We start from the raw sequence: 113856 nt of genomic DNA on the forward strand, positions 1-113856 counted from the left end.
AGCGCGATTACCGGAGAACCGGGCGCATTGACAACATGGTCAAGGACCTGAATGGCGCGCTGGATCTGGCACGGATCAGCAACACAGCCATGCCGCTGACGTCGCTTTGCACCGAAGTCCACAGAATGCTGACGGCCGCCGGCCTTGGCGGCGAAGACGAGGCCGCACTGATGGAATTTTTCAAAGGTCCCGACAAGGAGCAGTTTAAATGATCACCCGTTTCGCTTTGTTCGAAGGCAGCGTCAAATCCGGCAGGACATCGGACTTTCGCGCAGCTGTAACAGACCGCCTTGTCCCCTTGTGGAAACAGTTTCCCGGTAACAGCGATGTCCGCGTCATGTTCGGAGAAGAGCGGGATGAGGGTGCTCCGGAGTTTCCGCTGATCCTGGCAATCACCTATCCCGACAAGGAAACGATGGCGGGAGCGCTGGAAAGCGATGCGCGGAACCAGTCGCGGGTCGTGACGGGAGAGATCGTCTCGGAGTTCTTTGATGGACGTATCCACCATCATGTGACCGAAGCGAACGAGTACACCGGGGGATCGTGAGGCAGCGCCCATGTCCTGCGGGTTGAAACCTGTGTCTCTTTTCCATTGGGCCTGCGGCTGCGATTGCGGCGGCGGGCCCATTTTGCATAGTTTTAGGCGACAAGATTCGGGCGGAGGATGAATGCAACGCGCTGTTACCATGAAAGATGTTGCGCAAAAGGCGGGCGTATCGGTCATGACCGTCAGCCGCGCGTTCAAACAGCATGCTTCCGTCGGCGAGGAGACGAGAAAGCGTATCCTCAAGATCGCCGAAGATCTGGGATATGTCTTCGACAGCAATGCCGCGACGTTTCGCTCTCAACGAACCGGTTTCGTCGCCGTCGCAATTCCATCGATCAACAATGCCAATTTCGCCGATACCGTCGGTGCCCTGTCGGAAGTTCTCAAGGACGCCGACCTGCAGGTGCTGCTCGGTTACAGCAACTATGACATTCACGAAGAAGAAGGCATCGTCGAACAGTTCCTGAAGCGCAGGCCCGAGGCCATTGTGCTCACGGGCGGGCGGCATACGGAGCGTACGCGCCGGCTTCTGGATCGTGCCAATATTCCTGTGATCGAAACCTGGGACCTGCCGGAAAATCCGATCGATCATGTTGTCGGGTTTTCGAATGCGGCAACCATGCACGATCTGGTGCGCCATCTGGTTTCGAGCGGGAGAACGCGCATTGCGTTCATCGGGGGGGATACCGATGGCGACACGCGCGGTGCGGACCGGCGGCGCGGGTTCATTCGTGCGATGGAAGACCAGGGACTGTCTGCAGAACGGCTGATCGGTGCGGGCGCTCCGCCAATATCGATGCGGGAAGGGGCGGATGCCATGGCGCGCCTTCTTGAAAATCATCCGGACACGCAGGCCGTCATCTGTGTCTCTGACCTGTCGGCGTTCGGTGCGCTGACCGAGTGTGCGCGCAAAGGCGTGAAGGTTCCGGAAGATATCGCTGTTGCTGGATTTGGCGCCTACGATATCTCCTCGATTTGCGTCCCTACGTTGACAACAATCGATCCGCAGCCACTCGAAATCGGCGAAAAAACCGGACAGTTAATCGTTTCACTGCTGCGCGGCGGCGAAACTGTCAGCCAGGCCAGGATCGGGATCACACCGCAGCTGAGTGTCGGTGGATCGAGCAGCTGACCGTCCTTGCATAACGAGCTCACACTGTTTCGCCCGGAACCAGCCTGAACCCGACATCGCAGACATCTTGCGCATCATCGCCGGATATCTTGAGCAGGAGGTTTTCCGCAGCAAGCTGGCCAATGCGCAGGTGATTGGCCTGTACGGTTGTCAGCCGGTAGGGCAGAACCGACGCAATCGGAAGTTCTCCCCAGCCCGCAATGCCGATGTCACCGGGGATACTGATTTTCTGGGCTTCGCAAAACTGCACGGCTCCCACCGCCATATTGTCATTCTGAAAGAATATGACTTCGACGTTCGGATCCGAGGACAGCAGCTGCTCTGTTCCATAAAAACCGGGATAAAACCCAGGAATATCGTTCAGGCAGAGCTGCTTGCTGAGTTTTCCTCCACCATCTTCAACAGCCTTTGCATAACCGTTGAGCCGCGAAGTCGCCGCGTTGGCGGCATCGTGAGACGTTCCGACATAACCGAAGCGCTTGTAGCCCTTCGACAGCAAGAATCTGCCCATGTCGTAACCGCTGTCAAAGTGGTTCAGACCGACGCACATATCGATCGGGCTGGAATTCAGGTCCCAGATTTCAACGAGCGGAATATTCGAGCTTTGGAGCAGTTGAACCGCTCGCGGTGTGTGGGCGCGACCCGTCAGGATCAGCCCGGCTGGCTTCCAGGACAGAACGGTTTCAATCCAGGTCTCTTCTTCGGCAAGCGCATGCTGTGTCATACCGAGAACGGTCTGGTGATTGAAGCTCACCAGCTTGCGGTCAATGCCTTCCAGAACGTGCGTGAAGACCTCGTTGCCAAGGTCCGGAATGCTGACACCGACAAACGTCGTTCGCTTGTCGCTGGCAAACACCGTCGCGATCCGGTTCGGCAGGTATCCCAGACGCTCGACTTCGGCCATGACCTTGACGCGCGTCTTTTCCGAGTATCCGCCTTCCTCACGCAACACCCTGCTGGCGGTCATTTTTGAGACGCCGGCTGCCTTTGCGACCTCCAAGAGGCTTATCTTATTGTTTTTACTGGATATTTTGAGCCTCTTGAAATTTAACGTTATCGATAACTTTTTTAGTTGACTTCGATATGTGACACGGGGATGATAGTCCTACGTTACCGGTAACTCAACTCCGTCGACACACGAAAGCGGAAAGTTGGGGCAGGTGACGACCGGGAGGAAAATAGTGCCAGGCAGTTTGAAAAACCGTCTCTTCTTCGACGGCATACAGAAGCATTTTGGCGGAACTTATGCTGTCCGTGACGTGTCTTTGTCGATCGACAGAGGCGAGATCGTTGCGCTTCTGGGTGAGAACGGTGCCGGCAAATCCACTCTCATCAAAATTCTGGGCGGCATTCATAAACCGGATGAGGGGCGCGTCCTGATCAATGGCGAGCCCTACGAGCATCGTCCAGGTGGTTTCGGGCAACGCCAGGCTGTTGCGTTCATCCACCAGGACCTTGGCATGATCGAGTGGATGACCGTTGCGGAGAACATGGCACTTGCTCTTGGCTTTTCGAAAAAGTTCGGACTGATCAAGTGGCAGGATGGGGATACACTCGCCGCGGAAGCGCTGGCCAAGGTCGGTTGCGATTTCAGCCCGACGACACGTGTCCAGGACTTGTCCAGAACCGAAAAATCGCTGGTCGCGATCGCGCGCGCCCTGGCTGTTGACTGCGACTTTCTCGTGCTCGACGAGCCAACCGCGTCACTGCCGAACGACGAAGTCGCGCGCTTGTTCGAGGCGCTACGGCCGTTGCGCGACCGGGGTGTCGGCATGATTTATGTCTCTCACCGTCTCGACGAGATTTTCCAGATCGCTGATCGGGTGGCCGTGCTGCGCGACGGGGAGCTGGTCGGCGTCCGGTCGATCCAGCACACAACCACCGAAGAGCTTGTTCACATGATCGTCGGACGCAAGACCCGTCAGGTCAGCAAGTTAAGTGAAGCGCCCGGAGATCCTGTTCTCACAGTCAAGAAGCTTGAAGCGCGTTCCGCAGGCCCTGTCGATTTCACGTTGCACAGGAACGAGCTGGTTGGGCTGGTCGGGCTTCGCGGAGCAGGGCATGAAGAAATCGCGCGCGCGCTCTACGGTCTGTCGGAACACAGCGGCAAAATTGAACTTGCCGGCGTTGGTGCGCCGGACCTGCGCTCACCCAAGACCGCGCTTGATTCCGGTGTCGGGCTCGTCGCGCGCGACCGCACGGAAGAATCTGTCGCAATGCCGCTGACGATCCGTGAAAACACCTTTCTCAATCCGGAAGCAACGGGCAGGGGCCTGTTTTCGATCCTTTCGCCACGTAAAGAAACAAAGATGGCGGAAGAGATCGGCCGGGAAGTCGCGCTCAGCCCCAATGACCAGACCATGGCAATCGAGGCGCTGTCGGGTGGCAACCAGCAGAAGGTTGTCATTGCCCGCTGGCTTGCGACCAAGCGCAAACTGCTGATCTGTGAAGATCCTACCGCGGGCGTCGATGTCGGCGCCAAGGCGGAAATCTATGCACTTTTGAACAAGGCACTCATGGAAGGCGTCGGCATCTTGCTCGTGTCGACCGACTTCGAGGAGGTCGCGACGATCTGCCATCGGGCGATCGTCTTCAGCCAGGGAAAAATCGTCGGCGAATTGGCTGGGACCAAATTGTCGACCGAAAACCTGATCCAGGCCGCGTCGGCCAGCAACGTCGCTGCCGCTTGAGGTAAATCTGATGCAGTCACTTGAATCCAATGCTCTGGAACCCACCAAATCGGAAATCGAAGGCCTGTCGATACGCGGCAAGCTGTTACGGTTTCTGCCGGTCTACGGTCTGGTGATCCTGACAGTATTGTTGATCCTTCTTTTCTCGGTTCTGTTGCCGAAGACCTTTCCGACGCTATTGAACCTGCGCGCCATCGTTTCCGACAAGGCCATTATCGCATTGCTTTCCCTTGGCGCGATGATCCCCATGGCCGCAGGGCGGATCGACCTGACGGTCGGCTACGGCATCGTGCTCTGGCACATTCTGGCAATCAGTCTTCAGACGATTTTCGGCATTCCCTGGCCTATTGCCGTGATGATTGTGCTGATGCTTGGAGCGATGACCGGGTTCTTCAACGGGCTGCTCGTTGAAGTCGCCAAGATCGACAGCTTCATCGCAACGCTTGGAACGGGCACGGTGCTTTACGCAATCGCTCTGTGGCATTCCGGCGGCCGCCAGGTGGTCGGTGTTCTGCCAGACGGATTTTACTCATTGAGCACGACATTTGTTTTCGGTCTTCCGATCACCGGTTACTACCTGATTGCGATCACCGTCTGTATGTGGCTCATTCTCGAATATACGCCTGTTGGCCGTTATCTCTATGCGATTGGCGCGAACCAGCGCGCCGCGCAGCTCAACGGTATTCCGACGCGCAAATACGTCATCGGAGCTTTCATGGCGTCAGGGACCATGACGGCGCTCGCCGGTGTTCTGTTGGCCTCCAAGTTGAGGATCGGACAGGCAAGTGTGGGTCTGGAGTTTCTGCTTCCGGCACTGGTTGGCGCATTCCTTGGATCAACAACGATCAAGCCCGGGCGGGTCAATGTGTGGGGCACCATTGTCGGCGTCGCCATCCTGGCCGTCGGCATCTCCGGCATTCAGCAATTCGGCGGCTCATTCTGGGTCGAACCACTCTTCAACGGCGTAACGCTGCTGATCGCGATCGGTATCGCAGGTTATGCGCAGCGCCGCAAAGGCGCAGCGAAAAAGTAGGATTTTTGCAAAGGGAGGATACTATGCAAAAACGTTCATTTCTGAAAATCATCCTGGCCACGACCATGTTGGCCGGTTCCTGGATCCCGGCGATGGCCGCCGGTGAATGGGACGGCCCGACCAGCGGTCCAGCCGGAGCGCCCGGCAAGTCAATCGTCGTCGTGGCAGCGGACATGAAAAACGGCGGTATTTTGGGCGTGTCCAACGGCGTCGAGGAGGCCGCCTCCCAGATTGGCTGGAGCATGCGCCTTCTAGATGGCGCAGGATCCATTCAGGGCCGCACAGCAGCCATCGGCCAGGCACTCGCGTTGCAGCCGGACGGGATCGTCATCAACGGTTTCGACGCGATTGAGCAGCAGGCGGCCCTTGAGGGAGTTGTGGCAGCAGGCATTCCGATCGTTGCCTGGCATTCCGGGCCGAAAATCGGTTGCGATGCGCCGGGCGGTATCTTTGCCAATGTGTCCACTGATGCGATGACCGTTTCGGAAGTTGCCGCGAACTGGGCGATCGAGGACGGCGGCAAGGATATCGGGGCCATCATCTTCACCGATTCCACCTATCAGATTGCGATCGATAAAGCTGATCGCATCAAGGAGACGATCGAAGCTGCCGGCGGTACGGTACTGGAATATGTCGACACGCCGATTGCCGACACATCCAGCCGCATGGGGCCGCTGACAACAAGCCTTCTGCAGAAATACGGTGACAGCTGGACACACGCTCTGGCGATCAACGACCTCTATTTCGACTTCATGGGTCCTGCTTTGGCATCCGCCGGGATTTCCAGCGAAGCCGGTCCTCAGGCCGGTTCCGCCGGTGACGGGTCGGAAGCGGCTTTCTTCCGCATCAAGACCGGTGCCTATCAAACGATCACCGTCGCCGAACCGCTCAACCTGCAGGGTTGGCAGTTGGTGGACGAGCTTAATCGGGCGATCCAGGGTGAGGCCTGCTCAGGTTACGTGACTTCGCCCGCTCTGGTGACGCAGGACGGCGTTGAAAGAATGGGCGACAGCACCGCCTTCGATCCAGACATTCCGTATCGTGAAGCCTATTCCGCCATCTGGAACAAATAAGGCTTCGCCAAGCGGGTCGCCTGACGCAGCCGCAGGCGACCTGCTGACTGAAACGACGTGTGCCAAAGAATTATTTTTGCGCGGCATTGCCGCGAACGGGGGAGGTGTACCCGCGTCAGGGTACCCGGAGGAACAACATGAGAATCTGGACCGCGACAGCCGCTGTTTTCTTGATAACCGTTTCGTCAGTGCTGGCGGATGACATCCAGGACCGTCAGGCGGCAATGGATCAGATCAGGGTCGGTGCTGCAACGCTTGTTCCAATGCTCAAGGGCGACAAGGAATTCAATGCGGACGTTGCCGCCCTGGCGCTACGGATGACCTACGCAGGATCCATCGCATTCCAAGGCAAATTTCCCGAAGGTTCGAATTCAAAGGGAGCCAATCCGGCCATCTGGCAGGACAAGCCGGACTTCGACGCCAAGGTTGCTGATTTCAAGGCCGATGCTCATCACGCGGTCGAAAATCTGCCCGGCTCGCTGGACCAGCTCAAAGCGGTCTATCAGCCGCTCCTTCAGGACTGCGCGGCCTGTCACAAGCTCTACCGGATCAAAGACAACTAAGCGATACCGGCCGCCAATGAGACCTGGCCGGCGCAAATCGAGAGGAAACTGGAGATGTCCGACGGATCATTTGTCCAGATGCGAAACATAACCAAGCGCTTTGGAGGGGTGACAGCTCTCCAGGGTGTCAACCTCGACGCCTATGAAGGTGAGGTGCTTGCGATCGTCGGTGACAACGGTGCAGGCAAGTCGACGCTGATCAAGATTCTCACGGGCGTCTATCAGCCGACGGAAGGGGAAATCTTCGTCGGCGGCAAAAAGCTGATCATGAACAGCCACTCCGATGCCATCGAGGAAGGCATCGATGCGGTCTACCAGACGCTCGCGCTGGCCGATCATCTTGACCCGGCATCGAACATGTTTCTCGGAAACGAACTGACGCGATCCTTCCTCGGGATCACCATGCTGGACAACAAACGGATGCGGTCGGAAACGGAACACGTTCTGTTCGAGCGTCTGGGCGTTCGTCTTCGCTCGCTCGATGTGCCGACATCAAGTCTGTCGGGGGGCCAGCGGCAGGCTGTGGCCATTGCGCGAGCGGTCTATCACGAGGGCCTTCGGGTCCTCGTGATGGACGAGCCGACCGCGGCACTCGGCCCGCAGGAAACGGCGCGGACGCTCAAACTTATCAAGGCGCTCAAGGCGCAAGGCCTTGCGGTGATTCTCATATCTCACTCGCTCGATGATGTTTTCGAAGTCGCCGACCGGGTTCATGTGCAGCGGCGCGGCAGATGTGCCGGTGTCGTGCACGTTTCGCAAAGCTCGCAGCAGGACGTTCTCGCCCTGATCGTGGGCGCGGAAGAAGCGGCGTAGGGAGGCAAAAATGGCAACGGCAACACAATCAAACGGGCCGACGAAATTCTCTGAGCGAATCGAGCCTTTCCTGGCAATCATCGGGCCTATGGTGATGATCCTGGCCATTTTGCTGTTCATGGGAATAGCAGAACCGGCGCGGTACTTCCGCCTCTCGAACCTCAACCTCATTCTGCTGGATGCGGCGCTCTACATGCCAATGGCGATGGCGATGACCTTCGTCATCACCCAGCGCGGGATTGATCTGTCGATCGGGTCGGTCGCAGCGCTGACATCCATCATCATGGCCTTTTTGATCAAGCAGTACGGCTTTTCAGCGCCGGTGGCGATTGCGATCGCCATTATTCTCGGCGCCCTGTTCGGCCTGATCAACGGTCTGGTGATTACCAAGTTCAAGGTACCCGATCTCATCGGCACTCTGGCGATGGACCTCGTCTACCGCGGTTTCGCGCTTGTCATCGCCAAGGGACTGGTGCTGGCGCGGTTTCCGGAGATCATGACCGATATCGGCCGCGGGCAGATTCCGGGCTTCATTCCGGTTCCGGTGGTAATCGGTCTGCTGACAATGGCAGTGGGTTACTGGCTGTTGAAGAAGACCTATTTCGGGCGTTACACGGTTGCGATTGGCTCCAATCCCGAAGCAGCCGAAATGACCGGTATCGCGGTCGACCGCTACAAGATCTATGCCTATGTCCTCATGGGCGCCTCTGCTGCACTGGCCGGGCTGATGCTGACCGGCAAGCTGAACGCAATTCAGGCGACATCGGCACCGTATTTCAACCTTCACGTCATTGCCGCGGTTGTCGTTGGCGGCACATCGCTCTTCGGTGGGCGCGCCTCGATGCTCGGGTCTCTTGCCGGTGTGTTGCTGCTGTCCATGATGATCAATGCGCTGGTGACACTGCGGATTGAATTCTTCTGGCAGTCTGTTGCCTCGGGCGTGGTGATCGTCTCCTCGGTTGCACTTTACACATGGCTGCAGAAGAAAGATCGCGACGGCGCGAAGGGCTTGCTGGCCGGATTGCAGACACCGGAAAGCATTCGCCTTCTGCGTCTTACGGGCGGCCTGATCGCCGCGCTCGCACTCCTGCTTCTCATTGGATCTCTGTTTGCTGGCAACACCGTTGCCAGCGGCTGAGTTCCCATACGCGGACTTCATCGAAAGGGAGGAATTTGTGATGAAACTGCTGAAATCGACACTATGCGTACTGCTCCTGACCGGGACCAGTGCCCTGGCACAGGGAAACCTGCCGCTAAAGGAGCTTCCCGGTCATGCCGACAGGGACTACTGGGTTCCTGGCGAAGTGAATGCCGAAGGCAAGCTTGAAGCCCTTCAGGCAGTTGTCGGAGCGGAAGGTGTCCCGTTCTCAGGTACCCAGGACAAACCAGTCGAAATCGCGTTGATTTACCCGTCAGCCGATACGTCTGACTTCTGGGCGCGCAACTTCCTGGCCATGACCAAGCGCCTGGACGAACTCGGGATCAAGTACAACACGACCGAGTTTGCCAGCCGTCAGATCGAGCATTCTTTGCAGTCCACCTATGCGAACCAGGTGCTGCAGGACGGCGACATCTACGACTACGTGATCTTCGGACCGTCGGAACTCGCCATCCAGGCCGACAACATCGACAAGCTCGCTGGAAACGACGAATTCACGACCTATGTCTGGGCATTTCATACCCCGCTGAAGGACCTGAAAAACCAGCCTGATGTCTGGTTCGACTTTTCATCGGCTGCCGGTGCGCTCACCATGTGCGACTATATGCTTGAGCGGCTCGGCAATGGCGTCACGATGGCCATGAACCGCGGCATCCCGGGGATCACGGACAATCAGCGCTCCGGCGACTTCAAGGACTGCGTCATGGAAAAAGGCGACTGGAAGGTTGCCTACGAGCACTATGGCGAATACCAGCGCGAAGGCGGCTTTGAAGGCACCAGCCTGATCCTTCAGGCCTATCCTGAAGCAACGATCATTCACAATGCCAACACCGCCATGGCGATGGGCAGCGTGGAAGCACAGATCTCGGTTGGCAAGGAAAAGGAAGTCTTCTCCACCGGTTGGGGCGGTACTGGCCTGGAACTTGACGCTATCCGCCGCGGCGAACTGGATGCGACCCCGATGCGCATGGGCGACGACGTTGGCGCTGCCACGGCAGAGGCCATCAAGGCTGATCTGGAAAGCAGGGCAGACGAACTGCCGCTTGTTTTCCTGGGCCGCATTACTGTTGCCCATGATCAAATGAGCGCCGAAGAACTCGACGCATTGCAGACAGAGGCGTTCCGCTTCTCCGGAGTTGGTGCTCTGGAGCGGTAAGACCTTGGTGCACAGGCCGATTGTCCGCCGTTCGATATGCGGGCGGATTGACAGGCCATAAGTGCAAAAAGAAGCGCTACCGGTATACTCCTCGCCGGTAGCGCGCTTTTTTACAGCATCAAATTGCAAAAGAGGACACATAATTGGCGAGAGACGGCGCAAAACAGGGACCGGTCACGATGCGGGATGTCGCCAGGGCCGCCGGTGTTTCCCGAATGACCGTTTCGCGTGCGCTGCGTAAGGACAGCCCTGTCTCGCTGAAGACCCGCGAGCACATCTTGAAGGTCGTACGGGACATGAATTATGTCCCGGACCAGATGGCCGGCAGCTTGACGACCCGAAAGTCCGGCTTTGTCGCGACCCTGCTTCCCTCGCTAAACAATCTGCACTTTGCTTTGACTGTTCAATCCCTTACGGAAGAAGTTGAAGATATTGGTTTGCAGATTCTTCTTGGCCATACGGACTATTCTGCAGCACGGGAGGAGGAAATCCTTGAGACGATGCTGCGACGCAGGCCCGAGGCAATTATCCTTTCCTACGATGGGCATACTGAGCGTACCGTCGAGCTCATGAGGAATGCCAACGTTCCCGTTATCGAGATCTGGGAAAAACCCGAAAATCCGATCGAGCACACGGTCGGCTTTTCCAATTTTGATGCAGCCTACCGGATGACCGAACAACTGGTCGCGCAAGGTTACAGCCGGATTGCGTTTCTTGGGGAAGGCCAGGACGACTGGACGCGCGGAGCAGCCAGGCGAAACGGGTTTCTCAAGGCAATGCAGGACAAGGGTTTGTCCGCGCACCGAATGATCCGGTACGGAATACCACCACTCACTATCGACAACGGGTCAGATGCTGCCGGTCAGATTCTCGCCGACTTTCCAGACACAGATTGCGTTTTCTGCGTGTCTGACGTTGCCGCCTTCGGTGTCCAGAGCCGGTTGATATCCGAAGGGCGCCGTGTTCCGGGCGATATTGCTGTTGCCGGATTTGGAAATTTCGAAGTGTCCAGATTTTCTGTCCCAAAAATTTCGACCGTTGTCGTCGATCCGATCCGGATCGGCAGCGAAGCTGGTAAACTTCTGAAAAGACTTTTTCTTTTGGATGAAGCCAGCGCTGGTCAGCCGCAACATATCCACGTTGCCGCAGAGGTTGAATTCCGGCAAAGCACCTGATTGAGCTGCCTTAAGGGCAACGCGGAAAGCCTGTTCTTGATTTTTTTCTTGTTACCGATAACATATGTGCTAATGTGACCGGTAACAAACAAGAATTGTGACCGGTCACAAAGACAGTTTGCGTCGCATCGCGACGCCCCTGGAGGAAAGATGCCGCAAATCCGACTTGAAAACCTCGTGAAGCGATATGGGAATTTCGAGGTGTTGCACGGGATCAATCTGGAGATGGAAGAGAACGAGTTTACGGTGCTCGTTGGTCCGTCCGGCTGCGGCAAGTCCACCACGTTGCGCATGATAGCGGGTCTGGAATCAGTGAGTGACGGAGAGATCTTCATCAACGAAAAACCCGTCAGCAATCTGGAACCGAAGGCACGGGACCTGGCCATGGTGTTCCAGGACTACGCGCTCTATCCGCATATGAATGTTGCGAAAAACATGTCCTTTGCGCTTCGGCTGCAACGCCGCCCGAAGAAAGAAATCGATGAGAAGGTCGGCGTGGTTGCTGAGATGCTCGGCCTTACCAAATTTCTGCACAGGAAGCCGGGCGAACTTTCGGGCGGCCAAAGGCAAAGGGTCGCCATGGGGCGCGCGCTCACGCGCGATGCCGGAACCTTCCTGTTCGATGAGCCCCTTTCGAACCTCGACGCCAAGCTGAGAGGGCAGATGCGCGCCGAACTCGCGCTGATGCGTCAGCAAGTTCAAAAGAACATGATCTACGTCACCCACGACCAGATCGAAGCGATGACGCTTGGCGACCGGATCGTCGTCATGCATGGCGGCTATATCCAGCAGCAAGGAACGCCTGAAGAGCTGTTCAAACGGCCGGCCAACAAGTTCGTGGCGGGCTTTCTCGGGTCTCCTCCGATGAATTTTCTGGAAGCCGAAGTGCAGGATCTGTCCGACCGCTCGTTCGTGAGCGGAAAAGGGTTCGAGCTGGTGCTGCCGGAGGATAAGGCGGCAGCGGTCGCGTCATCGTCGTCCAAGGCCGTGACCCTCGGAATCCGGCCGTCTGATCTGCACTACAGCCCGGATGCCGAAGATCACGAATCCGTCGATCTGCAAGTGATCGTCTCCGAATACATCGGCGCACAGTCGGTGCTCTTGTGTGATTGCGGCGGCCAGAAAGTTGAGGTCGAGCTGAAGTCCGAAACGCCCATCGCGTTGGGCGAAACATTGAGATTTGCGGTCAACAGGGAGGGCATTCACATGTTCGACCGCGAAACAGAGGTTGCCATCAGGTGATCTGAACCTTGCTGTTAAGGGAGGAATGAATGCTGAAATATCTTAATTCGACAGTCTCAGCCATTGCCGGGCTCGCGCTCGGGGCAACGGCTGCGCTTGCAAATCCATATGAGGAGCATGCTGGCGAGACACTGGTCGTCAATTTCCCGGCCCATCCGCATTTCGATGCAGTTATGAAGGTCCTGCCGGAATTCACCAAGGAAACTGGAATTCGTGTCGAGGTCGACCAGCTTCAGTATCTGAAGATGCGCGAGCGCCAGACCCTTGAACTGACCAAGAACCGCGGCGACTACGACCTGATTGCCTATGTGGTCTTTTCAAAAGCCGATTACGTTTATGCCGATCAGCTTGAAAACCTTGCGCGGTTTTTCATGAACCCGAAGCTGGCTGATCCGAATTACGATGCCGATGACCTGATCGACGGCTATGTTGCCAATATTGGCGTTGCGGGCGGCAAAAAGGGCTATCTGCCCGGACCGACCGGATCGCTGTTCGGTCTGCCTTTCGGCTCGGAAACCTCTGTCCTGGGTTATCGGAAAGACATTTTCGACAAACACGACCTCAAGGTTCCGGAAAGCTACGATGAGCTTCTTGAACTTGCGTGCCTGATCCCTGAGCTGGAGCCGGGCATGGGTGGACTGGCATCACGTGCCGCCTCCGGTCACCATGCTAGCCATGCGTTCCTTCTGCACCTGGCGCCGCTCGGTGGACGCATCTTTGACGATGAGTGGAAGCCGATCGTCAACAACGCGGAAGGTGTGCAGGCTGCAGAGGCCCTGAAGAAAATCGTCAACTGCGGTGCGGAAGGCTCCAAAACCTTCGGCTTTGCGGAAGCGGGTGCATCGTTCCTGCAGGGTAATTCGGCAATGTTCCTGGACTCAACGGTCTTTGCGGGACAGGTCAACAATCCTGACAAATCCAAGGTTGTCGGTCTCGTTGAATGGGCCCCGCATCCGGTTGGCGTGAGAGCCGGCTCCCAGACGGGTGGCTTCGGCATCGGCATTCCGAAGAACGCCCAGAACAAAGACGCCGCTTTCCTCCTGATGCAGTGGCTGACGAGCAAAAAGGCGGACAAGCTGATTGCCATGGCTGGCGGAAATCCGTCCCGCTACTCAACCCATGCCGACGCTGAGGTGAACGAAAAGTTCCCGCATATGTCCACTTTCGGTGAAGCGCTCAAGAATGCCGATCCCGACTGGCGTCCGATCATCCCTGTCTGGGGCAAGATCAATGCTGATCTCGGTACGACCCTTTCGAAGATCATCACCGAGGACGCACCGGTTCAGGAATCTCTTGACGGTGTCGCAGAGCGCACGCAGGCGCTGATGGATGACGCCGGGTACTACACCTGGACACAGTAAATCCAACGCTGCCCCGCGGCGCTGCCGCGGGGCTCTCAAAAAAATCCTCACTGAAAGTGATCTGCAATGAGCGTTGCGATCAAAGCCAATCGGCTGACCCCTTACATGTTTCTGGCGCCTGCAGGTGTGATCCTGGTTTTCGCGCTGCTCTATCCGATCGGCTACATGGTTTATGCCAGTTTCCTCGACTGGAGCCCGAGCCAGCGGATCGGGCAGGCCGAGTTCATCGGCTTCCGCAATTACGTAAATCTTTGGGGTGATGAAGCCTTTCGCGAGAGCTTCTGGGTTACCATTCGGTTTGCCGCGATCGTCGTGACGCTCGAGATGTTCCTGGGGGTCGGTCTGGCTCTGCTTCTGGACCGGAACCTCAAAGGCATGGCAGTGCTCCGGACCGTCTTTATCCTGCCAATGATGATCGCGCCGATCGTGGTCGGTCTGATGTGGCGCTACATGTATCATCCGACCGTTGGCATCTTTAACCGCACACTCAAGAGCATGGGCTTTGAGGGCGTACCCTGGCTGTCCGACAGCACATGGTCATTCATCGCCATCGTGATTGCCGATGTCTGGCAATGGACGCCCTTTATTTTCATTCTTGCCCTCGCGGCCATGCAGTCACTGCCGCGTTCGGCGCTGGAAGCGGCGGAAATCGACGGCGCGAGCGAATGGCAGAAAATTCTGCTGATCAAGCTGCCGCTCATGATGCCCGTTTTGATCGTCACGCTTTTGTTGCGCCTGATTGACGCCTTCAAGGTGCTGGAGGTGATCCTCGTACTCACCAATGGCGGTCCCGGCCTGTCGACCGAAATTCTCGCCCTACGGATTTTCCGCACGGCTCAGGAATTCCAGGAACTGGGGGAGGCGGCTGCCATGTCCAATCTCCTTCTGATGCTGTTGATGGCGCTGACCATCGGGATGTTTGCCTATAACCGCGTTCAGGAAGCCCGTGTCGCACGCCAACGCGCAGCCGCCGAAAAGGACGACGACTGATGTCCGCTCAAACGGAAAAACAGAACCCGGCCTTCTACGCTCTTATCGCTGCGCTTGTGGTAATGAGCGTCGGTCCGATTGCGCTAATGCTGGCAACGTCGTTCAAGACCAATGTCGATGTCTATGACGCTTCTGTGTCGGCATTCTTCTTCTCACCGACGATCAAGAACTACGAGACGGTATTGTGTAACTTTCTCTGGTACGAACCGGCGCATGTCGACTATTGCGACCCGACCTTCGGGCGCGCGCTCGTCAACTCGCTTATTGTCGGCCTCATCTCAACCGGCCTGACCCTGACGATCGGATGCATGGCCGCCTATGCGCTTGTACGGTTCAAGTTCATGGGACGCGGCGCGGTCTCCATGACGACACTCCTGATGCGCATGGTTCCGCCGGCTGTTCTGCTGGTTCCTGTTTTCGGGATCTGGACGTTTCAATACGGTCTGGATCAGACCTATGCCGGCATCATCCTGATCTATACGGCTATGAACCTGCCTTTCGTGATCTGGATCCTGCAGAGCTTCATTGTACAGGTGCCGATCCAGCTTGAAGAAGCCGCGCGCATGGACGGTGCCAACCCGTTCCAGGTCTTCTTTCTGGTCGTCCTGCCGATCATTCAGCCCGGGCTCGCCGCCGCCGCGATCTTCACCTTCCGCATCGCCTGGAACGAGTTCCTTCTGGCTAATGCGCTGTCAGGCCGGTCGACGAGAACGGTGCCGGTCACCATCGTCAATTCGATCACGGAATACGACATCAACTGGGGTGTCATCATGGCGACGGGTATGCTGCTTGCCATTCCCCCGATCCTGTTCACCTTCGTGGCGTCCAAGCAGATCATCACCGGCATGACGGCAGGAGCCGTCAAGGGATGATCCTGGAGTGGCTGATATCCCCGATTGATCCGGCCAGATCACATGATATCGGCCTTGCCCTTTCCTGGCATGCCCGCTTCATGGTTCTCGGCTGGGGGATACTTGCTCCTCTTGCAATCATGATGGCGCGGTTTTTCAAGGTTCTGCCGGGACAGGACTGGCCCCGGGAGCTGGACAGCAAGACCTGGTGGCGTGCCCACTGGATGTCGCAGACCATGGTCGTCATCCTGTCCGTGATCGGCCTGGTTCTTATCTGGATGTCATCGCAAAACAGCGGCACGGCGACCCTGCACCGGCTGTTTGGGTACTCCGTGCTTTTCCTAGCCGCGGTTCAGGCTCTTTCCGGCATTTTCCGGGGCAGCAAGGGCGGGCCGACAGACCAGAAATCGAACGGATCTTTGCGCGGCGATCACTACGAGATGACACAGCACCGGCTGGTCTTCGAGGCCGTCCACAAAAGTTGCGGATACCTTGCGCTCATCCTCATGATCGGAGCGATCGCGAGTGGCATGTGGGTGGCAAATGCGCCAAACTGGATGTGGCTCGGTCTGTCGATCTGGTGGACAGCTCTTGCAGTTGTTTCTGTTCACCTGCAGCGGCAAGGGCGGGCGATGGACACCTATCAGGCCATTTGGGGGCCCGGATCTGAACACCCGGGTAACCGGATGAAAAAGCAGGGGTGGGGTACAAGACGGCCCGACTTCCCTCAACAGTCGTTTGATAAGCAGCGGGAAACGTGATGTTTGGCGTTTTGGAAGGAACCGGCTTTGAAGTCATCGAGCCGGAATTTGAAGCTTGTTTTGTGGGACATGCGCGGGTTGAGCGCCTTTGGACAGGTGCGCGCTGGTCCGAAGGGCCAGCGTGGTTTCCCGCCGGGCGCTACGTTGTCTGGTCGGACATTCCCAACAACCGCATCATGCGCTGGGACGAAACCGACGGCTCCGTTTCGGAATTTCGCAGCGGATCGAACAATGCCAACGGCAATACCGTTGACACCCAGGGACGCCTTGTCACCTGTGAACACCTGACCCGCCGCGTGACACGGACGGAACACGACGGTTCTGTCTCGGTGATTGCCTCCCATTGGAACGGCAAAAGGCTGAATTCGCCAAACGACGTCGTTGTGAAGTCCGACGGATCCGTCTGGTTCACCGACCCCTCCTACGGCATTTTGATGGACTATGAAGGTGATCGCGCAGAGAGCGAAATCGGGGCCTGCAACGTCTACCGAGCCGATCCGGAAACCGGCAGCGTTGATCTGGTCGCGTCCGACTTTTTCAAGCCGAACGGCCTTGCATTTTCCGCGGATGAAAACTGGCTCTACGTGTCGGACACCGGCATAACGCACGATGAGGACGGTCCGGCCCATATCGAGAAGTTCAAGGTCGGTGCAGACGGAAAGTCCCTCGGAGATCGTAGTGTTTTCGCAAGATGCACTGCCGGAATTTTCGACGGTTTCCGTTTTGATCGTGAGGGAAGGATCTGGAGCTCAGCCGCAGATGGCGTTCATTGCATCGATGGCGATGGCGTCCTGATCGGCAAGGTGCGCATTCCGGAATTGGTCGGCAACGTCTGTTTCGGCGGCCCAAAACTGAACCGGCTGTTCATTGCCGGCACAAGTTCGCTCTATTCAATCTATCTGAATGTGAACGGGGTCAAATAGGAGTTTATTCCGGTTTTTCGGCCAGCTAGCGTTCGGCCTCTGCCGTTTTCCGGCGGGTATAGAGCATTCTTTCCCGGTAAAAGATGATCAAGCCGGATGCGATGATGATTGATGCGCCGAGGACAGTCCATTCATCCGGCAGCTGATCGAAAACCAGATAGCTGGAGATGGTCAGGTAAAGAATGAACACATAGCCGAAAGGCATCAGCAGATTGGCCGGCGCCAGGCTCATCGCGTTGGTCAGAAACTGGTGTCCCACCCATCCCAGAATGCCCAATCCGATCAGGACACCCCACTGAAAGCCGGTGGCGGGGTTCTGCCATTCAGCGATGGCGAATGGAACAAGGGCGAAGGTCCCAACGAGACCCGTATAGAATTGCATGGTATCCGGAGGAACGGTTCCTGCAAGCTTTCGGGTCAGGATGGAATAGAGCGCGAAACAGAAGGCGGCCGACAAAGACAACAAGACGGCAACATGAAAGTCATCGTCGAACGGACGGATCGCAATTGCGACGCCGGCAAATCCGACCGCCACGGCAGACCAGCGTATCAGCCCGACGGGTTCACGCAAAAGCGGCCAGGACAGCACGCAGATCATGATCGGAGCAGAAAACAGGATGGTCGATGTCAGTGTCAGGGGCAGATAGCGCAGCGACGCGAAGTTAAAGACGGTGGACGCCGTCAGAAGCGCGCCGCGCAACACCACGAGCCAGATCCTCTCGCAGCGCAGTTGCCTGAAATCGAAATCACTGGCGGCAAACAGACCCAGCGAAATCACGAAGTGTCCGAAATAGCGCATGAACGACAATTGCAGGGCGCCCAGTCCCAGGACGCCCAGCCATTTCGAGCTCGTGTCAATACAGGCAAACATCAGATTTGCGATAAGTATCAGGAGGATGCCGACGAACGGCTTGTCCTCCAGGGCCTTGGATGCAAAGCGCGCCATTGCGTTCGGGCTTAGCCCTTTTCACCGGTTTTGAATTGCTCGGCGAAGAAGTCGACCTGCAACGGCACGAATTCGTCACCCCGGCCGGATTCGATCGACATGTCGAGCGCTGTCTTGGCCCCGTTCGCCATGATCGATTCCACGCCGAGGCTTTCCGCCATGTCGGTATAATATCCAACGTCCTTTCGCGCATTGCGGATCGAGAAGGCGAGTTTGTTCGGGTCACCGTCAATCGCGTAAGCCTTGACGAAATCCATCATGCCGGAATGGAGCGGACCGGCGGCCATCACGTCATAGACTTTCTGGCGGTCAACGCCTGACTTGTCGGCCATCGCGAACGCCTCAGCCATTCCGTTTGCAACGGTCTGAGCGAAGAAATTGTTGATCAGCTTGACCGTGTGTCCGGTTCCAAGTGCGCCGAGATGGAAGACGTTCTCGCCAAGGTCCTTCAGGACAGGCTCAACGCGTGCATACGCACCTGCATCACCGGAGCACATCAGGTTGAGCAGTCCTTCCAGCGCGTGAGAGGGGGTGCGCCCGATCGGGCAATCGAGATAAACGGCATTTGCTGCCGCAACCGCCTCTCCGATTTTTTTCGTTGACGCGGGCAGGGACGTACCGAAGTCGATGACGATCTTGTCCGGGCTGAGACCGGCGATCACGCCATCATCACCATACATGCGGCTCTCCACGGAGGCAGAAGTATCGACGCACAACATGACGATGTCGCTCGCAAGCGCAACGTCTTTGGCACTTTTCACTTCGCCGGCACCGCGGGAGACCAATGCCTCCACCCGTTCCCTGGATCGGTTTGCTACGATGGTCAGCGGGTATCCCTTGTCCAGAAGGCGGTTGCACATCGCTGCGCCCATAAGGCCAATGCCGATAAATCCGATCGTCGGTTTCGTCATGTCTCTGTTCCTCAACTGATAAAGTGATCAGACAATTTTTGCGTTTGATGCGGGTGCGGTAACCGGTATTGGCCTGCCGCTTTGGGCGGCCGCTCGAACTGCTTCCACAAGGCGCAAGGCCTCCAGTCCGTCACGGCCCGAAATTTTGGGTTCCGACTCATGTCCGTTGATGAGTTGTGCGAAATGCGTCAGTTGCTCGTGCAGCGGGTCAACCCTTGCGACCTGAAGCGTATGATCTTTGAGAGGCCGCGACCAGTCTCCCTCGGCATCCTTTGCATCCGTCCAGACGCGCAGACCGGGGAATTCAAAGCTGCCTGCAGTACATCCGATGCGCCAGGACGAAACTCCGGTTTCCGCGATTGTAGGGTTCTCGCCACTCGCGCCCTCAAAACTCCAAGGCGTCAATGCCGCGTCGGTGAGCATCACACTGGCCATCACGCCGCTTGCAAAGCGAATGAGAATGGCTGCGCTGTCTTCGATCAGGCTGCCGCGTGCATGGCTGGATACCATGGCCTGAACTTCCCGGACAGGACCGAACAGTCCGACCAGGAGGTCCGCCTCATGTATAAAATTTATGAGAAGCGGTCCGCCGTCCTTGTCACGGCGCCAGGCCCCGGCCTCGAAGTAACTGTCCGGTTTGCGCACGGCCCAGATAAGCGATGCGGAGACGGGGGCGCCGAGGGTCTGCGAGTTTATCAGGTCCATTGCCTTGTCAACGGACGGGTGATATCGGCGATGATGGCCGACCAGCAGAGGCAGCTTGCGCTCTTCGAATGCCGCGACCAGTTTCTCGCCGTTGTCGACGGTATCTGCTACGGGCTTTTCGATCAGCGTGGACCAATTCCGGTCGAGACACTTCAATCCTGTCGGCAGATGATCAGCATTGGGTGTTGCAACGATGGCTGCTGCGCAGTCGTTTGCCGGCACATCTTCAAGCGATTTCACGATCCGGCATCCAAGCTCATCGGCGAGGTGCTGACGCGACGGGTCAGGATCGACGATCCAGGCAAGCTCGAAGTCAGGGTGAGCGGCGGCATTGCGCGCGTGGCGTTGTCCAACGAGACCGGCCCCGATAACGGAAAGGCGAATGGGATCAGTCCTGTTGTGCAATTCCCGACTCCAGGGTGCGTCGTTTCTGGTGAGATCGGCTCAAGCGCAATAAGGTGCGTCGTTGCCCCAGCGATGTTGCGGAATGTGGTCACTATGCGCGAGACGGTGACGCGTGTCTTCCCACATTTTCTGCCACACGCGCCAGTCCTTCAGCTCCGTCTCTGGATGCTTGCGGGAGCGTGCGACAAACTCTGGAAAATGGCTGCGCCCGGAAGGTTGGCCTGTCACGTGGTAGCGAAGGTCGAATGACCACCGGTAGCCGTCGCTCTTGTTGGAGAGCGATCCATGTGGCGTCAACGGGTGAAATATGATCGCGCCGCCTGCCTTCACCGGGGCTGGAACCGCGTTTTCCCTGGGCAGGAACTTTTCGGCGATGCCAACCTGAGACCTGGAGCAGTGCGGGAGCATCTCGCCATAGTTGCCCGAGGCAACCTGAAGACAGCCGTTTTCGACGGTTGCGTCGGTGATTGCCAGCCATACGGTCACGAAAGTCGTGTCATCCGCTTCCTGCAAGGTGACACCCTGGTCCTGGTGCCAGTCGGTTGCGATGACATGTGCCCGGCTTTCAGAGGCATTCACAGCGCTCTGCGGTGGCTTTATCCGGACGTGCTGGATAGGGTTCGACGATATCTCGGGACCGATGAGTGCTTCCACGCAGTCCAGAATGTTCCTGTTGGTTGCCATTTGAAAAACTGCCGGCCCGAAATGCATGGGCGTTTCGTCGGTGATGCCGTCATGAGGCAGGCTGATATCGAAAGGCTGGTACCAGTCGAACCCACCTCGAAAACAGTGGTCCAGTTTCTCCCAGAAGCCCATGTCCGCTGTCGGTGCGGGGACCTTTCCCTCCTTCAGCCACCGATCGTATAGATCGTTCATCAGGACGCTGTATTCGTCACGGACCCTGTTCAGAGCCGTGTCGTCGAGCAAATCCTCCACGACGAGATAACCTTGCTTCTGAAACAGTTCGATATCGCTTTGCGTCAGCATGGTGTCAGTCCTCAAAGCAGCAGAGTGACGATTGTCGGCCAGATCAGCAGAACCGCGAGCGCGACCAATTGTACTCCGATGAATGGCAGAAATCCTCGGAAAATGTCTGTAAGCGATATATGCGCCGGTGCAACCGACTTCAGATAGAAGGCGGCAGGCCCGAATGGCGGCGAAAGGAAGCTTACCTGCATGTTCATGCAGAACAGGACGCCGAACCAGATGGCGACATGCTGCGGTGACAATGTGCCGAGAAAGCCGATTTCATCGATTGGCAACCGCTTCACGATCGGCAGGAAGACCGGAATGATGAGTAGGACGATACCGACCCAGTCCATGAAGGCGCCCATGAAGAGCAGGATCACCATCATCGTGAGGATCACAAGCATCGTCGGCATTTCCGCGCCAATGATGAGCTGGGCGATATAGGTGGGTCCACCAGCCAGCGTGTAGGCGCCGGCAAGTGTCGCTGCACCAATGGTCACCCAGATGATGGTCCCGGTGGAGCGCAGGGTCCGCATCATGGAGACCCACAGAAGGTCGACAGACGCTTCGCCGCGGAAAAGGGCAATGCAGAAGACCGCGACCGCGCCCATTCCGGCTGCCTCGGTGATACCTGTGACACCGCCGTAGATGGACCCAAGCACGATGCCGATAACAGCGAGTGGCGGCACGAGGCCCTTGCCGTGTTCCCAGCCGGAGGCGGTTCGCTGGCGTCCGGCTACCATGAAGATAAACAGAAGTGCCAGAGCGCCGATACCGATCAGCCAGGGGAGGTCGGAGACCATCCCAAGGGGAGGCGGCTCGAAGGCCTCAACCGAGGGATCGTTCCGTCCCATCGCCGTCAAAAAGGCGATCCGGGCGATCAGGATCGCCATCACGCCGGAAACGACCACGCTGACAAATCCGCCGAACATCAGCAGCTTTTCACCACCCTCCGGATCGCCTTCGCGCGGCTCGGGAAGGGGGGCCTGAGACGGGTCCAGCTGCGTGCGCACAACAATGTAGATCATGATGAAGCTGGCCAGCATAAAGCCGGGAATGAAGGCGCCGGTGAACAGCGCTTTGATCGATGTCTCGGTGATGAGACCGTAAATGATCAGAACGATAGATGGCGGGATCATGGTACCGAGTGAGCCGGAAGCACAGATTGTTCCGATCGCAAGGTTCTGATTGTAACCGAGGCGAAGCATCTGCGGCAGCGCGATCAGGCCAAGCAGCACCACTTCGCCACCGATGATACCCGACATGGCCGCCATCAGGACCGCCATGATCGAGGTAACAATTGCAACACCTCCGCGCGCCCGGCTCAGCCAGAAGTCGAGACTGTCATACATCTGCTTGGCAATGCCGGATCGTTCAAGAAGCGCTGCCATGAAGATGAACAAGGGCACGGATATGAGTACGTACTCCGTCATCAGGTCGAAGATTTTCTGCGTCAGCAGATAAAGCGGACCTGTTCCCGGGTTGCTGGTCAGGAGACCCGTGCCGAAACTGGTCGGGTCGGTCAGCAGCGTGGGCTCGAACTTCATGATCATGACCAGCGCGGCCAGAATGGCCGACGCGAAGCCGAGCGGCATGCCTATGCCGAGCAGAAAAAGAAGTCCGAATACAAGGACAATTGAAATCGTGCCGACGTCCATTACTTTGCACCCACGCTTTTCTTGATTGCTTCGAGCTCTTCTTCATCGATGATGTCGGGCTCTTCCATTTCGGTGGGCTGCTTGTTCCAGTCGGCAATCAGATTTGCGACGGCTTGTAGGGCGACGAGGACGACGACGACGAGGATCATCGGCTGGATCGTCGCAGGGATCGGCGGATCGAACGCGGTCCCGAACATTTCCCAACGGTGAAACTTGATAGCGAAGACCTGCTTGTAACTTCCGTAGACCAGGAAAAAGGCGAACAGGCAGATCATGGCCACCGATATGACATCGCAGGCGTGCCGAAGCGGTCTCGGCAGGATGTCGTAAAGAATGAAAATGCGGATGTGACAGCGTTGCTGCATCGCATACAGCCCTGACAACAGGAATACGAAGCCGGCGATCCAAAGTGTCAGTTCGTTGGCCCACAAGGTCGGAGCTTCAATCACGTAGCGCAGAAAGACCTCGTAAAGCATCACCAGGGTCATGATGATGATCAGCAACATGACAACGCGGCCGATGAACAGGGCAAAATAATCTAGCCGCGTGTAGTCCGGATATTCCATCTGGGCATGAACAACGCTGCGCATGCCGACTATCAGAAGAACGGGTAGAAGCAGCAAGGCCGCCCAATCGATGAAGTCCATCGTCCCGCCAAACAGGCCGGGCAATCCGCCCGAAACGTCTTTGCGCTGGTGCAATTCGGTGATCTGCGCGGTCATGCTCTCATTGGCATGAGGGAAAAAGTCGAGAATATAGGCGGGACCATGCCAGATGATCCAACCCGCGCAAACTGCAAACGCGACTGGAAGTGTCCACTCTCGCAGTCCGCCAGACTTTTGCTCCGTCATCTTTTCCCCCATCGAAACATGCCGGTCCGCACGTGTATTATCCTTTTAAATTCTATTCACGTCGCAGTTTACGACGGCTCGTTTCAACCCCTTCAAAACACGCTGCGCAGTTCGCCATGCCGTCCCTTTGATCACCAGCAGGGTGTACCTCGGCGGGCAGCTTGTCCCTGTAAGTGTTGCAGCTCAAGGGGTGAGGGGTCGAAAGTGGCGGCAGGAAGCGTTTCCTGCCGCCACATTCATTCAACTAGCCCTGTGGCTTATTGCATTGCGCCCAGGTCACGCAGGAATTGCAGGTGGCTTTCCAGAAGCTCCTGAGATTCCGGAGTGGTCGCGAATTCCTTCCAGGATTCCTGCACGGCCTGACGGTAGATCGCCAGATCCTCGTCGGACCAGGTGTTCAGTGCGATACCTTTTTCACGGAGTTCCTTCGCCGTCTGGGCGTTCTTCACTTCGTTGATGGTGGAATTCTTCAGGCCAAGTGCCTGCATTCCGACCTTCAGGATCGCCTTGTGGTGATCCGGCATCGCGTCCCAGACGTCCTTGCGGCAGGCAAGGTGGTCAGCCGGCATGGAGTGGAAACCAGGGTAGTTGGTTTCCGTTGCAATGTCATAGAGGCCAAGACCGACATTGTTGGTGATGTTGGCAGCGTCCGCACCGTCAATGATACCTGTCTCAAGTGCCGTGAAGATCTCGTTGAAGTCCATCACAATCGGCGATGCGCCGAGCTTTTCGAAGATCAGCGTGATCACGCCGGGAGGCGAGCGGAATTTCCAGTTTTTCAGGTCATCGACGCCTTTGAAGGACTTGGTCGAGGACAGGGACTCAGGGCCCGGGATCCACCAGCCGATGAATTCCATATTGTTGGCGTTGTAAAGCTCGTTCAGCTTGTCATAACCGCCGCCGTGCAGCAGCCACGCATATTGCTGATAAGGGTTCTGATAGCCACCGGTAAGGTCGCCTGCGAACTGGAACGCCGGGTTTTTACCGGTCTGGTACGCGCCACCCGTCATGTCGCAGTCGAGAATACCCGTTGCTGCGGCGTCAAAGGTCTCGGCGGACTTCACGACGGAAGACGCGAAGAACATCTCGATTTCGATCTCACCATTTGACATGGCGGTGACGTCGTCGATGAACTCCTGAGCCATCTGGCCGGAGAGCGTTTCCGTGGAGAAGTGCGTCTGGATGCGCAGCTTCGTGCTGTCTTGCGCGCTGGCATCCGTCACAGCGCCCATGGAGAGCGCGAGACCGGCTGTTGCCACGCCTGCAAGCATAGTTCTCGTTAGTTTCTTGAGCATACCTTATTCCTCCCAAGTTGCTCCAAAAAGGCCTGCGGCTTTTATGTTGCCGTAGGCCCTGTTTGCTGGTTTTCCAGCCGTTTCCTCCGCCGGGCATGAATGCCGCGACGGAGCTGCTTACCCCCTTCGCCGTCACTCCCAGGACGGCTCCGACAGTCGTTGTGCGTGCGGGTGGATACACCGTTCCGCATTATGCCGCTCCCCGCTGTCCCACGGACAGCAAATCCTCTGCTTCAAGTTTTGTCCAATCGAAAGTGACACCTACGCCTGGCTCGTCCGGCGCAACCGCTCGTGACTGATCCAGTTGAAGCGGGCGCTCGGTGTAGTGTTCGATTGGAAATGAATGCACTTCCAGCCACCCTTCGCTTCCCAGGCCTGAAAGCAGGCTTACATGCAATTCCTGGATGCCGTGGCTGCACACGGGTGTGCCGTGAATGCCCGCGAGCCTGGCCGCCTGCAGGAAGCCTGTAATGCCGCCGCAATTGGAGGCATCCGGCTGAATGAAACTGAGCGCGGATTGCTCAAGAGCGTATTCGAACTCGTGAATTGTGTGCAGGTTCTCACCCATTGCCAGGGGCGCGCCGGTGGTTTCTGCGATCTCCGCATAACCCTTGTAATTGTCCGGAATAATGGGTTCCTCGAACCAAAGAATGTTAAACGGCTCGAAGGCGTGAGCTGCTTCGATGGCCTCACGGACGCTCATGGAATAGTTGGCATCGACCATAAGCGCCGTGTCCGGTCCAATCAGGTTTCGAACGGCGGCGACACGCTCGACATCCTGTTCCAGCCCGGGCTGCCCGATCTTGATTTTCACGCCGTTGACGCCGCGGTCGAGATAGCCCTGAACGCTTTCAAGCAGCTTGGGCAGGGGGAATGCCAGGTCGATGCCGCCGCAATAGGCTTTGCAGCTACGTCCCTTGCCTCCTGCCATTTTCCACAACGGCAGGCCGGCGGCTTTGCCGCGCAAATCCCAAAGCGCAATGTCGAGGGCCGAGATTGCAAAGGAAGCTATTCCTCCGCGCGCGACATAATGGACGTGCCATTGCATCGCTTCATAGAGCGCTTCCACATTGCCGGCGTCCTTGCCGGCCAGGAACGGTGCCAGGTCGTGTTCGATCATCGCTGCGATCGCGTGGCCACCCTTGCCGCCGGTGTATGTGTAGCCGGTTCCTTCCCGGCCATCGGCGAGGATGACGGTCGCGGTTACGAGTTCAAAATGGGTATGGTCGCCGTGTTTGGCATCCACCAAAATTTCGGCGAGCGGAATGTGAAACAACCTGACGGATACACTGACGATGGTTGTCAAGGTATCCCTCCCAAGACGCCAAGAACACTTCGTAATTTATTATTTGGTTTGACCAAGTTCGGTGAGGAGAGCGCGAATTGAAAGACGAGTCAAGGGCGTTTGGCGGCACTCGAGTTAAATCGATTTAAAAAAAATGCTAAGTGTCTATTTTTTATAGGTTCTTTTGTTGATTTTTGGGTGTTGCCGGGAGGGGGTTGCTTCGGTTAGGGCGGGCGCATAGCATTGTGGTCAAAGCAAACACGAGTTTGGTACAATCAAATTGGAAACCGTGGCGATACCGGACAACCAGGGGGGAAAGCGTGCTGCGGACGTTATTGTGACCGCCCTGGAAGCACGCATAACGTCAGGCGAGCTGGAGAATGACAAGCCGCTTCCGCCCGAACGTGACCTCATGGAAGAATTCGGAACGTCTCGCACAGTGGTCCGCGAAGCCATCTCGTCGCTTGCCAACCGTGGACTGATTGAATTGCGCCCACGCTTCAGGCCCATCGTCAGAAAGCCGGATTACGGAACGCTGTTGAGCGCGACCGGAACAATTGTCCGCTACCTCTTGAACGAGCCTGGAGGGGTTCAGAACCTTTATCAAAGCAGAGTGTTTATCGAGCGCGGCCTGGTCAGGGATGCGGCGCTCAACGCCACCAAGGAGAACATTTCGGATCTCAAGGCCGCGCTTCTTGCCAACGAAAAGGCGCTGGACCACTCTGAAGAGTTTTTCCGAACGGATATCGCCTTCCATGGCGTCCTTTATCGCATCGGCAACAATCCGATTTTTCCGGCAATGCATGAGGGCTTCACGTCCTGGTTGTCGCCGAACTGGGCGCGGATGACGCGATCCGATGACCACAACAGGTCCGTCTATCTGGATCACAAGGCCATTTACGATGCCATCCTGGAGAGGGATCCTGCGCGTGCTGAAGAAGCTCTAATCGCGCATCTGAGTGCTGCCTGGAGTTATGTGGAGGAGACGTTCTAAATCAAACGCGCCGCGCCTGGATTGATCGCTCCCAACCCGTTTTGAAGAGCGGTTCCAGTCTCTCCTTTGCCCCGGCAACTGAGCAGATGCGGCGAAACAGCTATGGGCAGCGGGTGTCTTCCGGACCCGCCCGGCGCGGCCAACTATTCGATGCCGTTGTTTGAAATCCCGCATATCGATGCCGGCAGACGCGTTTTGCCGGCTGTGTACGTTGTGCAACCGGAGGATTTTGGATGCAGAAAACTGGTGTTATCGGATTGGGTGACATGGGCTCTGGGCTCGCTAAGAACCTGATCGCAAATGGGTTTGAAACCAAGGGCTTCGACCTTTCTCCTGACAGATTGAATGCATTTGCCGCCATGGGCGGGAAGACCGCGGAGAGCGCCGGCGCTGTCGGTAATGGATCCGATGCGGTTTTTGTCATGGTCATGAACGGCGATCAGGTCAAAGATGTGATCTTCGGAAAAGGCGGCCTGCGAGAGACAATGGCGCCCGGCAGCGCGATCATACTTTCGGCAACCATCAAACCCCGGGAAGGGCGCGAAGTCGGCGAAATGCTTGACGGCAGCGGGATCCACCTGATCGACACACCCGTTTCGGGCGGGTTCCCCGGGGCGCAGGGCGGAACCCTGACGATGATGGCGGCCGCACCAGATGCGGTTCTGGACGAATTTGCACCCGTGATGGAGGCGGTTTCGGCAAACATTCACCGGGTAGGACGCTCTGCAGGCGACGGTCAGACGGTCAAGGCGTGCCTTCAGTCCCTCATAGGGGCTCAGTTCTCCGCCACTTTCGAAGCGGCTGCGCTTGCAGCAAAGGCCGGCGTTCCCGGACAGGTCATACTCGACGTCTTCTCGACCTCTTCGGCCGGATGCGGCGTCGTCAACAATGCCTTGCAGAAAATCATCGACAGGCAGTTCGAGGGCACCGGCAGTCATATCAACACGATGCACAAGGATCTCACCATTTCGATGAACCTGGGGGAAGAACTTGGCGTGCCGCTTCACACGGCCGCTGCCGCCATGCAGATCTTCCACGCGGGCAAGACGAAATACCCGAATGGCGACAACTGGATCTGCACACGGGTCATTGAAGAAATCATCGGGGCTGAACTCCATCGCGAGGAGGCAAAGAAAGCATGAAACTCGGTGTCATTTGCGACGGAATCAGCCGTGATCTCGCGCACGCGCTGACCGTGATGGATGAGTTCGGTCTCGACTATGCGGAGCTGCAGTTCGTCGGCGAAAAGGAAGTCGGTGATCACTCGGCCCAGGAGATTGCCGGGATCAAGGCCTTGTTGGAAAAACACGGCAAACCGGTCAGCTGTCTGTCCCGGCATGTCTTTGCCGGCATGACAACGGCGAACAAGCCGGGAGATGCGCTCCATACCACACATATGGATGCGTTGAAGCGTGTCATGGAAATGGCGCATGAGCTTGGTTCGCCGCTGGTCCGGATCATGACCAACAAAAAGGAACAGATCCTCTGGGGGAAAGGTGGCGCTGAAAAGTGGAATGTCGCCAAGGGCGCATGGGATGCAAGCCTGCCCCTGATCGCTCCAGCTGTCGAACTAGCAAGATCGGAGGGGCTGACGCTTGTCGTGGAAACCGGCAACGGTACGATGGTCAACTCCAACTACACCGCACGCAAGCTGATCGACGACCTCAATGCCAAGGACGCGCTCAAGGTCCTGTGGGATCCGGCGAACAACTGCTGGTGCCACGAGCAGGCCTATCCGGATGGCTACAATGAGTTGAAAGGCGGCTATCTCGGCCATGTCCACATCAAGGACGTTCTTGTCGACACGCCTCGTGCCACGCTTGAGGTGAAGCGCATGGGCGAGGGGCAGCTTGCGGATATGTTTGAACCGATGGCCGCTGCTCTGAAGGCCGATGCCTATGACGGTGTCATCTCCTTCGAGAGCGTCTACCATCCTGGCAACGGCGACTTCGAGGCCGGGTTCCGCCTGTGTATCGACCGGTTCAGGAAACTCTTCGGATAAGGTGACGGGTTCTGCCGATCATCTGCCCGGCGCTGAAGTCAGCGCCGGGCCTTTCAAACGACACGCCGGTTACGTGTTTTCCAGTTCCGCGATCAACTCGTCGGTCGTGACCTGGCGGCAATACCCCTTGATGGTTTTCAGGGAGTTGTCATGTCTTTCACGGGTGTAGGTCAGGCAGGCATCTGTCACCTGCGTGACCAGATAGCCGAGATCGCAGGCGTCGCGGATCGCACTTTCAACGCACTGATCGGTGACGATGCCGCTGATCACAAGCTGCCGAATGCCAAGATTGCCGAGCACGTAGTGGATATGCGTGGAGACGAAGACGGAGGAGGAGGACTTGGGAAAGAGGATCTCATCGTCTCCCGGTTCCAGCTCGTCGATGACCTTCCCGTCCCAGGAACCCTTGGGGACATTGAAACCCGTGATCTTGTAATCGAGACTGCGGTCGCGCCCGTCTTTCGTGAGGCTTTCGATCGTTGTGTACATCACTTCGACGTTGCGCTCGCGGCAGGCCTTCTGCAGCCGCTGCATGTTCGGCACCACGCGGGTCTTCATTTCCGAGAAGAACCAGCCGTATTTCCGGTCGAACTCCTCGTCGGACAGTCCGTCGAATTCCGCACCCCTGCGATGCGCGGCAAAGTTCTGGACGTCTATGAAGAGCAGGCCGGACTGCTCCGGCAAAAGCGGCACTTCGCGTGTGAGCATCATTTCCTTTTCTCCAGGACGTCCTTGAAGGCGGCGGTCAGATGACCGGCCCAAAGATCCTGGCCTTCCTCGGTGTCGATAAGATCGTTGCGTATTTCAATCAGGCAGTGTGCAAGGCCGCGCGGTTCCGCATGGCGCGGGATGAACCAGTCGCTGTCTTCTTCGATCATGTAGGGGACATTCTTGCCGACAAGCATCCGGTTGTCGCGTCTTTGCATGGTTGCCGCGATGATATCGGCGGTCTCTGGGTCCATCCTTGAAAGAAGACCCAGATGCCAGGGGCGATGTTTGCCGAGATAGACCGGCGTGAAGGAGTGGATGGCAAAGGCCGCCCGTTTCGGGCGATCATCCAGTATCGCCGTTAACGCGGCATCATAGGGGTCGAAGATCGTTCGCTTGCGGATCAACCGTTCCTCAGGCGAAAGGTTCTTGTTTCCGGGGATCGCAATATCCTCGCTGACGTCAGGCGTCGCGTCGGGCGCGTCGAAAGGGCGGTTGCAGTCATAGACGAGCCGTGAATAGCGCTGTTTAATCAGATCTGCGCCGAGATTTGCCGCAATCCGCTCCGAAACGGCAAGCGCTCCGATATCCCAGGCAATGTGCCGGTCCAGATCTGCCGGCGTCAGCCCGAGGCTGCCGAGCCCTTTGGGTATCGCGCGCCCGGCATGTTCACACACAAGCACCACGTCCGCGTCCGCGCGCCCCCTGATGCACTCAACCGGCTCCGGATCGGAGTCGGAGAGGAAGGTTTTGCCCATATTTTCCGCGGAATATGCCGCTTCCTTGAGCATGTGGAGCTCCAGAGGGGTTTTGATAATCTTTTTTCATTTCGTCACAAATTGGAAAGCTTGACAAGATTTTTTTATCAGCTCACTGTGCGTGACATGGTGGCTCACAGCACAATCCGCGATCTGATAACCGGGACTTCGGAAGCGTTGACCGGGGCAGAGCGCAAGCTCTCGACAACGCTCTTGTCGGACTATCCCTTTGCCGGTCTGGAACCCATTCAGGTTCTCGCCGAACGCACGGGTATATCGTCTCCCTCGATTTCGCGGTTTGTGTCGAAACTGGGGTTTCAGGGCTATCAGGACTTTCAGCGCAAGCTGATCCAGGAGCTGAAAGCAAGCCAGCGTTCCCCTATCGAACTGATGGTGGTCGAACGCGAAGTCGACGGATCGTTTCTTGGTGATTTCACGCGACGTGCCAACGCGCTCATAGATGAAATGGCACAGAGCATCACCGACGCTCAGTTCGAACGTGTCTGCGATCTGCTCAGTGATCCGGGCCGGCGGATCTTCGTGATGGGCGGACGTGTGAGTGATCTGGTGGCACAGCATCTCAGCCGTCATCTGAAGCGGCTGCGCGACGATGTCTTTCATATCGACCCCGACCCTGAAACCTGGCCCGACAGCCTATTGAAAATGCGCGGCAAGGACGTGCTCTTCGTCGTTGATTTCCGCCGATACCAGCGAACGGTCACTGACCTGGCGAAGCTTGCGGCCAACGAGAGGAAGGCGAATGTTGTCGTGCTGACGGACAAATGGCTGTCGCCCGCCGTGACCCATGCGCGCGAAACGCTCGCTGTTCCGGTAGAGAGCGGTACCGTGTGGGACAGCTATGCAGCCGGCTTCACGCTGATGGAGGCAATCATGACGCGGGTTGCGGAGGCTGATTGGACCAAACACAGCAAGCGCGTATCGGCGTGGGACGCCCTGACGGAGGGGAGGCAGGAGCTCGGACATGATACGTAAGCCGATGATATTCGCCGCAACGTCTGATCTTTCCGGGAAAACCCGCGGCAAGGCCTTTCCGGCGGACCAGTTGAACAAGCGGTGCGAACGCGGCATGGGCTGGGTTCCGACAAACGTGCAGATCACCTGTTTCGACACCATCGCCGACAGTCCCTTCGGATCGTTCGGCGATCTTGCCCTCGTCCCCGATCAGTCAGCCGATGTCAGCGTCGATTTTGAAGATGGCACACCACCTGAGCGTTTCATGCTGTCGGATATCCATACGCTGGACGGCAAGCCCTGGGGGTTTTGCACGCGCTCCATTCTGCGTGCCGCTTTGTCCCGGCTGAAGGACCTCACCGGTGCACGGCTGCTGGCAGCCTTCGAGCACGAATTCCAATTTGCCGCTGGTTCGACCCTCCTGCATCAGGGGTTCGGATTGCAAGGGCATGCCGAGTATTCCGGTTTTGCAGAAACACTTTTGGCCGCTCTGGAGCAGGCCAGCCTGACACCGGACAGTTTCATCTGCGAATACGGACCGGATCAGTTCGAGGTGACCGTAGCACCGGAAGAGGGTGTGAAGGCGGCCGATGCAGCGGTGATCACGCGCGAGTTGGCCCGTATGACCGCGCGCAGGTTCGAGCAAACGGCGACGTTCACGCCCATTCGTGATGTGTCGAGCGTCGGCAACGGCGTCCACATCCATATGAGTTTCATGGGTGACAATGGACCCCTGACATACGACGCAGCAGGTTCCCATGGGCTTTCTCCGCTGACGGCGTCGTTTGCCGCTGGCGTGTTGAAATACATGGACAGCATTCTCGCGCTTACAGCGCCGTCCGTCATTTCCTATGAGCGTTTGACACCCCATCGATGGAGTGCGGCCTACAACAATCTCGGCCTTCAGGACCGTGAGGCGAGCCTGCGCATCTGTCCGGTGACGGCAACGGAGCCGGACGCGATTGCGCGTCAGTTCAACATCGAATACCGGGCCGCAGACGCTGCGGCGTCGCCGTACCTGTCGCTTGCAGCAATCGTTCACGCGGGGTGCCAGGGCATTGAGGAAGAACTGGCTGCGCCCCAGGTTACAGAGGAAGACCTGTCGCTCCTGAATGCGGAAGAACTTGGCCGGAAAGGCTTTGTGCGTCTGCCGGCGACGCTTGAAGATGCGCTTGAAAGATTTGCGCGCAACGACATCGTGACCGGCTGGTTCGACCCTGAATTCGCCTCCGTCTACCTGGCGCACAAGAAGGCCGAGGCGGCCTTTCTCGAGGGAAGGGACACAGCGCAGAAATGCGCCGCCTATGAGGATGTCTATTGATGCTTGTGCTCAATGACATTTCGAAACAGTTTGGCGGTGTCAGGGCCGTCAGCAATGTGAGTTTCGAGGTGCCTGCGGGTCAAGTGCGCGGTCTGATCGGGCCCAACGGTGCCGGAAAGACCACGTTGATCAATCTGATCTCCGGTCTTCTGACACCGTCCAGCGGCACGATGTCCCTCGAGGGCGATATACTTGACGGAACGGGTGCAGCTGCCAGAACCCGCAAGGGGATTGCCCGCACGTTCCAGAACCTTCGCATCTTCGAAAACCTGTCAGTCGGGCAGAACATCGAGGTTGCCCAGATCACTGCGCGGTCCGAAGGGCATGAGGACAGCATCGCGATCGGCGAGGCTGTCGAGCGGTTCGATCTTGCAGGCAAGCTGCGCATGCCGGCAAACGCGCTCTCCTATGGCCATCTCAGGCGCCTGGAGATCGTGCGCGCACTTGCGCTCAACCCGAAGGTGCTGATGCTCGACGAGCCGGCAGCCGGAATGAACGAGCAGGAAACGGAAGAGCTGGCCGAAGCGCTTGACTGGGTCAAGACCCGCTTCGGCTGCGCCACACTGGTCATCGATCACGATCTCAAATTCATCATGACGCTCTGCGACAGGATCACGGTCCTGAATATGGGAGCCGTGATCGCTGAAGGTACGCCCCGAGAGATAACAACAAATCAAGACGTCATAGATGCCTATCTGGGCGAGGACCATTCCAATGCCGCGTGACGCGGCACAAAACAGGAGAGGGACAGTGAAGAAAATCGGACTTACACTCGCCGGGCTCGCAGTTGCTGCCGGACCGGCATTCGCCGCAGACACCGTCAAGATCGGTCTCGCGGTTCCAATGACCGGCGACTATGCACCTTACTCTGAATTCCAGGGTGCAAAATGCATGGCGGAAAAAATCAACGCGGATGGCGGCATCAACGGCATGCCGGTCGAATTGTTCATCCAGGATACGGGTTCCGACACGCAAACAGCCGTGTCGCTTGCCCAGAAGTTCCTGGACGATGGCGTCGTCATGCTCGGCACGATCCCGTTCTCCGACACGATGATCCCGGTCGCCCAGGTTGCCGCAGGTTATGGCGTCTCGATCTTCCAGCCGCAGTCGACGCAGGTGGAAATGCATGCCGGGATCGTCGACAACTTCTTTACCGGCGTATCTCCCGACCCGTTCACCGCGACCGCGGCGGCCAACCATGCTCTCAAGCAGGGCGTGAAAAACGTTGTCCTGTTCACATCGGATGAGGGCGGGTCCTGGTCGGCGCGCACGCCGCTCTGGTTCGGAGACGTGATCGAGGCAAATGGCGGCAAGGTGCAGGCCAAACTCAACTTCAGCTTCGGAACGTCCGACTGGTCACCGCAGATCGCCGAGATCAAGGCGCTGGATACACCGCCCGACGCGGTCTACATCTCGTCCATCATGCCGGATGTGGGCGTTCTCGTGCGCCAGATGCGCAGTGCAGGGATCGATGCCTGGGTCATCGGCTCCGACGGGTTCGACGATCCTTCGCTCGATGCCATCGGGTCGGACGATCCGAGCCTTCTGGACAAGGTCTTCTTCGCAACGCTCGCGCCCAGCCATGAGGACAGTGCGGTCGTGAAATTCATGAAGGAATGCGAAGACATGGGCTTTGAGGTCGGCGGCTTGTTCCCGGCAACGGGGGCGGACACGATCATGGCGGTGAAATTCGGTGTTGAAACCGCCGGCAGTCTCGACCCGGCTGCGGTCTCGGACGCGATCCGGTCCGCCGAAAGTGTCCCGGTTCTGACGGTGGATTCCATTTCGTTCAAGGATACCAAGACCTACGCACAACGAACGATCCCGGTCATCGGTTACAAGGACGGCAAGCGCGTTCTGATCACGAACGACATTCCGGCCAACGTTCCAACGGACTGGAACTGACGACACAGGCGCGGCCTTTGGTTGACGAAGGCCGCGCCAGCCAGGCGAAACGCATGCTCACCATTCAGGATCTCCATGTCTTTCACGGACCGATCGAAGCGGTTCACGGCATTTCCCTCAACGTGGAAAGGGGCAAGTGCATTTCGCTTCTGGGACCGAATGGTGCCGGAAAAACATCGACCATTTCCGCGATCACGGGAATTGCGCGCGCAACCGGTTCCGTCCGATTCGAGGAACGCGAGATTTCAGGCGATAGTGTGGAAGCACGCATAGCCTCGGGCATCGCGGTTTCCCCGGAAGGACGGCGCATTTTTTCCAACCTGACAATCCTGGAAAATCTCACGCTGGGCGCGGCCATACAAAAAGATCAGAAGGAAAAGGGCAGGGACATCGATCACTGGTTTTCGCTCTTTCCCATCCTTGCCGAGCGCCGGGACCAGGCAGCCGGCACGCTGTCCGGCGGTGAACAGCAGATGCTTGCGATTGCCCGGGCACTGATGGCGAGACCCAAGATCCTGCTGCTGGACGAGCCGAGCCTCGGGCTTGCGCCAAAGATTGTCCGCCAGATCTTCGATCTGATCGGCACATTGAAAGACCAGGGCATGACGATCCTGCTGGTTGAACAGAATGCGACCCAGGCGCTCAGGCTGGCGGATTATGCCTATCTGATGAGTTCAGGCCGGATCGTGGCGCATGGAACCGCGGATGAACTTGGAAAAAGCGACAAGCTGATGGCAGAGCTGACGGGGGTCGCCTGATATGGAATATGTCATTCAGCAGACGCTGAACGCACTCAGTTTCGGTGCCGAATACGCGCTGCTGGCGCTCGGCCTTGCGATCGTCTTCTCGATCATGGGGCTGGTCAACTTCGCCCATGGCGAGATTATCGCGGTCGGAGGCTACACGATGGTTGCCTTTGCCTCGCTGGCCATCGGAAATCCGGTGATCGTGATGGCCGGTGCGATCATTGCCGCGATGCTGGCCTCGCTCACGCTGGAGCGGGTCGCCTTCCGGCCCGTGCGCAAGGCCGATCCGACGACCGGGCTTCTGACCGCCTTCGGTGTTTCCATCGTGCTGCAGAACATTTTCCTGATGTTCGTGTCACCGCGTCCGATTGCTGTCACTTCGCTCTATTTTCTCGACTGGCCGATCGAGATTGCGGGAATACGGCTCGCCTCGCTTCAGGTCTTCGAAACGCTCACGACGATTGTCGTCATTGTCGCCCTGATGCTGTTTCTGCGCCGCACCGTTCTCGGGCTGGCCGTGCGGGCAGCGTCCCTCGATTTCGAGATGGTGCGGCTCACCGGCATCAAGGCAAACCGCGTGTTTGCGATGGCCTTCCTGATCTCGGGCCTTCTGGCCGGACTTGCCTGCATCTTCATCATGGCCCGGCGCGGCAGCGTCGATCCGCATCTGGGATTCGATCCTGTTCTGAAAGCGTTTGTTGCCTGTGTGGTCGGGGGCTTCGGAAGTCTGCCAGGTGCCGTGCTTGGCGGGTTTCTGCTCGGGGCCGTCGAGGTTGCGATGCTGGTCATGCTGCCGCAGAGCCTCGGCGGGATGACCGATGCCTTCGTGTTCATGATCGTGGCGCTGATCCTGATCTGGCGGCCGGACGGTATTCTGTCTCCAGCGGTCGAGAAGGGAGACAAGCTGTGATCCGGTTGAGTGCGAGCCAGCGATCCGGCCTTGTCGGGGCGGCATTGCTTGCGGCCGTTCTCGTAGCGGTTGGAGTGGCAACGCTCTACTTCGGTTCGCGTTACCAGATCCGTCTCGTGTACTCGGCCTATGTCAATCTGATTGTCGTTCTCGGCCTGCAGGTGTTCATGGGAAATGCTCGGATCACCAATCTCTCGCACAGCGCTTTCATGGGGATCGGGGCCTATGCCGCGGCCCTGTGCGTGACGCCGGAAAACATCAAGAAGATTTCATTGCCGGCCGCCCCGTGGGGCCTTGCCGACTTTTCGCTCGACCCGGTGCTTTCCGCCGCCATCGCCATCGCGATCACCGCGGTACTGGCCTTTCTGCTCGGCCTTTTCATTGTCCGTCTGACCAGTATCGGTGCGACCATCGTGACGCTCGCCGTTCTGGTGATCGTGCATGCGGTGTTCCTCTACCGGACAGATATCTTCAAGGGGAATCAGGCGTTTTTCGGCATTCCGCAGGTGTTCGACCTCGCCTGGGTGGTGGGCATCGCCATCCTGGCGGTAATCGTGTGCCGGCTGTTCCGGGAGAGCCGCTGGGGTATCCAGCTCAGGGCCAGCGCAGACGATGAGGTCGGCGCAGCCGCGATGGGTGTCGAGATCTACAAGCTGCGCCTGATCGCCTGGGTTCTGGGTGCGGTTATCCTGGCTGTCGCCGGTATCTGCTATGCCTATTTCCTTGGCACGATTTCCGCGCGGCCCTTCTACTTCAACCATGTGTTCCTGACCCTTGCGATGCTGATCCTCGGGGGCATGCGGACCGTTACCGGCGCGGTCCTCGGAACGTTTCTGATTTCGTTCGGCCTGGAAGGCGTCAGATATCTGGAAACGGGACCCGTGCTGCTTGGCATAGAGCTGCCCGAAGCGCTCGGGCTTTCCGGAATCGCGCTCGGTGCCGTCATTGTCTTGACAATGGCGTTCAGACCGACGGGTATTATGGGGAACCGGGAAATCGAGACGCTGTTCGCTCGCAAGACTTTCTAGGAGGAAGACGTGGCCTGCAATCACACGATCCACAAGCACGCGCACCATTTCGGCTGGGACAATTCGATCGATCCGATCCTGAGCGTCGCACCCGGCGAAACCATCGAAGTGGAGACGATCGACAGCTCGGGCGGCCAGTTCAATGCGAATTCGACGGTTGCCGACCTCGGCAATCTGAGCTTCGACAAGGTTAACCCGGTCACGGGTCCGATCTTCATAGAGGGGGCCGAACCGGGCGATGCCGTTGCGATCACCTTTCTGGATTTCAAACCATCCGGCTGGGGCTGGACGGCCAACATTCCAGGCTTCGGGCTACTGACGGACCAGTTTCCGGACCCGGCGCTGCATATCTGGAAATACGATTCCGTCTCGATGAATCCCGCACTTTACGGGCCAGGCGGGACTGTCCCCTTAAAGCCCTTCGTCGGCACGATCGGGCTCGCACTCGCAGAACCCGGACTACACTCTGTGGTACCGCCGCGCCGTGTCGGGGGCAACCTGGATATCCGGGACAATGCCGTCGGAACAACGCTTTACCTGCCGGTCGAGGTTGCCGGTGGCATGCTGTCGCTTGGAGACACTCATGCGGCCCAGGGGGATGGCGAAATCTGCGGAACGGCGATTGAAAGCCCGATGGATGTCGCGATCAAGGTGGATTTGGTCAAGCAGGCGAACTATGCGTTTCCCCGCTTTGAAACCGACGGACCGGTGACGCGGCATTTCGATGCCAAGGGCTATAAGGCAACAACCGGGATCGGCGAGGATCTGATGCAGGCTGCCCGGGACGCGGTATCGGGAATGGTTGACTGGGTTGCAGCATCAACCGGGATGAGCGCGCTCGATGCCTACATGCTGTGCTCGGTCTGCGGCGATCTTCGCATTTCGGAAATCGTCGACATGCCCAATTGGACTGTTTCCTTCTATTTTCCAAAGAGTGTTCTGGACTAACGTCCGCTTGTCTCGTGATTAATTCAGGCGCAATGCCAAGTTCGCGTCATGCGATCCTGAATGCCAGTCGTTTGTATCCGGTTCGGGAGGCGACGGCTCAGAACATGCTTTGCGCAAAAAAATCCTGTTTAACGTCGTGCGGCGCACGCCAAACAAAGTGACGACTCTGATACCATTTAACGGGGATGCTGCAACCTATGCGATTGCACTGGTTGTTAAGTATGACGCAATACAAAATTGCGTTTGGTGTAATCGGACGTCGATCAGGCTGGGCATTTCATGCAAAGACTGGATTTTGAGTTGGACAAGGCGCAGGTAAAGCGTGCCTGGGGCGTGATAGATCGGGACTTTCAAAGTCTCGGTCTTGTTTTGCGCCGCGGTTCCGACTTCGACGTCGTGGAAGCAATGGCCGCAGAAAGCAGATTTCCACCGCTGGAAGGACATTTCACGCCGACACTCAATACCTATACGCCGTCGCAAGCGTTCTGGCTGGCCCTCACTGACCCGGCCGGAAAGATGGTCGGGCGGGTCTGTGCCCGGTTTGACCGCATGGAATATCCGATGACACTTACGGACTTCTGGCGAAAATACTTTCACAGGTGCTATCCGAACGCGCTGGGTGGTCAGGTGGTGTTGTCACAGAATCAGCCGCGCGTTGGACGCAGGATCACCGGGGATGTGGTGTATCTGGGCGGAACTTATGTCGCGCGCGAGTGGCGCCGGCACAAGCTTGGCGGGCTTTTGAACCAGCTCGCCCAAATCGAGGCGCTGCACGATTGGGGCGCTGGTTTCTATTACGGCTGGATCCAGGGGCACACGTTCCTGGACGGGTTCTGGCGCGAATGCGGTTTTACCAGATGTTCGCACCATGCCCTGAATTGGGAAGAGCCGCTGCCTGGTACGCTGGATGCCAATCTGATTTTTGCCGGGAATACAGCGGATGACGTGTGTGATCTGATAGATCGCGTCGCTCGTGGATTTCCAGCAGTTCCATCAGACAGAATATTCGAACAATCCCCGAACGGGTCTCAAACCTGACGAGCAGCCGCTGCAAGGTCATATCGGGGACACCAGCGCCAAGGCGGTTTCCGGTCCGTTGGATGTCCAGCCAGGGCTCGCCTCTAAAGGCAGTCTGGTAGGCGTCGGCAACACCTTTACGATAGACCTGCGGAAGAAAGCTCGTCGCTGGCTTGGGCGCATCAGGGTCGAGCGCGTGCGGGAAGAAGCGCCGAAACGTCGTCTGGTTTCCGGCGAAGGTGATTTTGGGAACATCACCCTGTTTGGCGGATGGAAGGGTCAAAAGCAGCCAGGGGCTCAACTTGGTCATCCGGCTGTCCCGGATCATGACGCCGCGATTTTCCATCCAGGTATTCAGTAGAAACTGCGCCCGCTCACCGGCAAGTCCATTTTCGACGTGCGAGAGCGGAAGCGGTTCAACAAAGGTATTGTTGCTCATCGATCTGTCCGAAGGGTCCCGGGTTCGGCTGAAAACCACGTTGGATTGCTTCTGCGAAAATGTCGCTTCTTGCCTCAACGGCAAGTTCTGCGCGTTCCGCGTCCGTCAAAAGACTGGTTTGATCGTGGTTAAACATGTTGAAACAGTGAAAGTCCAACAGATAGAGACAGTCGTATCTGGCGGCAATTTCAAATAGCTCCAGAAACTCAAGTTGTTCTTTTGTAAAGTCCTGCACACTCATGATTTTTTACCGTTTACAGTTTACTTTTTCAGTTTGACGAGGGCCTCGTATACGAAAAAAACGCTTTCCAGAATTTCAAACTGGTTCATGCGTTGGTGTGCCGGTTTCCTGTCGTTCTGTTCGACGACACTCTCGAGAGCTTTCAGGTAAAGCTCCTTGTCCAGACACTGCCGGTCCCGGCTCGGTTCCTGGGGAATTTCGCCAGGCAGCGGGGCTTTCAGTTCCCGCGATAGAAGCAGCATGTGTTCCGCGCTCAGCGCCTGTTTTCCCTTACGAATACGGGAAACGGACGCAGGGGTCAGACACAAGAGATCTGCGACCTCTGTATTCTTTTTACCGCTCGCTTCGATGGCTTTGTTCGCCCAGGTTGTGACGTCGAAGTCAATTTCACCCACAGGTGATTCCATGTTACGCGTCCTGTAACAAAGGTTACTAAATTATGAATGACAATTACGCGATGCGGCATATTTTTGCAACCTGAGAGTCGACGCCTCAAGCCTCGCTGCCGCACCTTTCTGTGAAGTTCCTTAACGCCGGAAATCACCTTCTTCCTGCCAGGACAACATGCCTTCAGAGCGAAGACTTCGGTGCGGCAGCGGTCGAAACAGAACTGGTGGCGGCTCACAAACGCCCTTTTCAGTGAAGCCCAATTCTTCTTGACGCGGCGTGTTGCTGTGCGAAGGTAACCGCGTGCGGGTCGATAAGCACAGATGCGTCACAGCCTGTTATTCGAACCGCCGGCCTGCTTTGTTCAACTATCGCAACAGGAAGCTATGCCAAGCGATATTCCCGTCATCGATCTGAAACCGCTTCTTGACGATGCTTCCGGCGGACTGCAAACGGTCGCAGACGAGATCGGCAGAGCCGCTCGCGATATTGGCTTTTTCTACGTGAAGAACCACGGAGTTGAAGCCTCACTGATTGAGGCTGCATTTTCGGCGTCGCATGCGCTCTTTGCGCTGCCACTTGATCAAAAAATGCAGCTGACGAAAGACTTTTTCAAAACCAACCGCGGGTATGTTCCGCATGAGGGAGAGAATCTCGACCCGAACACGCCACCGGATCTGAAGGAGGCGTTCAACATTGGTTTGGATCTGGCGGCAGACGATCCGAGCATCATCGCGAACGATCCGTTTCGGGCTCTCAATCAATGGCCGGATATTCCGCACTGGAAAGAAACGCTTCTTTCCTATTTTGATGCGGTTTGGGCGCTCGGGCGCGAAATGCACCGCGCGATCGCTGTGGATCTTGGAGCCGACGCCACCTTCTTTGAAGACAAGCTGGACGCACCGATGGCGACCCTCAGGCTCCTGCACTATCCACCGCACCCGGAGACAGCGGGTGAGGGGCAGATCGGCGCCGGCGAGCACACCGACTATGGAAACATCACGCTTTTGCTCCCGGATGCCGTTGGTGGTCTTGAAGTGCGCAGGCGCGACGGCGTCTGGTTGAAAGCACCGACAATCGACGGCACATTCATTTGCAATATTGGCGACTGCCTGATGCGCTGGTCGAACGACATCTATGTGTCGACACCTCACCGTGTCGTCAACAAGGGCGGATCGGAACGGTATTCGATCGCCTTTTTCCTCGATCCGAACCCGGAGGCAGACGTTTCCTGTCTGCCCGGGTGCATGTCGGAGACAAGGCCTGCGAAATATCCCGCAATCTCGGGCGCCGACTATTTGCGTGCCAGGCTCGACGCAACCTATGAGCACGTGACGCCGGGCGCGGGCGCACGAGGCGAAGCCTGAGCTTACATCCACAAGGCAATTCCTGACGTAAAAACCCAGATAGACGGCCTCCAGCGAGAAAACCTAATGAGGAAGGCGATCAGATCATGAATGTGGACAGGGTATTGCGTTGTCTTCCAAGGCTTTGGATCGTGGCCTTCGCAGCTCTTTTGGCCACTGCGGTGCCTGCGCGGGCGAACGATGTTCTTGAAAATGTGCGCTGGCTGTTGTCGAAACCTGAAAGACTGCCGCTGATCGTTGAAAAACGACGTCAGGAAATCTCTCAGTTTTACAGTTCAGAACAGGGGCAGGTGCTCTGGTTGGACGAACCGCGCAGTCTGGAACTGGTGCAGAGTATGGAGGCGGCGCAGCGCGAAGGACTGCGGCCCGAGGATTATCCACCCGCAGTTCTGCAAGACGCGGTTGCCGCGCTCAACAGCACTTCGTCGCCGTCGGACATCGCCTGGGTCGAGCTTTTGTACACGGGACATTTTCTCGATTTTGCCCACGATCTCAGGGCGGGGCGCGTGTCTCCAAGGGTCCTCTATCCGGATGCCTATATGCCGTCGAATTCAATCGACGCCGTTGATGCTCTGTCGCGGCTGGTGTCTTCCGGGGGGCTTGAAGCCTTCATTGACGTGTGGCAACCGCAGGACGACACCTACAGGCGTTTGAAAGGGCATTTGCAACATCTTCAATCCGTTCGGCAAAATGGTGGCTTTAGCTACGTGGAACCGGGAGAGCCCCTCGAAGCCGGGACCAGTGATCCGCGCGTGCCGATCCTTCGTCAGCGCCTTTTTGAAGATGGTCTTCTCAGCAAAGCATCCGACGATCCTGTGTTCGACAAGCGTCTGGCATTTGCCGTCGGCCAAGCCCGCTTGCAGTACGGTTTGGAAATATCGGGTGAAATTTCGCCAGAACTGATCAGGGCACTCAATATCCCGATCGATCGGCGGATCGAGCAACTGACCAACGCCATGGAGCGGATACGCTGGCTGCCAAACGAATATGCGCGTTTGCAACTCTTCATCAACAAGGGTGAGAACAGCTACGTCTTTCTGGAAAACGGACGCGTTGTGCGGGAAGGCGAGGCCTTTCCGAATTGCCCGGACCGGAACCATACGACACTGGCAACGACCATCGAAGCCGTTACCTTTCATCCGACATGGCAGGTGCCCTGGGAGTTTTTCGGCAAGGAACTGTTGCCGCGTCTCAGAAAGGATCCGGAACAGGTGGAGGCAGCCGGCTACTACCTGAAACGAAGCGGTGCCGACGTCCCTCTTGATGCGCTTCCCTGGAAGGAAGCCAGCCTGCGTGACATTGAGCGTGCCAGCAACCGGGAGCAGTATGCCCTCTATCTGCCGGCTTCCATCGAAAATCCTCTCGGGCAATATGCCTACCGGCTTCGACAGGAACAAAGACTGCAGCTTTTCGATCTCGCCGCCGCGCCGGACGAGGGTCTTTTCTGCAATCCCTATCTGCCGAAAACCGCGTTCGGGATCGTCAACGGCATAGAAATTCTCGACCAGATCATCGAGCCGCGCGTTCTGCCTGTCGATGGAATAGCGGACCGGATTTCCAGGCAGGACACGGTGACCTTTCCTGCGCGTGGCGGTCTCATGGCCGTTGTGTCGCACCAGTCGGTATGGGTGCAGAGGCAAGGCCTGATCCGTTTCGGCAACGACCCTTATCTGGAGGATGCGCGCCTGACGGCAGCACTGTCCGGGCGTCCGAAACCTTAGTTGGCATTCCCCAGCTTCGCTGCAACTTTCTGCTGCCCCGTGCTTGAACCGGGCTACATCCCGCAATTGCCTTTTGGGGGCTCGGGACAGGGCAGAGGAGAATTCTCTAAAGCAGCATGATCATCGTGCCGGCGAGGGTCAAAAGGACATTCGCCAGCGCATAAGTACCTGCATATCCGAGCGCGGGAACCGTGCTCTTGGCTGCTTGCTGTACAATGCCGAGGGCAGGCGTGCTCGTCATGGCGCCGGTAAGTGCTCCGAGCAGAAGCGCGGGATTCATGCCGAGGGCCAAACGCCCGAACACATAACCGCACAAAAGCGGCAGACAGGTTACGACCACGCCTGAAAGGAAGAGAACAGGTCCGACAGATCCAAGCGCCGAGGCGATGCCGCCTCCCGCATTCAGACCAACGCCGACCATGAAGAGCAGCAGTCCGAGTTCCATCAAAATGAAGCGGGCCGCCGCCGGCATGCGGCCGAACGTTGGGCGGTTCGCGCGCAGGAAGCCGACGCAGATACCCGCAACGAGCAGGCCTCCGGCGGTTCCGATACCGACGTTTATGTCCCCGACCTTCACCGTTATCTGACCGAGTATCAGGCCGAAGACGATGCCGGCGGCGAAGGTTAGAAGGTCCGTTTCAACCGCTTTTCGGTCTTCAGCTCCGATCTCTGCGATAGCGCGATCAAGAGCGCGTCTTTCGCCGGTCAGGATCATCACGTCGCCACGTTGCACCACCGTTCCCTGGGCAAGCGGCAACTGGATTTGCGATCGCGTGATGCGGATCAGATAACAGCCGTGCCGCTCGTAGATGCCAAGCTGCTCGAGCGAGTGGCCCACGGCACTTGGGTTGGTCACAACGACTTCCGCGACATCGACAACCGCGTCGATCAGGTCCCGATCCAGAACTTCGGCGCCGAGGTTGTAAAGATCGCGTGCCTTGGCATGTTCTTCCGGCGTTGCGAAAACGGCAACCTTGTCACCCACTTCGATCACGGTGTTCGGGTCCGGATCAATGAGTTCGACGCCACGTTTCAGACGATAAAGTGACCTGACACTGATATCTTTTGCGGTTCTGGCAACCAATGCCTGAGCAATTGTAAGCCCATGAAGGTCCGGATCGGTGATTTCATAGGCACGCAGGATCGGCCGTTCGACCTTCTCGTCCACATTTTCCGCCTTGAAACCGCGCTCGCTGGCAAACGTTTCCGCTGCCGCGGCGAGATCTACGCGCAGGAAACTCGGCAACAGTTTGACGATGAGGAGAAGACCAACTGTTCCGAAAATGTAAGTTATCGCGTAAGCGACACTGATATTCTCGATAAGCGTGCTCGCGGTTTCACCCCCTGGTGAAGACACCAGACCGGATGAGACCGCATTTTGCGCACCGACCAGCGTTGGCGTGCTGGTCAGGCTGCCGGCCATCAAACCCGCCGAGAAGGCATTGGAAAGGCGGGTGACCCAGGCAATACCGAGCACGAGCAGAAACGAGCCTCCGGCCATAAATATTGTCAGGACCAGGTATTTCGGACCGTCCTGACGCAGCACATTCAGGATTTGCGGTCCTGCCTGCCAGCCGACCGAATAGATGAACAGCGTAAAACCGATCGACTGCACAATCGGATCGATCTTGTAACCGTAGTGTCCGAACAGGAGCGCGCAAAGCAGGACACCGCCAGTGACCCCGATTTCAAACCTGGCGACCCGGATGTTTCCGATAAGGTAGCCGATCGCGATGATCGTGAAGATCACGAGCACGGAATCCTGGTGAAAGATCTGCGAGAAATCGATGGTCATGCACGGTGTCTTGTTTTGCCCCGGGCAGACCGCCCGAGATTTGGCCTTATCACGAAACCGTCGAAAACGGAGGGTTGAAAATCGAGACACCTCCTGCGCGCCTGTTGCGTCAAAATAATGGCGAGGCGAGTGGTTCCGGGCAGCTTGAGACTGTCGTGCAAAACAAAAGACCGGTTCCGACAGTGCAGAACCGGTCCATTGAACGCAGGCGATTTCGGGAGATTCAGTTCGCCTGGGTCAAAGTCACAGAGGCAAGGTCGCTTCCGACAACCGTCTCGCCTTCAAAGCCGCTCTCAGTTACGGCCGAGCGGTAATCAGCCTCCGTCAGTGCGCCATTCGGCAGCTTGTAAGGGCCCTGTCGTGGGGCTCCGACGGGCGGGATCAGATGCGTCAGCATCAGGTGCTTTACACCAGCCCGCTTGGCGAGATGCCCAAGGTCCGTCGCATTGCTTTGCCGGAAGTAGATCGGTGGCGGAAAGCCTGTGCCACCATCCGGTCCCATGACAGGATGAATTGTCGAGTGAACGACAATGTCCGCGCCATTCGCCAGCTTCTCGACCTGGTTTGACGTGGACGTTTCACGCGGTGGCTTGCGAATATCGTTGCCTGCATCGCCGCCGACAACGACGCTTCCGGCAGGCGTATCGACCCGGTAAGACGCGTGTCCTGCAATATGGGTAGAGCGGATTGCGCTGACCTTCACGTCTCCCTTTGACCAGACTTCTTTCGGTTCTTCCTCGGGCGCAAAATCCTTTACGGCAATCAGTTCCGCCGGGCCGCCGGGGAGCCGTTTCTTGTTTTCGGCAAGCCGCTGCGCGATTTCGCCTGATTGGATCAACGGATCGCCGATATGTCTGGCGAAGCGGGCGCAGCTCAGGGCAAAGCCGAGCGGTGACTTGGTCTCTTCGCTACAGACCAGATCGACCTTGGGACCTTGCGAGTTGAAGTGCCAGCGCAGTTGCATCATGTCTGCAAACCCTTCGGTGTGATCCGAATGCAGATGTGTCAGAAAAACAGCGTCGATTCGGCCCACGGGCACGCCGGCTTCGCTCAGACGTTGGGTTGTGCCGCGGCCGGTGTCGAATTGCAGTCTCACGTCATTGCATTTGTTTTCGACCGTACCGTACTGCACAAGCGTGCCGGCCCCGGCCTGACCCTTGAAGACCGGCGGTCCGCCCTGTGTACCCGTCAAGGTAACCTTCAGACATGTGTCTGCCATAGCGCCAACAGGTGCAAACAGTGCCGCGCCGGCCAGAACAACTCCCAACAGCATCCGTGACATGATTTCCTCCCATCGATTTATATTGTTATATTACAATAATATCGATTTTAGGAAATCATGCAAATTTTCATCGATGGATCGCGGGCGTCTGCTTGTTTGAGAGGGGTGGACGATCAGGCGGTGGCCTGTTCGTTTTCCTGTTTCCTGAGATCCAGTTTCCTGGCGGCAGCATCCAGGTTTCGGATTTCGCCTGAAGAAGCGATTTCCTGGGTGGTTGCGAACCGTTCGTGGTTCTGGGCCACCTTGTTGAGATCATAAAGGTAGTTCACCATCGCCCCGGCCGACTGGGCATACCCCTTCGGGGAAGTGTCCGCCTCGGCATGCACTGCGTGGATCATTGCCCCATTGCCGAGATGAAACCGCGCGACTGGGTCCAGCGGCAATCCATCCTGCCTTTTGGCGGACACCAGATAATGAGCGGCAAGCAACCTGATCTGTTTTGCATCGGCGCGCAGAAACGGAATGTCTTCCAGTTTGAGCCAGTTCATCAGGCCTGGAATGGGAGACAGGGTTACGAACGTCTTCAACCCCGGCAGTTCCGCAGCAAGGTCTGCTGCGACCTGTTTGATCAACGAATTGCCGAAGGATATGCCGGCAAGTCCCGCCTGGCAGTTTGAAATCGAATAAAACACGGCGGTTTTTGCAGTCTCTGCTGCAATCGCTTCACGGTCCTCTGTCAGAAGGCCCTGGATCGATCCCGGTACATCGCTTGTTAGCGCAACTTCGACAAAGATGAGCGGTTCGTCCGGCATTGTCGGGTGAAAGAATGCAAAGCACCTTCGGTCACCTGGGACGAGCCTGCTGCGCAGATCTTCCCAGCTGGCGATTTCATGGACGGATTCATAGGCGATGATCTTTTCGAGGATGTGCGCCGGGCTTTCCCAGCTGATAGGGCGCAAAACAAGAAATCCGCGATTGAACCACGACATGAGCAGGTGCCGGAAATCCTGGTCCAGTGCCTGAAGTTTCGGATCGGTTTTGCCGAGCCGCAACAGATCGGCACGCATCTGCACCAGGGTCTCCGTTGCGCCCGGAATCTGGTTCAGCCTGCGGATCAGTTCCTGCCGCTGCGGTTCAACGGCGGCCATGAATGTGCGATAGGTCTGTTTGCTCGGCTCGGCTTCATAAGCTTCCAGTGCGGTGCGAACCTCTTCCGGGTCGATATTCATGTCACTGGCAAGGTGATGAAAGAAGCTCAGCTTTTCCTCGTCGCTCATGTCCATGTAGCGCTTCAGGATCTGATTGGCGGCCGACAGGCCCGTTACTTCGCCGGTTGCACCGACGAGCGCACCGATCAATTCCTCCATTGTGCGCGAGTCAGATTTATCGAACGCGGCCATAAGGTACCGGCGCTCGAAAATAGTCGACAGCAGGTCACCGAGAATCGTCATAAGTCTCTCCAGGGCGCTGGTTTGCCGTCAAAGCGTTCCGGATGAATCGGCAGAAGCTTTGGCGCGCGTATCCGACGCGTTGTGCCTGTCATGCGCCCCACGCGTCGGCTTGAAATCATACGACAGCAGAGCGCTTCGCCCAATTGCCCTTATGGTGAATGCTGGCACTGCCACTTGAAACACTCAGGCCAGTTCGACCCTTTGTCCCGACAGGCCGACAGACAGTGTGAAGCTGCCCTCATTGATCAGCCAGCGCCGGATCGTGAATGTTCTCACCCCCGATTTGTGCATCGGGTCCTCTTCGGCAAAGCTGCGTGCCTCTTCGAGCGATGCAGCGCGGTAAATGATCATGCCTTCGCCATTCAGATCCTCACCTGAAAAGTCGGAAACAGGACCTGCGAAGGCAAGTTTGCCTTGCTGCTCCATTTTCGCCTGATAGGCCAGGTGATCCGGCAGAGTTCCGGGCACATCCGCGTCCGGTCCTGCGGGCACTGTGTTCACGATGTAGAGCTCCAGGGCGAGAGCGCCTCGCTCCTTTGCCATGCGTTTGTAGTCGATCCATTTCGGCATATTTCACCTCCAGTTTCCATTAGAATAAAAAAATCGATATTATTTGACAATCTTAAAAATAGTCGTCAAAGTAATAAAAAATATGGAAACACCGAGGCTGGTATGCGATTTTTGGTAGGGACTGGTGTGTCGGGGCAGGGCGTCTTTCTCGTCGAGGGAGAATGGGCCTGGAACCTCACCGCGATTGACGGAAATGTCGGAACGGATCTGATGGCGCTGATCGAGGGGCGCGTTGAACTGAAGGATGTCCTGGCACGCAAGGACAGCACCGACGCGGAGCCGGTCGCGTCATTGACACCGGGGCTTCCGGTTGAGCGTCCCGGCAAGATCATTTGCCTCGGGCTGAATTATGTCGATCATATCAAGGAAGGCGGTTATGCCGTCCCGTCCTATCCTGCCTTGTTCATGCGCTGTACAACGTCGATGATACCTGCCGGTGCGCAGATGATCCGGCCGAGCTGCTCGGACCAGCTGGACTATGAAGCTGAACTGATGACCATCATCGGGAAGGGCGGCAAGCATATCAGCGAGCAGGATGCCCTTGATCACGTCTTCGGCTACACGATATTCAACGATGGCTCGGTGCGTGAGTACCAGCGCAAGACCCATCAATGGACACCAGGAAAGAATTTCGATGCAACAGGGCCCGTTGGTCCCGTTATCGTGACGCCGGACGAATTGCCGGAAGGTGCCGACGGGTTGAAGATCGAGTCCCGGGTCGGTTCCGAAATTCTTCAAAGTGCAACAACGTCCGACATGCTCTGGAGTGTCGCCCGGACGATTTCGACCATTTCCGAATTCGCGACGCTTGAAGCCGGCGACATGCTTGCGATGGGCACCCCTCCCGGTGTGGGGCATGCCAAGACACCACAGCGCTGGTTGAAGCCTGGTGAAATTGTGGAAGTGGAGATCGAAGGCATTGGCATCTGCGCCAATCCCGTTGTCGCCGAAGAGGATGTGGCTGCGACGGAGGCTGCGGAATGACGATGGCCGCGTCCCAAGCACCCACCGGTGCGGCGCTGGAGAAACTTCGCGCTGAAGCGCATGCCCATATACGCGATCTCCGCGAGAGGATCGGCAGGCTTGACGATGATGGCATCGACCTGATCCTGCGCACTGCCAGATCCCATTACGCGTGGCAGGACAGGCCTGTGCCGAGAGAGGTTCTGGAGACGATTTACGAGATCACGGCTGCCGGGCCGACCAGCATGAACACATGTCCGGCGCGGTTTTATTTCGTCGAGAGTGACGAGGCCAAGACGCGTCTTGCCAAGGCCCTGAAAGACAAGAACATCGACAAGATGATGTCCGCGCCGGCGACGGTCATCATCGCCCACGACCTCGAGTTCTGGAAAGAGCTGCCCTACCTCTTCCCGCACGAAGACAGGCGCCCGCATTTTGAGGGCAAACCGGAACATTCCGAAGCGACCGCATTTCGGAACGGTACGCTCCAGGGGGCCTACTTCATGATCGCGGCGCGCGCGCTCGGGCTTGATGTCGGTGCAATGTCCGGCTTTTCCAATCAGATCGTCGATGCGGAGTTCTTTTCCGGAACAACGCTCAAATCAAACTTTCTGTGCAATTTCGGCTATGCGGACGAAACAGCTCTGTTTCAAAAGCTGCCGCGTCTTCCGTTCGAAAAAGCCTGCAAGTTTCTGTGAGGTTGCAACCATGGCCTTGAGAGAAAAGACAATAGTCAAATTGCGTTCCAGAGGCACCGGAGTAAGCCACTCTCGAACCGATGTTGACATTCGCGACCTCACAATATCGATCGACGAGCCGGAAGCGCGCGGCGGTACCAATCTGGGTCCGGCACCGACGGAAACGGCGCTTGCTGCGCTCGCCGGGTGCACAAATGTCATCGGCAACAAATGCGCAAGCAAACTGGGTGTCGATATCGGACATCTGAATATTGAAATCACCTGCGAATTCGACCGTCGCGGTGTCACGCTGGAAGAGGAAATAGACGTTCCCTTCGTTGCGTTGCGCCAGGTGGTCAAGAGCGACGGGACCGCGACGGAGCAAGACCTTGCACGTGTCGGCTCCGAAGTCGCCAAATACTGTCCCTTGTCCAAGCTTTTTGAACAGTCGGGGACCACACTTGAAACGATCTGGGAGAAAGCCTGATCGTTCCGTTTCTTTGGGAGGAGAATGCCATGATTGGAAAAATGACAAGACGGAGTGCTCTGGCACTGGCGCTCCTGAGCGCGTCGTCGATGCCTGCATTCGCGACTGAGACCATCAAGGCTGTCGTGATTGACGGCTATCCGGCGCGTGCGCTTTGGGTGAAGGAGTTCACAAACTTTTTCATTCCCGAAGTCGATAAGCGTCTTGCCGAAACCGGCAATTACAAGATGGACTGGCAGGAAAGCTACGGCGGTTCCATCGTCAAGCCCAAAGGCGTGCTTGAAGGTATCAAGCTGGGTCTTGGTGACATCGGCATCGTGACAACGATCTTCCATTCGTCGAAGCTGCCAAGTCAGGCGATTTCCGCGGTCACTCCATTCGTCGCACCGGATTCGCGCGCTGTCGCCAAGGCGGTCGACGAGATCGCCAAGGAATTCCCGACAATGCAAAAGGAATTCGAAAAACAGAACCAGGTCTACCTGGCGACCGGTGTGGTGCTCGACACCTACCAGGTGTTCTCCAAGGAACCGATCAGCAACATTTCCGATCTGGAAGGCAAGAAGGTTGCGGGTGCCGGCATGAACCTGCGCTATCTTGAGGGCATCGACGGGGCCGCAGGCGTGCGTGGCGGCCTGACCGATTTCTACAACATGCTGCAGACCGGACTGGTCGACAAAGCCATGCTGTGGCCGGAAGCTGCCAGCACGTTCAAGATTGCCGAAGTGGCCCCCTACATGCTCAAGGCCGACCTGGGTGCGGTGAATTCGAAGACAATCACCGTCAACAAGGACTACTGGGACGGTCTGCCCGATGAAGTGAAAAACGTCCTCCTGGAAGTCGCGGTGGAGTATCGTGATCATGTTGCCGGGATCGCCATGGACCGGGCGCAGGCCAGCCGTGACAAGTTTGTCGAATCCGGAGGCACGATCGTGGAAATGGATCCTTCGGAGCGTGAAGCCTGGGCAGCAGCAATTCCCAACCTTGCCGTTGAGTGGGCCGCCGATCTGGACGCTAAGGGCGAACCGGGCAGCGACATGCTCAAGGCCTACATGACCAAACTTCAGGATGCGGGCTATACGCCGACCCGCGACTGGTCAGCGGAACTCTCTCAGTAACCGCCGAATGAATGAGCGGGAGCGCCGGAATGCTGCGTCCACTTCACTCTGGCGTTCGCGCCCTTATCAAACTTGCCAACTGGGTTGCCATCGGCGCAAACGCAGTTGGCACCCTCATCGTGCTCGCCCTGGTTCTGATCGTGAATTACGACGTTGTGGCGCGCGGCCTCTTCAACGCCCCGTTCCGCGGGGCGTACGAGGTGGTTCAGTTCTCCATGGTTCTGATCGTTTTTTTCCAGCTGCCTGACGTCGTGCGCATGAACCGGCTGACACGGTCCGACGGCTTCCTGACCATCCTGTCAACAACACGGCCGCATGCTGCGGATTCGATCCGGCGCACGATCAACTTCGTGTCGGGCGTCTTCATGCTGCTGGTCGCTTACGCGATCTGGCCTGAATTCGTTGAAATGTATGAAACAAAGGACTTTTTCGGAGTTCCGGGCATTTTCACCGCACCGTGGTGGCCGATCAAGCTGACGATCTTCTTAAGTTCGCTTCTCTGCATGATCTTGTTCTTCATCAAGGTCCTCATGCCGGACGAAAGGGTTGATCCTGTCCGTCTCAACGAACATCCAGAGGAAACCACGTGACACCATTTGAAATTGGTATTCTGTCGGTCGTCGCGATTGTCGTTCTGGTTTATCTCGGCGTCTACATTCCGATCGCGCTTGGCCTGGTGTCCTTCGTCTCCATCCTGCTGATGCGCGACAATTTCGACCTGGCCATCAACCTGCTGAAAATTGCCATCGGCGACAGCGTGATGGAATACACGTTTGCGACGGTGCCGCTCTTCACATTCATGGGGCTGATTGTCTCCAAGGCAGGTCTCGGTGCGGACATCTATACGGTAATGAATTCCGGCTTTCGCAAGGTCAAGGGCGGCATCGGCATGGCAACCGTCGGCGCCAATGCGGTGTTTGCGGCGGTGACCGGATCCTCGATTGCCTCTGCCTCCGTGTTTTCCAAGGTCTCCGTCCCGCAGATGCTGGCCTTCGACTACAATCCGCGCTTTGCGGTGGGTGTTGTCGCGGGATCGTCCGTTCTCGGCATGATCATTCCGCCGTCAGCGATGCTGATCATCTACTCGTTCGTCGCGGAGCAGAGCGTCGGGGACATGTTCCTGGCCGGAGTAATTCCAGGCATTCTGCTTGCCGCCGCCTATGTCGTCGCGATTTTCCTGATGGGACGGCTGACGCCGAAATATGTAGGCGGACGCCCGGCAGACGAGACGGAATGGATGTCACTTGCCGAAATCGCCGACAAGACGCTTCCGACCTTAGTCCTGATCGTTGCCGTTCTCGGCGGCATCTACACCGGCTGGCTGACACCGGTCGAGGCGGGGGCGGCCGGATCGCTGCTTGGTCTGTTGATTGCGGCATTCCGCAAGAAGCTCACACTGAAGACGCTCTGGCAGGCGCTCCTTGAAACCGGTCACATCACCGCATCGATCCTGTTCCTGATCACGGCAGCTTCGATCTATAGCCGCATGCTCGGGCTTGCCGGTCTGCCGAACGAACTTGGTGATCTTCTGACCGACACGCAGCTGACCTTCTTCTGGATCATGTTCATCTATGTGCTCCTGATGATCTTCCTTGGAACGATCCTCGATACGGCGTCGATCATTCTGATTGTGGTTCCGCTGTTTCTGCCGCTGGTGGAGCCGATGGGGCTGTCGCTTGTCTGGTTCGGTATCGTAACCGTTGTCGGTGCCGAAATCGGTCTCCTGACCCCACCGCTCGGCATATCCTGCTTTGTTATCAAGGCCACGCTGAACGATCCGCGCATTTCGCTGAAGGACGTATTTGTCGGCGCGTTTCCCTTTGCGCTGGTAATGTTGATCGTCCTGGTCGCGCTGATCCGCTGGCCGTCACTCAGCCTGGCAATTCTGAACTAAAAGGTGCATCCATGCGTCACGTCACCAAAGACAACATCACCGATGTCTTCATGGGCTATTTCGGTCCGGACACGGACCCCCGACTGAAGGAAATCCTTCAAAGTCTCGTCACGCATTTGCATGACTTTGCGCGTGAGACCAACCTGACACACGATGAATGGCGCAAGGGCATCGAGTTCCTGGAATCGGCCGGCAATATTTCGGACGCGGAGCGTCATGAGTTTGTGCTGCTGTCCGACGTGCTGGGGCTGTCGTCGCTGGTCGACATGCTGCATTCAAGCCCCAAGGGCACCTCTTCAAGCGTGCTTGGCCCGTTCCACATTACAGGAGCTCCACCGCTTGCCATTGGCGGCGACATGCGCCGCGATTTTCAGGGCCAGGTGTTGCTGGCAAAGGGCACAATCCGGGACGGGGACGGAAACCCGATCGAAGGCGCGGAACTGGATATATGGCAAACGGCTCCCAATGGGATGTACTCCAGCCAGGATCCGGAGCAGGACACCTATTCGTTCCACGGAATTCAGACAACGGGCAAGGACGGGACTTACGGCTTCACGACGGTCAAACCGGTCAGCTATACGGTTCCGAGCGACGGCCCGGTCGGCGACATCCTGAACGCAAGCGGCCGGCACCCGTGGCGCCCGTCTCATCTGCACTACATCGTCAAGGCGCCAGGCTTTAAAACGCTTGTGACGGAGATTTTCCCCGACGATGATCCTTATCTGGATGAGGATACGGTTTTCGGCGTGCGCGAGGATCTTGTCATGACTTATGTCGAACAACCGGCGGACTCATTCCCTGCCGAAGGGTACGCGCTTTCCGGAAAAGTCGAAGACCCTTATCTGCTCGCGGATTTCGACCTGGTTCTCGTTCGGGAATAAGACTGCGACGGAGCCTCTTGCGAACGGATCAATCCAGCCGGGTCGCTTGCGACCGGCAGCGGAGTTGCACGTTTGGACTTGCAAGCGCTGTGCGCTGGGGATCGCCTGCCATTGCAACGGCACTATCCAAGATTTTGGCACCTGACAGGTTTTACATGTCTGCTGCGATGGCTTTCCAGCATGAAGAGCCATTTTCGCGCACCTGCCGCTTGCTCAAAAGTTATTCAAGGTCTGCAATGCGGACGAATCCGGCTTTTCTCGCTACTAGAATATATGACTGCTCTCCGGCATTGGATTCGCTGCACCCATGGGATGGTGCAATGAAAGAGCATAGCTACAGACGCAAGAAAAAGTTGCGTGACGCAATAAAACGCGAGCGCAAAGGACGGGATTACTCTATCGACTTGCGTAACAGAACAAGATTGTCGAGGACGAGGTTTGATGACCAGATAAAGTCTGCATCCGCGCCAGGCGTGTCAAATATGTCCTCGAAGTTCGTGAAAGCTTTTTTGTTTTTGACGCCAACCGTGTCATTGGTGAATGTCGCAGCATTCGGCCAGTTGCTATCATCGAAAGACGGCATCATCCAGTCCGGTGGAACGGCCCAATGTGCCGCTGAATAACCCTTTGCATCATCTACACCCTCCACACTGCACGCAGAACTGTCACGGGATTGACCATCGACAATGAGGCAACCACGATCGTTCAAAGGGGACGTGTAAAATGTTTGCGCGCGCCAACTTTTGTCCGTGATTGCAGCCGTCACGCCGTTAGCATCCTGAACATGGGCAACCAGTCCGCCATCGCCCGGATGGAAGGCTTTGCCACGGTTATCTTCCGAGCCAAGGCCAAGGTTCTCTTCCCAATCCACCATCATGACGGCCAGCGTCACCGGGCGCTCCGCTTTGAAGCGAACAACGTTCGAGTTGAATTTAGTGAACGGGACTTCATCAACGGCAATTAGTGTACAATTTACGTATAACTCGAAGTAATTGTCGGCGAAGACGTAAGCTGTGAATACCTCTTCACCTCCCGCATCCATAATTGGCACGCTTTCCAGATCGAGCTCGGCCAGGGAACCCAATTGGTCGCCTCCGCATTCATTGAAGAGGTCGGATGCAAACGGAACCTTTCCGTAGTTTGTGGAGGCGGGCACTGTCCAGACCGTGCCATCGTCGGATGCGATTTCCCCAACCGCACTGGCGCGCGATTTAGGCCCGCAATCAAACAGACCCGGATTTGTTTCTGTGGCAAGCCCAGTTGTGAAAGTGGCTGCCTGGGCTGATGCTCCAACTGTCGCAGTTACCAACAGGGCGCCTACAAGCACGTACTTCATTATGGCGCATCCCTTTTGGCTTCTCGTCTCGATGACATAATTTGTCGCGCGTAAACTTTAAAGTCAATATCTAGCCTAGGCGTGGGTCCATTTTGGGCTCGGAGCCGATCTTATCCGCTGTGGCAGTCAACGTCCGGGTTCGCGCTGGCGTAGCATCGTGCCGCCAACCACGAGTGCCCCCCGCTTTTCCTGTCTGACGAATTGGCCTACTCGGCGGCTTCGGTCGTAAAGTGCTTTTCCAGAAACGCGCCAGTGTTGCGGTAGTGATCAAGCAGGAGACGGCACGCTGTGTCGGCGTCCCGGTCGACGGCTGCGTTCATGATGTCGGTGTGTTCCTTGCCGATATCGCGGGAAGAATAGTTGAGGGCGCGGCCGGCCAGATACCGATAGCGAATGTTGAGGTCGTAAAGCTGGTTGCAGAACTTGAGGAGCACCGGCGAGTGACAGGCGCTCAAAAGGTTCATGTGAAAGGCCTTGTGAAGCTCCTCGAAGCGTTCAACATTGGCGCGCGGTTCACGCATCATGCGGTGGTGAGAGATGACGAGCCTGTCTTCCCAGGCATGATCCGCCGCGGATAAACTTTCCCGCAGCGCCATTTCTTCAAGGTGACAGCGCAGATTGAGGATTTCGGCAAAGTTCGAGGGACTGATTTCTGCTGTACGAAAGCCGCGCTGATCAAGGCGTTCGACCAGCAGGTCCGACACGAGCAGCGTCAGCGCTTCGCGGATCGGCGAGCCTCCCATCTCCAGGATGGTGCGCAGTTTTTCGATCTTGAGTTTTTCGCCCGGTGCCAGCTCACCGATCAGGATCATTCTGCGGATAGCAAGATAGGCGCGTTGGGTCGCCGATGGTTCTTGCGCGGGATCAATGTGCATTTTTATCGCCATGCCAAATAATATCGATATTCTATGACCTTTTCCAGTTTTAACTAGGATGATACGTCTTTAGATCAAGTCAATTTGTTCGGGGAAAAAATCAACAGTTATGCACGACACTTCTCGTCAAGGCGCTGCACATCCGGATTGACCTTGCGCAAACAGGGCATTCGCACCCTGCGGCGAGGCAAAAAGAACAGATTGCCGCATTTCGATTGACCATTTTTGTACAAAATAATAATGAACAAAATAGTTCAGCTCGGAGTCGATATGCCCCACACCCCAATTGTACAGTTCGGCACAAGCCGCTTCCTGCAGGCGCATGCAGACCTGTATGTGTCCGAGGCGTTGAAAAAGGGCAGGGCGCTCGGACCGATTACGGTGGTTCAAAGCAGCGGCGATCCGAGCCGGTCCCGCCGACTAAAGGCGCTCGCAGCTGACGAAGGCTATGATGTGCGCGTCAGGGGTATCGAGCACGGGCAGCTTGTGGACACCACCGCGCGTGTCACAAGTATCGTCAGGACCCTGTCTTTGCCTGACGACCTGGAACAGGTGAGCGAGATCGTCAGCGATCAGGCCCGCGTAATCCTCTCAAACACGGCCGATGCTGGGTTCAGACCGCGAGAGGCCGACAAGGCCGCCAAATATTCGCAGGACATGTCTTATCCGGCAAAGCTGACATGGCTGTTATTCCGGCGTTTCGAGGCACACGGGGCGCCGATACAGGTCATGCCGACCGAACTGGTTCCGCACAACGGTGCAGTGCTGCGCGATCTCGTCTTCACCATCTCCGACCTTTATCCTGCGGCGTTCCGCGACTGGCTTGAACGCGATGTCGTGTGGGTGAACTCGCTTGTCGACAGGATTGTATCGGAGCCTCTGGAGCCCGCGGGCGCCGTCGCCGAACCCTACTCCTTATGGGCAGTCGAAGATCAGCCGGGGCTGGTGCTGCCCTGCGAGCATCGCCGCATCAAGGTCGTTGCCAGTCTCGAAGAGGCCGAGACACTCAAGCTCTTTGTGCTCAATCTCGGCCACACTTTTCTCGTGTCGCGATGGCTCGGCGCGGGCGGAAGTCAGCACAGGTATGTTCGGGATATGTTGAACGATCCGGCAGTCTGTGCGGATCTGGAAGAGCTTTATGCAAGCGAGGTCGTTCCCGGGTTTGGTGCGCACGGGCGAGGGCGCGAAGCAGAAGACTATGTCGCGACCACGCTCGATCGTTTCAAGAACCCCTTTCTGGATCACAAGCTGGCCGACATCGCTCAGAACCATACGGAAAAGGTCAAGCGCAGGATCGCGTCCTTCCTGTCCTGGGTGCGCGAAGCCGATCCGGATTTCGACGCGCCGCGTCTGGAAGAGATCGCAGCAGCGCCGGCAACCGTCCATATGCTGCCCTGAACAGCCGCATTGAAATGCGGTGACATGCTCCGGCGTGCTGTCCGGGACGCAAGGTCCAGAACTCGGGATCTCAGGCCAGCTTGTGGTTCTTCAGGGATGCCAGAAGCGTTTCCTTTGACCGTCTCAAGTGCTTGAGAGCGGCTTCTTCCGATCCGCCCATATCACGGGCCAGCATCGCATCGATCCACTCCAGGTGTTCTTCGATCGCGGCCGCGTTGCGCTCAAGTTCGTCGCGCTTGTCCCACATGTAGTGATAATGAAAAATCAGGGATATCAGTTTCTGCGCCTCGAGCACGAAGCGGTTTTTGACAACGCTGTTGACCGTTGCGTGAAACTTTCCGTCCAGCGTCGAAAAATCGTGGTACCGCTTCTTCAGATCCTTTCGAAGCGCGATATGTTCGGCTCTGACCTCTTTCAGCTTTCCCCAGATTTCGTGGTCTTGCGGAAGAGAGAGCAGATGACGAATGGCGTTCATTTCCAGCACAAGCCGGAAATCCGAAAGCTCGATCGCAAATTCCGCGGTAAATCCGGAGAGAATCCATCCGCCTTTGGAGCCACGCTCAACGAGTCCGAACCGGCTCAATCCGGACAGAAATTCCTGGAGGCTGTGGGCCGGAACACCGAACTGACGCGAAAGTTGCGCGATATTGAGCGCGGTCCCGGCCGGGACATCGAACCGAAGGATCCACTCCAGGAACCGTTTTTCGAGCTCTTCTCCCGTCGGTGTGCTTTCCGATTGTGACAGCCGGTGCCGAGCTTCGGGCTGTTTTATCAGTGTCTTCCGGCGTCCTTCCCACTGGATCAGGTTTTCCGTATCCAATCTTTGCAGGGCGGAGCGTATAATCGTTCGGCTGACCTCCATACGATCAGCCAAAACGGCCTCAGCCGGAAGTTGCCCACCAACTTCCATTTGGGTGCAAATATCCAGCAACTTATTGTAAGCGCTTCGAAATCGGTCGTCAGTCCGGGCCATGGAAAAGAGGTTAGCACATTCGGTTCGAAGAACAATTCTCTTGTTTGGTATAATTTAATAAAAAACAATTGACGAGCTGAACATCAAATGTCAGTTTGTTTTTAATAATTAAATTCAATGTTCGCCCGGGAGGATTTATGGCGAATCTTGACAGGGGGACGTATCCGGTGCCGTCGGCTTTCAGACTATCGACCGGTTCGTTTCACAAGCTGTCCGCAATCCTGACCCTCGTGGCGCTGGCGATTGCGTTTTCGTTCGGCAACGATGCCTTTCTCACGGTCAATAACGGGCTTACGGTCCTGCTTCAGACGTCGGTGATAGGGCTTCTCGGCATCGGCATGACCATGGTGATCATCACCGGCGGGATTGATCTCAGCGTCGGCTCCGTTCTTGCGCTTTCCGGTGTTGTGACAGGTCTTTCCATCAAGGCGGGTGTCCCGACTGCTCCGGCCATGGCTCTTGGAATCGTCGCAGGCGCCACCTGTGGTCTCGTCAACGGTTTCGTCGTCACCAAAATGCGGATAACGCCCTTCGTCGCCACTCTCGGCATGATGCTGATCGCGCGCGGCGTCGCCTTGCAGTTGACCGGAGCCGCGCCGATTTCCAGGCTGGGAGAGGCCTTCGGCACTTTAGGCAACGGTTCGCTGTTCAGGATCGTCGAGAAGACCGGCGGCATTTTTCCGAAGGTCGTTTTCCCGGGAATTCCCTATCCCGCAATCCTGCTTGCCGTCGTGGCAATCGCCGCCGCCTATCTACTCAACAGGCGTCAAGTCGGACGGCATATTTATGCGACAGGATCGAACGAGGAGGCAGCGCGCCTTTCGGGCGTCCTCGTCGATCGGACCAAGATCTTTGCCTATACGCTGTCAGGCGCCCTGGCGGGGCTCGCCGGGAATGTCCTGATGTCGAGATTGGTGACCGTGCAGCCCAACGAAGGGGTGATGTACGAGCTCGATGCGATCGCGGCGGCGGTCATCGGGGGCGCATCGCTCATGGGCGGCGTTGGCAACATATCCGGCACCATGATCGGCGCATTCATCATCGGCGTCTTACGCAATGGCCTCAACATGGCGGGCGTATCCGCATTCATCCAGCAAATCGTGATCGGAGTGATCGTCATTCTGGCGGTCTACGTCGATCAGATCCGAAACCGGCGCTGACAAGCCGGACCCTTGATACCAGCGAGACTTCGAACGGAGGAGAACATTATGAAGAAGCTGATTTCAACCATGGTGATGGCAAGCGCGCTTGCGCTTACCGCCGCGGCGTCGCATGCCGGCGAAATCGCGGTCATCGTCAAGACCACCAATTCAAACTTCTGGCAGAACGTGAACAAAGGCGCGAGCGCCGCCATTGGCGGACAGGAAGCACATACGATGAGCTTCAACGGCCCGGCCTCGGAATCGGCCATTGCCGATCAGGTGAACCTGGTTGAAAACGCGGTGAACCGGGGTGTTTCCGGCATCGTGCTCGCACCTTCCGATCCGGAAGCGCTCGTTCCGGCTGTGAAAAAGGCATTCGAAGCGCAAATTCCGGTCGTCATTATCGACTCAGGTCTTGCCGAGAACGGCAAGGAATTTTTCCAGGCCTTCCTTTCCACGGACAATTGTGCGGCAGGTCAGCTCGTCGCCGACAAAATGCTGTCGGAAGTTGGCTCCAAGGGCAAAGTCGCCGTCATGTCTTATGTAGCCGGCGTCGGCTCGGAAATCGGGCGCGTGGGATGTTTCGTGGAGCGGATCAACGAGAAGTCCGACATCGAAATCGTCGGCCCGTTCTACTCGCAGTCGCAGATGGCGACCGCGCTGAACCAGACCACTGATGTTCTTGCGGCGAATGACGACCTCGTCGGCATCTTCGGCGCCAACGAGCCGACGGCCATCGGCATGGGACGCGCGATCGTGCAGGCGGGCAAGGCAGGAAGCATCACGGCTCTCGGCTTTGACGGCAACACCGACCTTCAGGACTTCGTCAAGGACGGAACCCTTGCCGGAACGGCTGTCCAGGGCTCATTCCAGATGGGCGAACTCGGCGTGCAGACCGTATTGAAACTCATGAACGGCGAGAGTGTGCCTGAGTTCATCGACACGGGTGTCGTTCTGGCCACCAAGGACAACATCGATAAGCCGGAAGTTCAAAACGTCCTTTACTGATCAGTCCCAACTTGCCGGGGGCCCACTCCTTCCTGGGGTTCCCGGCATCTTTTTTTCAAAGGGTGTAGCTTGATGAGCCTGCAGAGCGAAATGCTGCCGCTGGTGCAGATGACTGATATTGAAAAGCATTTTGGCGGCATCCGGGCGGTTAATGGCGTCTCGCTGGATCTTTTTGCCGGTGAAGTCGTGGGTGTCCTCGGACATAACGGTGCCGGAAAGTCTTGCCTCATGCGCATACTGTCGGGCGCGATGCTGGCGAACGAGGGCACTATCAAGGTCAATGGCGAAGTTGCAGAGATCCAAAATCCTCACGACGCCCGAGATTTTGGCATAGAGACCATTTACCAGACCCTGGCCCTTGCGGACCATCTCAATGCGCCCGCCAACCTCTTTCTCGGGCGAGAGTTGAAGACATGGTACGGCGATCTGGACGACAGGAAGATGATGCGCGAGACGGAGCGGGTCCTGCGCAAGCTCAATCCGAATTTCAAGAACCTGGATGACCCGGTCTCCAAGCTCTCCGGCGGACAGAGGCAGGTCATCGCCATTGCCCGCGCAATCTATTTCAACGTGAAAATCCTGATCATGGACGAGCCGACCGCAGCTCTTGGACCTTCTGAAACGGCAATGGTGGGAAATCTGATCAAACAGCTGCGCACCGAAGGAATTGGCATCTTACTGGTCAGCCATGATATGCACGATGTCTTCGAACTGTGCGACCGCGTGGTCGTGATGAACAAAGGACGGAATGTCGGATCGCACCGGATCGAGGATGTGACCAAGGACGATGTCCTCAGCCTGATCATCAAAGGTGAGTTGCCTGATGACTGGGTGCCGCGCGGACGGGAAATGCTGCAATGACGCTAAGCACGATGCCGACACAGGCTCAGACGACCAAGATGCGAAGTGGAGTCGTTGTAAAACCGGGCGTTTTTCAACTGGAGTCGCGTGACCTGCCAACCGAAGCACCCGAAGGCTGGGCGCTGATCGACATCTGCGCGGTTGGAATATGCGGCACGGATTATCACATCTTTGCAGGCAAGCACCCTTTCCTGAATTATCCGCGCACGATCGGTCACGAACTCAGCGGTCGCATTGCCAAAGCGGTGGACGGATGGCAGCAGGGTGAACTTGTCGTCATCAACCCTTATGTTTCCTGCGGAAAATGCCGGGCCTGCCGAAAAGGCAAGCCCAATTGCTGCGAGCGGATCGAAGTGCTCGGTGTGCATAGGGAAGGGGGCATGTGTGCGAGGGTCGCGGTTCCTGTTACCAACCTCTACCGCGCGACCGGACTTACAGAACTGCAGGCAGCGATGGTCGAGTTTCTCGCAATCGGGGCGCATGCGGTCAGCAGGGCCGGCGACCTTCAAGGCGAGCGTGTTCTGGTTACGGGAGCAGGTCCGATTGGTCTCGGCACTGCGCTGTTTGCAAGGCTCCAGGGTGCGGAGGTGCATCTTCTCGATCTGAGCGAAGCGCGGCTGGAACAGGCCCGCAAAAAGTTCGCCTTCGACAAATGCCACAAGGCCGGAGACCCGGTCTTGTCCGGCTCATTGTCGGATGGCTTCGATGTCATTTTCGACGCAACAGGAAGCGCCCGCGCAATCGAGGCCGGATTCCCGTTGCTTGCACATGGCAGCCGATATGTCCTCGTCAGCGTCGTCAAGGACGAGATCCGCTTCGACGATCCGGAATTCCACAAGCGTGAAGCGCAGATCATCGGCAGCCGGAATGCGACTGCCCGGGACTTTGAAACCGTGATGCATGCGATCCGGGAGGGACTGATCGACACGGACGCGCTGTGTTCGTTGGAAATCCCTTTCGGTACTGTTGCTGAAAGGTTTGAAGAGCTTGCCAACAACCGGGACACGCTGATCAAGGCGGTCGTTACCATTTAATCGCAGCCCGCTTTCGCATACTTGCCGCGCTTTGGATGTGTGATTTGAGAAACGCTGTTGGGCTGGAGAAAGCTGCGCCTTCGGCAGGTCAGATAAACTGCGGACTTTTCAGACCGGGGCCTCTCGCTGTATAGAGAGCGCCAACCGATATTGCATGCCCCTGACTGCTTGAGAGCAGGGTGTATCCGCCAATCAAAAGAAAACCAATGAACGAATTTCTGGTCGCTGCCCTTTACCTGTTCACGCCGCTCGAAGACTACGAGGATATGCGTGACCCGCTCAAGCGTTTCTGCGTTGAGCACGACGTTCGCGGCAGTTTGCTGCTTGCAGCGGAGGGTATCAACGGAACTGTTTGCGGTCCGGAAGCGGGCGTGCGGGCTGTACTGGCGCATCTTCGCAGCGATCCGCGTCTGAAGGATCTCTCGCACAAGGAGGCGTGGACGCACCGTCATGTCTTCAAACGCATGAAGGTGCGCTTGAAACAGGAGATTGTTCGGCTCGCCGTGGACGGGATCGATCCGAATGAAATCGTCGGTGAATATGTCAAGCCGGAAGACTGGAACGCGCTCATCTCCGATCCGGACGTTGTCGTCATCGACACGCGCAATGACTACGAATTTGCATTTGGAACCTTCGAGCGCGCCCTTAACCCGGAAACACAGTCCTTCCGCGAATTTCCCGACTGGGTTCACGGTCAGGATGAACTTCAGAAAAAACCGAAGGTCGCCATGTTCTGCACAGGTGGTATCCGCTGCGAGAAAGCGACCGCTTGGATGCTCAAGAACGGCTTTGAGGACGTTTATCACCTGGAAGGCGGCATACTGAATTACCTGGAAAAGGTGCCGGAGGCGGACAGTCTCTGGAAAGGGGAGTGTTTCGTGTTTGACGACCGCGTATCTGTCGATCACCAGCTGCAGCCGCGTTGGGGCGAATGGGTGCCGGAGGAAGCGCGCCACATCATCAACGAAGACACCGACTACGAAAAAGGTTCAGTGGATCAGCCGGACCTCATGGACGCCCGGCGCAACACTTCTTAACGAAAATTAACTTTTTCGCTTTAATGCCTTGGTAAATTTCCCTAAAGTCAGGTTGCAGGTCATTTTCCTGCACCAGACTGGGGGATGAGTTTATGCGTCGCAGTTCCTGGAGCGCTCTTTTCGCGCTGGCAATCAGTCCTTTTCTTGCAACTCCCGTGCTCGCCGGTGGCAAGGCACTTGCATGCTATCAGCAAGCAACAATGCCTGCGGTCTATAAGACCGTGCACGAGCGCGTGCTGGTCAAGGCGGCCAGCAACAGGGTCGTCAAAACGCCTGCCGTATACGGATATCAGAACCGCCAGGTTCTGGTGCAGGCGGAGCGGGTCTCCTACCGCACGACACCAGCCGTTTATCAGACGCGTCATCGCAAGGTCATGGTCCGGCAGGCCAGCATCGGCTGGGAGTACCGGATGATCAAGGGCCGCAAGACGCTCTGCAAGGTCAAGCATCCGGCTGTTTATCAGACGGTCAGCGAACGCGTTCAGGTACAGCCTGCTTCAAAGGTCGCCGTGCGCCATCCCGCTGTCTACAGCACCGTCAAGGAAAAGGTGATGCTGCAACCGGCCTCAAGCCACGTTGTGTCAACGCCTGCCGTCTACAAGACAGTCAGCCGTCAGGTCATGGTTCAGTCGGCGAAGACTGTCTGGCAGCCGGTGAGAGTCAAGGGCTGCAAATACTGAGGTAATTGCAGCCAAGACTTCTGTTTACGCGGTCCTGAACCGGTCTGCCTTCAGGCCCTTCTTGCCGTGGCCTTCAACCAGGAAAAGTCCACCCGATAGCGTGTCGGGCTCGATAGCAGTCGAGTCTGAGGGCTGTTTGATCGTTGTGACGATTAACTGGTCAAGATCCGGGCCGCAAAAGCAAGGCATGGTCGGTTTCGGGACCGGCATCCGGATTGCCTCCAGAAGATTGCCGTCATGTGCAAAACAGTTGAGCACGCCGGCAGAAACGCCTGCGCTCCAGTAGTTGCCATCCGCATCGACGGCTGCGCCGTCCGGACGCCCGGTTTCATTGGTCTGCTGCGCGAACAGCATCTTTGAGCCGAGAGCGCCGGTTGCCTTGTCGAAGGCGTAGCACTCGATCCAGCCGGGGGTGGAATCGGCGTGATACATATAGGCGCCGTCCGGGCTCCAGGCGAGACCGTTGGAGCACTGCAGTTCATCCCGGATTTCCTCGACCTGGCCTTTGCCGTCGATCCGGAAAAGTCCGGCAATCGGCTCGCGCGGGGAGGCGGTGTCCATGGTGCCGATCCAGAAAGCGCCGTCGGGGCCGATCTTGCCATCATTGAGACGTGTTCCCGGCCGGTCCGTCTGGACTTCGGCAAGCACTTCGCTCTTTTCCGTCTTCGGATCGAACAGAAGGATCTTGTCCCAAACACCGACAATCAGCCGCTCGTCTTCGGTCAGGCCGAAAGAACCGACTTCGTTGTCGAAATGCCAGGTGGTGATGTCACGGCTGTCCCAGTCCATGGACTGGATGGTACGGCCTTGAATGTCGACCCAAAGCAGGCGGTTGTTCCTGTCATCCCAGGTCGGGCATTCGCCAAGTTGATAGGTTGTGTCGAGAAAACGGGTAATCGTGTGGGACACCGTGGCAGGTTCCTTGAAGCGCCAAGCTGTTGAACGGAAGCGGACTATATATCCGACGGCATGCTGCGTCGAGACCGCAAAATCCACCGTCTCACCGGCAGTGGACCGAGAGCTATTTCTCGGGCCAGGCTCAAGTGTCGTCCTGAAGCGGCAGCGCCGTGCGTTTCACGATCGGGCGAATGGCGAATGACGATTTCATCCGAAGCACTCCTGGAAGCTGCGACAGGTGATCCCTGTGAATGCGTTCGAAGTCGATCGGATCCGCCGCTGTCAGCCTGAGAATGTAGTCCGCGTCACCGGCCATCAAAAAACACTCCATGATTTCCTCTGACCGGGAAACGGCGCGTTCAAAGCTTTCAAGCGTTTCCTTAGACTGACCCGTCAGCGAAATCTCGACAAAAACGTCCATGCGGCGTCCGAGTTTGCGCTGGTCAAGCAGGGCGACATAATTCTCTATCACGCCAGCCTCTTCGAGGGCGCGAACCCTGCGCAGGCAGGCGGAGGCGGACAGTCCGACGACATCTGCGAGATCCGCGTTTGCAATGCGGCCATCCTTTTGCAGAACGTCGAGTATCTTGCGGTCTAGTCGATCGAGTTTCATAATTTTGCACCGCACATATTGCAGCTAATTCTAACGTAGGCGGCATAATATTCGAAGAAATGCCAGATCATTGCAATAAAATTGTTTCAATCTGCCGTTCTCTCATATGGAACGCAAGCACATTCGAGGCGATCAGGCGTACACTAATTTCCAATCGATAACACGCCCAGAGGAGTAGCTGTTATGCGCATTGGTGTGCCCAAGGAAATCAAGAACCACGAGTACCGGGTTGGTTTGACGCCCGACAGCGTCTACGAGATGATCGCGCACGGTCACGACGTGGTGGTCGAAACGAATGCCGGCATTGGCATTGGCGCAAGCGACGCCGACTACGAGGCCGCCGGTGCGAAGATCCTCTCGACGGCGAAAGAAGTTTTCGACGCAGCCCAGATGATCGTCAAGGTGAAGGAACCGCAGGCCGTTGAGCGCGCGATGCTGCGCCCGGACCACATCCTCTTCACGTATCTGCACCTTGCGCCGGACGCGGACCAGACCGCTGATCTCGTCAAATCGGGTGCGACCTGCATCGCTTATGAAACTGTGGTCGATGCCAGAGGCGGCTTGCCGCTGCTCGTGCCCATGTCCCAGGTGGCCGGGCGTCTTTCGGTCATCGCAGGAGCCAAGGCCCTGGAAAAGGCTCATGGCGGCTCCGGTACTTTGGTTGGCGGCGTCCCGGGTGTTGAACCGGCTAAAGTCGTCGTGATCGGTGGGGGGGTCGTTGGCTCCCATGCCATCACCATGGCCATCGGACTTGGTGCCGACGTCACGGTGCTGGACCGCAACACTACGGTTCTCGGCCAGCTTTCGCAGACTTTCGGACCTGCTCTCAAAACGGTCTATTCAACCAAATCGGCGCTTGAGAAGCATGTTCTCGAAGCGGATATGGTTGTTGGCGCAGTTCTTGTCGCCGGTGCTGCAGCGCCCAAGCTGGTCACGAAGGATCTTGTCTCCCGCATGAAGCCGGGATCGGTTCTTGTCGATGTCGCCATCGATCAGGGCGGCTGTTTCGAAACATCGAAAGCAACCACACATTCCGACCCGACCTATATCGTTGACGAAGTGGTTCACTATTGCGTTGCCAACATGCCGGGCGCGGTGCCGAAAACCTCGACCTACGCGCTCAACAACGCCACGCTTCCGTTTGCCTTGGCTCTCGCCGACAAAGGCGCGAAGCAGGCGCTGCTCAACGATCCGAACTTCCTGCCGGGCCTGAACGTCATTGGCGGACAGGTAACCTGCGAAGCGGTCGCTGAGGCCCTTGGCTATGACTATGTCGATCCGGCAACCGCTCTGGAGCGGAGCGACGCCAGCCAGGCTGCCTGATTACGGCACATTTGAATTTCTGTGATCAAGGGGCCGGTCGTTTCGACCGGCCTTTTCTGTTTTCGGGCCTGCAGCAGTCAGGTGGTCGCAACAGGCCAGCCTAAGCAGTCTTCAGGCTCGGCTGGCAGATTGCAGAAACAGACTGTTCGCTTGCTGCTACGGACTGGACATGATTAATGTCTGTTGCCCGTAAAGAGCGCAGGCCAAGGCAACTGTTCCCGGCCGAAAGCTCGATTTTTCAAAGACATAAACCATGTGCTTCAATTTTCGGATCGGCGACCCAACAGACGCATTTGCTTGCGCGGTAATCATTCATGCATGGGGTGCGGAAACACCTTGGATGACAAAGCTCGATGATATTGAGCCAATGGCGGATTACTGGCAGACGCGCTTCAGGACAGACCTGGTCTGGGTCGCGGAAAAACAGGAACAGATACTGGGTTTCTGCGTACGCAAAGAAGACAATATCGGTGCGCTTTATGTCGCCGGACCGGCGCGAAATTGCGGAGTAGGAAAGCGGCTCTTGGATCTCGCAAAGGAAAATCGTGACTGGATAACCGTCTGGGCATTTGAGTTGAACACGCAAGCACGGAAGTTCTATCGCCGCGAGGGCTTGGTGGAAATTTCCAGAGAAACAGAGCACTTCGATGACGGTGTCAGCCTGGTTGATGTTGAACACCGGTGGACAAGACTGGCGAAAAAGTCGCCTGATACTTTCTAAGCAGGCGCTGCGATAGGAGATCCATGAATGGGTGTCACCTTTGAGCGTCTCTGGCTTGAAGCTGCAGCCGCAAGATATCTTTCAAGCGAAGCCGGGGGAGGGCAGGTGGAGGTTTGTCAGCACGCCCTGACGCTTGACAACTGGAGCTATGGACACCTGACCTTGTAAGGTGTGCCGTTCTGGTCCTGGGCAATGCAGTTGCGCGGGGTTGTCACAACGCCGACGAGGCCGCCGCCGATGGCTCCAAGCGCAGCGCCGGCGATCGTCGCGTTCACAGTTGAGCCCGCGACAGCTCCGATTGTTGCGCCTGTAGCTGCACCGAGTCCTGCACCGATCAGCATCCTGTCACGCTGGCTCTCGGTATTGACACAGCCTGCCAGTAGGACGGAGACGGCTGCAACGGCAAGTAACGGTTTCATCCACGCTCCCCAGCGAAGGAAATAGCCTTCTTAGCGTGGAGATGTATGGTTAACAGAACCTTACCGGAAAGAGTTATCCAAGACTGATACCGAGCCTGTCGCTCCGGTACCGGCTAGTTCGGCGTCGTGGCAGCGCCGATTGCTGCTCCGCCGGCTGCTCCGAGGGCGGCACCTGCAATCACCGGCGCCGCACCAGCGCCGACGGCAGCTCCAACAATAACACCTGTTGCGGCGCCGAGGCCGCCGCCGATGATAGCCCTGTCCGTCTGTCTGCTCGATGTGCAGCCGGCAAGTAAAGTGGCCACCGCGGCCACAACCAGAATTTTTTTCATTTCGGATACGACCTCAAATGAGCTTGCATAGGCGTCGGCATCAGCAGCATGCGTTGGAAAGCGCAATGTCGGAGAAACGTGTCCTCCGGTGTGTCAATCCAGCGGCATGCCGCCTCTGCGGCGCTCATCGGACTGTCCGGTTCCAGTTGCGTGCATCTGATCGAAGGCATTGAAATCAATCAACAGTTCCAAGCCTTCGCTTTCGCACACGGCCAAAACGTTCAAATCCAATTCAAGTCATTATTGAATCCGTAACCTAAACGGCCCGTTAAGATCCGGCGCCGCCAGGTCTTATTTTGATCAGCGGCAAGCGACCCGGTAGGGATTGCCGTAGCGATCATAGGCGACGCAGTTTCTCGGCGTTGTCGCCGCTCCGACGATTGCACCGCCGGCTGCACCGATAGCAGCACCGGCAAGCGCGGGGCCCGCGCCGTTTCCGGCTGCGGCGCCGATGATCGCGCCTGTTGCTGCACCAAGGCCGCCGCCGACAAGCGCACGATCCGTCTGGCTGTCTGACTGACAACCGGCCAGAAGGGCCGCGGTTGCGGCGACAAGCAGTATTTTCTTCATCGTTTTCTTCCTGTGGGTCAGGCGAAAACCCGCGCGATCCTCAAAGGACCACGGCGTGCCTTACGGGCAAGCCACGCGATACGGGTTGCCGTAACGGTCATAAGCGACACAGTTTTTCGGCGTCGTTGCCGCACCGACGATAGCACCGCCCGCAGCACCGATTGCGCCACCGACAAGTGCGCCACCGACGTCGCCCGTTGCTGCAGCACCGATGGCCGCACCGGTTGCGGCACCAAGGCCACCGCCGACCAGGGCACGGTCGGTCTGACTGTCAGACTGGCAACCTGCCAACGCAACACCAATTGCAGCGAGCAAAACAAACTTCTTCATTAACGGTAACTCCCTTCAGGGCCGCCGGCGCGGCGCATTCAATAGTTTAAAGTCTTGGCAAGGTTAAGCTGCTTTGCACGGCGGGGCAATCTATCAATTCCCACAGCGCACAAAAGGCAACCGCCTTTCTGGCCAGAGTCTTTCAGTGATGTGGAACAGATAGCGCACGTAGGGCGAAAGTATGGCGGCGGCGAATGCATGTCGCGGCTTCCGATAAATTTTTGTTCACCTTATGTAACTCAGTTTTTCAGCGCCGTAAGCAACCCTTTTGTCGACGCATCCTTCTGGTCGGCGGCAACCTCGCCCTTGATCATGGGCAGGAGTGCGGTGGCCAGTTCCTTGCCAAGCTCAACGCCCCACTGATCAAACGAGTTGATCCCCCAGATGACACCTTCGACAAAGACACGGTGCTCATAAAGAGCAATCAGCCGGCCCAGTGAAAAAGGTGTCAGCTTGTCGTGAACGAGCGTCAGGGAAGGGCGGTCGCCAGGAAATACCTTGTGCGGCGCGAGCTTTTCCACCGCTTCCTTGGGCAAACCTGATTTGGTGAGGATGGCAGTTGCCTCCTCAAGCGTGCGGCCGAGCATCAAGGCTTCGGATTGAGCAAGGCAGTTTGCCATCAGCAGGTCGTGATGCTGCTGAAGATCCTCTTCGTGTCCGTTCTTGGCAATCAAGAATTCGCATGGGATGACCGTCGTGCCCTGATGCAGGAGCTGGTAGAAAGCATGCTGGCCGTTGGTGCCGGGCTCTCCCCATACGAGCGGCCCTGTGGCCTGGCTGACCGGGCTGCCGTCCAGTCTGACACCCTTGCCGTTCGATTCCATGTCGAGCTGTTGCAGGTAAGCCGGGAGCCGGGCAAGGCGCTGATCGTATGGAAGCACTGCGCGGGCAGAGTGTCCCAGCACATCCCGGTTCCAAACGCCCACGAGCGCCATCAGAACCGGCAGGTTCTGATCCAGGGGCGCTTCTTTGAAGTGGACATCGAGCGCGTGTGCGCCTTCCAGAAAGTCACTGAAAGCGTCCGGCCCGATTGCAATCATCAAAGGCAGGCCAATGGCCGACCAGATGGAGTAGCGGCCACCGACCCAGTCCCAGAACCCGAACACACGGCTTTCGTCGATCCCGAACGCTGAAACCTTTTCGAGTGCGGTTGAAACGGCGGCAAAGTGCTGTCCGACGGCCTCTTCACCGAGGGCCCCTGCAATCCATTTGCGTGCCGTCGCGGCGTTCGTCATCGTCTCGATGGTCGTGAAGGTCTTCGATGCGACGATGACCAGGGTCGTCGCGGGGTCGAGAGTTGCCAGGGTGTCGGCAACGTGAGCGCCGTCAACATTGGACACGTAATGCAGCTCGGGGCCGTCGTGATAGGGCGACAGCGCCAGGGTCGCCATTACCGGGCCAAGGTCAGAGCCTCCAATGCCGATATTCACCACGTCGGTGAACGGTGCACCGGTTGACGATGTCAGTTCGCCCGAGCGGACCGCTTCGGAAAAATCAGCCATGGCGTCAAGCACGTCTCGAACATCCGGCATGACATCCTGGCCATCGACAAAAACCGGCTTGTCCGAGCGGTTTCTGAGGGCCGTGTGGAGCACTGCGCGGTTTTCGGTCGTATTGATCTTTTCGCCGGAGAACATTGCGTCCCTCCGGCCGGCGACGTCGGCAGCCTCGGCCAGCTCGACAAGGAGCTTCAAGGTGTCGGTGTCGAGTTTCGTCTTTGAAAAATCCAGAAGCAGGTCATCGGTACGCGCTGAGAGATTTTCGAACCGCTGAGGATCACTTGAGAACAGGTCCCGGAGCGTGGTCTTGTTCAGCCTTTCAGCCTGCCGGCCGAGTGCAACAAACGCGTCTTCGAGAGCCATGAGACATCCCCTTAAATCGATTTAAACGGTTGAATTTTCATTGTTCAGCGAGTGTGCGCATCCCATAGCACAGCAATTTGACAGAGTGGAGATTTTTCTCGGGATCTTTGCGGGATCCATTGGGGCAAAATACCCGTCAATTTCTTAAGTTCTGACTTGGCTGTCAGCGCAAAAGCAAGTCCAAAATTGACGAGAAATTAGGAGTTTTCGCCTATCTTTCGATCGACGTGTCCCCGTGCCACGGACAAAGCATCAGGAACCGGTTCAGACTGAAAACACATGTGTTCTGCCAAAACTCCGCATGATCTGGCCCACCTTCAGGGAAATCCCGAAGTCCGCGAAAAGGTGCAGGTCGTCGATTTTGATACGCTCGCAATCATCGACGCCGTTGTGACGAATGTGAACGAGTGGGGTTGTTGCGTTACTTCCGAACATGTCCAGGAACTCTACAAGAACATCGGAATTCGGCTTTCCGGTTCGCGGAAACTTTCAAAGGCACATGTCACGTCGGTCAAGGGAAACGACGCGGCAGTTGTTTTTTCCAGTAGCGAGAGTTCCGTCTCCGACAAACGCCGTGAAAAGCGAAACGACGTCAAGATTCCCGTTACGATCGCGGACCTGGAGGGCATTACCGAGATTACCGGTGTTATCGTCGACGCGGCCAAGAACGGGTGCCGGGTCAAGGCGGAGGGTCTCACCGCGATGCCGGAAGAGGTTCTTCTGACAATGAACAAATTCGACAAACCTGTGGTCGCGGAGTTTGCCTGGCGCAACGACAGATCCGCCGGTCTCAGGCTCCTATGGAACCGCACGCTTGAAGAAACCGGCAGCTGTGAGAGTGCCGTTGCCAGCGAAGAACCGTTACCGGAGACGGAAGACGCCTAGGAGTAGGTCGGTCAACGGTCTCCGGCAGTAGCTTTGTCCAGTGTTAGTCGTTCAGTCCGGCCGCAGCGCGCGCACGTTCTTCGATACCTGCCCAGTCTTCCGCTGCAATCGCCTTTGCGTCGGCAATCCAGGACCCGCCGACACACAGAACATTCGGCAAGGCCAGATAATCGGGCGCTTTGTCGAGGCTTACGCCGCCAGTTGGACAGAACTTCGCGGCTGCAAGCGGCGAGGAAAGTGACTTGAGGTAGGACGCGCCTCCGGCTTGTTCCGCCGGGAAGAATTTCAACCGTTCATAGCCGCGTTCCAGTAGATACATGACCTCGGAAGCCGTGGCTGCGCCCGGAAGGAGCGGGACGCTGTGTTCATCAGCCGCATCCAGCAGGGTTTCCGTTGCGCCGGGGGACACAATGAAACGTGCTCCGGCGGAAACAGCCGCATCATACTGCTCGCCGTTCAAGACCGTGCCGGCTCCGACCATCGCTCCTTCGACATGCTCGTTAACGGCATCAATGGCTTCCAGCGCGTGTGCGGTCCGAAGGGTGATTTCGATCGCCGGCAATCCGCCGCGGACAAGCGCTTCGGCCATCGGTACGGCTTTGCGCGGGTCTTCGACGACGAGTACCGGGATCACCGGCGCAGCACACATAACGGCTTCAATCTTCTTTATATCCTGTGCCATTGAGGTCTCCCGTTTGTCAGTTTCAAGCGCTGAACACGTGCGCGCCATCGTCGGCGGCACCGACATTTGCGCGGAAAGCTGCGAACAAATCCCTGCCGACGCCAAATTGGTGTTCACTCAGGTCACTGGCCGCCAAGGGGCGTGCATTGAATTCGGCATCATCAACAAGAACCTGCAATTCGCCGGTTTCTGCATTGATGCGGATCATGTCGCCATCCTGGATCCTGGCAATCGGACCACCGCTTGCCGCTTCGGGCGTGACGTGGATCGCCGCCGGGACCTTGCCCGACGCGCCAGACATACGGCCATCGGTGATCAGGGCGACCTTGTAGCCCTTGTCCTGCAGGATCCCGAGGCATGGTGTCAGCTTGTGCAGTTCAGGCATGCCGATCGCCTTCGGGCCCTGGAAACGAACGACGGCGGCAACGTCGCCTTTCAGCTCTTTGTTGTTGAAGGCGGCCAGAAAGCCGTCCTGGGAATGAAAGACGCGGGCAGGGGCCTCGATGATGTGGCGGTCCTTTGCAACGGCTGAGACCTTGATCACCGCCTTGCCCATGTTTCCGGTCAGCATTTTCAGGCCGCCTGTCGGTTGGAAGGCTTTGGCAAGCGGTGCCAGCACCGTCTCATCGCCCGAAACCTGCGGTGCGTCCTGGCGCACCACGTTGCCGTCCTCATCTAGCCCGGCTTCGACCGTATAGCCCGACAGATCAGTGCCGTAGACGGTTTTCACATCCTGGTGGAGATAGCCATCCGACAGGAGCTCGCGGATCAGGAAAGCAAGACCGCCGGCTGCCTGGAAGTGGTTCACGTCCGCCTTGCCGTTCGGGTAGACGCGCGCCAACAGCGGCACGACATCGGACAGGTCTGATATGTCGTCCCATGTCAGCTTGATGCCTGCGGTTGCTGCAATCGCGACCAGATGCATCGTGTGGTTCGTCGATCCACCGGTTGCGTGCAATCCGACGACGCCGTTGACGATGGCTTTTTCGTCGATGATTTCACCCGCAGGCGTGAACTCGTTTCCGAGTGCTGAAATCGCAAGCGCACGCTTGGTCGCTTCCCTGGTGAGCGCGTCACGGAGCGGCGTGCCCGGATTGATGAAGGAGGCGCCCGGCATATGAAGCCCCATGATTTCCATCAGCATCTGGTTGGAATTCGCTGTGCCGTAGAACGTGCATGTGCCAGGAGAGTGATAGGCTTTGGATTCACTTTCCAGGAGGGCGTCTCGCCCGACCTTTCCTTCAGCATAGAGCTGACGCACCTTGGCCTTGTCGTCGTTCGAGATGCCGGTCGTCATCGGTCCTGCGGGTATGAAGACTGCGGGCAGGTGACCGAAGGAGAGGGCGGCGATTGCAAGCCCGGGCACGATCTTGTCGCAAATTCCGAGAAAGACCGCGGCATCGAACATCTGATGGGACAACCCGACTGCTGCAGCCATTGCGATCACGTCCCTGGAAAACAGAGACAGTTCCATGCCGTCCTGGCCCTGGGTGACACCGTCGCACATGGCCGGCACCCCACCTGCCACCTGAGCAACAGCGCCGACCTCGTGGGCGGCCTCCCGGATAAGGGAAGGGTAGGTCTCGTAGGGCTGGTGCGCCGACAGCATGTCGTTATAGGACGTGATGATGCCAAGATTTGGGACGACGTCGCCTGAAAGAGCCTGCTTGTCGGAGACCCCGCACGCGGCGAAACCGTGCGCCAGGTTGCCACAAGAGAGCCGGGATCTTTGTGGTCCCTTGTCGGCCGCCTGTCCGATCCGGTCCAGATAGATGGACCGGCTGTCGTGGCTGCGTTTGACAATCCGTTCCGTAACTTCACCAATTCGGTCCTGGAGAGCCATATTTGAAGTCCTTTCCTCGCCACGTGTGGCTGGGTCATGTTCATCAGGGCAAATAGGGCGGTTTCGCCGCTTTTGCTCATTTTAATCGATTTAAATGTCAAAAGGCAGACAGGGGCTGCCCCTGTCTTGCCCTGCTAAACCGAGTCCTCTTCGGACCAGGTGCGTCCGTCGCGTTCGACGAGTGCGATGGAAGCCGAGGGGCCCCACGTGCCTGCGGTATATCCTTTTGGTGTTTCCTTCGAGGAGCTCCAAGCCGCCAATATGGGGTCGACCCAGGCCCAGGCCGCGTCGACTTCGTCGCGCCGCATGAAGAGGGTCTGGTTGCCGCGGATCACGTCCATGATCAGGCGCTCGTATGCGTCCGGATTTCGCACCTTGAAGGCATCCGCAAAACTCATGTCGAGGGGAACCTGCCTCAGTCTCATGCCGCCCGGGCCCGGGTCCTTGATCATGATCTGCATTTTCACGCCTTCATCCGGCTGCAGGCGGATTATGAGACGGTTGGCGGTGACTTTCCCGGTTTCAGTGTCGAAGATCGAGTGCGGGATCGGGCGGAATTGAACGACGATTTCCGAGACGCGCTGGGCGAGCCGCTTGCCGGTCCGCAAATAAAACGGCACACCTGCCCACCGCCAGTTCGCAATTTCCGCCTTGAGCGCGACGAAGGTTTCCGTGCGGCTGTCGTCGTCGCCCAGCTCTTCAAGATAGCCGGGAACAGCGCCACCGGCCGACGCTCCGGCCCGGTACTGTCCACGCACGGTCAGTTTGTCTGCGCTTTGAGCATCGATCGGCGAGAGAGCCTTCAGGACTTTAAGCTTTTCGTCCCGGACACTGTCGGCATTCATGGATTCAGGCGGCTCCATGGCAACAAGGCAGAGGAGCTGAAGAATATGGTTCTGAACCATGTCCCGCAGGGCGCCGGCCGTGTCGTAGTAACCTGCGCGGCCGCCGACACCCAGGGATTCTGCCACGGTGATCTGGACATGGTCGATATGAGCCGCGTTCCAGAGCGGTTCGAACAGTGCGTTGGCAAACCTGAGTGCCATCAGGTTCTGCACGGTTTCCTTGCCCAGATAGTGATCGATACGGAATATCTGGTGTTCCTTGAAGACGGCACCAACGGTGTCGTTGAGAGCCTTGGCCGATGCACCGTCCTTGCCGATCGGTTTTTCAATCACAACCCGGGCATGGCTGTTGACGACATCGACACGCCCCAGGTTCTCGCAGATCGTCCCGAAAAGATCGGGGCCAACGGCAAGATAAAACGCCCTGATCACGTCTTCACGTTCATCAAGGATCGTTTTCAGGTCTTCGAACCCGACGGCAGCCGCCACATCGATTTTTACGTAGTGCAATCTCTTGAGGAACTGGTCGAGATGTTCCTTATCGAGGTCGTGGACGTGTTCCTCGAGCGCCTTTTTAGCCCAGGCCCGATAGTCGTCATCCGTGTAGTCCCGGCGCGCACTGCAGATGATCCGTGCCTTTTCCGGCATCTGGCCATCCGCGTCGCGATGATAAAGGGCGGGCAGAAGTTTGCGGTGAGCCAGGTCGCCCGAAGCACCGAAGACGACAAGATCAAACTCTTGAACTTCAATGACGCGTACCGCCATGAGACTATCCTTCCAAAAGACTGTCTGCTCCCGGACTTTTGCGTCAACAGGAGGTTTCAGTGGGGCTTTTAAATCGATTTAATTCGCTTGTCAGCCCCTCAAATGAGCTCTGACCATTCTTTTTGCAGTTCCGCCAGCCTAGGGAGGTCCGCTCCGCGGCGCGAGCAGGTGATGCCGGCTGCTTTCACCGCGAATGTAAGAAGGCGATTGACGGTGCTCTCGTCAAGTGCCGACAGTGATTTCCTGTCCTTTGCGCCAAGTTTGTTGAGGCCGGACAGCAATGCCGCCTGAAACGTGTCTCCGGCGCCGACAGTGTCCTCCACATTGACCTTTATTCCGGGGCAATGTGTTTCAAAGCCGCTCGTATAGGCGGACGCACCGTCGCCGCCGCGGGTGACAATAACAAGCCCCGGTCCATTTGACAGCCAGCGGCGGGCGACATCGGCAACCGTTTCTTCCGGCGAGATCAACGCGAGATCCTCGTCGCTCACCTTGATAATGTCGGACAGTTTGGAAAGGGTGTCGGTGTTCCGGCGCCAGAGCGCCATGTCGGGTTCGACCGTTGGACGGATATTGGGATCAAACGAGATGAGCGTGTGCGCTCGCGTGCGTTCGATGAGCGATTTCAAGCTTCCCGAGACGGGTTCCACAAGCGCTGTATAGGAGCCGACATGCAAGAAAGCGGGCATTTCGGTGAGTTCTGGAAGATCGCTTTCGGAGACCATGCGGTCGGCCGCGTTTGCGCCGTAGAACGTGTAGGCGGGATGCCCGTGCGCATCCTTTTGAACCAGGCTGAGCGTGGTCAGATAGTCAGTTCGCAGAATATAACGATCGGAAACGCCTTCCTTTCGGAATTTTTCAACCAGCTTTTCGCCTAGTGCGTCTTTTGAAATGCCTCCGAAGAAGGCAGCGTTTTCGCCCAATCTTGCAAGGCCCATCGCGACGTTGAACGGCGAACCGCCGATCCTGGCGTCAAATGACACACTGTCTTCGCCAGGCTCGCCGAAGAGGTCGAACAGGGCTTCACCGCAAATCAAGAACATGGAGAGTCCAAACTGTTTTATTCATCTTAGAAAACGGTCCGGCCTGGCCGGACCATTTTGGCTTCATTTTCCAACCAACACTCACGCGGCAAGATTACCGGGCGGATCCATGGCGCCTGTCATCAGAGCAACCGCATCGGACATTGAGCAATCCTCGGGTCTGACGGTACAAAGCCGTTTGCCCAATCGATGGATGTGGATCCGGTCCGCGACCTCGAAGACGTGCGGCATATTGTGGCTGATGAGTACGATTGGTATCCCTCGCGACTTCACGTCCTGGATCAGCTCCAGCACCCGCCGGCTTTCCTTTACACCCAGCGCGGCGGTCGGCTCGTCCATGATAATAAACTTGGTCGCAAAGGCGGCAGCCCTGGCCACAGCCACACCTTGTCTCTGTCCGCCTGACAATGTCTCAATGGTCTGGTTGATCGATTGCACCGTCATAAGACCAAGTTCCGTGAGCTTTTCGCGCGCGAACTTTTCCATCGCAGACCGGTCGAGTTGCCGCAGGAATTTTCCCATGAAACCCGGTTTGCGGATTTCGCGCCCCATGAACATGTTGTCTGCGATCGACATTGCCGGCGACATGGCAAGGGTCTGGTAGACGATTTCGATGCCCATGTCCCGCGCCTCTGTTGGCGACGTAAAATTGACGGGCTTGCCGTCGATCAGGATTTCGCCCTCATCCGGGATGGTGGCGCCACAGATCGCCTTTACGATTGACGACTTGCCAGCGCCGTTGTCTCCAATGACAGCCAGGATTTCATCGTTGCGCAACTCAAAATCGGAGTGATCGATCGCGGTGACATGACCGTAGCGCTTGACGATACCGCGGCCCTCTACAATGGGAACACTGTCAGACATTACGCCGATACCTTTCTGATCCACTGATCGGCTGCCACGGCAGCGATGATGAGAAGCCCGATGAGAAGAAAGGTCCACTGCGCATCTGCGCCAAGCAGTCTTAGTCCGAGTGTGAAGACGCCGACGATCAGTGCTCCGAACAAAGATCCAAGGATTGATCCGCGTCCGCCGAAGAGAGAGATGCCGCCGATCACCACGGCGGTGATACTTTCGATATTCGCGAGCTGTCCGGACGTTGGTGACACTGATCCGATCCGGCCGATCAGGGCCCACCCGGCAAAGGCGCATATCAGTCCTGAAAGCATGTAGACCGACATAAGCGTTCTGTGAACGTTGACACCCGACAGTCCGGCAGCTTCGGGATCGTCGCCAACGGCATAGACGTGCCGCCCCCAGGCCGTGTGACGCAGCGCGTAGGCAAGCACAAGAACAAGGATCAACATAAAGATCACGCCCACCGTGAACACAGCGCCACCGATATTGAACTTTGTTCCGAAGAACTGAAGGAAGGGGGCGTTGGCTTCGATTTCCTGCGACCTGATGGTTTCATTGGCCGAGTAAAGGAAGTTCGTCGCAAGTACAATCTGCCACATCCCGAGTGTGACGATGAACGGTGGGAGCTTGACCCGGCTTACCAGCCAGCCGTTCAACGCGCCAATCATCGTTCCAACTGCAAGGCCGCACGCGACGGCAATTGGAGCAGGAATTCCATAGCGGAATGTGAATTGTCCCATGATTACCGAGGAAAAGACCATGATTGCACCAACGCTCAGGTCAATTCCGGCCGTCAGGATAATCAGGCTTTGTGCAGCTGCCACAATGCCCACGATCTGAACCTGCTGGAGTATCAAAGTCATCGCAAAGGGCGAAAAGAACTTGGATCCCAACAACAAACCGAAGACAATAATTGCAGCGATGAGCACGATTAGCGGCACCAGGGACGGATTGGCGTGTAGCGTGTGCTGCACCTGTCCGAGAAAGCCGCGTCGATGGTCATCGAATTCGGCGACCGAGTCCGATCTGCTGGCGGCAGATTCGTAGTTCTCGGTCCCATCCTTTGTTTGAGACATTACTTTCCCTTCCGCAGCGGATCAGTTGGTCACGTGACCGCCTACAGCTTGTCGGTCGTGATCCGGCTTTCGAGGAACCCGGGAGGCGTGGTTGATGCCTCCCGGACCCGTAGCCACGTTAGCCCCAGCAGAGCTCCGTGCCCTTCGCGGTATCGATGGAGTCCACACCATCGACCGGCTTGTCAGTGACAAGGGCAACGCCGGTATCGAAGAAATCCTTGCCAGGGGTCGGCTCAGGTTTCGCACCGCTGTCAGCCCATGTCTTGATCGCTTCGATACCAAGCGAAGCCATCAAGAGCGGATATTGCTGGGATGTTGCGCCGATCACGCCGTCCTTGACGTTCTGAACACCTGGGCACCCACCGTCGACCGAAACGATCAACACGTCGTTCTCACGACCGATGGCTTTCAGCGCTTCATATGCACCGGCAGCCGCAGGTTCGTTGATCGTGTATACGACATTGATCGTCGGGTCTTTTGCGAGAAGGTTCTCCATGGCGCGGCGGCCACCTTCCTCGTTGCCCTGCGTTACGTCGTTGCCGACGATGCGCGCGTCCGTCTCATCGCCCCACTTGTTGGGATCGCCAAGGTCGATGCCGAAGCCCTGGAGAAAGCCCTGGTCGCGCAAGACGCCAACCGTCGGCTGGCTGATTGCAAGGTCGAGCATGCCGATCTTGGCGTCTGCCGCCTTGTCGCCGAGGGCGCCAGCCGCCCATTTGCCGATCAGCTCTCCGGCAAGGAAGTTGTCCGTTGCGAACGTTGCGTCTGCTGCGTCGATCGGGCTCAACGGCGTGTCAAGCGCGATGACGAGCAGCCCGTTTTCGCGTGCCTGCTCGACAGCAGGAACAATCGAGGACGTATCGGATGCCGTCAGCAAGATGCCTTTGGCACCATCAGCGATGCAGGTCTCGATCGCGGCAACCTGGGTTTCGTGGTCGCCATCGACCTTTCCGGCAAAGGATTTCAGCTCGATGCCGAGTTCATTTGCCTTGGCGGTCGCGCCTTCCTTCATCTTCACGAAGAACGGATTCGTGTCGGTTTTGGTGATCAGGCAGGCTGAAATGTCGGCGGCTGCCGCCGGTGCTGCCGCCATGGCGGCTAGGACTGAACCAGTCGCTAGTAGTTTGCGGATCATTTGCGTTTTCCTCCCTGGCCTATTTCAGTTTGAGCGGTCGGGTTCGGCCAGATGTGACCCCAATCTCGCTGCCCTTGCCGGAAAGCTTGTTCGGTCTCCCGAACCGCCAGCTCCGGCGGGTCCTTTTTCCTTCCCGCCTGTGAGAATGGTTGCTCTTGGCGAGAAGTTGAAAAATTGCGGCAAGCTCGCAGCTCCGATCGCACCGGCGTCATGTGCGAAGCTGCCGATTTCGATTTCCGGCGACTTACGCTTTTCAGGCGCCGCGTCTTCCACAGCTGTTTTGAGCGCCTGCTGGAATGTTTTTGGAAAAGAGCCTCTCAGGTCGCCATCGATAACGACCAGGGAAATGTCCAGGAGCGCATAAGCAGAACGTAGCGCGAGGGCCAACGCCATTGCACAGTCCGCCAACCATTCCTGATATTTTATGTCGTTTGCTTCCACAGCAGCCTGCAGGTCGGAGCGGCTGAGCGATTCAAAATTGTCAGGCGCCATGTGTCTTGCCAGCGCAACCAGAGAGGCGCGGGTCAACAACAGGTCCCATGTTTGCTTCGGTTTTGGGGCAGTCGAAAGACCGCTTGGCGGTACCGGCATAAAGGCGACATCAGCCGCATTGCCGGACATGCCCCGGACAACGTCACCCTTCAGGACAAGACCGCCACCGATAGCCGGGCCGAGGAACAGGTACAGGAAGTTGTCGTTTTGTCTGCCCTGGCCGTAGAAAAGTTCAGCGACGGCAGCCGCTGTGCCGTCGTTTTCGCTGAAAACGGGCAACTGCATCGCGTCTTCGAGCGCCGCCGCAAGGTCGAAATCGTCCCACTTCTTGAAATCTGCTTCCGGAAGGCCGAGTTCGTGAAGCCATGCGCCAAGATTGAACGGCTGTGCCAGACCGATGCCGGTAATGCGGGACCGCTTGTCCTCGCTCAAATGCGTGCGCAACTCGGTCAGGTCCCGAACGAGCGTTTCAACGGCCTGCTCGGGGGCGGGCAATATCATGTCGTGAATGCGCCGGTCGATGATCTGGCCGGAAAAGTCCATCAGCACGGTTTCAAGGTTCGTGCGGTCAAGACGGACGCCGAATGAATAGGCACCGTCTGGTGCAAGTTTCAGGATCGTCGCGGGTTGTCCCCTGCTACCGTCGTGACGTTTGCCGGCTTCGAAAATGAGTCCCTCTTCGATGAGATCCTGGATGATCGCACCAATTGCTGCGTTGGTCAGCTGCACTGCGCGTGCAAGTTCCGCTTTGGAGGCCTCACCCGCGCGCCGCAAAATCTGCAGGACAATGCGCTCGTTGTAACGGCGCAATTGTGCGGAATTCGAGCCACGACCTGACGTCCTGGTCTCCATAACCTTCCTGGCTCCTCCCAAGAGTAACCGCCACGCTTCGGGACAGTTTCATAATAATTAATTTTGATGAAATTATTCGCGCCTTGGAACGATCTGTCAATTGCAAATTGTTTTGCATTGCAGCGTTTCGATCTTGTGGTGCAGCAGCGCCCTGATCGCAAAGCAGGAATTGCAACCCCAGTTTAGCAGAGAAATTTACGTTGCGGCACGCAGTTTGTGAGAATTTTTGAAGTACTGGGGATATGAATTTGCCGCCCGCTCTTTGACACAAAAGACTGAAATCAGAATATGTTTTCAGGCCCCGTCAGCGGTGGTCCCGGGATTCGGAGCGTCGCGTCCCAATTTGGAATCGGAGTGAATGTCAATGACGGTCAAGTATGACGAAGTCTTTCTCGAGCGAGCAATTGCGATAGGTTCGGGGGAGGAGCCTGCGGATCTTGTGATCAAGAATGTTCGTCTTTTCAATGTGATGGATGGCAGCAACATTGAGACCGACGTCGCCATTTGCCGGGATCGCATCGTTGGTACCTACGGTGCTTACGAGGGCACGGTCACGATCCAGGGCAAAGGTCTGACGGCCGTCCCAGGGTTCATTGATACGCATCTCCACGTCGAATCTTCGCTCGTTACGCCGTTTGAGTTCGATCGTTGCGTCCTACCACACGGGGTTACGACGGCTATTTGCGATCCTCACGAGATTGCAAACGTCCTTGGTTCCGAAGGCATCCGGTATTTTCTAGATGCGTCGCTGGAAACAGTCATGGACCTGAGGATCAATCTGTCCTCCTGTGTGCCGGCCACATCTTTTGAAACCGCAGGTGCATGCCTGGAAATCGATGACCTTCTGCCATTCGCAGACCACCCCAAGGTCATTGGCCTCGCGGAATTCATGAACTTTCCGGGTGTGCTCGCGCGCGATCCGAAAGTCCTTGCAAAACTGGCCGCCTTCCAGGACGGACACATCGATGGACATGCACCGTTGCTGTCCGGTCTCGGTCTCAATGGCTATCTTGCGGCTGGTATCAGGACGGATCACGAGGCAACGAGCGCAGAGGAAGCTCTTGAGAAACTATCCAAGGGCATGACGATCCTGATGCGCGAAGGGTCTGTCTCAAAAGACCTCGAAGCGCTGGCGCCGATCCTGAAACCCGATGTTTCGGCCTTTGTCGCGCTGTGCACGGACGATCGGAACCCGCTCGACATTGCCGAAGAGGGGCATCTGGACAGCATGATCCGGCGGTTGATCGGCAAAGGTGTTCGCCCCCTTGACGCCTACCGGTCTGCCAGCTGGTCGGCAGCCAACGCCTTTGGGCTCGCTGACCGTGGCATGATCGCACCTGGAAAGCGGGCCGATATCGTCCTGCTCAACGACTTCGAAGATTGCCGGGTCGAACAGGTAATAAGTGCTGGTCGGCTGGTGAATGACGAACTTTTTGCCACACGCGGAACCGTTGCGCCGGTCGGACTGCAAAGTGTCAAGCTTGAGGCGGTTTCGGCTGCGGATTTCAACGTTCCGGCCCGCAACAACGACACATCCGTGATCGGGGTGCTGCCTGGAAAAATCATCACCGAGCATCTGGTCAAGAGGCTTCCAGTCGCTGAGGGAAAGTCGCTCGTCGACCTAGATCAAGACGTTTTGAAGGTGGCCGTCGTTGAGCGGCACAAGGGGATTGGCCATGTCGGTCGCGGCTTCGTGCATGGATTTGGCATGACGCGCGGCGCGATTGCAAGTTCGGTCAGCCACGACAGCCACAACATCTGTGTCGTCGGCGCCGATGATATGGCTATGGCGATTGCGGTCAACCGCGTGATCGCAATGAATGGCGGTTTTGCGGTTGCTGACGGTGACGGTATCAAGGCGGAACTCGCCCTGCCGCTTGCGGGATTGATGAGTCTGGAGCCGTTTGAGACCGTGAAATCGGAGCTGGAAGCTTTGCGTGCAGCCGCCAAATCGTTGGGCTGCACGCTGGAAGAACCGTTCCTGCAGGTCGCTTTTTTGCCGTTGCCCGTCATTCCGCATCTGAAGATCACCGATTTCGGCGTTTTCGATGTCGACAAGTTCGAGCTTATCGATCAGGGATCGTGATCAATGATCCCACTAGTAGTGCCGCATCCGATTTCTGAAGCTGGACCATTTGCGCGCCGACCTGATTGCAAACCAAAGAACGACCGCGCCAATCAGCAGCGACCATACAAGAACTCTTCCGTCAAAGTGGAAGGTTTCGAGCAGATCGGTGGGATGTGCGATTTTCGGATTGGCACCGAGGTAGGTCACATCAATCCAGTCAGACTGTAGGTCTGCCATCCACGCGTCCGGAACGCGAAAGGTCAGGACTTGCGGGTAATTGCCGGTTGGATTGATCTCCGCCACGAGCACGCCATGAGTGAGGTAGTGCGTGCTGTTCTTGAACGTGTCGCGAGGGGAATCGTGAAGTGCTTCCTGTAGGGTCAGGCGATCACCGCCGGAATCTCGAAAGCCCAGGACAACCGCGGGTGTCTCTTCGCCGAGTTTTTTTAACAACCAGTACTTCAATCCGCTGTCATAGTGGATGTAGATGGAAAGCAGGCAAGCCAACCCGACAAAAATCAATATCGCCAGATTGAGCGCATGGCTGTCTTCAGCGGCTTCTTTCGGGTTAAACATGTGTCCGTCACCAAACAGAAGATTTTTCAGAATATGCGCCTAAATTAATGGAAGTCCACACAGAGCGCACCAGAAGCACATGATCCTCACTCTTGCCGTTTCCGGCTACCGGTCACTTCGCGATATTGTTCTGCCGCTCGACCGGGTCACGCTGGTGACCGGCCCAAACGGCAGTGGCAAATCCAGCCTCTACCGTTCCATCCGCTTGCTGGCCGAGGTTGCGCAAGGGCAGGCGATTGCCTCTCTGGCAGCAGAAGGTGGCCTTCAGTCCACCTTGTGGGCCGGACCGGAGGCTTTTTCGCGAGCCATGAAAAAAGGGGACGTGCCCGTCCAGGGCACCGTGCGCAAGTCTGTCGTCAGCCTGAAACTGGGCTTTGCTGATGAAGACTACGGCTATGCCATCGATCTTGGTCTGCCTGCCGATGCTGGCCGTTCACTGTTCTCAATGGATCCGGAGATCAAGGCGGAGGCCTTGTGGGCCGGCGAAGCGCTGTCGCGCTCAAACGAGATCGCGGGACGAAACGGACCAACCGCGCGCGTCCTCAACAGCCAGGGACAGCGCATCCCCGTCTATCAGAATCTTGCGCGCTTCGACAGCATGATGACCCATGCCGCGGATCCCAAGGACGGATTGGAGCTGCTTGTCATGCGTGAGCGGATGCGCGCCTGGCGGTTCTACGATCACCTGCGCACCGACCGGGATGCACCGGCGCGTGCTCCTAAAATCGGAACAAGGACACCGGTTCTGAGTGCGGACGGCGGTGATCTGGCCGCTGCTCTTCAGACCATTTTGGAGATTGGCGACGAGGTCGTGCTCGGCGAGGCGATCGATGATGCGTTTCCGGGAGCTTCGATCGACATTGCGGTCAACGACGGTTACTTCGAGCTTTTCATGCAGCAAAAAGGCCTGCTCAGGCCCTTGCGTGCAAGCGAACTTTCCGACGGCACGCTGCGGTATCTGCTGCTCACCGCAGCCCTTCTGTCTCCGCGTCCTGCGCCCCTGATCGTGCTCAACGAACCGGAGACGAGCCTGCACCCGGACCTGCTCGAACCGCTCGGCCGTCTTGTTGCCAAAGCTGCGGAGAAGACGCAGGTCGTCGTTGTCTCCCATGCGCGGCAACTGGTTGAAACCCTGGCCACGCTTTCAGGATGTGTGCGCTATGAATTGCGCAAGGAACTCGGCGAGACCGTCGTTGACGCAGAGGAACTACCTCGCTGGACCTGGCCGAAGCGGTAATTAAAAATTTACTTTAAAAAGACTTTTTAGCAGGTTGTTTTTAAATAATATAAAATGAAATTTCTGCGTTGAAATGACCTGTTTGAAAAAAGCGCGCTCAAAAAAATGAACAGGTGTCGTTACGTCGCGAGTTGACGTGAACGGAAGGTTGCGTCATGTCAGGGGAACCCAAAGAGGTGACGCATTCAATGCGCCCGGGACCGGTGAGGAGGTGTTGGATCTGGTGCTGTTCGGCATCTGGTCGGAACGGCAGGCCGTGTGCTCATGCATTGCAGCGAAAATAACGCGTTGGAGAACGTTATGACGACAGTGGAGGAGTGGAACGCGGCGTTCGAGCCCCGTCCGGTTCACGAATATCTCGAAAAGACCATTGCGCAGTTCGGCGACCGTCCGGCAGCCGACTTCATGGGCAAGATGTGGACCTATGGCGAACTCGGCTCCCTTGTGAATTCGACCGCAGCCGGGTTGCAGGCCATGGGTGTCGGACCCGGCGTTCATGTGGGGCTTTGCCTTCCGAACACGCCGTTTTACACGATCTTCTATTTCGCGATTTTGAAGATCGGCGCCACCGTTGCGAACTTCAATCCGCTTTATGTCGAACGGGAAATTGCCTTCCAGGCACGGGATGCAGACGTGCGCATCATGGTGACGATGGATCTCAAGATGATCTACGACAAGGTGGAGGAGGTCCGGAAGGAAAAGGTTCTCGACAAGATCATCGTGTGTCCGATGACATTCTGCCTGCCCACCATCAAAAAAGTCCTGTTCAGTCTGTTCAAGCGCAAGGAGCTGGCGGTCATTCCGCGCGATGAGGCGCATGTCTGGTTCGACGAGTTGCAGACCAAGGGGTCGGCGCCGGAGCCCGCCGACATCGATCCGGTCAACGATATAGCAGTGTTGCAGTATACAGGCGGGACGACCGGCGTTCCCAAGGGCGCAATGCTGACCCACAGGAACCTTTCGGCAAATATCGAGCAGATGCGCTGCGTCTTTGAAAAAGCGCGTCTCGGTGAAGAGAAGATGCTCTGCGTGCTGCCCTTCTTTCATGTCTTCGCGATGACCGTTGGGCAAAATCTTTCGGTCATCTTGGGCGCGGAAATGGTTTTGCAGCCTCGCTTTGAGTTGAAGGCCTTGCTCGAAGCGGTCAAACGAAAACAGGTCACTCTGTTTCCGGGTGTCCCGACACTCTACACCGCGATCAACAATTCGCCGCTGACTGCAGACTACGACCTTTCCAGTATCTCGCTGTGCATTTCCGGAGGGGCACCGCTACCGGTCGAGGTAAAAGAGAGTTTCGAGAAACTGACCGGATGCTTGCTGGTCGAAGGCTACGGTCTGACGGAATCATCGCCGGTTGCCGCGGTCAACCCGCTGGATGAAAACCGCCGCGCGGGTTCGATCGGACGCCTCGTGCCGGGGACCAAGGCGCGTTTTGTCAGCATTGAGGACCGGAAAACGGAAGTCGCCGAGGGTGAAAAGGGCGAGCTTCTGCTGCACGGCCCGCAGATCATGAAAGGCTACTGGAAGCGCGACGACGCCACCGCCGATGCGATTACGCCGGAGGGGTACCTGCACACCGGTGACGTCGGCTACAGGGACGAGGAGGGGTTCATCTACCTTGTCGACCGGATCAAGGACCTGATCCTGTGCTCCGGCTACAATGTCTATCCGCGCGTCATTGAAGAGGCGATTTATCAGAACGAGGGCGTTGACGAGACGATCGTTATCGCGATTCCGGATGAGTATCGCGGCCAGTCACCCAAGGCCTTCATCAAGCTTAAAGAAGGTCACTCCATGACCGGTGACGAGATGAAGGCGTTTTTGAAGGATCACCTGTCTTCCATCGAAATGCCGCGGGAATTCGAATTCAGAAACGAACTGCCAAAAACGATGGTCGGCAAACTGTCCAAGAAGGAACTGGTGGAAGAAGAAGCCCAAAAGCGCGCCCAGGTCGAGGCCTAGAGCGCTTGAGTGCGGCCGCGTCCCGGGCTAGGTCCGGGACTTCGAAGCTGCAGTCGTGAACCTCAGATCAGGTTTGCACCAGTCCTGAGGGCTCGGTATTGAAGCGAACTCTGGTGTGAGGACTGTACCAATCCATTAATGCGACTCTCCACGTCCTTCTGCCGCGCGCGCCAACTCCCGTCCGCGCTTGGCCTCGCGTTGAACAGTGTAGATCGAGGCCGCGATGATGATTGCCGCCCCGACCAGCGTTTCGACACTCGGCCACTCCTCGAAGACAAGTGCGCCGAAAATGGTCGCGTAAAGAAGTCTCGTATAGTCGAGGGACGCAATCGCCGTTGCTTCACCTGCCTTGAAGCCCTTGATGTTGGCGAGCTGGGCTGCCCAGGAGACGATGCCGATCAGGATCATTACCCCCCACTGGTGCAGCGTGGCGGCCTGCCAGGTCATGATCGCGGGAACCAGCATAATCAGGCCAACCCCGAGCGCCTGATAAGTGAGGATGGTCACCGGGCTGTCGGTGCGCGTCAGAATGCGTACGACGATCATGACCATACCGGCGCATGCCGCACCGGCTATCGCGAGAAGGGCATACGGGTCCACGACCCCCTCAGCACCGGGTTGCAGCATGAGGAGGACGCCCAGGAAGCCGACAATGGTTGCTCCCCAGCGGTGCACACCCACCGTTTCGCTCAGGAACCAGATGGCGAAAATTGTGATGAAGAATGTACGCGAAAAACTGATCGCGGTGACATCGGCGAGCGGCAGCTCGATGAACGCCGTGAAACCGCACAGCATGGCGGTCGCCGCCAGCAGGACGCGGGCAAGCTGCAGGCCGGGCCGTTGCGTCGAGAGGGAGCTTGGCAGACCGCGGAGGATCGTCGGTGCAACGATCACCAGCATGACGACCTGCCGCACCACGAGGATCTGAAAGACGCCGATGTCCTTGCCGACGAACTTGATCAGTGTCACCATGATCGTGAAACCGAACGCGGCCAGCAAAATCCACAGCGCACCAACCGTGTTGGAAGGCAGATCGGCCGTCATTGCAGAGATCTTGTTTTCAACGCGTTTCAGCACGTGAAGACCTCTTGTATCAGGCACCTTGGTCGGGCCTGCTCTTTGAGACGGCGGTTCATGTTGTTTCCTGGTACGAACGGAGGCTGGAACGCAGACGTTACCCAGTCAACACTGGGCCTGTGCGCTCGGTCGTTCGGCTGGTGATGATCGGGACAGGCTAAGCGGTTTCTGGGCAGAAGAAAAGCCATTGCCGCAATGTTTGCCTTCGTTGCCGAAACGGGTATATCTTGTTCTGAAGCTCTCTGGTCCCGAAGCATGAAAGACAACAGACCCACTGGCCACAGTGGTCGTCGGGCCATAGATTGAGTTCAATACCGCTGCCTACGGTTTTCGATTTTCAGGGAAAGTCCTCCCAAAACACAGGTCCAGATTTATGAACCAGATGGTCACTCCGAAATTCGGTGTCGGCGCGCCTTTGCGCCGTAAGGAAGATGAGCCCCTCATTACGGGTCAGGGCATTTACACAGGCGACTACCAGCCGGAAGGATGCCTGCATGGTGTTGTCGTGCGCTCGGCGATGGCCCATGCGAAGATACGTGTCGAAAACGCGCCAGACGTACTTGCAATGGACGGTGTCCAACTGGTCCTGACGGGTGCGGACGTCGAAGGTTACACGCTGCCGACCATGGCCAGGTTGAAGCAGATCGATGGAACCGATCATTGGCTGCCGCCGCAACCGCTCCTGTGTCCGGAAGAAGTGCGCCATGTCGGCGACGCGATTGCCTTCATTGTCGCCGACGACATTAACTCCGCACGCAATGCCGCTGAAATGCTGGAAGTGGACTACGAGCCGCTCGACGTCGTGATCGATATCGAAGATGCATTGGCACCTGATGCGGTGAAGGTCTGGCCCGAGCACGGAACCAATGTTGCCTTTGTTTTCGGTCACGGCAGTGAAGCCAAAACGGAGGCTGCGTTTGCGGAAGCCGAGAAGACCGTCTCGATCGAAATCGTGAACAATCGGATTGTCGCAAATTACATGGAGCTGCGCGGCTGCGTCGCCGAGTACAATTCGGACACGGAACGCTACAAGCTGACCCTTGGGACGCAGGGCGGGCACGGGATGCGTGACGTCATCTGCAAGGTGCTCGGCCTGGAAAAGGATCGGATCCAGGTTGTTACCCCGGAAGTTGGCGGTGGCTTTGGCACCAAGGCGTTCTGCTACCGCGAATATCCGCTGCTGATGATTGCTTCCGAACGGCTCGGCAAACCCGTGCGCTGGACCGGCGAGCGCATGGATCATTTCGTTACCGACGCCCATGGTCGTGACAATCTCAGCACTGCGGAGCTGGCACTCGACAAGGACAGCAGGATACTGGGCTTGAGAGTGCACGTGAAGGCGGCGATGGGAGCATATCTCAGCCAGTTCGCCCCGTTTATTCCCTGGGTGGGGACTGCCATGTCCTCCGGCCTTTACGACATACCGGCGGTTTTTGCGAAAACCGAGGGTGTTTATATGCACAACGTGCCGACGGATGCCTTCCGGGGGGCAGGGCGGCCGGAAGCCGCTTACCTTATCGAACGGTTGATGGACAAAGCCGGTGAGGAAACCGGCCTCGGGCCGATCGAAATCCGCAAACGCAATTTCATCAAACAGGAACAATTGCCCTACACAACGCAAACCGGCCGTCTCTATGACACCGGCGACTACGGCGGGCACCTGGACAAGGCGATGCAGGTCGCTGATTGGGCGGGCTTTGAGGCAAGGCAGGCCGTGAGCGCCAAGGCCGGAAAGTATCGCGGCATCGGATTGTGTTCCTACATTGAGGCCTGCGCCTTTGCGGGCGGCGAAGAGGCAACCGTCGAACTGGGACAGGACGGAACCCTCACGCTGTTGATCGGAACCCAGACCAATGGCCAGGGCCACGCGACGGCATACAGTCAGGTCGTTGCGGAAAAGTTCGGTGTGACGATCGATGAAGTTGAAGTGATCCAGGGCGACACCGATCGCGTTGCAAACGGGGGCGGAACAGGGGGCTCCAGATCGATACCGCTCGGACTGCCTTCCGTGCGTGATGCCAGCGACGCCTTGGTCAAGAAGATCAAGGAGCTGGCTGCAGACAGGCTCGAGGCTGGCATGGACGATCTTGAACTCGACAGTGGCGTCGTGCGCGTGGTCGGAACAGATCAGCAAGTCACGCTTGCCGAAATCGTTGCCGCTGGTGGCGAGACCCTGTCAGCGCGCGAGGAAGTCAGACAACACGAAGCAACCTATCCCAACGGCACGCACATCTGCGAGGTGGAGATCGATCCGGACACGGGCGATGTTGCGCTGCTGAACTATGTGATTGTCGACGATTTCGGCGTCACGGTGAACCCGATCCTCCTGGAGGGGCAGGTGATTGGCGGGGCGGCGAATGCCGTCAGCCAGGCGCTCTGCGAACACACGGTTTATGACGAGGACGGACAGCTTCTGACTGCGTCGCTGCTCGATTACCGTCTGCTCAGGGCGGCCGACCTGCCCGATATTCACTTCGAGACGCGCAATGTTCCCTCCACCACCAATGCCATGGGTATCAAGGGCGCTGGCGAGGCAGGAACCATCGGCGGCTGCGCCGCTGTTATGAATGCCGTACAGAAAGCGCTGAAGGATGGCGCCGGCGTGACGGAGCTGATCGATATGCCGGCAACACCACTCAGGGTCTGGGAAGCGATCGAGGCCGCGAAATAATCCTGTTTCTGAATAATCGGAAAGGCGCTTGAAACTGCGCCTTTTCGAAAGCTCCCAAAAACAATGGCTCAGGTTTATTCAAAGCTCTTGTTGTAAAAGCACAAATTACTCCGAACTTGGGCACCCGCGACTTCAGATGAATGTGGGGCTCGCAATTTCGTGTCTGTGGTTTGTTTGAAATTATCGTTTTAATCGGCATCTTCTTGCCGCAAATTGGCGTATGACGAACTGTTCGTTCGATTGACGCAAACCAGACAGCAGGTTCCGATCCTTGTTCCAGTCCTTTTTTCCCAATCCGAAGCTTTTCTTTCTCTCAGCCATCGCGTGGACCACTGTTGCTGTCATCGTCTGGTACGGTTTTGCAGCCGACCTGAGCGGTCCATTGGGATTTGGGGCGACCCCGGCAGGAGAACCGCCGGTCATCGGGCTCGGCCACTTCACGACACCGGAATTCATGTGGTTCTACGTCTATTACGCCATTTTTACAGCGGCATTCGGCGTTTTCTGGTGGTGGTATTCGAAGGCGCATACCTGGCAGGTCTGGTCGATCTGGGGGTCGTCACTGATCATTTTCATGACGTATTACGACGTTCAGGTGGCCGTTGCGATCAACAATTGGCGCAGGCCCTTCTTCGATACCGTTCAAACCGCCTTGGATGAGAGCGCCCGCGTTGTTACCGCCGACGAGTTCTACGCGCTGTTGTTCATTTTCTTCAAGATCACGTCGGTCTGGGTGATCCTCTATATTCTGAAACGCTTTTTTGTCAGCCACTACATTTTCCGCTGGCGCACCGCAATGAACGACTACTATATCGCCAAATGGAACAACGTCCGCCATATCGAGGGCGCCTCGCAGCGTATCCAGGAAGATACAATGCGGTTTGCCGCCATCATGGAAGGCCTGGGCGTTGCCCTGATCGACTCCCTGATGACACTGATCGCCTTCCTGCCGATACTGCTGGCCCTCTCGGTACATGTCTCGGAGTTGCCGGTCGTGGGCGCGATACCGGCTCCACTGGTCACGGCGGCAATTTTCTGGTCGATCATGGGAACCGTGGTGCTGGCCGCAGTCGGGATCAAATTGCCCGGGCTTGAGTTCCACAACCAGCGCGTCGAGGCGGCTTATCGTAAAGAGCTCGTCTATGGCGAGGATCACGAACACCGTGCAGAACCCGCCAAGGTGACCGAGCTGTTCGGGTTTGTCAGAAAGAACTATTTCAGGCTGTATTTCAACTACATGTATTTCAACCTGTTCAGGGGCTTCTATCTGCAGGCGGACAACGTGTTCGCTTATTTCATCCTGATCCCGACCTATGTCGCGAAAAAGGTGACATGGGGTATCGTTCAGCAGATCCTGACGGCGTTCTCTCAGGTATCGAATTCGTTCCAGTTCCTGGTCAACTCTTGGCCGACAATCGTTGAACTGCTTTCCATCTACAAGCGTCTGAAAGGGTTCGAACAGGCGATTGCCGAGCGGGAAGCCATGTTACTGCGCGGCGAATTGGAGCCGGAACCGGCGGCCGGCGAGTAGGCATTCGCGGATCAGGATTGCAATAGTTTCGGCTTCGCGGAATACTGTGTGCTCCAATCGCAATATCAATCCGCCCATTTTTTCCGCTCGTCCGGGAAACCTCACAGTGCAACCGACAAGCCCGGCTGCGGGCTGGCATTGCGGCTCTTCTCGATCTTTCGGCCCGGCGCGTCATGGGAGAGCGACATGTTTTGCACCGGTCCCGGATCACGACATGGCCTTAAAGAGCCTGACTGCCCGAATCGCGGGCCCGCCGGCCCCGACCGGCATGACGCGGCACGCGCCTCTGCTTGGAATTTCGCTGAAAGTCAGTTCCGCTCTGGCGTTCTTTGTTATGGCCACCTGTCTGAAAATTGCCGCCGAAGACGTCCCCATCGGTCAGCTGGTATTTGCGCGGAACTTCTTCGGTCTGTTTCCCGTCCTTCTTATGGTCACCCTGAGACGAGAGCTGGGTCTTGCTTTCCAGACCAGAAACCCCAAAGGCCATCTGACCAGGGCAGCGGTCGGCTTGACCGCAATGGTCTGCTCTTTCACAGCGCTTTATCTGTTGCCGCTACCCGATGCGACCGCGATCGGCTTTGCGACACCTCTGTTCGTGGTCGTTCTGGCCTATTTTCTGCTCGGCGAAATTGTCCGGCTCTATCGCTGGAGCGCCGTCGCGGTGGGTTTTCTGGGGATCCTGATCGTCCTTTCCCCGCATCTCGGCGAAGACGAATTCGACCGCGCATCCACGCTCGGAGTGTTCCTGGGCTTGACCGCCGCGTTGTTTGCGGCGCTTGCCATGATCACTGTGCGCAAACTGTGTGAGACTGAACGCACCTCGACCATCGTCACATGGTTCGCAGCTTCGGCAACAGTTCTCTCGCTGCTGACGTTGCCGCTTGGATATCTTCTGCCGGAGCAAGGCTGGATCGTTCCGGACTTGCCAACCATGGGCTTGCTGGTCCTGATCGGGCTCGCAGGCGGCGTGGGGCAAATCCTGCTGACGCAAAGCTATCGTTATGCCGACGCGTCCACGATCGCCCCTTTCGACTACGTCAACATGATGTGGGCGATTATTATCGGCTGGCTGGTCTTCTCCGAAACGCCCGTCCCTGAAGTCATTATCGGTGCTCTTATTGTCATAGCGGCCGGTGTAATGGTCATCTACCGCGAGCATAAGCTCGGGCTCGATCGGACCAAGGCGCGACGGGCTTCGACCCCGTCACAGTCGTGAGACGATCCAGGCTGCTTTTCACGCAGCCTGGATCGACGGGAAATGGGCGTTTCCCCGGCGCAGCTAACGATCATGTGTCTTCCCGGTTTCAGCGAGTGTGAACCGGGATGACGCCGGTCTGAGGAACCGGATTACTGGGGTTTATACGCGAATGTTTCGACCGGGCTTTTCGAGCCGTCCGGATAGACCAGCTGTACGCTTATGGATTGGGTCGAACCGGTCGGGAGTTCAATATAGGGCTTGTCCTTCAGAACCGCATTGGGATTATCGGGATCGCATTCGGCCAATTCCCACATCTGATCCAGGGGCCCGCCATTCAACCCGTAAAATACGTAGTCGATCCCGCATTTCCAGGCTTCCAAATGCGTGAAATAGATGAGCTGCTGTCCCTCCCAGTCGCGAAACGACACCCAGTTGGCTTTGGTCAGATCGAGGATCTGCTTGATCTGCTCGGGTGGCATTGCTTGCGCGTGCGCGCGGTAATCGTTCTGCAGGGGCAATATGCTCAGGCTTGCAGCCAATGTGGCTAAAATCAGAGAGCGCATCAGTCGTCTCCAGTACTGTAAAATGTCAGCGGGCTTTAAAATGCCTTGAAGGTAATAATTGTCTTGGTGTCCTGTATACCGCCGATCGGGTGGACCTTTTCATTCACGAAATGACCGATATCTGCGCCGTCGTCGACGTAGAACTTCACGAGGAGGTCGTAGTCTCCGCTGGTGGAATAGACTTCGGAGGCGATTTCCGCATCGGCGATGGCATTGGCAACCTGATAGGTCTTGCCGAGCTGGCACTTGATCATCACGAAAAACGGAACCATGCGTCACTCCGGAGTTTTCTTGCATAAGAACAGACAAGGACATCGCCTATCTCATCGCCACAGTCAATTGCTGAAAAACGGCACTGGTATGCTAGGGACTTGCATTCAACACGCGGGCTTGTTAGCAGTCTGGCATCTCATGGGGGTGCCCGACGACGATTGATCGGGCTGAGAGGCACAAGGCCAACTCCTTGAACCTGATCCGGTTGATACCGGCGGAGGGATTTGAGATGAAAACTTCAAGGCGTTCGGCTACGCGTCTTCCTTTCATCCCTCCGAAAACAATAATTCCGTTGCCGGAGGAGATGCATGAGCCTGTCTGTTGCCGCGTCCACGCAGCCGCTTACCGCCGAAACCGTGTTCGAGTTGCTTCAACGCGTGCGAGAACGCTCTCCGCGCGTGCATGCAATCACCAATGCAGTTGCGCAGACTTTTACCGCCAACGTGCTTCTTGCGGTCGGTGCGGTTCCTTCGATGACGATTTCCAAGGTAGAAGTTGCCGGATTTGCGTCCAGCGCCGACGCGCTGCTCATCAATCTGGGTACGCTGGACACAGCGCGGCGTGATGCCATTCCAATCGCAATCGAAGCAGCCAGGAGTGCGGGGCGTCCTGTCAGCATCGACCCGGTGTTTGCCGATCGATCGACTGTGCGATGTGCCTACGCAAAGGACCTTATGGCGTCCAAACCGGATCTGGTGCGATTGAACGAGCGCGAACATGAAGCTCTGTTCCCGGAGCGATCGGAAGCCGAGGCGATGATTGCGTCTGGTACGGTGCTGGCCGTTACAGGTGCAGAAGACAAGATCGAAAGTGCGGGCGAGGATTTCCGGCTGTTGAACGGTCACCCACTGATGGCGCGTGTGACTGCGACAGGCTGCGCCGGTGGTGCCGTGCTCGCTGCTTTCGCGAGCGTGGAGCGCGATATTGCCTTGGCGGCGGCTTCCGGCCTTTCCGTCTTCAACATTGCTGGTGAAATTGCCGGCGAGCGTGCGGCAGGCCCTGGGAGTCTCGTTCCGGAGTTGCTGGACGCGCTCTACACAATGACAGACCGCGACATCCAAATCCGATTGAAGACCGTCTGAACGCCTTTGATCGAACCTTCTTGCAAGACGAGGAGAACCCCATGACCGCGATTGCGGTGACCATAGCAGGATCGGATTCCGGAGGAGGTGCCGGAATACAAGCCGATCTCAAGACATTTTCGGCCAACGGGGTCTTTGGCGCCAGCGTACTGGCGGCATTGACAGCTCAGAACACGCGCGGTGTGACCGCCATTCACGATGTGCCGCCGGACTTTGTGCGCGCGCAGATCGACGCCGTCTATTCCGACCTCAAGGTCAACGCGACGAAGATTGGCATGCTCGCAAGTTCGCCGATCATCGAAGCCGTGGCAGAGGGGCTGAGGGCCCACTCGACCGGCCCCGTCGTGCTTGATCCGGTGATGGTCGCCGCTTCGGGCGATCCCTTGCTTGCTGAAAGTGCGGTGGCGAGCCTTATCGGCGAGCTCCTGCCCCTGTCGGATGTGATCACGCCCAATCTTCATGAAGCCGCCCGCATTCTTGAAACAGAAGTCGCGGCTAGCGAAAGCGCGATGCAGTCGCAGGCCGAACAGCTTCTGCGCCTCGGCGCACGTTCGGTTTTGCTGAAAGGCGGGCACGGCGAGGGCGCGGACAGTTCGGATCTCTTCCTCGACGCCGCGGGCAGTGCGACGTGGCTTCGAGAGCGGCGCATTGCAACGGAAAACACACACGGAACCGGCTGCACGCTGTCCTCAGCCATCGCGGCAGGTCTTGCCAAGGGAGAGGGCCTTGAGGCCGCGATTTCGCGGGCCAAGCAATATGTCCATGGGGCGATTGCTGCCGCCGATGAAATAGAGATCGGGTCTGGCCACGGTCCCGTCCATCATTTCTACAAAATCTGGAGCTGTTGATATGTCTGAAACCCGCGCAAAGCGTGACAGCGACATGAGCCGGAGGGCGTTACTGGGTGGTTCGGCTGTCGCTGGCGGAGCGGCACTTGCCGCACCCGCGCTCGCCCAGGACAAAGCCACGATTGAATGGAAGATGGTGACGTCCTGGCCGAAGAACCTGCCCGGACCCGGTGTGACCGCCCAAAGAATTGTCGATCAGGTTGCCAGGATGTCCGGCGGCCTCTTCCGTATTCGCCTCTATGCGGCCGGTGAACTGGTACCGGCACTCGGCGTTTTCGACGCTGTTTCCGCGGGTACCGCGCAGATGGCCCACACGGCGTCGTTCTTCTGGCAGGGCAAGATACCCGCATCGGTCTTCTTCACCGCTATTCCGTTCGGGCTCTTGCCGCATGAACACATCACCTGGATCGAACGGGGCGGCGGGCAGGCGCTCTGGGACGAGCTTTACGCACCCTTCGGCGTGAAACCGGTCATGGCTGGAAACACCGGTGTCCAGATGGGCGGATGGTTCAAGAAAGACATCAACAGCGTGGATGATCTCAGCGGGTTGAAAATCCGGATGCCGGGGCTTGGCGGCGAAGTGATGCGCAGGCTCGGCGCAACGCCCGTCGGACTGCCGCCGGCAGAGCTGTTTCAGGCGCTGCAGTCCGGCGTGCTCGATGCCACCGAGTTCCTCGGACCCTGGTCCGACCGTGCAATGGGCTTTCACAAGGTTGCCAAGAACTATTATTCGCCAGGTTTTCATGAACCCAATGGCACCGGAGAAGCCCTCTTCAACCAGGTCGCACTAGAAGGTCTTCCGGACGAGCTGCGTGCCATTGTCCTGGAAGCCTGCCGCGCTGAAAACGGGCGAGCACTTGCGGAGAGCGATTGGGAGAATGCCGGTAGTCTGAAGCTGCTTCAGGAAGAAGACGGCGTGACAGTCAAAGCGTATCCGGACGATGTGCTTGAAGTCCTGCGGACGACGGCCGCAACCGTGCTTTCCGAGTTCGCGGACAAAGACGAAATCGGCCAACGCATCTATGACAGCCATCGCGCCGCCCGTGCCCGTCTGGCCCCCTGGAGCGATGTTGCCATGCGCCGATTTCTGAGTGCGCGCGACACCAACGCCTAGATCAAACTTTGCTGCACCGGGCTTGTGGAGCCCGGTGCACCAATCCGCATCACGGCTTCGAATCTGTTCAAAAACGCTTCTGAATCGGCCAGGTCTTCGACGAGTTTCACAACACATTGACGGAATTGACAAGGGCGGTCCGAGCGTGCGGGCGCCCATTCCATGCACATGCCGCTTCGGAAAGTGTGGCAATGCAGCAACGATCACCGACAATATTACGTTAAAGGAAACCTGATGAGATTATGCCTATTTTTTATGCATTTTTGCGGCGATGTGTCGGTACCGTGACAAAGCTCCTGAGAACAAGACCTTTTTCTCGTGTTTCGAGGCTTTCATCCAGCGCTGATGTCTGAATAGTGCGATATATTGCGTTGCAGCATGAAGTATTCGCTGCAGGGGTCCGTGATTTCTTTGCTTGCAACAGATCCCGGTGTTGGAAAATCCTATCAATCGAAATCAGATTTCCTCCGTCGGGAGGGGGATGGGAGAAAACACCATGATGTGGGCAAATAAAAAGACGATTCTGTTCACTTCCACTGCGCTGGCACTTTCGATGGTTGCCGGAGCCGCACATGCCGGCGGCTTTGCGCTGAGAGAGCAAAGTGCCTATTACCAGGGAACATCATTCGCCGGAAACGGCACCAGCGGGAATACAATCTCGTCGATGTTCTGGAACCCGGCAACAATCACGGCTGCTGGAAAGGGACTGACCTTTGAGTCGCACAGTTCCTTCATCGCACCTCAGTCAGACCTTAATGGAGCATTTACCCCGCAGGGCACTGTAAACACGCTTACGGGCGGGTTCGGCGCGAGCACAGCGCCCAGTGGCGATATCGCGTCTAACGCCTGGATACCTTCTACCTATACGAGCTATGGATTGACCGACAAATGGTATTTCGGTCTTGCAATCAACACACCCTTCGGTTTGGCAACAAAGCCGGAGCAAAGCTGGGCAGGGCAGTATTACTCGCGTTCTTCCGAAGTGTTTTCCGTCAACGTCAATCCGACCGTTGCCTACAAAGTCAACGACATGGTCTCGGTTGCGGCGGGGCTGCAGGTAGAATACCTGCAAATCCGGCTGAAATCGGCATATCCCCTTGCAGCGTCACTTACCTCTTCAGTGCCCTCAACTGAAGTCAAAGGGGGAAGCCTCGGCTTCGGTGCAACGGCCGGCATTACAATCAAGCCAATGGAAGGCACGGAAATTGGTGTCGGTTTCCGGTCCGCTGTTTTTCACAACCTCGAAGGTCACTTCATCAATCCGGCATCTGTGCCCGCGGTCGGTGTAAGTTCCAGCCGCACGGGGATTGAAGCGAATGTGATCTTGCCAGAAATGGTGACGCTCTCTGCCAAACAGAGGATCACCGACAAATTCACGGTGCTTGGTACCGTTGAATGGACAAACTGGAGCAGGCTGGGCACGGTGCATCTGTCGGCAACAGACGGAACAACAACAAATCCGACCGGTTTGCCGGACCTCGCCTTCAACTATGATGATGGATGGTTCTTTGCTGTCGGCGGCGAGTACGACTTCAACGACCAGGTGACACTCCGTGCCGGTGTCGCTTACGAACTGTCACCGATCGATGAAGATATCCGCTCAACGCGGCTCCCCGACAATGACCGCTTGTGGCTCTCAGCCGGTGCGACCTGGAAACCCAGCGAACATCTTGCGTTCGACGTCGGCTATTCACACCTGATCCCGGCAGACACGCAGATAAACATTGGTCCGGGTCATCAGGACTACAATGCCAACATCGGGACATACACAGCTGACGTTGAAAGCCAGGTGAACATCATCTCCGCGTCGCTGCGCTACAAGTTCTAACTTCTTGACAATGCAAATAAAAAAGGCCGGGACAATGTCCCGGCCTTGTTCGTTTCAGGCCTAGAACGCCGCCGGATACAGACCGCCATCCATAAGCAGGTTCTGGCCTGTGATGTAACCGGCGTGCCGGGAGCACAGGAATGCGCAGGCCTGGCCGAACTCTTCGGCGTTTCCGAAGCGTCTTGCCGGGATCTCCGCTGCCTGCTGCGCCCTGATCTCCTCCAGGCTTGTCCCCGACTGCTGCGCGGCCCGTTCAAAGCCACCTTTCAGCCGGTCCGTATCCATCTTGCCGGGCAGGAGGTTGTTGATGGTGACGCCGGAAGGCGCAAGCTGCCTGCAGACACCGGCAAGAAATGCGGTCAGACCGGCCCGGGCGCCGCTCGACAGGTCGAGGCCTTCGATCGGCATTTTCACTGAGATCGACGTGATGTTGACGATCCGGCCGAAGCCGCGCTGCTGCATGGCAGGGGCAACCGCCTTGATCAGTTCGATCGGTGTGACGAAATTCTGAATTGCGCCTTCCAGAAGTGCGTTGCGGTCAAGTTCCGTATAATCCCGCCTCGGTGGACCGCCGTTGTTGTTGATGAGAATATCCGGGTCGGGGCAGGCGTCGAGCAAAGCACTCTGTCCCTCCTGCGACGACACGTCCGCGGCAACGCTCAACACCGAAACGCCATAGCGTTCCTGAAGAGCGGAACGGGTTTCCGCAAGCGCTGTTTCATTCCGGCCGTTTAGCACAATATCGCAGCCTGCTTCAGCCAAAGCCTCTGCACAGCCCCGCCCCAATCCTCGACTGGAGGCGCAAACAATTGCTTTTTTCCCTTTAAGACCCAAATCCATGGAGTGTCTCCTCGTATGCCGCGCAGGAAAGGTGAAAGCGCGCTGGCGGGTTGTTGTTAAGGATAGAAGTGGAAATCGTAAGCTCCCTATGAAGTCACCACAGTTGTCATAATAATGAAACTTGAATCGCGTCTATAGCGCAGCTATTGGGAATATGGAGAAATGCCATGTCTACCGGAGAGGCATCGCGTCATTACCGGACCTTGTTTATCTCAGATGTTCACCTGGGCACACGCGGGTGCCAGGCCGAGCTTCTGTTGGATTTTTTAAAGGAAAATGATGCTGAAACCATCTATCTGGTCGGTGATATTGTCGATGGCTGGCGCTTAAAACGGTCCTGGTACTGGCCGCAGCTTCATAATGACGTGGTACAGAAAGTCCTTCGCAAAGGCCGCAAGGGCGCGCGCATCTTTTATATTCCGGGAAACCACGACGAATTCCTGCGGAACTTCCTGGGCACGCATTTCGGCGGTGTGGAAGTGGCCGACAGCATCGTGCACGAAGCAGCGAACGGAAAACGCTATCTTGTCATACACGGCGATCAGTTCGACGTCGTGATGCGTCACGCCAAATGGCTCGCATTCTTCGGAGATAAAGCCTATGTGACAGCCCTTGGAATAAACACCTGGGTCAATTTCTTTCGCCGTAGCCTTGGTCTGACATACTGGTCACTGTCGGCATGGGCCAAGCTCAGGGTCAAGAATGCCGTGAGTTTCATAGGCAGGTTCGAAGAAGCACTGTCGGACGAAGCGCGCAGGCAGAGTGCGGACGGCGTGATCTGCGGTCACATCCATCACGCCGCCAATCGGGACATGAACGGTATCCACTACATCAATACGGGTGACTGGGTGGAAAGCTGCACAGCCGTCGCTGAGCATCACGACGGCACGTTTGAGGTGATCCGATGGGTGGATCAAACTCAATCCGAAGCCGTGCCGGCGAAATCCAAGGAAGATCAGGTTGCCGCATGAGTTCCATCCTGATTGTGACGGATGCCTGGCGTCCGCAAATCAATGGTGTTGTCAGGTCGATTGAACGAACGGCTGAAGAGCTCGTTGCGATCGGTGCCCGGGTGGAGTTTCTGACGCCCCTGGCATTCCTGACGCTGCCTTGCCCGACTTATCCGGAGATCCGCCTGTCCTTGACGCATCGCGGTATCGTGCGCCGCATGATGAAGGAATTCGATTGCGAACACCTTCACATTGCCACGGAAGGCCCTTTGGGATTTCTTGCGGCAAGCGTCGCAAAGAAAACCGGGCAGCCTTTTACGACGAGCTATCACACGCGGTTTCCCGAATATCTGTCGGCGCGTCTGCCGGTGCCGCTTTCCTGGTCCTACAGCTGGCTTCGCAGTTTCCACAATGCCGGCTGCGGTTGCATGGTGGCAACGCGGTCGCTTGAAAACGACCTGCGCGCACGCGGGTTCAAGAACCTGATGCGCTGGTCTCGCGGCGTCGATGAAGACCTGTTCAAACCCTATGAAGGGACTGTATTGCCGGGCGACCTGCCAAGACCGGTTTTCATGTATGTCGGTCGTGTCGCCGTTGAAAAAAACATCAAGGCTTTTCTGGATCTAAAACTGCCCGGCTCGAAAGTTGTCGTCGGCGGCGGTCCGCAGCTGGAGGCGCTGCGGCGGGAGTATCCTGATACGCTCTTTACCGGAGCAAAGGTCGGTGAGGACCTGGCGCGGCATTATTCCGATGGTGACGTTTTCGTCTTCCCGTCGCTGACAGATACGTTTGGTAACGTGATGCTGGAGGCCTTGGCTTGCGGTGTGCCTGTGGCTGCCTTTCCGGTTATGGGACCAGTCGACGTGATCGGGGATACCGGTGCGGGCGTTCTTTCTGAAAACCTGCAGGAAGCTGCGGTGGCGGCCCTTGATATTCCCCGGGACCATTGCCGGAAAATCGCGATGAATTACACATGGGCAGCCAGCGCGCAGCAATTCCTGGAGAACTGCATCGCAGCGCGGGACATTCACAACGGGCTTGTGAATGAGACAAAGGCTGCCGAGTAAGTACGCATCCCTTGTGCATTGATGTGAACCAGCCACCAGGCCTTGATGACTCAAAAACGTGTTCTGTATGTTGAGTTGACCGCGATTCCTGATAAGTCATCACCAAAGCTGAATTTCTTGTTTCAGGGTGCAAGCTGATGACCGAAACCGTTGTTCAACCGAGTGAAAACGCCAAGCCGGACTATTCGGGGAAGGCCGTAACCTATTCCGATGTGGCGAATGCGGCCGACCGCATCGACGGGTACGCTGTCCGCACACCGTTGTTGCGGCATCCGGCGCTTGACGAGCGGGCAGGAGCCACAGTTCTCATCAAGCCAGAAAACCTTCAACGCAGCGGATCGTTCAAATTCCGGGGTGCTTTCAATTGCCTGAACCTCATTCCCGAAGAAGCCCGGTCCAAAGGTGTTGTGGCCTGTTCTTCCGGAAATCATGCACAGGGCGTTGCCGCGAGCGCGCGAATTCTTGGTGTCGATGCGACCATCGTCATGCCGGCGGACGCGCCCAGGATCAAGCTTGAGCGCACGCGTGCATTCGGCGCAACGGTGGTGACTTACGACCGCGAGAAAGAGGACCGCGACCGGATCGCTGCGAACCTTTGCGCGGAAACCGGTGCAACGTTCGTTCATCCTTTCAACGATCCCGCCGTGATCGCGGGACAGGGGACAGTCGGTCTGGAGTTGGCCCTGCAAGCAGCCGAGCTGGGATTGCAGCTCGATGACGTTCTGGCCTGCACCGGCGGAGGAGGGCTCTCCAGCGGCATCGCACTTGCTCTCGCCTTCAAGACACCGTCCACTCGCTTCCACACTGTGGAGCCGGAGCACTTCGACGATTACAAGCGATCACTGGAAGCCGGCGCCTTGCTGTCGAATGAACTCAAGTCCGGATCGATCTGCGATGCACTGCTTTCCGAAACACCTGGTGAAATAGGGTTTTCAATCCTGCGCCAACTTGCCGCCGAAGGCGCAACCATCACCGACGAGGAAGCCCTCGATGCGGTCGCCTTCGCCTTTCGCGAATTGAAGCTGGTGGTGGAACCGGGCGGCGCGGCAGCGCTGGCAGCTGTCTTGACCGGGAAACTGTCCCTTAAAGGCAAAACCGTGGGTCTCGTTCTCACCGGCGGCAATATAGATCCCGACATGCTGATGCGGGCTCTGGCCTAAGGCAGCAGCAGGAGGCTGCGTCCATATCCGGCCAAATCCGGTGGCTTGCACATACGCAAAGCTCAAGACCAACAAGAATGAGTGGATTTTGATCTGAAAAAAGGCGCAGCCTTAGGCTGCGCCTTTGTACATAATCGCAAAAAAATGCTTAGTTGAAGAGAGCTTGCCGCTCCGCTTCGGAGAGTTGCTCGAGGGGATCGTCGGTGATCTCTTGCTCTTCAGCGGATTCCTCGGTGAGCTGCCAGGCAATATCCGCTTCGTCCTCTGATGCGTCCACTTCTATGTCCGTGTCCGCCTCGGTTTCTGCGTCAGCCTCAAGGACTGCGTCATGGTCCGTGGCAGCTTCCTCTTCGGCGGCGCTGACCTCGTTGTCGAAGAGCATTTCGATCGCAGCTTCATCAAGTGTTGCGTCCGGATCCTCGCTCATCAGGTCGGCGTCGTCTTCGACAGGCTCCGGTTCGGCGGTTTCGACAGGAGCTGCGGCAAACATGTCATCGATCGCTGCAGCATCCATCGGCTCATCGCCGCCAGCAGCCATGATTGCGTCGACATCTTCTTCGCTCGCGGTTGCTGATGCGGCAGGTGCGGCATCAGTTTCCGAAACGACTTCCGTGCCGGTGTCTTCCAGGGCCGCATTGAACACGTCATCGCTGACCGACATCAGCTCATCAACGCTGTTCTGGCATACACCGCGGCCGGACATCTGCGGGCCGTTGAGCAAATGGGCATCAGGCCGAGCGTCAACCGGGCCTGCGGTATCGTCGGCTTCAAGGCCTTCAATGCCCCAAATTCCGATCATCAGATTGATCCGGCTCTCCAGATAGCGCAGCACCTGAACAACCTTGTTCGTGCGTTGGCCCGTCAGATCCTGGAACGAGCACGCCATGAAGATTTCGGTGGCCTTGGCGTCAATTTCATCACAGGCAGCATCGTCCGCGCCGTTTTCGCGCAGGACCCATGCCTGCTCCTGGATCTGCTCGGCCGCTTCCAGGATCGACTGAGTCGCGCCTTCGGTCTGGGTGACGATGGCGTCCAGTTCGTGGGACGCGTCAACGAAGCGGTTGCTTTCGTCGCCTTCCGCCTTGATATTGGCTATCTCGGATTTGGTCCGTTCGATTGCCTCGTGCATGTCGGCAATATCGAGACGGATCTTGTCGAGATCCGGTACCGTGCGTTGATGTGTAACCACCTTTTCAAGGCGCTTGATCGCACCCAAGATTTCGGATGTCTCCGGCGTCTTGTTGCGACTGAGAAATTCTTTCAGGAACCGTCGCCCGCGATCGGATTCCAGCAGGGTCTGTTCGAGAGTGTGATATTCGGCGTCGCCGATCACCCCTTGCTCTTCCTGTAATGCTTCCGCTTTCATATGGACGCGATTCTCAACTTGCCTAAGGATCGTGTGTTGCCTTAACACGGACAACTTCGCTCTGATCGTAGGGTGAAAATCGTTAACATCCCTTTATGCCGGCACGGTTTGAAGGCCGGCTGATGAACTAATGACAAAACTTTCCAACAATATTAGCGCACGGGTTGCAGCACTATTTGCATGCCACTTTTTCGCGTTCGGGCTTTTTCTACCCTTCTTTCCATTGGTAATGGAATTCAGGGGGCTGAGTGCCGCGGAAATCGGGCTAATACTCGGAATCGGCACGATTGCCCGCACTGTAGCCAGTCCAATATTGTCAAACATTGCGGATTGGACCAGTCAAAGACGTCTGTCGATATTGGTTTACTCTACGATCGGTGCCGGCTTTATCTCACTGTTTTTCCTGCCCGGTGGTGTCTTCCTGCTCGGTGGCGCGGTGATCGGTTACATGGTGATCAAGGCACCGGTTTTGCCACTGAGCGATGCCTACGCCCTCGACGCGGCGCGAAACACCGGTGCCGATTATGCGCGCATGCGGCTTTGGGGGTCTGTCGGTTTCGTCCTGGCGAATCTTGCCGGTGGCAGTCTTGCGGGCGAGCAAGGATCCTGGATGATCGTGTCACTGACAATTGCGGCGTCGCTGGCAACAGGCATCGTTGTTCTGTCGCTGCCAAGGCAACCGCGCGACAATGCTTCCGCCGGCAAAGGCGAACAGACCAACGTGACGCCTTTCGCGCAAGTCTGGTTTTGGCCGGTTCTTGCGGTCCTCGGGCTGTTTCAGGCGACCCACGCCGCGTTCTACGGGTTTGGTACCATCTATTGGCAATCGATCGATGTGCCGGATTTTGCCATCGGTGTGCTTTGGGCGATTGGTGTCGTCGCTGAAATAGCCTTGTTTGCCGTTGCCGGAAAGCTGTCAATGCGGTTCGACCCGCCTATGTTCCTAATCGCAGCCGGCATTGCCTCAGTCGTTCGGTGGGGTCTGTTTCCGTTTGCCGATTCGCTGATTTTCATGGGCGCATTGCAATTACTGCACGGTTTTACGTTCGGTGCAGCGCATCTCGGTGCTGTTGCGATCCTCGCCAAGGTCGTACCCGCGCGCTGGTCCGGTACCGGGCAGGGCCTGTTCACAGCGTCTATCGGCATTCAGATGGCCGCCGGGCTTGCGATTGCCGGCAGCCTGTTCGAAGCGGACCCGCATGCGCCATTCTATCTCATGTCAGGCGTTGCTGCCGCCGGTCTGGTGGCGATTGTTTTGCTGGCACCGCTGATCCGCCGGCAGTTACACCGGCTGGATCTTGACGGGAATGGCTAACCCCAGAGCGCTGGTTCAGGCGGATGCAGCGTACTGCCTTCAAACCTGAGCCCTGGCGAACGGTCTTCCTTCAGCAGCAGGGGCCCGTCAAGATCGACGAAGTCTGCCTGTTGTGCGAGCAGGACAGCCGGCGCCATCGCGAGAGAAGTGCCCAGCATGCAGCCGATCATGATCTTGAATTCTGCGGCCTGCGCGGCGTGAAGCAGATTGAACGCTTCCGTCAGGCCGCCTGCCTTGTCGAGCTTGATGTTGACCGCGTCGTATTTGTCCCTGAGGCTATCCAGCGACTTCCCCGGTGCGAGGCTCTCGTCGGCGCACAGGGTGATCGGACTTTTGATAGAGGACAGTAAGTTGTCCTCTTTCGCAGGAAGAGGTTGTTCGATCAGCTCAACACCGGCGGACGTGCAGGCAGCCAAATTCGTGTCAAAGCAGCTCGCATCCCACGCTTCGTTGGCATCAACGATCAGCATGCTCTGCGGGGCTGCCTCGCGGACCGCGAGGATGCGGGCATCGTCTCCCGGTCCGGAGAGTTTGACCTTTAGCAACGGACGATGTGCGGCCTGAGCGGCCTTTTCGGCCATTGTCTCGGGCGTGTCGACACTGATCGTAAAGGCGGTGGTGACCGGGCGGAGCGCTTCGAGGCCTGCAAGCTGGGCAGCGGATTGGCCTGAAAGTTTCGCCTCCAGGTCCCAGAGCGCGCAGTCGACGGCGTTGCGGGCTGCGCCGGCCGGCATTGCGCTCAACAGCTCAACGCGGGAAAGGCCCGACTTCAGAAGCGGTGAAATTTCCTCGATCTGGGTCTGTACCGTCTCGAGCGATTCGCCATAGCGTGGATAGGGGACGCATTCACCGTGTCCGGAAACGCCCTCTTCCCCAATCGAGACGGTCACCACTTGCGCATGCGTTCTCGTTTCGCGCGAGATCTTGAAACTTCCGGCAATTTCAAAACGTTGGGCCTCGATGCTGACAGTCCGATTCATGGCGCACCGAACTCGGCGGAAACCTTGTCCACGATCACGTCCATGCCGAAGCGGACCGGGTCGGTTGCCGGAAGGCCGTGTTTTTCACCGACCTTTGCGAGAAACGCCAGGGCTTCATCGTTGTCGAGAGCTGACGTGTTGACGGCAATACCGACGCAGCGAATGTCCGGGTTGGTCAGACTGCCGCATTGTACGGTCATGTCGATGACCTGCTGAATGGTTGGCAGGGGCGTCTCGACCCCGCGCATCTTCGTGCGTGTCGGTTCGTGGCAGACGATGAAACCGTCCGGCTGTGAGCCATGCAGGAGGCCGAGCGTGACGCCGGCAAACGAGGGATGAAACAGCGAACCCTGACCTTCGACAATCTGCCAGTGATCGTCCTCGGTCTCCGGCGAAATCCACTCGGCGGCACCAGAGATAAAGTCGGCAACGACCGCATCCAGTGAGACCCCGCGGCCTGAAATGAAGACGCCGGTCTGCCCGGTTGCACAGAAGGTGCTTTGGTATCCGCGTTCGTTCATGGCGCGATCCATCGCAAGCGCCGTATATTTTTTCCCGACGGAGCAGTCGGTTCCGACAGCCAAAATCCTCTTGCCCCGGCGTTTGGTACCCTTGCCGGTGGCGAATGTCATGGAGTTGTGGCGGACATCGTGCAACCGGCGTCCGTTGCGTTCCGCCGCCTCGCGGATCTGAGGAACGTCACCGAGGCGCACATGAAGGCCCGAGGCAACGTCAAGGCCGGCATCAAGCGCCTCAACGACCGATGCAATCCAGTGATCCGGCAATCGTCCACCGGCATTGACCGCGCCGATGATCAGCGTTTTCGCACCAGCGCCCGCACCCTCGCCAATTGTCATGTCGGAGAGGCCGGTATCGGCAGCGCACCCTTGCAGTCTGACCTGACCGATACACCAGTCTTTGCGCCAGTCGACGATACCGACTGCCGTTTTCGCTGCGAGTGCATCAGGGACATCTCCGAGGAACAAGAGATAAGGACGGGCAATTTCCATGGACAAAGCTTTCAAGTGGCTGCTGGACGTTAATCTTCTCCATCAGGTATACGAGGGATATCGAACCAGCGGCAAGAGGGCAGCCATCCGGAATGGCATTCTTGGAAAAAAACATTGAACCTGAGATGAAGCTGGAGGCGGATGGCCCGGATCATCAGTATCTCGCGCTTTCAGGTGACTGGACGGTCAGTACCATCGGCGACGCTGAGACAGGCATCAGCAAGCTCCAAGTGGCCAAGGACCGGTTGACGTGCATCGATGTCTCCAAAATCGAGCATCTGGACACGAGCGGTGCCTGGCTTATCCACAGGACGCGCGGAAGACTGGAGTTTGAAGGGCGGAAAGTCGGGCTTACGGGTGTCACACCCATTCGGCAGAAACTGTTCGACGAAATCGACCGGCATCATCCGCCAAATTACAAACCGGACCGCGGCGGCTTTACCATTGTCGGTTTCCTGGAAGCGACCGGCCGGCAGATGGTTGATGCCTACGAAGACGGCAAAGCGATGCTCCACATTCTGGGTTCGCTTGGTCTTGTCCTTTCGACCGTCCTGTTGAAACCCGGACGGCTTCGCAGCATTTCGATAGCCGTCCAGTTCGACCGCAGCTGCATCGGCGCGGTTCCGATCGTGGCTCTCATGAGCTTTCTGATTGGGGGTATCATCTCCCAGCAGGGTGGCTTTTATCTCAAGCAGTTCGGCGCCGAGATCTTCGTGGTGGACCTCGCGGGGGTTCTCGTGCTGCGTGAGATCGGCGTTATTCTCACCGCAATCATGGTCGCGGGGCGATCCGGATCGGCATTCACGGCTGAATTGGGCGCAATGCGAATGCAGGAAGAAGTCGACGCTCTTCACGTGATTGGACTGAGTGTCACGGAAGTGCTGGTTCTTCCCAGAATTCTGGCGCTTATGATCGCGCTGCCGATCCTGACCTTCATTGCCGATATGGCTGCGCTGTTTGGCGCTGGACTGGTGACCTGGGCCTATCTCGATATTCCGCCGGCGGCTTTTCTTTCGCAGTTGCAGGTCGCGATCACTCCTGAGACGGTGCTTGTCGGTGTTATCAAGGCGCCGTTCATGGCCCTGATCGTTGGCCTGATTGCTTGCGTCGAGGGCTTGAAGGTGGGTGGTTCGTCGGAATCACTTGGCCGCCACACAACGATGTCGGTTGTGAAGGCCATTTTTCTCGTTATCGTCGTGGACGGATTCTTCGCGATTTTCTTCGCCGCCATAGGAGTGTAACCGGGCCATGTCGGCGATCGCATCAGAAGAGTATCCCATCGCGACCGAAGCGACGGCGGAAGGATCTGATATTGTCCTGTCCGTGCGCGGGGTTACCGTCGGATTTGGCGACAAGATCGTTTTGCAGAACCTTGATCTCGACGTTCACAGCGGAGAGGTACTTGGATTTGTCGGTGGCTCCGGCATGGGTAAATCGGTGTTGATGCGGGCCATACTTGGACTGACACCGAAGCGGGCAGGTACCATTTCGGTCTTTGGGCATGATCTTTCCACAGCTACCGAAAAAGAACGGAAAACCATTGAACGCCGCTGGGGCGTCTTATTCCAGCAGGGCGCTCTGTTTTCTTCCTTGACCGTGAAACAGAATATCCAGGTGCCGATGCGCGAGCATCTCAAGCTGTCGCCCCAACTCATGGATGAACTTGCGACCCTCAAGCTCGAACTCGTGGGTTTGCCGCAGGATTCTGCCGACAAACTTCCATCGGAGCTTTCTGGCGGCATGATCAAGCGTGCAAGCCTTGCGCGCGCGCTTGCACTTGATCCCGATTTGGTGTTTCTGGACGAGCCGACCTCAGGACTGGATCCGATCGGCGCGGCTGCGTTTGACACGCTGATCGGAAACTTGAGTTCAACCCTCGGATTGACCGTTTACATGGTCACGCATGATCTCGATAGCCTGCATTCTATTTGCGATCGTATTGCAGTTCTTGGGAATAAACGTGTTCTGGCTATCGGGACGCTGGACGATATGATGAAAAATGATGATCCCTGGATTAAGGAGTATTTCAGGGGTCAGCGGGCATTGCGCCGGGTATAGGTTGGACTGAATGGAAACGCGCGCGAGTTATATCCTGATTGGCTCCTTCATGGTGGCCGTCCTGATAGGTGCATTCGGCTTCGTTTTCTGGCTGGCCGCAACGGCTGAATCGCGCCAGAACGTCTCGCTCAAAATCATATATCCCGGACCCGTCACGGGACTCCCTGTCGGTGGCAGTGTCTTATTCAACGGGATCAAGGTCGGGGACGTGAAATCCCTCGACTTTCTGCCTGATGACCCGACCAAGGTCGTCGCAACTGTCGGTATCAAGCCCAGCACACCACTTCGCGAAGACACCAAGGCGACGTTGAACTTCACCGGCCTGACCGGTGTCGCTTACGTGGATTTGTTGGGTGGCACGTCTTCATCCCCGCTCTTGCTCAAGGAAAACAGCGACAAGGAGCCAGTTCTTTACGCGGACCGGTCCTTTTTCGACGACATCGTCGATGGCGCGCGTGACGTCCTCAAGCGGGCGGACACCACGATGAAGACGATCGAAGATGTTCTTGTTGAAAACAAACCGCTCATCAACGACACCATCAAGAACGTAGAGACTTTTTCAGCCGCGCTTGCCGCCAACTCGGATGGCGTCAAGGACTTCATGGCAAATATCGGAGAAGCGTCGCAGGCCTTCTCCAGCCTTTCAGGTCGGCTTGAAAAGCTCGTTGATCAGGGCGAGCGCCTGCTGGCGGCTGTTCCTTCTGACAAGGTGACGGCGATTGTCGATGACCTGACGAAGTTCTCCGGCAGCCTGGGTAAAGCCAGCGACGATATCGATCTGTTGATGAGCGATGCCCAGAGTGCCGCCAAGGAACTGGAAACCTTCACGAAAAAACTCAACGATGGCCTCGACAGCGTTCAGAATATCGTTCAGGCGGTCAAACCCGAGGACGTGGAAAAAGTCATGACCGGTGCCGCGGCACTCGGTGGCGTGCTTGAAACCCGCAGCGATGACATCAGCAAGCTAATCTCCTCGACCACCACGACCATGCAGAACATCGACAAGATCGTTGCAGTGGTTCAGGAGCGGGAAGGTGCCATCTCCGAGATTCTGGAAGGCGGCAGGGACGTTGTTGTGAAGGTGGATGCGATCATGACGCGCGGCGTTGAAATTGCCGCCGCGATTGACCCGCTTCAGATCGAGGAAGTGGTCCAATCCGTCAACACGTTCACAACTGGCATGAATGCATCGCTTTTGCGTGTGGACGAAGTGCTGGCGAGCGTCGATCCCCAAACGGTTGAAAATGCCGTCAACGGCGTTGCCAGCGTCATTGACAACTTCAACAACCAGCAAAGCCAGATCAACGAGATCATCGCTTCCACAAAGTCGACGGTCCAGAATTTTGAAGCGGTGTCGGCAACGGTTCGCGGTCAGGACGACCGGATCGCGGCACTGATCACGGATGTTCAGGCCGCCGCCGAACGTTTTGCTGAGACATTGCAGACCGCCGACACGCTGCTGAAAGCCGTGGATCCGGAGAAGGTGGCCAATATTGTCGGGTCAGTCGAAACCACTGCATCGGAGCTTGCCAGCCAGGAAAACGGTATCCCGTCAATCCTGCAGAGTGCGCAACAGGCAGCTGACAACGTGCAGCAAATGACGGCGGATCTCTCCAAGCGTACGCCGGACGTCGACCAGATCATCACCGACGCCAAACAGATGACCGCGACCTTGAATGCAACTTCGGTGCGCGTTGAAAGTCTGGTTGAGAAAGTATCGACCATGGTCGATGGCGACGGCGAGGGCCTGATCAAAGAGGCAACGCTGGCGGCGGAGGCCATCCGCAAGGTTGCGGTCGCCTTTGAAAGCCGTGCAGACTCGATTGCAGGCGGTTTGTCGAAATTCGCAACGCAGGGCTCTTCCGATTTCACAGCGGCACTGTCACAGCTCAACCGCACACTGGTCTCGATCCAGCGTGCGGCGGAGAGTTTTGAACGCAGTCCCAACCGCGTGATATTCGGAGGCGAAGACGTCCCCACCTATACTGGTGGACGGCGGCGATGAAAAAGAAAAGCAGTAAGGGCAGTGGCGCATGACGAAGGCAACGACCAACATGACCCGCCGGGGCGTTTTAGGCGTTCTCGGCCTTGGGGCAGCGGTTGCCGGATGTTCGAGCACAGCGCCTTCAGCCTTCTACAGTCTGACCTCTGCAGATGTTGACGGCCTTCGGGGCAGATCCAG

Annotated in this window: 111 protein-coding genes and 1 riboswitch (2 of these 112 running past the window's edge); of the genes, 68 read left to right on the forward strand and 43 right to left on the reverse strand. The window is 57.3% G+C overall.

Features of this window, described 5'->3' with window-relative positions:
- The 3 genes from Q0915_RS04645 to Q0915_RS04655 form a co-directional block, all read left to right on the forward strand.
- A protein-coding gene (locus Q0915_RS04645) for an NAD(P)-dependent oxidoreductase (RefSeq protein ID WP_299473917.1) crosses the window boundary here: on the forward strand, positions 1-212 show its final stretch. Its footprint begins 676 nt before the window's first position; 212 of the gene's 888 nt are visible here — the last part of the coding sequence; its start codon lies off the left edge, out of view; its stop codon occupies positions 210-212.
- Complete coding sequence (locus Q0915_RS04650) at positions 209-547, forward strand: hypothetical protein (RefSeq protein ID WP_299473920.1); 339 nt, start codon at positions 209-211, stop codon at positions 545-547. Before Q0915_RS04645 ends, Q0915_RS04650 begins: the two co-directional genes overlap by 4 nt.
- A gap of 121 nt (positions 548-668) precedes the next feature.
- A complete protein-coding gene (locus Q0915_RS04655) occupies positions 669-1679 on the forward strand; it encodes a LacI family DNA-binding transcriptional regulator (protein ID WP_299473923.1) in 1011 nt (336 codons plus the stop codon).
- Between the two features lie 19 nt (positions 1680-1698).
- Here the strand turns inward: Q0915_RS04655 and Q0915_RS04660 are convergent, their stop codons facing one another.
- The gene (locus Q0915_RS04660; protein WP_299473925.1) at positions 1699-2679 is read right to left on the reverse strand and encodes a LacI family DNA-binding transcriptional regulator; all 981 of its coding nucleotides are present in this window, start codon (positions 2677-2679) and stop codon (positions 1699-1701) included.
- Positions 2680-2857: 178 nt separating this feature from the next.
- Between Q0915_RS04660 and Q0915_RS04665 the strand changes: the two genes are divergently transcribed.
- From Q0915_RS04665 to Q0915_RS04730, 14 genes are all read left to right on the forward strand, one after another.
- The gene (locus Q0915_RS04665; protein WP_299474713.1) at positions 2858-4369 is read left to right on the forward strand and encodes a sugar ABC transporter ATP-binding protein; all 1512 of its coding nucleotides are present in this window, start codon (positions 2858-2860) and stop codon (positions 4367-4369) included.
- 10 nt (positions 4370-4379) lie between these two features.
- Positions 4380-5402, forward strand: a complete 1023-nt coding sequence (locus tag Q0915_RS04670) for an ABC transporter permease (RefSeq protein WP_299473927.1) — start codon at positions 4380-4382, stop codon at positions 5400-5402.
- Positions 5403-5425: 23 nt separating this feature from the next.
- Positions 5426-6475, forward strand: coding sequence for a substrate-binding domain-containing protein (locus Q0915_RS04675; protein ID WP_299473929.1), 1050 nt, complete (start codon positions 5426-5428; stop codon positions 6473-6475).
- Positions 6476-6612: 137 nt separating this feature from the next.
- Positions 6613-7038 (forward strand): cytochrome c, encoded by a 426-nt coding sequence (locus Q0915_RS04680; protein ID WP_299473931.1) that lies wholly within the window; start codon positions 6613-6615, stop codon positions 7036-7038.
- Positions 7039-7092: 54 nt separating this feature from the next.
- Positions 7093-7851 carry an ATP-binding cassette domain-containing protein gene (locus Q0915_RS04685; RefSeq protein ID WP_299473934.1) on the forward strand — a complete coding sequence of 253 codons (759 nt, stop codon included), beginning with the start codon at positions 7093-7095 and terminating at the stop codon, positions 7849-7851.
- A gap of 10 nt (positions 7852-7861) precedes the next feature.
- Positions 7862-8989, forward strand: a complete 1128-nt coding sequence (locus Q0915_RS04690) for an ABC transporter permease (protein WP_299473937.1) — start codon at positions 7862-7864, stop codon at positions 8987-8989.
- 40 nt (positions 8990-9029) lie between these two features.
- The gene (locus Q0915_RS04695; RefSeq protein ID WP_299473940.1) at positions 9030-10166 is read left to right on the forward strand and encodes a substrate-binding domain-containing protein; all 1137 of its coding nucleotides are present in this window, start codon (positions 9030-9032) and stop codon (positions 10164-10166) included.
- Positions 10167-10309: 143 nt separating this feature from the next.
- Positions 10310-11341 carry a LacI family DNA-binding transcriptional regulator gene (locus tag Q0915_RS04700; protein ID WP_299473942.1) on the forward strand — a complete coding sequence of 344 codons (1032 nt, stop codon included), beginning with the start codon at positions 10310-10312 and terminating at the stop codon, positions 11339-11341.
- A 150-nt stretch (positions 11342-11491) separates the two neighbouring features.
- Entirely contained in the window at positions 11492-12583 is a 1092-nt protein-coding gene (locus tag Q0915_RS04705) for an ABC transporter ATP-binding protein (protein ID WP_299473944.1), read from the forward strand.
- A gap of 29 nt (positions 12584-12612) precedes the next feature.
- Entirely contained in the window at positions 12613-13944 is a 1332-nt protein-coding gene (locus Q0915_RS04710; protein ID WP_299473946.1) for an extracellular solute-binding protein, read from the forward strand.
- 66 nt (positions 13945-14010) lie between these two features.
- Entirely contained in the window at positions 14011-14934 is a 924-nt protein-coding gene (locus tag Q0915_RS04715) for a sugar ABC transporter permease (protein ID WP_299473949.1), read from the forward strand.
- Entirely contained in the window at positions 14934-15806 is an 873-nt protein-coding gene (locus tag Q0915_RS04720) for a carbohydrate ABC transporter permease (RefSeq protein ID WP_299473952.1), read from the forward strand. The genes Q0915_RS04715 and Q0915_RS04720 overlap by 1 nt, the downstream gene beginning before the upstream one ends.
- Entirely contained in the window at positions 15803-16546 is a 744-nt protein-coding gene (locus Q0915_RS04725; RefSeq protein WP_299473955.1) for a cytochrome b561 domain-containing protein, read from the forward strand. Before Q0915_RS04720 ends, Q0915_RS04725 begins: the two co-directional genes overlap by 4 nt.
- Positions 16546-17469 carry an SMP-30/gluconolactonase/LRE family protein gene (locus Q0915_RS04730; RefSeq protein WP_299473958.1) on the forward strand — a complete coding sequence of 308 codons (924 nt, stop codon included), beginning with the start codon at positions 16546-16548 and terminating at the stop codon, positions 17467-17469. Before Q0915_RS04725 ends, Q0915_RS04730 begins: the two co-directional genes overlap by 1 nt.
- 25 nt (positions 17470-17494) lie before the next feature.
- Here the strand turns inward: Q0915_RS04730 and Q0915_RS04735 are convergent, their stop codons facing one another.
- The 8 genes from Q0915_RS04735 to Q0915_RS04770 form a co-directional block, all read right to left on the reverse strand.
- The gene (locus Q0915_RS04735) at positions 17495-18415 is read right to left on the reverse strand and encodes a DMT family transporter (protein ID WP_299473961.1); all 921 of its coding nucleotides are present in this window, start codon (positions 18413-18415) and stop codon (positions 17495-17497) included.
- A gap of 11 nt (positions 18416-18426) precedes the next feature.
- The gene (locus Q0915_RS04740) at positions 18427-19326 is read right to left on the reverse strand and encodes an NAD(P)-dependent oxidoreductase (protein WP_299473964.1); all 900 of its coding nucleotides are present in this window, start codon (positions 19324-19326) and stop codon (positions 18427-18429) included.
- Positions 19327-19353: 27 nt separating this feature from the next.
- The gene (locus Q0915_RS04745; RefSeq protein ID WP_299473967.1) at positions 19354-20436 is read right to left on the reverse strand and encodes a Gfo/Idh/MocA family oxidoreductase; all 1083 of its coding nucleotides are present in this window, start codon (positions 20434-20436) and stop codon (positions 19354-19356) included.
- A gap of 39 nt (positions 20437-20475) precedes the next feature.
- The gene (locus tag Q0915_RS04750) at positions 20476-21423 is read right to left on the reverse strand and encodes a phytanoyl-CoA dioxygenase family protein (protein WP_299473969.1); all 948 of its coding nucleotides are present in this window, start codon (positions 21421-21423) and stop codon (positions 20476-20478) included.
- 11 nt (positions 21424-21434) lie between these two features.
- Entirely contained in the window at positions 21435-23063 is a 1629-nt protein-coding gene (locus Q0915_RS04755; RefSeq protein WP_299473971.1) for a TRAP transporter large permease subunit, read from the reverse strand.
- The gene (locus Q0915_RS04760; RefSeq protein ID WP_299473973.1) at positions 23063-23914 is read right to left on the reverse strand and encodes a TRAP transporter small permease; all 852 of its coding nucleotides are present in this window, start codon (positions 23912-23914) and stop codon (positions 23063-23065) included. The genes Q0915_RS04755 and Q0915_RS04760 overlap by 1 nt, the downstream gene beginning before the upstream one ends.
- Positions 23915-24171: 257 nt before the next feature.
- The gene (locus tag Q0915_RS04765) at positions 24172-25209 is read right to left on the reverse strand and encodes a TRAP transporter substrate-binding protein (RefSeq protein ID WP_299473975.1); all 1038 of its coding nucleotides are present in this window, start codon (positions 25207-25209) and stop codon (positions 24172-24174) included.
- 190 nt (positions 25210-25399) lie between these two features.
- Entirely contained in the window at positions 25400-26515 is a 1116-nt protein-coding gene (locus Q0915_RS04770; protein WP_299473977.1) for a mandelate racemase/muconate lactonizing enzyme family protein, read from the reverse strand.
- Between the two features lie 268 nt (positions 26516-26783).
- Between Q0915_RS04770 and Q0915_RS04775 the strand changes: the two genes are divergently transcribed.
- The 3 genes from Q0915_RS04775 to Q0915_RS04785 all read left to right on the forward strand — a co-directional run bounded on the left by Q0915_RS04775 (position 26784) and on the right by Q0915_RS04785 (position 29490).
- Entirely contained in the window at positions 26784-27488 is a 705-nt protein-coding gene (locus Q0915_RS04775) for an FCD domain-containing protein (protein WP_299473979.1), read from the forward strand.
- Between the two features lie 233 nt (positions 27489-27721).
- Positions 27722-28630: an NAD(P)-dependent oxidoreductase gene (locus tag Q0915_RS04780; RefSeq protein ID WP_299473982.1), complete on the forward strand. Its 909-nt coding sequence runs from the start codon at positions 27722-27724 to the stop codon at positions 28628-28630.
- Positions 28627-29490, forward strand: a complete 864-nt coding sequence (locus Q0915_RS04785; RefSeq protein ID WP_299473985.1) for a sugar phosphate isomerase/epimerase family protein — start codon at positions 28627-28629, stop codon at positions 29488-29490. The genes Q0915_RS04780 and Q0915_RS04785 overlap by 4 nt, the downstream gene beginning before the upstream one ends.
- A 69-nt stretch (positions 29491-29559) precedes the next feature.
- Here the strand turns inward: Q0915_RS04785 and Q0915_RS04790 are convergent, their stop codons facing one another.
- On the reverse strand, positions 29560-30201 hold the full coding sequence (locus Q0915_RS04790) for an isochorismatase family cysteine hydrolase (RefSeq protein WP_299473988.1): 642 nt from the start codon (positions 30199-30201) through the stop codon (positions 29560-29562).
- Positions 30198-30989, reverse strand: a complete 792-nt coding sequence (locus Q0915_RS04795; RefSeq protein ID WP_299473991.1) for an N-formylglutamate amidohydrolase — start codon at positions 30987-30989, stop codon at positions 30198-30200. Before Q0915_RS04795 ends, Q0915_RS04790 begins: the two co-directional genes overlap by 4 nt.
- Positions 30990-31046: 57 nt before the next feature.
- On the opposite strand from Q0915_RS04795, the gene Q0915_RS04800 reads away from it, so the two are divergent.
- From Q0915_RS04800 to Q0915_RS04845, 10 genes are all read left to right on the forward strand, one after another.
- Positions 31047-31949 carry a MurR/RpiR family transcriptional regulator gene (locus tag Q0915_RS04800; RefSeq protein WP_299473994.1) on the forward strand — a complete coding sequence of 301 codons (903 nt, stop codon included), beginning with the start codon at positions 31047-31049 and terminating at the stop codon, positions 31947-31949.
- On the forward strand, positions 31939-33249 hold the full coding sequence (locus Q0915_RS04805; protein WP_299473997.1) for a glutamine synthetase family protein: 1311 nt from the start codon (positions 31939-31941) through the stop codon (positions 33247-33249). Before Q0915_RS04800 ends, Q0915_RS04805 begins: the two co-directional genes overlap by 11 nt.
- The gene (locus Q0915_RS04810) at positions 33249-33974 is read left to right on the forward strand and encodes an ABC transporter ATP-binding protein (RefSeq protein ID WP_299474000.1); all 726 of its coding nucleotides are present in this window, start codon (positions 33249-33251) and stop codon (positions 33972-33974) included. Before Q0915_RS04805 ends, Q0915_RS04810 begins: the two co-directional genes overlap by 1 nt.
- Positions 33975-33999: 25 nt before the next feature.
- Complete coding sequence (locus tag Q0915_RS04815) at positions 34000-35154, forward strand: ABC transporter substrate-binding protein (RefSeq protein ID WP_299474003.1); 1155 nt, start codon at positions 34000-34002, stop codon at positions 35152-35154.
- A 17-nt stretch (positions 35155-35171) separates the two neighbouring features.
- The gene (locus tag Q0915_RS04820) at positions 35172-35912 is read left to right on the forward strand and encodes an ABC transporter ATP-binding protein (protein ID WP_299474006.1); all 741 of its coding nucleotides are present in this window, start codon (positions 35172-35174) and stop codon (positions 35910-35912) included.
- Between the two features lies 1 nt (position 35913).
- Positions 35914-36810, forward strand: a complete 897-nt coding sequence (locus Q0915_RS04825; protein WP_299474009.1) for a branched-chain amino acid ABC transporter permease — start codon at positions 35914-35916, stop codon at positions 36808-36810.
- The gene (locus tag Q0915_RS04830) at positions 36807-37838 is read left to right on the forward strand and encodes a branched-chain amino acid ABC transporter permease (RefSeq protein WP_299474012.1); all 1032 of its coding nucleotides are present in this window, start codon (positions 36807-36809) and stop codon (positions 37836-37838) included. Before Q0915_RS04825 ends, Q0915_RS04830 begins: the two co-directional genes overlap by 4 nt.
- A gap of 9 nt (positions 37839-37847) precedes the next feature.
- The gene (locus Q0915_RS04835; RefSeq protein WP_299474015.1) at positions 37848-38786 is read left to right on the forward strand and encodes an acetamidase/formamidase family protein; all 939 of its coding nucleotides are present in this window, start codon (positions 37848-37850) and stop codon (positions 38784-38786) included.
- Between the two features lie 279 nt (positions 38787-39065).
- Positions 39066-39824, forward strand: coding sequence for a hypothetical protein (locus Q0915_RS04840; protein WP_299474018.1), 759 nt, complete (start codon positions 39066-39068; stop codon positions 39822-39824).
- A 58-nt stretch (positions 39825-39882) separates the two neighbouring features.
- Complete coding sequence (locus Q0915_RS04845; protein WP_299474021.1) at positions 39883-40164, forward strand: hypothetical protein; 282 nt, start codon at positions 39883-39885, stop codon at positions 40162-40164.
- Positions 40165-40219: 55 nt separating this feature from the next.
- On the opposite strand, the gene Q0915_RS04850 is transcribed toward Q0915_RS04845, so the two are convergent.
- Together Q0915_RS04850 and Q0915_RS04855 are read right to left on the reverse strand one after the other, a co-directional pair.
- Positions 40220-40483 (reverse strand): hypothetical protein, encoded by a 264-nt coding sequence (locus Q0915_RS04850; RefSeq protein WP_299474024.1) that lies wholly within the window; start codon positions 40481-40483, stop codon positions 40220-40222.
- A 20-nt stretch (positions 40484-40503) separates the two neighbouring features.
- Complete coding sequence (locus tag Q0915_RS04855) at positions 40504-40890, reverse strand: helix-turn-helix transcriptional regulator (protein ID WP_299474027.1); 387 nt, start codon at positions 40888-40890, stop codon at positions 40504-40506.
- Between the two features lie 366 nt (positions 40891-41256).
- Here Q0915_RS04855 and Q0915_RS04860 point away from each other — a divergent pair, with 366 nt between their 5' ends.
- Together Q0915_RS04860 and Q0915_RS04865 are read left to right on the forward strand one after the other, a co-directional pair.
- Positions 41257-42237 (forward strand): 2-oxoglutarate and iron-dependent oxygenase domain-containing protein, encoded by a 981-nt coding sequence (locus Q0915_RS04860; protein WP_299474030.1) that lies wholly within the window; start codon positions 41257-41259, stop codon positions 42235-42237.
- A gap of 86 nt (positions 42238-42323) precedes the next feature.
- Entirely contained in the window at positions 42324-43958 is a 1635-nt protein-coding gene (locus tag Q0915_RS04865) for a hypothetical protein (protein WP_299474033.1), read from the forward strand.
- Positions 43959-44064: 106 nt separating this feature from the next.
- Here the strand turns inward: Q0915_RS04865 and Q0915_RS04870 are convergent, their stop codons facing one another.
- From Q0915_RS04870 to Q0915_RS04885, 4 genes are all read right to left on the reverse strand, one after another.
- Positions 44065-45753, reverse strand: a complete 1689-nt coding sequence (locus Q0915_RS04870; RefSeq protein ID WP_299474036.1) for a TrkA C-terminal domain-containing protein — start codon at positions 45751-45753, stop codon at positions 44065-44067.
- Positions 45754-45976: 223 nt separating this feature from the next.
- Positions 45977-47035 carry an MBL fold metallo-hydrolase gene (locus tag Q0915_RS04875; RefSeq protein ID WP_299474039.1) on the reverse strand — a complete coding sequence of 353 codons (1059 nt, stop codon included), beginning with the start codon at positions 47033-47035 and terminating at the stop codon, positions 45977-45979.
- 113 nt (positions 47036-47148) lie between these two features.
- The gene (locus tag Q0915_RS04880; RefSeq protein WP_299474042.1) at positions 47149-48426 is read right to left on the reverse strand and encodes a malonyl-CoA decarboxylase; all 1278 of its coding nucleotides are present in this window, start codon (positions 48424-48426) and stop codon (positions 47149-47151) included.
- Between the two features lie 183 nt (positions 48427-48609).
- Entirely contained in the window at positions 48610-48996 is a 387-nt protein-coding gene (locus tag Q0915_RS04885; protein WP_299474045.1) for a YciI family protein, read from the reverse strand.
- Between the two features lie 102 nt (positions 48997-49098).
- Here Q0915_RS04885 and Q0915_RS04890 point away from each other — a divergent pair, with 102 nt between their 5' ends.
- From Q0915_RS04890 to Q0915_RS04920, 7 genes are read left to right on the forward strand one after another with little or no spacing between them, the layout of a single operon-like run.
- On the forward strand, positions 49099-49980 hold the full coding sequence (locus tag Q0915_RS04890; protein ID WP_299474048.1) for a fumarylacetoacetate hydrolase family protein: 882 nt from the start codon (positions 49099-49101) through the stop codon (positions 49978-49980).
- Positions 49977-50657, forward strand: coding sequence for a malonic semialdehyde reductase (locus Q0915_RS04895; protein WP_299474051.1), 681 nt, complete (start codon positions 49977-49979; stop codon positions 50655-50657). The genes Q0915_RS04890 and Q0915_RS04895 overlap by 4 nt, the downstream gene beginning before the upstream one ends.
- A 10-nt stretch (positions 50658-50667) precedes the next feature.
- Entirely contained in the window at positions 50668-51123 is a 456-nt protein-coding gene (locus Q0915_RS04900; RefSeq protein ID WP_299474054.1) for an OsmC family protein, read from the forward strand.
- A gap of 29 nt (positions 51124-51152) precedes the next feature.
- Positions 51153-52238, forward strand: coding sequence for a C4-dicarboxylate TRAP transporter substrate-binding protein (locus tag Q0915_RS04905; protein WP_299474057.1), 1086 nt, complete (start codon positions 51153-51155; stop codon positions 52236-52238).
- 29 nt (positions 52239-52267) lie between these two features.
- Positions 52268-52828 (forward strand): TRAP transporter small permease, encoded by a 561-nt coding sequence (locus tag Q0915_RS04910; protein ID WP_299474060.1) that lies wholly within the window; start codon positions 52268-52270, stop codon positions 52826-52828.
- Positions 52825-54132 (forward strand): TRAP transporter large permease, encoded by a 1308-nt coding sequence (locus Q0915_RS04915; protein WP_299474063.1) that lies wholly within the window; start codon positions 52825-52827, stop codon positions 54130-54132. Before Q0915_RS04910 ends, Q0915_RS04915 begins: the two co-directional genes overlap by 4 nt.
- An 11-nt stretch (positions 54133-54143) precedes the next feature.
- Positions 54144-55013 carry a dioxygenase gene (locus tag Q0915_RS04920; protein WP_299474066.1) on the forward strand — a complete coding sequence of 290 codons (870 nt, stop codon included), beginning with the start codon at positions 54144-54146 and terminating at the stop codon, positions 55011-55013.
- A gap of 391 nt (positions 55014-55404) precedes the next feature.
- Here Q0915_RS04920 and Q0915_RS04925 read toward each other — a convergent pair whose 3' ends face one another.
- Together Q0915_RS04925 and Q0915_RS04930 are read right to left on the reverse strand one after the other, a co-directional pair.
- Positions 55405-56349 (reverse strand): hypothetical protein, encoded by a 945-nt coding sequence (locus Q0915_RS04925; RefSeq protein WP_299474069.1) that lies wholly within the window; start codon positions 56347-56349, stop codon positions 55405-55407.
- 206 nt (positions 56350-56555) lie between these two features.
- Positions 56556-57224: a GntR family transcriptional regulator gene (locus Q0915_RS04930; RefSeq protein ID WP_299474071.1), complete on the reverse strand. Its 669-nt coding sequence runs from the start codon at positions 57222-57224 to the stop codon at positions 56556-56558.
- Positions 57225-57494: 270 nt separating this feature from the next.
- Here Q0915_RS04930 and Q0915_RS04935 point away from each other — a divergent pair, with 270 nt between their 5' ends.
- Positions 57495-58622 (forward strand): mannitol dehydrogenase family protein, encoded by a 1128-nt coding sequence (locus Q0915_RS04935; protein WP_299474074.1) that lies wholly within the window; start codon positions 57495-57497, stop codon positions 58620-58622.
- A gap of 70 nt (positions 58623-58692) precedes the next feature.
- Here Q0915_RS04935 and Q0915_RS04940 read toward each other — a convergent pair whose 3' ends face one another.
- On the reverse strand, positions 58693-59595 hold the full coding sequence (locus Q0915_RS04940; RefSeq protein WP_299474077.1) for a GntR family transcriptional regulator: 903 nt from the start codon (positions 59593-59595) through the stop codon (positions 58693-58695).
- Between the two features lie 137 nt (positions 59596-59732).
- Between Q0915_RS04940 and Q0915_RS04945 the strand changes: the two genes are divergently transcribed.
- The 6 genes from Q0915_RS04945 (at position 59733) to Q0915_RS04970 (ending at position 65357) form a co-directional block, all read left to right on the forward strand.
- The gene (locus Q0915_RS04945) at positions 59733-60755 is read left to right on the forward strand and encodes an ABC transporter permease (RefSeq protein WP_299474080.1); all 1023 of its coding nucleotides are present in this window, start codon (positions 59733-59735) and stop codon (positions 60753-60755) included.
- 48 nt (positions 60756-60803) lie between these two features.
- Positions 60804-61745: an ABC transporter substrate-binding protein gene (locus tag Q0915_RS04950; protein WP_299474083.1), complete on the forward strand. Its 942-nt coding sequence runs from the start codon at positions 60804-60806 to the stop codon at positions 61743-61745.
- Positions 61746-61817: 72 nt separating this feature from the next.
- Positions 61818-62606 (forward strand): ATP-binding cassette domain-containing protein, encoded by a 789-nt coding sequence (locus Q0915_RS04955; protein WP_299474086.1) that lies wholly within the window; start codon positions 61818-61820, stop codon positions 62604-62606.
- Positions 62603-63640 (forward strand): zinc-binding alcohol dehydrogenase family protein, encoded by a 1038-nt coding sequence (locus Q0915_RS04960; RefSeq protein WP_299474089.1) that lies wholly within the window; start codon positions 62603-62605, stop codon positions 63638-63640. Before Q0915_RS04955 ends, Q0915_RS04960 begins: the two co-directional genes overlap by 4 nt.
- A gap of 206 nt (positions 63641-63846) precedes the next feature.
- Positions 63847-64677: a rhodanese-related sulfurtransferase gene (locus Q0915_RS04965; protein ID WP_299474092.1), complete on the forward strand. Its 831-nt coding sequence runs from the start codon at positions 63847-63849 to the stop codon at positions 64675-64677.
- A 92-nt stretch (positions 64678-64769) separates the two neighbouring features.
- Positions 64770-65357 carry a hypothetical protein gene (locus Q0915_RS04970; protein ID WP_299474095.1) on the forward strand — a complete coding sequence of 196 codons (588 nt, stop codon included), beginning with the start codon at positions 64770-64772 and terminating at the stop codon, positions 65355-65357.
- A 24-nt stretch (positions 65358-65381) separates the two neighbouring features.
- Here the strand turns inward: Q0915_RS04970 and Q0915_RS04975 are convergent, their stop codons facing one another.
- The gene (locus tag Q0915_RS04975; protein WP_299474098.1) at positions 65382-66266 is read right to left on the reverse strand and encodes an SMP-30/gluconolactonase/LRE family protein; all 885 of its coding nucleotides are present in this window, start codon (positions 66264-66266) and stop codon (positions 65382-65384) included.
- A gap of 130 nt (positions 66267-66396) precedes the next feature.
- Positions 66397-66867 (reverse strand): Lrp/AsnC family transcriptional regulator, encoded by a 471-nt coding sequence (locus Q0915_RS04980; protein WP_299474101.1) that lies wholly within the window; start codon positions 66865-66867, stop codon positions 66397-66399.
- Between the two features lie 183 nt (positions 66868-67050).
- Between Q0915_RS04980 and ald the strand changes: the two genes are divergently transcribed.
- From ald to Q0915_RS04995, 3 genes are all read left to right on the forward strand, one after another.
- A complete protein-coding gene (ald, locus tag Q0915_RS04985; RefSeq protein ID WP_299474105.1) occupies positions 67051-68190 on the forward strand; it encodes an alanine dehydrogenase in 1140 nt (379 codons plus the stop codon).
- A 340-nt stretch (positions 68191-68530) separates the two neighbouring features.
- The gene (locus Q0915_RS04990) at positions 68531-68911 is read left to right on the forward strand and encodes a GNAT family N-acetyltransferase (RefSeq protein WP_299474108.1); all 381 of its coding nucleotides are present in this window, start codon (positions 68531-68533) and stop codon (positions 68909-68911) included.
- Between the two features lie 27 nt (positions 68912-68938).
- Positions 68939-69079 carry a hypothetical protein gene (locus Q0915_RS04995; RefSeq protein WP_299474111.1) on the forward strand — a complete coding sequence of 47 codons (141 nt, stop codon included), beginning with the start codon at positions 68939-68941 and terminating at the stop codon, positions 69077-69079.
- Here Q0915_RS04995 and Q0915_RS05000 read toward each other — a convergent pair.
- From Q0915_RS05000 to pgi, 5 genes are all read right to left on the reverse strand, one after another.
- Positions 69058-69330: a hypothetical protein gene (locus Q0915_RS05000; protein ID WP_299474114.1), complete on the reverse strand. Its 273-nt coding sequence runs from the start codon at positions 69328-69330 to the stop codon at positions 69058-69060. The two genes, Q0915_RS04995 and Q0915_RS05000, sit on opposite strands and share 22 nt — an antisense overlap.
- Before the next feature lie 113 nt (positions 69331-69443).
- Positions 69444-69662: a hypothetical protein gene (locus Q0915_RS05005; RefSeq protein WP_299474116.1), complete on the reverse strand. Its 219-nt coding sequence runs from the start codon at positions 69660-69662 to the stop codon at positions 69444-69446.
- Between the two features lie 300 nt (positions 69663-69962).
- Entirely contained in the window at positions 69963-70232 is a 270-nt protein-coding gene (locus Q0915_RS05010; protein ID WP_299474119.1) for a lipoprotein, read from the reverse strand.
- A 60-nt stretch (positions 70233-70292) separates the two neighbouring features.
- Positions 70293-70562, reverse strand: a complete 270-nt coding sequence (locus tag Q0915_RS05015; protein WP_299474122.1) for a glycine zipper domain-containing protein — start codon at positions 70560-70562, stop codon at positions 70293-70295.
- Between the two features lie 239 nt (positions 70563-70801).
- Positions 70802-72424, reverse strand: a complete 1623-nt coding sequence (gene pgi / locus Q0915_RS05020; protein ID WP_299474125.1) for a glucose-6-phosphate isomerase — start codon at positions 72422-72424, stop codon at positions 70802-70804.
- 279 nt (positions 72425-72703) lie between these two features.
- On the opposite strand from pgi, the gene Q0915_RS05025 reads away from it, so the two are divergent.
- Positions 72704-73309: a PilZ domain-containing protein gene (locus tag Q0915_RS05025; RefSeq protein WP_299474128.1), complete on the forward strand. Its 606-nt coding sequence runs from the start codon at positions 72704-72706 to the stop codon at positions 73307-73309.
- A 43-nt stretch (positions 73310-73352) separates the two neighbouring features.
- Here the strand turns inward: Q0915_RS05025 and eda are convergent, their stop codons facing one another.
- The 8 genes from eda to Q0915_RS05065 form a co-directional block, all read right to left on the reverse strand.
- The gene (gene eda / locus Q0915_RS05030; protein ID WP_299474133.1) at positions 73353-73991 is read right to left on the reverse strand and encodes a bifunctional 4-hydroxy-2-oxoglutarate aldolase/2-dehydro-3-deoxy-phosphogluconate aldolase; all 639 of its coding nucleotides are present in this window, start codon (positions 73989-73991) and stop codon (positions 73353-73355) included.
- Positions 73992-74013: 22 nt separating this feature from the next.
- Entirely contained in the window at positions 74014-75834 is a 1821-nt protein-coding gene (gene edd, locus Q0915_RS05035; protein WP_299474135.1) for a phosphogluconate dehydratase, read from the reverse strand.
- A gap of 134 nt (positions 75835-75968) precedes the next feature.
- Positions 75969-77444, reverse strand: a complete 1476-nt coding sequence (gene zwf, locus Q0915_RS05040; RefSeq protein ID WP_299474138.1) for a glucose-6-phosphate dehydrogenase — start codon at positions 77442-77444, stop codon at positions 75969-75971.
- Between the two features lie 98 nt (positions 77445-77542).
- Positions 77543-78487, reverse strand: a complete 945-nt coding sequence (locus tag Q0915_RS05045; protein ID WP_299474141.1) for a carbohydrate kinase — start codon at positions 78485-78487, stop codon at positions 77543-77545.
- 81 nt (positions 78488-78568) lie between these two features.
- Entirely contained in the window at positions 78569-79375 is an 807-nt protein-coding gene (locus tag Q0915_RS05050; RefSeq protein ID WP_299474144.1) for an ATP-binding cassette domain-containing protein, read from the reverse strand.
- Positions 79351-80421, reverse strand: coding sequence for an ABC transporter permease (locus Q0915_RS05055; RefSeq protein ID WP_299474146.1), 1071 nt, complete (start codon positions 80419-80421; stop codon positions 79351-79353). The genes Q0915_RS05050 and Q0915_RS05055 overlap by 25 nt, the downstream gene beginning before the upstream one ends.
- 118 nt (positions 80422-80539) lie before the next feature.
- Positions 80540-81556, reverse strand: coding sequence for a sugar ABC transporter substrate-binding protein (locus Q0915_RS05060; protein ID WP_299474149.1), 1017 nt, complete (start codon positions 81554-81556; stop codon positions 80540-80542).
- A gap of 24 nt (positions 81557-81580) precedes the next feature.
- Positions 81581-82900, reverse strand: a complete 1320-nt coding sequence (locus Q0915_RS05065; protein ID WP_299474152.1) for an ROK family transcriptional regulator — start codon at positions 82898-82900, stop codon at positions 81581-81583.
- 364 nt (positions 82901-83264) lie between these two features.
- Between Q0915_RS05065 and ade the strand changes: the two genes are divergently transcribed.
- On the forward strand, positions 83265-84986 hold the full coding sequence (ade, locus tag Q0915_RS05070; RefSeq protein ID WP_299474155.1) for an adenine deaminase: 1722 nt from the start codon (positions 83265-83267) through the stop codon (positions 84984-84986).
- Positions 84987-84998: 12 nt separating this feature from the next.
- Here ade and Q0915_RS05075 read toward each other — a convergent pair whose 3' ends face one another.
- A complete protein-coding gene (locus tag Q0915_RS05075; RefSeq protein ID WP_299474158.1) occupies positions 84999-85544 on the reverse strand; it encodes a hypothetical protein in 546 nt (181 codons plus the stop codon).
- A 79-nt stretch (positions 85545-85623) separates the two neighbouring features.
- On the opposite strand from Q0915_RS05075, the gene Q0915_RS05080 reads away from it, so the two are divergent.
- Together Q0915_RS05080 and Q0915_RS05085 are read left to right on the forward strand one after the other, a co-directional pair.
- The gene (locus Q0915_RS05080; RefSeq protein WP_299474161.1) at positions 85624-86781 is read left to right on the forward strand and encodes an AAA family ATPase; all 1158 of its coding nucleotides are present in this window, start codon (positions 85624-85626) and stop codon (positions 86779-86781) included.
- Between the two features lie 300 nt (positions 86782-87081).
- Positions 87082-88743: a long-chain fatty acid--CoA ligase gene (locus Q0915_RS05085; RefSeq protein WP_299474164.1), complete on the forward strand. Its 1662-nt coding sequence runs from the start codon at positions 87082-87084 to the stop codon at positions 88741-88743.
- A 135-nt stretch (positions 88744-88878) separates the two neighbouring features.
- On the opposite strand, the gene Q0915_RS05090 is transcribed toward Q0915_RS05085, so the two are convergent.
- Entirely contained in the window at positions 88879-89820 is a 942-nt protein-coding gene (locus Q0915_RS05090; protein ID WP_299474167.1) for a DMT family transporter, read from the reverse strand.
- Between the two features lie 373 nt (positions 89821-90193).
- Between Q0915_RS05090 and Q0915_RS05095 the strand changes: the two genes are divergently transcribed.
- The 3 genes from Q0915_RS05095 to Q0915_RS05105 all read left to right on the forward strand — a co-directional run bounded on the left by Q0915_RS05095 (position 90194) and on the right by Q0915_RS05105 (position 95238).
- Positions 90194-92491 carry a xanthine dehydrogenase family protein molybdopterin-binding subunit gene (locus Q0915_RS05095; protein WP_299474170.1) on the forward strand — a complete coding sequence of 766 codons (2298 nt, stop codon included), beginning with the start codon at positions 90194-90196 and terminating at the stop codon, positions 92489-92491.
- A gap of 271 nt (positions 92492-92762) precedes the next feature.
- Complete coding sequence (gene sbmA, locus Q0915_RS05100; protein WP_299474173.1) at positions 92763-94022, forward strand: peptide antibiotic transporter SbmA; 1260 nt, start codon at positions 92763-92765, stop codon at positions 94020-94022.
- 214 nt (positions 94023-94236) lie between these two features.
- The gene (locus Q0915_RS05105) at positions 94237-95238 is read left to right on the forward strand and encodes a DMT family transporter (RefSeq protein WP_299474176.1); all 1002 of its coding nucleotides are present in this window, start codon (positions 94237-94239) and stop codon (positions 95236-95238) included.
- Positions 95239-95369: 131 nt separating this feature from the next.
- On the opposite strand, the gene Q0915_RS05110 is transcribed toward Q0915_RS05105, so the two are convergent.
- On the reverse strand, positions 95370-95783 hold the full coding sequence (locus tag Q0915_RS05110; RefSeq protein ID WP_299474179.1) for a hypothetical protein: 414 nt from the start codon (positions 95781-95783) through the stop codon (positions 95370-95372).
- Between the two features lie 35 nt (positions 95784-95818).
- Positions 95819-96055 carry an Lrp/AsnC ligand binding domain-containing protein gene (locus Q0915_RS05115; RefSeq protein ID WP_299474182.1) on the reverse strand — a complete coding sequence of 79 codons (237 nt, stop codon included), beginning with the start codon at positions 96053-96055 and terminating at the stop codon, positions 95819-95821.
- Positions 96056-96186: 131 nt separating this feature from the next.
- Positions 96187-96297: riboswitch (TPP riboswitch) on the forward strand.
- A 67-nt stretch (positions 96298-96364) separates the two neighbouring features.
- Here Q0915_RS05115 and Q0915_RS05120 point away from each other — a divergent pair.
- The 4 genes from Q0915_RS05120 (at position 96365) to Q0915_RS05135 (ending at position 100928) form a co-directional block, all read left to right on the forward strand.
- Complete coding sequence (locus Q0915_RS05120) at positions 96365-97138, forward strand: hydroxyethylthiazole kinase (protein ID WP_299474184.1); 774 nt, start codon at positions 96365-96367, stop codon at positions 97136-97138.
- Positions 97139-97179: 41 nt separating this feature from the next.
- On the forward strand, positions 97180-97986 hold the full coding sequence (thiD, locus tag Q0915_RS05125; protein WP_299474187.1) for a bifunctional hydroxymethylpyrimidine kinase/phosphomethylpyrimidine kinase: 807 nt from the start codon (positions 97180-97182) through the stop codon (positions 97984-97986).
- A gap of 1 nt (position 97987) precedes the next feature.
- Positions 97988-99100, forward strand: a complete 1113-nt coding sequence (locus Q0915_RS05130) for a TRAP transporter substrate-binding protein (RefSeq protein WP_299474190.1) — start codon at positions 97988-97990, stop codon at positions 99098-99100.
- A gap of 496 nt (positions 99101-99596) precedes the next feature.
- Positions 99597-100928, forward strand: coding sequence for an outer membrane protein transport protein (locus Q0915_RS05135; protein WP_299474193.1), 1332 nt, complete (start codon positions 99597-99599; stop codon positions 100926-100928).
- Between the two features lie 60 nt (positions 100929-100988).
- Here Q0915_RS05135 and Q0915_RS05140 read toward each other — a convergent pair whose 3' ends face one another.
- A complete protein-coding gene (locus Q0915_RS05140) occupies positions 100989-101768 on the reverse strand; it encodes an SDR family oxidoreductase (RefSeq protein WP_299474196.1) in 780 nt (259 codons plus the stop codon).
- Positions 101769-101935: 167 nt separating this feature from the next.
- On the opposite strand from Q0915_RS05140, the gene Q0915_RS05145 reads away from it, so the two are divergent.
- The 3 genes from Q0915_RS05145 to Q0915_RS05155 all read left to right on the forward strand — a co-directional run bounded on the left by Q0915_RS05145 (position 101936) and on the right by Q0915_RS05155 (position 104945).
- The gene (locus Q0915_RS05145) at positions 101936-102739 is read left to right on the forward strand and encodes a UDP-2,3-diacylglucosamine diphosphatase (protein ID WP_299474199.1); all 804 of its coding nucleotides are present in this window, start codon (positions 101936-101938) and stop codon (positions 102737-102739) included.
- A complete protein-coding gene (locus tag Q0915_RS05150) occupies positions 102736-103785 on the forward strand; it encodes a glycosyltransferase family 1 protein (RefSeq protein ID WP_299474202.1) in 1050 nt (349 codons plus the stop codon). Before Q0915_RS05145 ends, Q0915_RS05150 begins: the two co-directional genes overlap by 4 nt.
- A gap of 137 nt (positions 103786-103922) precedes the next feature.
- Positions 103923-104945: a threonine/serine dehydratase gene (locus Q0915_RS05155; RefSeq protein ID WP_299474206.1), complete on the forward strand. Its 1023-nt coding sequence runs from the start codon at positions 103923-103925 to the stop codon at positions 104943-104945.
- A 148-nt stretch (positions 104946-105093) separates the two neighbouring features.
- Here Q0915_RS05155 and Q0915_RS05160 read toward each other — a convergent pair whose 3' ends face one another.
- Positions 105094-106311 (reverse strand): protein phosphatase CheZ, encoded by a 1218-nt coding sequence (locus Q0915_RS05160; RefSeq protein ID WP_299474208.1) that lies wholly within the window; start codon positions 106309-106311, stop codon positions 105094-105096.
- Between the two features lie 130 nt (positions 106312-106441).
- On the opposite strand from Q0915_RS05160, the gene Q0915_RS05165 reads away from it, so the two are divergent.
- Positions 106442-107626, forward strand: coding sequence for an MFS transporter (locus tag Q0915_RS05165; RefSeq protein ID WP_299474211.1), 1185 nt, complete (start codon positions 106442-106444; stop codon positions 107624-107626).
- Here the strand turns inward: Q0915_RS05165 and dgcA are convergent.
- Both dgcA and dgcN read right to left on the reverse strand, forming a co-directional pair.
- On the reverse strand, positions 107623-108606 hold the full coding sequence (gene dgcA / locus Q0915_RS05170) for an N-acetyl-D-Glu racemase DgcA (RefSeq protein WP_299474214.1): 984 nt from the start codon (positions 108604-108606) through the stop codon (positions 107623-107625). The genes Q0915_RS05165 and dgcA overlap by 4 nt on opposite strands.
- Positions 108603-109616 (reverse strand): N-acetyltransferase DgcN, encoded by a 1014-nt coding sequence (dgcN, locus tag Q0915_RS05175; protein WP_299474217.1) that lies wholly within the window; start codon positions 109614-109616, stop codon positions 108603-108605. Before dgcN ends, dgcA begins: the two co-directional genes overlap by 4 nt.
- A 92-nt stretch (positions 109617-109708) precedes the next feature.
- Here dgcN and Q0915_RS05180 point away from each other — a divergent pair, with 92 nt between their 5' ends.
- The 4 genes in view from Q0915_RS05180 to Q0915_RS05195 are tightly spaced (at most 28 nt apart) and all read left to right on the forward strand, a layout consistent with a single transcriptional unit that may run on beyond the window.
- A complete protein-coding gene (locus tag Q0915_RS05180; protein ID WP_299474220.1) occupies positions 109709-110857 on the forward strand; it encodes an ABC transporter permease in 1149 nt (382 codons plus the stop codon).
- Between the two features lie 7 nt (positions 110858-110864).
- Positions 110865-111674: an ABC transporter ATP-binding protein gene (locus Q0915_RS05185; protein ID WP_299474223.1), complete on the forward strand. Its 810-nt coding sequence runs from the start codon at positions 110865-110867 to the stop codon at positions 111672-111674.
- Between the two features lie 10 nt (positions 111675-111684).
- Positions 111685-113679 carry an MlaD family protein gene (locus tag Q0915_RS05190; protein ID WP_299474226.1) on the forward strand — a complete coding sequence of 665 codons (1995 nt, stop codon included), beginning with the start codon at positions 111685-111687 and terminating at the stop codon, positions 113677-113679.
- A gap of 28 nt (positions 113680-113707) precedes the next feature.
- Positions 113708-113856: the start of an ABC-type transport auxiliary lipoprotein family protein gene (locus Q0915_RS05195; protein WP_299474229.1), read on the forward strand. The gene runs 454 nt beyond the window's last position; only the first 149 of its 603 coding nucleotides appear in the window; the start codon lies at positions 113708-113710; the stop codon falls past the right edge of the window.

The organism is uncultured Roseibium sp. (genome assembly GCF_947494555.1).
Lineage (GTDB): Bacteria > Pseudomonadota > Alphaproteobacteria > Rhizobiales > Stappiaceae > Roseibium.

Bases quoted from the DNA above. Each gene is read 5' to 3' on its own strand.
- Q0915_RS04650 (WP_299473920.1), top strand. From the start codon at position 209: ATGATCACCCGTTTCGCTTTGTTCGAAGGCAGCGTCAAATCCGGCAGG.
- Q0915_RS04655 (WP_299473923.1), top strand. From the start codon at position 669: ATGCAACGCGCTGTTACCATGAAAGATGTTGCGCAAAAGGCGGGCGTA.
- Q0915_RS04670 (WP_299473927.1), top strand. From the start codon at position 4,380: ATGCAGTCACTTGAATCCAATGCTCTGGAACCCACCAAATCGGAAATC.
- Q0915_RS04675 (WP_299473929.1), top strand. From the start codon at position 5,426: ATGCAAAAACGTTCATTTCTGAAAATCATCCTGGCCACGACCATGTTG.
- Q0915_RS04680 (WP_299473931.1), top strand. From the start codon at position 6,613: ATGAGAATCTGGACCGCGACAGCCGCTGTTTTCTTGATAACCGTTTCG.
- Q0915_RS04685 (WP_299473934.1), top strand. From the start codon at position 7,093: ATGTCCGACGGATCATTTGTCCAGATGCGAAACATAACCAAGCGCTTT.
- Q0915_RS04690 (WP_299473937.1), top strand. From the start codon at position 7,862: ATGGCAACGGCAACACAATCAAACGGGCCGACGAAATTCTCTGAGCGA.
- Q0915_RS04695 (WP_299473940.1), top strand. From the start codon at position 9,030: ATGAAACTGCTGAAATCGACACTATGCGTACTGCTCCTGACCGGGACC.
- Q0915_RS04705 (WP_299473944.1), top strand. From the start codon at position 11,492: ATGCCGCAAATCCGACTTGAAAACCTCGTGAAGCGATATGGGAATTTC.
- Q0915_RS04710 (WP_299473946.1), top strand. From the start codon at position 12,613: ATGCTGAAATATCTTAATTCGACAGTCTCAGCCATTGCCGGGCTCGCG.
- Q0915_RS04715 (WP_299473949.1), top strand. From the start codon at position 14,011: ATGAGCGTTGCGATCAAAGCCAATCGGCTGACCCCTTACATGTTTCTG.
- Q0915_RS04720 (WP_299473952.1), top strand. From the start codon at position 14,934: ATGTCCGCTCAAACGGAAAAACAGAACCCGGCCTTCTACGCTCTTATC.
- Q0915_RS04725 (WP_299473955.1), top strand. From the start codon at position 15,803: ATGATCCTGGAGTGGCTGATATCCCCGATTGATCCGGCCAGATCACAT.
- Q0915_RS04730 (WP_299473958.1), top strand. From the start codon at position 16,546: ATGTTTGGCGTTTTGGAAGGAACCGGCTTTGAAGTCATCGAGCCGGAA.
- Q0915_RS04735 (WP_299473961.1), bottom strand. From the start codon at position 18,415: ATGGCGCGCTTTGCATCCAAGGCCCTGGAGGACAAGCCGTTCGTCGGC.
- Q0915_RS04740 (WP_299473964.1), bottom strand. From the start codon at position 19,326: ATGACGAAACCGACGATCGGATTTATCGGCATTGGCCTTATGGGCGCA.
- Q0915_RS04750 (WP_299473969.1), bottom strand. From the start codon at position 21,423: ATGCTGACGCAAAGCGATATCGAACTGTTTCAGAAGCAAGGTTATCTC.
- Q0915_RS04755 (WP_299473971.1), bottom strand. From the start codon at position 23,063: ATGGACGTCGGCACGATTTCAATTGTCCTTGTATTCGGACTTCTTTTT.
- Q0915_RS04760 (WP_299473973.1), bottom strand. From the start codon at position 23,914: ATGACGGAGCAAAAGTCTGGCGGACTGCGAGAGTGGACACTTCCAGTC.
- Q0915_RS04765 (WP_299473975.1), bottom strand. From the start codon at position 25,209: ATGCTCAAGAAACTAACGAGAACTATGCTTGCAGGCGTGGCAACAGCC.
- Q0915_RS04780 (WP_299473982.1), top strand. From the start codon at position 27,722: ATGCAGAAAACTGGTGTTATCGGATTGGGTGACATGGGCTCTGGGCTC.
- Q0915_RS04785 (WP_299473985.1), top strand. From the start codon at position 28,627: ATGAAACTCGGTGTCATTTGCGACGGAATCAGCCGTGATCTCGCGCAC.
- Q0915_RS04790 (WP_299473988.1), bottom strand. From the start codon at position 30,201: ATGATGCTCACACGCGAAGTGCCGCTTTTGCCGGAGCAGTCCGGCCTG.
- Q0915_RS04795 (WP_299473991.1), bottom strand. From the start codon at position 30,989: ATGCTCAAGGAAGCGGCATATTCCGCGGAAAATATGGGCAAAACCTTC.
- Q0915_RS04805 (WP_299473997.1), top strand. From the start codon at position 31,939: ATGATACGTAAGCCGATGATATTCGCCGCAACGTCTGATCTTTCCGGG.
- Q0915_RS04810 (WP_299474000.1), top strand. From the start codon at position 33,249: ATGCTTGTGCTCAATGACATTTCGAAACAGTTTGGCGGTGTCAGGGCC.
- Q0915_RS04825 (WP_299474009.1), top strand. From the start codon at position 35,914: ATGGAATATGTCATTCAGCAGACGCTGAACGCACTCAGTTTCGGTGCC.
- Q0915_RS04840 (WP_299474018.1), top strand. From the start codon at position 39,066: ATGCAAAGACTGGATTTTGAGTTGGACAAGGCGCAGGTAAAGCGTGCC.
- Q0915_RS04850 (WP_299474024.1), bottom strand. From the start codon at position 40,483: ATGAGTGTGCAGGACTTTACAAAAGAACAACTTGAGTTTCTGGAGCTA.
- Q0915_RS04855 (WP_299474027.1), bottom strand. From the start codon at position 40,890: ATGGAATCACCTGTGGGTGAAATTGACTTCGACGTCACAACCTGGGCG.
- Q0915_RS04860 (WP_299474030.1), top strand. From the start codon at position 41,257: ATGCCAAGCGATATTCCCGTCATCGATCTGAAACCGCTTCTTGACGAT.
- Q0915_RS04865 (WP_299474033.1), top strand. From the start codon at position 42,324: ATGAATGTGGACAGGGTATTGCGTTGTCTTCCAAGGCTTTGGATCGTG.
- Q0915_RS04870 (WP_299474036.1), bottom strand. From the start codon at position 45,753: ATGACCATCGATTTCTCGCAGATCTTTCACCAGGATTCCGTGCTCGTG.
- Q0915_RS04875 (WP_299474039.1), bottom strand. From the start codon at position 47,035: ATGTCACGGATGCTGTTGGGAGTTGTTCTGGCCGGCGCGGCACTGTTT.
- Q0915_RS04880 (WP_299474042.1), bottom strand. From the start codon at position 48,426: ATGACGATTCTCGGTGACCTGCTGTCGACTATTTTCGAGCGCCGGTAC.
- Q0915_RS04885 (WP_299474045.1), bottom strand. From the start codon at position 48,996: ATGCCGAAATGGATCGACTACAAACGCATGGCAAAGGAGCGAGGCGCT.
- Q0915_RS04890 (WP_299474048.1), top strand. From the start codon at position 49,099: ATGCGATTTTTGGTAGGGACTGGTGTGTCGGGGCAGGGCGTCTTTCTC.
- Q0915_RS04895 (WP_299474051.1), top strand. From the start codon at position 49,977: ATGACGATGGCCGCGTCCCAAGCACCCACCGGTGCGGCGCTGGAGAAA.
- Q0915_RS04900 (WP_299474054.1), top strand. From the start codon at position 50,668: ATGGCCTTGAGAGAAAAGACAATAGTCAAATTGCGTTCCAGAGGCACC.
- Q0915_RS04905 (WP_299474057.1), top strand. From the start codon at position 51,153: ATGATTGGAAAAATGACAAGACGGAGTGCTCTGGCACTGGCGCTCCTG.
- Q0915_RS04910 (WP_299474060.1), top strand. From the start codon at position 52,268: ATGCTGCGTCCACTTCACTCTGGCGTTCGCGCCCTTATCAAACTTGCC.
- Q0915_RS04920 (WP_299474066.1), top strand. From the start codon at position 54,144: ATGCGTCACGTCACCAAAGACAACATCACCGATGTCTTCATGGGCTAT.
- Q0915_RS04925 (WP_299474069.1), bottom strand. From the start codon at position 56,349: ATGAAGTACGTGCTTGTAGGCGCCCTGTTGGTAACTGCGACAGTTGGA.
- Q0915_RS04930 (WP_299474071.1), bottom strand. From the start codon at position 57,224: ATGCACATTGATCCCGCGCAAGAACCATCGGCGACCCAACGCGCCTAT.
- Q0915_RS04935 (WP_299474074.1), top strand. From the start codon at position 57,495: ATGCCCCACACCCCAATTGTACAGTTCGGCACAAGCCGCTTCCTGCAG.
- Q0915_RS04940 (WP_299474077.1), bottom strand. From the start codon at position 59,595: ATGGCCCGGACTGACGACCGATTTCGAAGCGCTTACAATAAGTTGCTG.
- Q0915_RS04945 (WP_299474080.1), top strand. From the start codon at position 59,733: ATGGCGAATCTTGACAGGGGGACGTATCCGGTGCCGTCGGCTTTCAGA.
- Q0915_RS04950 (WP_299474083.1), top strand. From the start codon at position 60,804: ATGAAGAAGCTGATTTCAACCATGGTGATGGCAAGCGCGCTTGCGCTT.
- Q0915_RS04955 (WP_299474086.1), top strand. From the start codon at position 61,818: ATGAGCCTGCAGAGCGAAATGCTGCCGCTGGTGCAGATGACTGATATT.
- Q0915_RS04960 (WP_299474089.1), top strand. From the start codon at position 62,603: ATGACGCTAAGCACGATGCCGACACAGGCTCAGACGACCAAGATGCGA.
- Q0915_RS04965 (WP_299474092.1), top strand. From the start codon at position 63,847: ATGAACGAATTTCTGGTCGCTGCCCTTTACCTGTTCACGCCGCTCGAA.
- Q0915_RS04970 (WP_299474095.1), top strand. From the start codon at position 64,770: ATGCGTCGCAGTTCCTGGAGCGCTCTTTTCGCGCTGGCAATCAGTCCT.
- Q0915_RS04980 (WP_299474101.1), bottom strand. From the start codon at position 66,867: ATGAAACTCGATCGACTAGACCGCAAGATACTCGACGTTCTGCAAAAG.
- ald (WP_299474105.1), top strand. From the start codon at position 67,051: ATGCGCATTGGTGTGCCCAAGGAAATCAAGAACCACGAGTACCGGGTT.
- Q0915_RS04990 (WP_299474108.1), top strand. From the start codon at position 68,531: ATGACAAAGCTCGATGATATTGAGCCAATGGCGGATTACTGGCAGACG.
- Q0915_RS04995 (WP_299474111.1), top strand. From the start codon at position 68,939: ATGGGTGTCACCTTTGAGCGTCTCTGGCTTGAAGCTGCAGCCGCAAGA.
- Q0915_RS05000 (WP_299474114.1), bottom strand. From the start codon at position 69,330: ATGAAACCGTTACTTGCCGTTGCAGCCGTCTCCGTCCTACTGGCAGGC.
- Q0915_RS05005 (WP_299474116.1), bottom strand. From the start codon at position 69,662: ATGAAAAAAATTCTGGTTGTGGCCGCGGTGGCCACTTTACTTGCCGGC.
- Q0915_RS05010 (WP_299474119.1), bottom strand. From the start codon at position 70,232: ATGAAGAAAATACTGCTTGTCGCCGCAACCGCGGCCCTTCTGGCCGGT.
- Q0915_RS05015 (WP_299474122.1), bottom strand. From the start codon at position 70,562: ATGAAGAAGTTTGTTTTGCTCGCTGCAATTGGTGTTGCGTTGGCAGGT.
- pgi (WP_299474125.1), bottom strand. From the start codon at position 72,424: ATGGCTCTCGAAGACGCGTTTGTTGCACTCGGCCGGCAGGCTGAAAGG.
- Q0915_RS05025 (WP_299474128.1), top strand. From the start codon at position 72,704: ATGTGTTCTGCCAAAACTCCGCATGATCTGGCCCACCTTCAGGGAAAT.
- eda (WP_299474133.1), bottom strand. From the start codon at position 73,991: ATGGCACAGGATATAAAGAAGATTGAAGCCGTTATGTGTGCTGCGCCG.
- edd (WP_299474135.1), bottom strand. From the start codon at position 75,834: ATGGCTCTCCAGGACCGAATTGGTGAAGTTACGGAACGGATTGTCAAA.
- zwf (WP_299474138.1), bottom strand. From the start codon at position 77,444: ATGGCGGTACGCGTCATTGAAGTTCAAGAGTTTGATCTTGTCGTCTTC.
- Q0915_RS05045 (WP_299474141.1), bottom strand. From the start codon at position 78,487: ATGTTCTTGATTTGCGGTGAAGCCCTGTTCGACCTCTTCGGCGAGCCT.
- Q0915_RS05055 (WP_299474146.1), bottom strand. From the start codon at position 80,421: ATGTCTCAAACAAAGGATGGGACCGAGAACTACGAATCTGCCGCCAGC.
- Q0915_RS05060 (WP_299474149.1), bottom strand. From the start codon at position 81,556: ATGATCCGCAAACTACTAGCGACTGGTTCAGTCCTAGCCGCCATGGCG.
- Q0915_RS05065 (WP_299474152.1), bottom strand. From the start codon at position 82,900: ATGGAGACCAGGACGTCAGGTCGTGGCTCGAATTCCGCACAATTGCGC.
- ade (WP_299474155.1), top strand. From the start codon at position 83,265: ATGACGGTCAAGTATGACGAAGTCTTTCTCGAGCGAGCAATTGCGATA.
- Q0915_RS05075 (WP_299474158.1), bottom strand. From the start codon at position 85,544: ATGTTTAACCCGAAAGAAGCCGCTGAAGACAGCCATGCGCTCAATCTG.
- Q0915_RS05080 (WP_299474161.1), top strand. From the start codon at position 85,624: ATGATCCTCACTCTTGCCGTTTCCGGCTACCGGTCACTTCGCGATATT.
- Q0915_RS05085 (WP_299474164.1), top strand. From the start codon at position 87,082: ATGACGACAGTGGAGGAGTGGAACGCGGCGTTCGAGCCCCGTCCGGTT.
- Q0915_RS05095 (WP_299474170.1), top strand. From the start codon at position 90,194: ATGAACCAGATGGTCACTCCGAAATTCGGTGTCGGCGCGCCTTTGCGC.
- Q0915_RS05105 (WP_299474176.1), top strand. From the start codon at position 94,237: ATGGCCTTAAAGAGCCTGACTGCCCGAATCGCGGGCCCGCCGGCCCCG.
- Q0915_RS05110 (WP_299474179.1), bottom strand. From the start codon at position 95,783: ATGCGCTCTCTGATTTTAGCCACATTGGCTGCAAGCCTGAGCATATTG.
- Q0915_RS05115 (WP_299474182.1), bottom strand. From the start codon at position 96,055: ATGGTTCCGTTTTTCGTGATGATCAAGTGCCAGCTCGGCAAGACCTAT.
- Q0915_RS05120 (WP_299474184.1), top strand. From the start codon at position 96,365: ATGAGCCTGTCTGTTGCCGCGTCCACGCAGCCGCTTACCGCCGAAACC.
- thiD (WP_299474187.1), top strand. From the start codon at position 97,180: ATGACCGCGATTGCGGTGACCATAGCAGGATCGGATTCCGGAGGAGGT.
- Q0915_RS05130 (WP_299474190.1), top strand. From the start codon at position 97,988: ATGTCTGAAACCCGCGCAAAGCGTGACAGCGACATGAGCCGGAGGGCG.
- Q0915_RS05135 (WP_299474193.1), top strand. From the start codon at position 99,597: ATGATGTGGGCAAATAAAAAGACGATTCTGTTCACTTCCACTGCGCTG.
- Q0915_RS05140 (WP_299474196.1), bottom strand. From the start codon at position 101,768: ATGGATTTGGGTCTTAAAGGGAAAAAAGCAATTGTTTGCGCCTCCAGT.
- Q0915_RS05145 (WP_299474199.1), top strand. From the start codon at position 101,936: ATGTCTACCGGAGAGGCATCGCGTCATTACCGGACCTTGTTTATCTCA.
- Q0915_RS05150 (WP_299474202.1), top strand. From the start codon at position 102,736: ATGAGTTCCATCCTGATTGTGACGGATGCCTGGCGTCCGCAAATCAAT.
- Q0915_RS05155 (WP_299474206.1), top strand. From the start codon at position 103,923: ATGACCGAAACCGTTGTTCAACCGAGTGAAAACGCCAAGCCGGACTAT.
- Q0915_RS05160 (WP_299474208.1), bottom strand. From the start codon at position 106,311: ATGAAAGCGGAAGCATTACAGGAAGAGCAAGGGGTGATCGGCGACGCC.
- Q0915_RS05165 (WP_299474211.1), top strand. From the start codon at position 106,442: ATGACAAAACTTTCCAACAATATTAGCGCACGGGTTGCAGCACTATTT.
- dgcA (WP_299474214.1), bottom strand. From the start codon at position 108,606: ATGAATCGGACTGTCAGCATCGAGGCCCAACGTTTTGAAATTGCCGGA.
- dgcN (WP_299474217.1), bottom strand. From the start codon at position 109,616: ATGGAAATTGCCCGTCCTTATCTCTTGTTCCTCGGAGATGTCCCTGAT.
- Q0915_RS05180 (WP_299474220.1), top strand. From the start codon at position 109,709: ATGGCATTCTTGGAAAAAAACATTGAACCTGAGATGAAGCTGGAGGCG.
- Q0915_RS05185 (WP_299474223.1), top strand. From the start codon at position 110,865: ATGTCGGCGATCGCATCAGAAGAGTATCCCATCGCGACCGAAGCGACG.
- Q0915_RS05190 (WP_299474226.1), top strand. From the start codon at position 111,685: ATGGAAACGCGCGCGAGTTATATCCTGATTGGCTCCTTCATGGTGGCC.